Annotated in this window: 105 protein-coding genes, 1 tRNA gene and 3 pseudogenes (2 of these 109 only partly in view); 38 read left to right on the top strand and 71 right to left on the bottom strand. The window is 65.0% G+C overall.

Features of this window, described 5'->3' with window-relative positions:
• The 24 genes from trbG to VHC04_RS01665 all read right to left on the bottom strand — a co-directional run.
• Positions 1-253, bottom strand: the 5' end (the start) of a protein-coding gene (gene trbG / locus VHC04_RS01780; protein WP_325677322.1) for a P-type conjugative transfer protein TrbG. 821 nt of this gene lie to the left of the window's left edge; the window shows 253 of its 1074 coding nt (coding positions 1-253); the start codon lies at positions 251-253; its stop codon lies beyond the left edge, outside the window.
• A complete protein-coding gene (trbF, locus tag VHC04_RS01775) occupies positions 250-939 on the bottom strand; it encodes a conjugal transfer protein TrbF (RefSeq protein ID WP_325677320.1) in 690 nt (229 codons plus the stop codon). The genes trbG and trbF overlap by 4 nt, the downstream gene beginning before the upstream one ends.
• Positions 940-941: 2 nt before the next feature.
• Positions 942-2318 carry a P-type conjugative transfer protein TrbL gene (gene trbL, locus VHC04_RS01770; RefSeq protein ID WP_325677318.1) on the bottom strand — a complete coding sequence of 459 codons (1377 nt, stop codon included), beginning with the start codon at positions 2316-2318 and terminating at the stop codon, positions 942-944.
• Positions 2315-2644: a putative entry exclusion protein TrbK-alt gene (gene trbK-alt, locus VHC04_RS01765; protein WP_325677316.1), complete on the bottom strand. Its 330-nt coding sequence runs from the start codon at positions 2642-2644 to the stop codon at positions 2315-2317. Before trbK-alt ends, trbL begins: the two co-directional genes overlap by 4 nt.
• A gap of 9 nt (positions 2645-2653) precedes the next feature.
• A complete protein-coding gene (trbJ, locus tag VHC04_RS01760; protein ID WP_325677314.1) occupies positions 2654-3391 on the bottom strand; it encodes a P-type conjugative transfer protein TrbJ in 738 nt (245 codons plus the stop codon).
• Positions 3388-5826 carry a conjugal transfer protein TrbE gene (gene trbE, locus VHC04_RS01755; RefSeq protein ID WP_325677312.1) on the bottom strand — a complete coding sequence of 813 codons (2439 nt, stop codon included), beginning with the start codon at positions 5824-5826 and terminating at the stop codon, positions 3388-3390. The genes trbJ and trbE overlap by 4 nt, the downstream gene beginning before the upstream one ends.
• Positions 5827-5833: 7 nt before the next feature.
• Complete coding sequence (locus VHC04_RS01750) at positions 5834-6109, bottom strand: VirB3 family type IV secretion system protein (RefSeq protein WP_325677310.1); 276 nt, start codon at positions 6107-6109, stop codon at positions 5834-5836.
• Positions 6109-6450 (bottom strand): TrbC/VirB2 family protein, encoded by a 342-nt coding sequence (locus VHC04_RS01745; RefSeq protein WP_408903763.1) that lies wholly within the window; start codon positions 6448-6450, stop codon positions 6109-6111. The genes VHC04_RS01750 and VHC04_RS01745 overlap by 1 nt, the downstream gene beginning before the upstream one ends.
• Positions 6447-7388: a P-type conjugative transfer ATPase TrbB gene (trbB, locus tag VHC04_RS01740; protein ID WP_325677308.1), complete on the bottom strand. Its 942-nt coding sequence runs from the start codon at positions 7386-7388 to the stop codon at positions 6447-6449. The genes VHC04_RS01745 and trbB overlap by 4 nt, the downstream gene beginning before the upstream one ends.
• Positions 7389-7715: 327 nt before the next feature.
• Entirely contained in the window at positions 7716-8408 is a 693-nt protein-coding gene (locus tag VHC04_RS01735; protein WP_325677306.1) for a DUF4336 domain-containing protein, read from the bottom strand.
• A gap of 104 nt (positions 8409-8512) precedes the next feature.
• A complete protein-coding gene (locus VHC04_RS01730; protein WP_325677304.1) occupies positions 8513-8956 on the bottom strand; it encodes a CopG family transcriptional regulator in 444 nt (147 codons plus the stop codon).
• A 7-nt stretch (positions 8957-8963) separates the two neighbouring features.
• Complete coding sequence (locus tag VHC04_RS01725; RefSeq protein ID WP_325677302.1) at positions 8964-10946, bottom strand: conjugal transfer protein TraG; 1983 nt, start codon at positions 10944-10946, stop codon at positions 8964-8966.
• Between the two features lie 32 nt (positions 10947-10978).
• A complete protein-coding gene (locus VHC04_RS01720; RefSeq protein ID WP_325677300.1) occupies positions 10979-12715 on the bottom strand; it encodes a relaxase/mobilization nuclease domain-containing protein in 1737 nt (578 codons plus the stop codon).
• A 354-nt stretch (positions 12716-13069) separates the two neighbouring features.
• Complete coding sequence (locus VHC04_RS01715) at positions 13070-13786, bottom strand: lytic transglycosylase domain-containing protein (protein ID WP_325677298.1); 717 nt, start codon at positions 13784-13786, stop codon at positions 13070-13072.
• A gap of 4 nt (positions 13787-13790) precedes the next feature.
• Positions 13791-14126, bottom strand: coding sequence for a DUF736 domain-containing protein (locus VHC04_RS01710; protein ID WP_325677296.1), 336 nt, complete (start codon positions 14124-14126; stop codon positions 13791-13793).
• Between the two features lie 34 nt (positions 14127-14160).
• Positions 14161-14706 carry a S26 family signal peptidase gene (locus VHC04_RS01705; RefSeq protein WP_325677293.1) on the bottom strand — a complete coding sequence of 182 codons (546 nt, stop codon included), beginning with the start codon at positions 14704-14706 and terminating at the stop codon, positions 14161-14163.
• Positions 14703-15221: a DUF2840 domain-containing protein gene (locus VHC04_RS01700; protein ID WP_325677291.1), complete on the bottom strand. Its 519-nt coding sequence runs from the start codon at positions 15219-15221 to the stop codon at positions 14703-14705. Before VHC04_RS01700 ends, VHC04_RS01705 begins: the two co-directional genes overlap by 4 nt.
• The gene (locus tag VHC04_RS01695) at positions 15221-15472 is read right to left on the bottom strand and encodes a hypothetical protein (protein ID WP_325677289.1); all 252 of its coding nucleotides are present in this window, start codon (positions 15470-15472) and stop codon (positions 15221-15223) included. The genes VHC04_RS01700 and VHC04_RS01695 overlap by 1 nt, the downstream gene beginning before the upstream one ends.
• Positions 15469-16107, bottom strand: coding sequence for a ParA family partition ATPase (gene parA, locus VHC04_RS01690; protein WP_325677287.1), 639 nt, complete (start codon positions 16105-16107; stop codon positions 15469-15471). Before parA ends, VHC04_RS01695 begins: the two co-directional genes overlap by 4 nt.
• Positions 16104-17219, bottom strand: coding sequence for a replication initiator protein A (locus VHC04_RS01685; RefSeq protein ID WP_325677285.1), 1116 nt, complete (start codon positions 17217-17219; stop codon positions 16104-16106). Before VHC04_RS01685 ends, parA begins: the two co-directional genes overlap by 4 nt.
• Before the next feature lie 11 nt (positions 17220-17230).
• Positions 17231-17482: a helix-turn-helix transcriptional regulator gene (locus tag VHC04_RS01680; RefSeq protein ID WP_325677282.1), complete on the bottom strand. Its 252-nt coding sequence runs from the start codon at positions 17480-17482 to the stop codon at positions 17231-17233.
• 145 nt (positions 17483-17627) lie between these two features.
• The gene (locus tag VHC04_RS01675; RefSeq protein ID WP_325677280.1) at positions 17628-18275 is read right to left on the bottom strand and encodes a DUF2285 domain-containing protein; all 648 of its coding nucleotides are present in this window, start codon (positions 18273-18275) and stop codon (positions 17628-17630) included.
• Entirely contained in the window at positions 18205-18414 is a 210-nt protein-coding gene (locus tag VHC04_RS01670) for a transcriptional regulator domain-containing protein (RefSeq protein ID WP_325677278.1), read from the bottom strand. Before VHC04_RS01670 ends, VHC04_RS01675 begins: the two co-directional genes overlap by 71 nt.
• Before the next feature lie 118 nt (positions 18415-18532).
• Positions 18533-18796 (bottom strand): DUF2285 domain-containing protein, encoded by a 264-nt coding sequence (locus tag VHC04_RS01665; RefSeq protein WP_325677276.1) that lies wholly within the window; start codon positions 18794-18796, stop codon positions 18533-18535.
• A gap of 244 nt (positions 18797-19040) precedes the next feature.
• On the opposite strand from VHC04_RS01665, the gene VHC04_RS01660 reads away from it, so the two are divergent.
• Positions 19041-19274 (top strand): helix-turn-helix domain-containing protein, encoded by a 234-nt coding sequence (locus VHC04_RS01660; RefSeq protein WP_325677274.1) that lies wholly within the window; start codon positions 19041-19043, stop codon positions 19272-19274.
• 13 nt (positions 19275-19287) lie between these two features.
• Here the strand turns inward: VHC04_RS01660 and VHC04_RS01655 are convergent, their stop codons facing one another.
• The 5 genes from VHC04_RS01655 to VHC04_RS01635 all read right to left on the bottom strand — a co-directional run bounded on the left by VHC04_RS01655 (position 19288) and on the right by VHC04_RS01635 (position 22410).
• The gene (locus VHC04_RS01655; protein ID WP_325677271.1) at positions 19288-19500 is read right to left on the bottom strand and encodes a helix-turn-helix domain-containing protein; all 213 of its coding nucleotides are present in this window, start codon (positions 19498-19500) and stop codon (positions 19288-19290) included.
• A gap of 150 nt (positions 19501-19650) precedes the next feature.
• Entirely contained in the window at positions 19651-20340 is a 690-nt protein-coding gene (locus VHC04_RS01650; RefSeq protein ID WP_325677269.1) for a winged helix-turn-helix domain-containing protein, read from the bottom strand.
• Between the two features lie 135 nt (positions 20341-20475).
• Positions 20476-20805 carry a DUF736 domain-containing protein gene (locus VHC04_RS01645; RefSeq protein WP_325677267.1) on the bottom strand — a complete coding sequence of 110 codons (330 nt, stop codon included), beginning with the start codon at positions 20803-20805 and terminating at the stop codon, positions 20476-20478.
• Positions 20806-21397: 592 nt separating this feature from the next.
• The gene (locus VHC04_RS01640; protein WP_325677265.1) at positions 21398-21838 is read right to left on the bottom strand and encodes a hypothetical protein; all 441 of its coding nucleotides are present in this window, start codon (positions 21836-21838) and stop codon (positions 21398-21400) included.
• A gap of 206 nt (positions 21839-22044) precedes the next feature.
• Positions 22045-22410 carry a winged helix-turn-helix transcriptional regulator gene (locus VHC04_RS01635; RefSeq protein ID WP_325677263.1) on the bottom strand — a complete coding sequence of 122 codons (366 nt, stop codon included), beginning with the start codon at positions 22408-22410 and terminating at the stop codon, positions 22045-22047.
• An 88-nt stretch (positions 22411-22498) separates the two neighbouring features.
• On the opposite strand from VHC04_RS01635, the gene VHC04_RS01630 reads away from it, so the two are divergent.
• On the top strand, positions 22499-23248 hold the full coding sequence (locus VHC04_RS01630) for an SDR family oxidoreductase (protein ID WP_325677261.1): 750 nt from the start codon (positions 22499-22501) through the stop codon (positions 23246-23248).
• A gap of 21 nt (positions 23249-23269) precedes the next feature.
• Here the strand turns inward: VHC04_RS01630 and VHC04_RS01625 are convergent, their stop codons facing one another.
• The 6 genes from VHC04_RS01625 to VHC04_RS01600 form a co-directional block, all read right to left on the bottom strand.
• Positions 23270-24199 carry a DUF2493 domain-containing protein gene (locus VHC04_RS01625; RefSeq protein ID WP_325677259.1) on the bottom strand — a complete coding sequence of 310 codons (930 nt, stop codon included), beginning with the start codon at positions 24197-24199 and terminating at the stop codon, positions 23270-23272.
• Between the two features lie 324 nt (positions 24200-24523).
• Positions 24524-25579, bottom strand: a complete 1056-nt coding sequence (locus VHC04_RS01620; RefSeq protein WP_325677257.1) for a DUF7146 domain-containing protein — start codon at positions 25577-25579, stop codon at positions 24524-24526.
• A complete protein-coding gene (locus VHC04_RS01615) occupies positions 25579-29907 on the bottom strand; it encodes a strawberry notch family protein (protein ID WP_325677255.1) in 4329 nt (1442 codons plus the stop codon). Before VHC04_RS01615 ends, VHC04_RS01620 begins: the two co-directional genes overlap by 1 nt.
• 189 nt (positions 29908-30096) lie before the next feature.
• Complete coding sequence (locus VHC04_RS01610; protein WP_325677253.1) at positions 30097-30522, bottom strand: hypothetical protein; 426 nt, start codon at positions 30520-30522, stop codon at positions 30097-30099.
• 99 nt (positions 30523-30621) lie between these two features.
• Entirely contained in the window at positions 30622-32754 is a 2133-nt protein-coding gene (locus VHC04_RS01605; protein WP_325677251.1) for a ParB/RepB/Spo0J family partition protein, read from the bottom strand.
• Positions 32755-32925: 171 nt separating this feature from the next.
• Positions 32926-33882, bottom strand: a complete 957-nt coding sequence (locus VHC04_RS01600; RefSeq protein ID WP_325677249.1) for an ArdC family protein — start codon at positions 33880-33882, stop codon at positions 32926-32928.
• Between the two features lie 348 nt (positions 33883-34230).
• Between VHC04_RS01600 and VHC04_RS01595 the strand changes: the two genes are divergently transcribed.
• From VHC04_RS01595 to VHC04_RS01585, 3 genes are all read left to right on the top strand, one after another.
• Positions 34231-34563 (top strand): DJ-1/PfpI family protein, encoded by a 333-nt coding sequence (locus VHC04_RS01595; protein ID WP_325677247.1) that lies wholly within the window; start codon positions 34231-34233, stop codon positions 34561-34563.
• Positions 34503-34958 (top strand): DJ-1/PfpI family protein, encoded by a 456-nt coding sequence (locus VHC04_RS01590; RefSeq protein WP_325677243.1) that lies wholly within the window; start codon positions 34503-34505, stop codon positions 34956-34958. The genes VHC04_RS01595 and VHC04_RS01590 overlap by 61 nt, the downstream gene beginning before the upstream one ends.
• Positions 34959-35187: 229 nt before the next feature.
• Entirely contained in the window at positions 35188-35514 is a 327-nt protein-coding gene (locus VHC04_RS01585) for a DUF2200 domain-containing protein (RefSeq protein ID WP_325677241.1), read from the top strand.
• A 117-nt stretch (positions 35515-35631) separates the two neighbouring features.
• Here VHC04_RS01585 and VHC04_RS01580 read toward each other — a convergent pair whose 3' ends face one another.
• Positions 35632-36141, bottom strand: a complete 510-nt coding sequence (locus VHC04_RS01580; protein ID WP_325677238.1) for an SOS response-associated peptidase — start codon at positions 36139-36141, stop codon at positions 35632-35634.
• A gap of 61 nt (positions 36142-36202) precedes the next feature.
• On the opposite strand from VHC04_RS01580, the gene VHC04_RS01575 reads away from it, so the two are divergent.
• Entirely contained in the window at positions 36203-36793 is a 591-nt protein-coding gene (locus VHC04_RS01575) for an SOS response-associated peptidase (protein WP_325677236.1), read from the top strand.
• A 45-nt stretch (positions 36794-36838) separates the two neighbouring features.
• Here VHC04_RS01575 and VHC04_RS01570 read toward each other — a convergent pair whose 3' ends face one another.
• The 5 genes from VHC04_RS01570 to VHC04_RS01550 all read right to left on the bottom strand — a co-directional run bounded on the left by VHC04_RS01570 (position 36839) and on the right by VHC04_RS01550 (position 39947).
• Positions 36839-37393, bottom strand: coding sequence for an NADPH-dependent FMN reductase (locus VHC04_RS01570; RefSeq protein ID WP_325677234.1), 555 nt, complete (start codon positions 37391-37393; stop codon positions 36839-36841).
• 69 nt (positions 37394-37462) lie between these two features.
• Positions 37463-38050 carry a dihydrofolate reductase family protein gene (locus tag VHC04_RS01565; protein ID WP_325677232.1) on the bottom strand — a complete coding sequence of 196 codons (588 nt, stop codon included), beginning with the start codon at positions 38048-38050 and terminating at the stop codon, positions 37463-37465.
• A gap of 230 nt (positions 38051-38280) precedes the next feature.
• The gene (locus tag VHC04_RS01560) at positions 38281-39177 is read right to left on the bottom strand and encodes an alpha/beta fold hydrolase (protein ID WP_325677230.1); all 897 of its coding nucleotides are present in this window, start codon (positions 39175-39177) and stop codon (positions 38281-38283) included.
• Positions 39170-39490: a thioesterase family protein gene (locus VHC04_RS01555; RefSeq protein WP_325677228.1), complete on the bottom strand. Its 321-nt coding sequence runs from the start codon at positions 39488-39490 to the stop codon at positions 39170-39172. Before VHC04_RS01555 ends, VHC04_RS01560 begins: the two co-directional genes overlap by 8 nt.
• A gap of 142 nt (positions 39491-39632) precedes the next feature.
• On the bottom strand, positions 39633-39947 hold the full coding sequence (locus tag VHC04_RS01550) for an ArsR/SmtB family transcription factor (RefSeq protein WP_325677225.1): 315 nt from the start codon (positions 39945-39947) through the stop codon (positions 39633-39635).
• Between the two features lie 62 nt (positions 39948-40009).
• On the opposite strand from VHC04_RS01550, the gene VHC04_RS01545 reads away from it, so the two are divergent.
• The 4 genes and pseudogenes from VHC04_RS01545 to VHC04_RS01530 all read left to right on the top strand — a co-directional run bounded on the left by VHC04_RS01545 (position 40010) and on the right by VHC04_RS01530 (position 43009).
• Positions 40010-40954, top strand: coding sequence for a threonine/serine dehydratase (locus tag VHC04_RS01545; protein ID WP_325677224.1), 945 nt, complete (start codon positions 40010-40012; stop codon positions 40952-40954).
• Between the two features lie 473 nt (positions 40955-41427).
• A pseudogene (gene dnaE2, locus VHC04_RS01540) lies at positions 41428-42106 on the top strand (error-prone DNA polymerase); the annotation flags it as partial.
• Positions 42107-42177: 71 nt separating this feature from the next.
• Positions 42178-42810 carry a hypothetical protein gene (locus VHC04_RS01535; RefSeq protein WP_325677222.1) on the top strand — a complete coding sequence of 211 codons (633 nt, stop codon included), beginning with the start codon at positions 42178-42180 and terminating at the stop codon, positions 42808-42810.
• 46 nt (positions 42811-42856) lie between these two features.
• On the top strand, positions 42857-43009 hold the full coding sequence (locus VHC04_RS01530; protein WP_325677220.1) for a hypothetical protein: 153 nt from the start codon (positions 42857-42859) through the stop codon (positions 43007-43009).
• A gap of 182 nt (positions 43010-43191) precedes the next feature.
• Here the strand turns inward: VHC04_RS01530 and VHC04_RS01525 are convergent, their stop codons facing one another.
• The 5 genes from VHC04_RS01525 to VHC04_RS01505 all read right to left on the bottom strand — a co-directional run bounded on the left by VHC04_RS01525 (position 43192) and on the right by VHC04_RS01505 (position 50263).
• Complete coding sequence (locus VHC04_RS01525) at positions 43192-44037, bottom strand: NAD-dependent epimerase/dehydratase family protein (RefSeq protein ID WP_325677218.1); 846 nt, start codon at positions 44035-44037, stop codon at positions 43192-43194.
• Between the two features lie 2 nt (positions 44038-44039).
• Positions 44040-44465: an ester cyclase gene (locus tag VHC04_RS01520; protein ID WP_325677216.1), complete on the bottom strand. Its 426-nt coding sequence runs from the start codon at positions 44463-44465 to the stop codon at positions 44040-44042.
• A gap of 341 nt (positions 44466-44806) precedes the next feature.
• Positions 44807-48076, bottom strand: coding sequence for an error-prone DNA polymerase (locus VHC04_RS01515; RefSeq protein WP_325677214.1), 3270 nt, complete (start codon positions 48074-48076; stop codon positions 44807-44809).
• A complete protein-coding gene (locus VHC04_RS01510) occupies positions 48073-49596 on the bottom strand; it encodes a DUF6504 family protein (RefSeq protein ID WP_325677212.1) in 1524 nt (507 codons plus the stop codon). Before VHC04_RS01510 ends, VHC04_RS01515 begins: the two co-directional genes overlap by 4 nt.
• Positions 49511-50263, bottom strand: coding sequence for an ImuA family protein (locus tag VHC04_RS01505; protein WP_325677209.1), 753 nt, complete (start codon positions 50261-50263; stop codon positions 49511-49513). The genes VHC04_RS01510 and VHC04_RS01505 overlap by 86 nt, the downstream gene beginning before the upstream one ends.
• 117 nt (positions 50264-50380) lie before the next feature.
• Here VHC04_RS01505 and VHC04_RS01500 point away from each other — a divergent pair, with 117 nt between their 5' ends.
• The 7 genes from VHC04_RS01500 (at position 50381) to VHC04_RS01470 (ending at position 61959) form a co-directional block, all read left to right on the top strand.
• Complete coding sequence (locus tag VHC04_RS01500; protein WP_325677207.1) at positions 50381-50671, top strand: CopG family transcriptional regulator; 291 nt, start codon at positions 50381-50383, stop codon at positions 50669-50671.
• The gene (locus VHC04_RS01495) at positions 50668-52167 is read left to right on the top strand and encodes a DNA cytosine methyltransferase (RefSeq protein WP_325677205.1); all 1500 of its coding nucleotides are present in this window, start codon (positions 50668-50670) and stop codon (positions 52165-52167) included. The genes VHC04_RS01500 and VHC04_RS01495 overlap by 4 nt, the downstream gene beginning before the upstream one ends.
• Positions 52136-53794 (top strand): McrB family protein, encoded by a 1659-nt coding sequence (locus VHC04_RS01490; RefSeq protein ID WP_325677203.1) that lies wholly within the window; start codon positions 52136-52138, stop codon positions 53792-53794. The genes VHC04_RS01495 and VHC04_RS01490 overlap by 32 nt, the downstream gene beginning before the upstream one ends.
• 9 nt (positions 53795-53803) lie before the next feature.
• Positions 53804-55465, top strand: coding sequence for a DUF2357 domain-containing protein (locus tag VHC04_RS01485; RefSeq protein ID WP_325677201.1), 1662 nt, complete (start codon positions 53804-53806; stop codon positions 55463-55465).
• A gap of 1 nt (position 55466) precedes the next feature.
• Positions 55467-55964, top strand: a complete 498-nt coding sequence (locus VHC04_RS01480; RefSeq protein ID WP_325677199.1) for a very short patch repair endonuclease — start codon at positions 55467-55469, stop codon at positions 55962-55964.
• A gap of 98 nt (positions 55965-56062) precedes the next feature.
• Positions 56063-58675, top strand: a complete 2613-nt coding sequence (locus VHC04_RS01475) for a PD-(D/E)XK nuclease family protein (RefSeq protein WP_325677197.1) — start codon at positions 56063-56065, stop codon at positions 58673-58675.
• Positions 58672-61959: a UvrD-helicase domain-containing protein gene (locus tag VHC04_RS01470; protein ID WP_325677195.1), complete on the top strand. Its 3288-nt coding sequence runs from the start codon at positions 58672-58674 to the stop codon at positions 61957-61959. Before VHC04_RS01475 ends, VHC04_RS01470 begins: the two co-directional genes overlap by 4 nt.
• A 4-nt stretch (positions 61960-61963) precedes the next feature.
• Here VHC04_RS01470 and VHC04_RS01465 read toward each other — a convergent pair whose 3' ends face one another.
• The 5 genes and pseudogenes from VHC04_RS01465 to VHC04_RS01445 form a co-directional block, all read right to left on the bottom strand.
• Positions 61964-63382 (bottom strand): UvrD-helicase domain-containing protein, encoded by a 1419-nt coding sequence (locus tag VHC04_RS01465; protein WP_325677193.1) that lies wholly within the window; start codon positions 63380-63382, stop codon positions 61964-61966.
• Entirely contained in the window at positions 63369-65087 is a 1719-nt protein-coding gene (locus tag VHC04_RS01460; RefSeq protein WP_325677191.1) for an ATP-dependent nuclease, read from the bottom strand. Before VHC04_RS01460 ends, VHC04_RS01465 begins: the two co-directional genes overlap by 14 nt.
• Before the next feature lie 59 nt (positions 65088-65146).
• Entirely contained in the window at positions 65147-66505 is a 1359-nt protein-coding gene (locus tag VHC04_RS01455) for a tyrosine-type recombinase/integrase (RefSeq protein WP_325677189.1), read from the bottom strand.
• A gap of 603 nt (positions 66506-67108) precedes the next feature.
• Positions 67109-67267: a hypothetical protein gene (locus VHC04_RS01450; RefSeq protein WP_325677187.1), complete on the bottom strand. Its 159-nt coding sequence runs from the start codon at positions 67265-67267 to the stop codon at positions 67109-67111.
• A gap of 471 nt (positions 67268-67738) precedes the next feature.
• Positions 67739-68518 (bottom strand): annotated as a pseudogene (locus tag VHC04_RS01445) (Hint domain-containing protein); the annotation flags it as partial.
• Between the two features lie 14 nt (positions 68519-68532).
• Here VHC04_RS01445 and VHC04_RS01440 point away from each other — a divergent pair.
• A complete protein-coding gene (locus tag VHC04_RS01440) occupies positions 68533-69384 on the top strand; it encodes a helix-turn-helix transcriptional regulator (protein ID WP_325677185.1) in 852 nt (283 codons plus the stop codon).
• Positions 69385-69423: 39 nt separating this feature from the next.
• On the opposite strand, the pseudogene VHC04_RS01435 reads toward VHC04_RS01440, so the two are convergent.
• Positions 69424-69807 (bottom strand): annotated as a pseudogene (locus VHC04_RS01435) (transposase); the annotation flags it as partial.
• A gap of 57 nt (positions 69808-69864) precedes the next feature.
• On the opposite strand from VHC04_RS01435, the gene VHC04_RS01430 reads away from it, so the two are divergent.
• A complete protein-coding gene (locus VHC04_RS01430; RefSeq protein ID WP_325677183.1) occupies positions 69865-69972 on the top strand; it encodes a hypothetical protein in 108 nt (35 codons plus the stop codon).
• A gap of 157 nt (positions 69973-70129) precedes the next feature.
• On the opposite strand, the gene VHC04_RS01425 is transcribed toward VHC04_RS01430, so the two are convergent.
• Positions 70130-71476, bottom strand: a complete 1347-nt coding sequence (locus VHC04_RS01425) for an amidase (protein WP_325677181.1) — start codon at positions 71474-71476, stop codon at positions 70130-70132.
• 43 nt (positions 71477-71519) lie between these two features.
• On the opposite strand from VHC04_RS01425, the gene VHC04_RS01420 reads away from it, so the two are divergent.
• From VHC04_RS01420 to VHC04_RS01410, 3 genes are read left to right on the top strand one after another with little or no spacing between them, the layout of a single operon-like run.
• A complete protein-coding gene (locus VHC04_RS01420; RefSeq protein WP_325677179.1) occupies positions 71520-72359 on the top strand; it encodes an NAD-dependent epimerase/dehydratase family protein in 840 nt (279 codons plus the stop codon).
• Positions 72352-73023 carry a glutathione S-transferase gene (locus VHC04_RS01415; protein ID WP_325677177.1) on the top strand — a complete coding sequence of 224 codons (672 nt, stop codon included), beginning with the start codon at positions 72352-72354 and terminating at the stop codon, positions 73021-73023. The genes VHC04_RS01420 and VHC04_RS01415 overlap by 8 nt, the downstream gene beginning before the upstream one ends.
• Positions 73024-73082: 59 nt before the next feature.
• Entirely contained in the window at positions 73083-74033 is a 951-nt protein-coding gene (locus tag VHC04_RS01410; RefSeq protein ID WP_325677175.1) for a glycosyltransferase family A protein, read from the top strand.
• Between the two features lie 184 nt (positions 74034-74217).
• On the opposite strand, the gene VHC04_RS01405 is transcribed toward VHC04_RS01410, so the two are convergent.
• The 4 genes from VHC04_RS01405 to dapB form a co-directional block, all read right to left on the bottom strand.
• Positions 74218-74293: transfer RNA gene (locus VHC04_RS01405), tRNA-Ala, on the bottom strand.
• Between the two features lie 85 nt (positions 74294-74378).
• Positions 74379-75086 carry a tRNA (guanine(46)-N(7))-methyltransferase TrmB gene (gene trmB, locus VHC04_RS01400; RefSeq protein WP_325677173.1) on the bottom strand — a complete coding sequence of 236 codons (708 nt, stop codon included), beginning with the start codon at positions 75084-75086 and terminating at the stop codon, positions 74379-74381.
• A 6-nt stretch (positions 75087-75092) separates the two neighbouring features.
• Positions 75093-76280, bottom strand: a complete 1188-nt coding sequence (gene metK / locus VHC04_RS01395; RefSeq protein ID WP_325677171.1) for a methionine adenosyltransferase — start codon at positions 76278-76280, stop codon at positions 75093-75095.
• A gap of 130 nt (positions 76281-76410) precedes the next feature.
• Positions 76411-77175 carry a 4-hydroxy-tetrahydrodipicolinate reductase gene (dapB, locus tag VHC04_RS01390; RefSeq protein ID WP_325677169.1) on the bottom strand — a complete coding sequence of 255 codons (765 nt, stop codon included), beginning with the start codon at positions 77173-77175 and terminating at the stop codon, positions 76411-76413.
• Between the two features lie 261 nt (positions 77176-77436).
• Here dapB and VHC04_RS01385 point away from each other — a divergent pair, with 261 nt between their 5' ends.
• Positions 77437-78813, top strand: coding sequence for a hypothetical protein (locus VHC04_RS01385; RefSeq protein ID WP_325677167.1), 1377 nt, complete (start codon positions 77437-77439; stop codon positions 78811-78813).
• Here the strand turns inward: VHC04_RS01385 and VHC04_RS01380 are convergent.
• The 7 genes from VHC04_RS01380 to argS all read right to left on the bottom strand — a co-directional run bounded on the left by VHC04_RS01380 (position 78791) and on the right by argS (position 88060).
• Positions 78791-80068, bottom strand: coding sequence for an MFS transporter (locus VHC04_RS01380; RefSeq protein ID WP_325677165.1), 1278 nt, complete (start codon positions 80066-80068; stop codon positions 78791-78793). The two genes, VHC04_RS01385 and VHC04_RS01380, sit on opposite strands and share 23 nt — an antisense overlap.
• A gap of 1321 nt (positions 80069-81389) precedes the next feature.
• Positions 81390-82610, bottom strand: coding sequence for an SMC-Scp complex subunit ScpB (gene scpB, locus VHC04_RS23010; RefSeq protein ID WP_408903762.1), 1221 nt, complete (start codon positions 82608-82610; stop codon positions 81390-81392).
• A gap of 74 nt (positions 82611-82684) precedes the next feature.
• Complete coding sequence (locus VHC04_RS01370; protein WP_325677163.1) at positions 82685-83545, bottom strand: segregation and condensation protein A; 861 nt, start codon at positions 83543-83545, stop codon at positions 82685-82687.
• Positions 83546-83579: 34 nt separating this feature from the next.
• Positions 83580-84296, bottom strand: a complete 717-nt coding sequence (locus VHC04_RS01365) for a site-2 protease family protein (RefSeq protein ID WP_325677161.1) — start codon at positions 84294-84296, stop codon at positions 83580-83582.
• Positions 84293-85318, bottom strand: a complete 1026-nt coding sequence (nagZ, locus tag VHC04_RS01360; RefSeq protein ID WP_325677158.1) for a beta-N-acetylhexosaminidase — start codon at positions 85316-85318, stop codon at positions 84293-84295. Before nagZ ends, VHC04_RS01365 begins: the two co-directional genes overlap by 4 nt.
• 39 nt (positions 85319-85357) lie before the next feature.
• A complete protein-coding gene (locus VHC04_RS01355; protein WP_325677156.1) occupies positions 85358-86200 on the bottom strand; it encodes an SPOR domain-containing protein in 843 nt (280 codons plus the stop codon).
• Between the two features lie 42 nt (positions 86201-86242).
• Complete coding sequence (argS, locus tag VHC04_RS01350; RefSeq protein ID WP_325677154.1) at positions 86243-88060, bottom strand: arginine--tRNA ligase; 1818 nt, start codon at positions 88058-88060, stop codon at positions 86243-86245.
• 181 nt (positions 88061-88241) lie between these two features.
• On the opposite strand from argS, the gene VHC04_RS01345 reads away from it, so the two are divergent.
• Positions 88242-88490 carry a hypothetical protein gene (locus tag VHC04_RS01345; RefSeq protein WP_325677152.1) on the top strand — a complete coding sequence of 83 codons (249 nt, stop codon included), beginning with the start codon at positions 88242-88244 and terminating at the stop codon, positions 88488-88490.
• A 418-nt stretch (positions 88491-88908) separates the two neighbouring features.
• On the opposite strand, the gene cofH is transcribed toward VHC04_RS01345, so the two are convergent.
• Positions 88909-91248: a 5-amino-6-(D-ribitylamino)uracil--L-tyrosine 4-hydroxyphenyl transferase CofH gene (gene cofH / locus VHC04_RS01340; protein WP_325677150.1), complete on the bottom strand. Its 2340-nt coding sequence runs from the start codon at positions 91246-91248 to the stop codon at positions 88909-88911.
• Positions 91245-92192 carry a TIGR03619 family F420-dependent LLM class oxidoreductase gene (locus tag VHC04_RS01335; protein ID WP_325677148.1) on the bottom strand — a complete coding sequence of 316 codons (948 nt, stop codon included), beginning with the start codon at positions 92190-92192 and terminating at the stop codon, positions 91245-91247. Before VHC04_RS01335 ends, cofH begins: the two co-directional genes overlap by 4 nt.
• A gap of 93 nt (positions 92193-92285) precedes the next feature.
• Between VHC04_RS01335 and VHC04_RS01330 the strand changes: the two genes are divergently transcribed.
• From VHC04_RS01330 to VHC04_RS01290, 9 genes are all read left to right on the top strand, one after another.
• Positions 92286-93239 carry a TIGR03619 family F420-dependent LLM class oxidoreductase gene (locus VHC04_RS01330; RefSeq protein WP_325677146.1) on the top strand — a complete coding sequence of 318 codons (954 nt, stop codon included), beginning with the start codon at positions 92286-92288 and terminating at the stop codon, positions 93237-93239.
• Positions 93240-93250: 11 nt separating this feature from the next.
• Positions 93251-94285: an LLM class F420-dependent oxidoreductase gene (locus VHC04_RS01325; RefSeq protein ID WP_325677144.1), complete on the top strand. Its 1035-nt coding sequence runs from the start codon at positions 93251-93253 to the stop codon at positions 94283-94285.
• Positions 94286-94333: 48 nt separating this feature from the next.
• Complete coding sequence (locus tag VHC04_RS01320; protein WP_325677142.1) at positions 94334-96442, top strand: 3-hydroxyacyl-CoA dehydrogenase NAD-binding domain-containing protein; 2109 nt, start codon at positions 94334-94336, stop codon at positions 96440-96442.
• A gap of 84 nt (positions 96443-96526) precedes the next feature.
• The gene (locus VHC04_RS01315; protein ID WP_325677140.1) at positions 96527-98101 is read left to right on the top strand and encodes an ABC transporter substrate-binding protein; all 1575 of its coding nucleotides are present in this window, start codon (positions 96527-96529) and stop codon (positions 98099-98101) included.
• 10 nt (positions 98102-98111) lie between these two features.
• Positions 98112-99053: an ABC transporter permease gene (locus VHC04_RS01310; RefSeq protein WP_325677138.1), complete on the top strand. Its 942-nt coding sequence runs from the start codon at positions 98112-98114 to the stop codon at positions 99051-99053.
• Positions 99054-99061: 8 nt separating this feature from the next.
• On the top strand, positions 99062-99886 hold the full coding sequence (locus VHC04_RS01305) for an ABC transporter permease (RefSeq protein WP_325677136.1): 825 nt from the start codon (positions 99062-99064) through the stop codon (positions 99884-99886).
• Positions 99883-100854 (top strand): ABC transporter ATP-binding protein, encoded by a 972-nt coding sequence (locus tag VHC04_RS01300; protein WP_325677134.1) that lies wholly within the window; start codon positions 99883-99885, stop codon positions 100852-100854. The genes VHC04_RS01305 and VHC04_RS01300 overlap by 4 nt, the downstream gene beginning before the upstream one ends.
• Positions 100854-101843 (top strand): ABC transporter ATP-binding protein, encoded by a 990-nt coding sequence (locus VHC04_RS01295; protein ID WP_325677132.1) that lies wholly within the window; start codon positions 100854-100856, stop codon positions 101841-101843. The genes VHC04_RS01300 and VHC04_RS01295 overlap by 1 nt, the downstream gene beginning before the upstream one ends.
• 149 nt (positions 101844-101992) lie before the next feature.
• Entirely contained in the window at positions 101993-103135 is a 1143-nt protein-coding gene (locus tag VHC04_RS01290; RefSeq protein WP_325677128.1) for an LLM class flavin-dependent oxidoreductase, read from the top strand.
• A 200-nt stretch (positions 103136-103335) separates the two neighbouring features.
• On the opposite strand, the gene VHC04_RS01285 is transcribed toward VHC04_RS01290, so the two are convergent.
• A complete protein-coding gene (locus VHC04_RS01285; protein ID WP_325677125.1) occupies positions 103336-103863 on the bottom strand; it encodes a VOC family protein in 528 nt (175 codons plus the stop codon).
• A gap of 132 nt (positions 103864-103995) precedes the next feature.
• On the opposite strand from VHC04_RS01285, the gene VHC04_RS01280 reads away from it, so the two are divergent.
• Genes VHC04_RS01280 through VHC04_RS01270 form a run of 3 tightly spaced genes read left to right on the top strand, consistent with a single transcriptional unit; the run spans position 103996 to position 106136 of the window.
• Positions 103996-104709: a glutathione S-transferase family protein gene (locus VHC04_RS01280; protein ID WP_325677120.1), complete on the top strand. Its 714-nt coding sequence runs from the start codon at positions 103996-103998 to the stop codon at positions 104707-104709.
• Between the two features lie 25 nt (positions 104710-104734).
• The gene (epmA, locus tag VHC04_RS01275) at positions 104735-105757 is read left to right on the top strand and encodes an EF-P lysine aminoacylase EpmA (RefSeq protein ID WP_325677118.1); all 1023 of its coding nucleotides are present in this window, start codon (positions 104735-104737) and stop codon (positions 105755-105757) included.
• 31 nt (positions 105758-105788) lie between these two features.
• Positions 105789-106136, top strand: coding sequence for a hypothetical protein (locus tag VHC04_RS01270; protein ID WP_325677116.1), 348 nt, complete (start codon positions 105789-105791; stop codon positions 106134-106136).
• A 32-nt stretch (positions 106137-106168) separates the two neighbouring features.
• On the opposite strand, the gene VHC04_RS01265 is transcribed toward VHC04_RS01270, so the two are convergent.
• The gene (locus tag VHC04_RS01265; protein ID WP_325677114.1) at positions 106169-107695 is read right to left on the bottom strand and encodes a DHA2 family efflux MFS transporter permease subunit; all 1527 of its coding nucleotides are present in this window, start codon (positions 107693-107695) and stop codon (positions 106169-106171) included.
• 9 nt (positions 107696-107704) lie between these two features.
• Positions 107705-108796: an HlyD family secretion protein gene (locus VHC04_RS01260; RefSeq protein ID WP_325677112.1), complete on the bottom strand. Its 1092-nt coding sequence runs from the start codon at positions 108794-108796 to the stop codon at positions 107705-107707.
• A gap of 484 nt (positions 108797-109280) precedes the next feature.
• On the opposite strand from VHC04_RS01260, the gene VHC04_RS01255 reads away from it, so the two are divergent.
• On the top strand, positions 109281-109703 hold the full coding sequence (locus VHC04_RS01255; protein WP_325677110.1) for a hypothetical protein: 423 nt from the start codon (positions 109281-109283) through the stop codon (positions 109701-109703).
• Positions 109704-109909: 206 nt separating this feature from the next.
• Here the strand turns inward: VHC04_RS01255 and VHC04_RS01250 are convergent, their stop codons facing one another.
• Both VHC04_RS01250 and VHC04_RS01245 read right to left on the bottom strand, forming a co-directional pair.
• Positions 109910-111766 carry a TRAP transporter large permease subunit gene (locus VHC04_RS01250; RefSeq protein WP_325677108.1) on the bottom strand — a complete coding sequence of 619 codons (1857 nt, stop codon included), beginning with the start codon at positions 111764-111766 and terminating at the stop codon, positions 109910-109912.
• 18 nt (positions 111767-111784) lie between these two features.
• Entirely contained in the window at positions 111785-112798 is a 1014-nt protein-coding gene (locus VHC04_RS01245) for a TRAP transporter substrate-binding protein (RefSeq protein ID WP_325677106.1), read from the bottom strand.
• A 311-nt stretch (positions 112799-113109) separates the two neighbouring features.
• Between VHC04_RS01245 and VHC04_RS01240 the strand changes: the two genes are divergently transcribed.
• Positions 113110-113126, top strand: partial view of a tetratricopeptide repeat-containing glycosyltransferase family protein gene (locus VHC04_RS01240; RefSeq protein ID WP_325677104.1) — the beginning only. 1489 nt of this gene lie beyond the right edge of the window; 17 of the gene's 1506 nt are visible here — the first part of the coding sequence; the start codon lies at positions 113110-113112; its stop codon lies off the right edge, out of view.

Raw genomic sequence — 113126 nt, 5'->3', positions numbered from 1 at the left:
GCAAGGGCTGCGGCAGGGTCACAATGTCGACGGGCGCCGGTGGATCGGCAACGAGCTTGGCGGGCTGCGCGTCATCGTAGTTGATCTGCGGCGGGATGAAATTATGCGCGCATCCGCCAAGTGCAGAGGCGGATAGAAGTAGAATCGCCAAGCCGGATTTACGGAAAGGCGTAAACCCTCCTTTCCGGCTCGGCGAATTGGCGGCAACGAGGCAAGCCGGCTTTCCGGCTGTGCGAAAAACCGGCGTTCTCATTGGCTCAACTCCTGTGACCAGTTGATGGCGGTGACGTAGATGCCGAGCGGATTTTTCCGCAGCGTGTCGGCGTCAGTGGGCGGCTGGATCGCGATGGTGAGGATCGCGGTCCACCGTGTGGTGCTGGCGAGCGCGTCGTCCTGGTACTGGCGTTCCACCCACTCCACGCGGAAGCTGCTCGGCGAGGCGCGGATGACACTGGAAACGTCCACAGCCACCTGCTGCTTGCCGAGGCGCGCAAACGGATCATTCGACCGCGCATAATCGTTAAGGGCGGCAGCACCCGAGGTCGTCACGAAGTCATACGCCTCGAGCCAGTCCTGACGCACGATGATGGGATCGGCCGGGAGAGAGCGGACCAGCTCAATAAAATGCGCCAGATACCAGGCAATCTCCGGATCGCTGGGTGTGTAGCCCGCCGTTGCCGGCGCCACCGTCTGGGCCTGGCCGAGCTTGTCCACCTGGACGACCCAGGGGACGATCGTGCCGTGGGTCGATTGCCAGACCAGCCCTCCGGCCAGACCGATCGACAGGGCGAGCGAACCGAAGGCCATCAGGCGCCAGTTTTTCGCCTGGACGCGGGCGGAGCCGATGCGCTCGTCCCAGACCTGAGCGGCCCGCTGGTAGGGTGTTTCCGGCTCAGGGGTGCGGCCGTAACGCACCGTCGACCGGCGAAAGATCGCCATGTCTATTCTCCTCCCGAGAGATTGACGGAATGGCCGCCACCATGGCTGTCGCCGGATTTGACGGCCTGCGCTGCGGCCTCTGCGCCGCGCGCCATTGCCTGCTTGTGCTTCAGGCGCTGCGCCCAGGCGGGTGCCGCCGATGCCGAAGAACTGGCCGCTCCGCCCGCCCCGGCATTGACGGGGCCATTGGCAGCCGCGTTGCCGCCGACCGTTCCTTGTGTCGAAGAACCTCCGGTCGCGGCGAAGCTGGACCGGGCGCCGGTGGCGAAGCTCTCCTTAACGGCCCCAGCAGCGCGAGAGGCAGCAGCCCTCACGGGTGCAATCGCGGCACTCCCGGCTGCGCGGCCAACACCGGCAACGCCAGACGCCACGCCCGCAGCGCCGGATTGGCCTGCGGAAGATAGCGTGTAGGCGGTACTCGCACCGCCCGCGAGAGCCGCACCTCCGCGCACCGCGGCGGCCGAACCGGAGGCAGCCGCCATCGCGCCCCGCGCCGCAAGACCGGCGGCACCGGCACCCGCCATCGCGGTGCCTGCGACCGCGATGCCCGTGCCCACGGCCGCACCGGCGCCAAGCTGCGGCGCACCGGAGACCAGCCCGTTGGCGATACCTGGCCCAAAGATACCGAGTCCGACCATCGCAAGCGCGGCGAGTACGACGGACAGCGCCTGCTCGATGGTCGGCTCGCCGCCGGTGTAGCTGGTGGTGAATTGCGAGAAGAGGCCGGTGCCGATCCCGACAATGACGGCGAGAACCATTATTTTGATTCCCGATGCCACAACGTTGCCCAACACCTTCTCGGCGAGAAAGGCCGTCTTGTTGAATAGGGCGAAGGGAATCAGGATGAAACCCGCGAGCGTCGTCAGCTTGAATTCAATCAGGCTGACGAAGAGCTGCACCGCCAGGATGAAGAAGGCGATCAGCACCAAGAGCCACGACACCATCAGCACTGCGATCTGGACGAAGTTTGCGAAGAAGCTGGTGAAGCCCATCATCTGACTGGCCGCATCGAGCAGCGGCTGAGCCGCATCCAAGCCGGTCTGAGCGAGCCGGCCTGGCCGAAGGAAATCGGCCGTCGAGATCGTGGAACCGCCGGCCTTGAGGCCGATGCCAGCGAAGCTGTTGAAGACAATCGCCGAGAGGTTGTTGAAGTTGGTGATGATGAAGGCGAAGAAGCCGATGTAGAGCGTCTTCTTCACCAGACGCTGGAGGATGTCCTCGTCGGCGCCCCAGGCCCAGAACAGACCCGCCAGCGTGATGTCGATCACGATCAAGGCCGAGGACAGATATCCGACCTCGCCCTTGATCAAACCGAAGCCTGAATCGATGTAGGTCGTGAACGTGTTGAGGAAGGTGTCGATGACGCCGACATTGTTCATCGCGCATCTCCCTTGGCGTTGGTGGCCGGCGCAGCCGCGCCCGGGGCAGCTTGTGGCGGCAGAGGCCGCGCCGGCCTGCCGAAGAAGCGCCGGCGGTTCTCCTCCCAGACCGCCACACAGCGCGCGTCCTCGGCGTCCTGCGGGCCGAGCGCGCTGCAGCGGCGCAGCTCGGCCGAGAGGTCATCGGATGCTGGGCTGGCGACAGCCGAAGGCGTCTCGACCGCCGGCGCCGCGGGCCGCTGGTGAATCGCGACCAGGCTCACGACCACGACGGCGATCAGCGCGATGATCGCGACGACGCGGAAGGTGTCCGACCTGCCCAGCATCGCGGCGCCTCAATTGCCGCTGAACATGGTGACGTTGCCGGGCTGGTAGCCGGTGCGCGTCGAGAAGGTCTTGTAGTTCTGCTGGCCCTGCGCCTCGGCGGAAGCGGCGCGCGCCTGCTCCAGCGCGTCGGCGCGACTCTTGGCCGACAGCACCGCGACCAGGTCAGAGAGTTGCTGCGATTGCAGCGCCAGGAGCTGGTTGCCGGCCTGCGCCGCCTGCAGCGCGCCCGTCGCGCTCTGGCTGGCGGTGACCAGCGAGGTCATGGCGCTGGAATTGATCGGGATGTTGCCGACGACGCCGGCCTGAACCTTCAGGCTGTCCTCAAAGGCCCCGACCGAATTCTGCCAACGCGCCTGGGCGTTGGCGACCATGGTTGCGGTGGATCCCGTCCCAGCCGCCGCGCCGTAGCTGGTCGAGAAAGCCTGCTCGACGCGTTGGACGTTGAAGGCGATGTTCTGCGCTTGGCTGAGCAGCGACTGGGTCTGGGTGATTGACGACTGAAGCTGCGCCAGCGTCGACATCGGCAGATTGGCGAGGTTGCGGGCCTGGTTGACGAGTGACGCCGCCTGGTTGGTCAGCATCGTGATCTGGTTGTTGATCTGCTGCAGCTCGCGGGCCGCCGTCAGCACGTTCTGGCTGAAGTTGGTGGGGTCGAAGACGGTGAGCTGCGCCGACGCCGGCGCGGCGGAGCCGCAGAGGACCAGTGCAACGGCGCTCGCCGCCGCGAGAGTGCGCAGCTTGATCATGTCAGTTTCTCCAGATTGGTGAGCTCGGGAATGAGATCGGCGGCCCACAGAAGTTCGTGGCTGGCGAGCCAGGCGTGCGTGAAGGCCTCGCGGCCATGCTCGGCGACGAGCCGTTCGATCGCGGCGTGATCGGCCTTGGCTGACGCCGCACAGAAGGCGAGCGCGACGGGGCCGAGTCCCAGCTCAAAGAGACGATTGCCGCGTCGCGATTGGCAGTAGTAGTCACGCTTCGGCGTCGCGCGGGCGAGGATCTCGATCTGGCGATCGTTGAGGCCGAAGCGACGGTAGATCGTGGTGATCTGCGGTTCGATCGCACGCTCGTTCGGGAGGAAGATGCGCGTCGGGCAGCTCTCGACGATGGCCGGCGCGATGTTGCTGCCGTCGATGTCGGAGAGCGACTGGGTCGCGAAGACGACGGACGCGTTCTTCTTGCGCAGCGTCTTCAGCCACTCACGCAATTGCTGCGCGAAGGCCGGATCGTCGAGGACCAGCCAGCCCTCGTCGATGATGAGCAAGGTCGGTCGGCCATCAAGGCGACCCTCGATGCGGTGGAACAGATAGGTCAGTACGGCGGGCGCCGCGCCAGCGCCGATCAGCCCTTCGGTTTCGAAGGCCTGGACCGATGCGGAGCCGAGTTGTTCCGTCTCTGCGTCCAGGAGCCGTCCCGACGGACCGCCCACGCAATAAGGCTGAAGCGCCTGCTTCAGGGCTGTCGATTGCAGCAGGACGGCGAGGCCCGTGATGGTGCGCTCGCCCACGGGCGACGAGGCGAGCGACGTCAGCGCCGACCAGACATGCTCCTTCGCGGTCGGATCGATGGTGACGCCTTCCTTGGCCAGGATCGCCGCCACCCACTCCGCCGCCCAGGCGCGCTCGGCCGGATCGTCGATGCGCGCGAGCGGTTGCAGAGAGACGGAATGCTCCGAGCCGGCAGACAGGCTGCCGCCAAGATCGTGCCAGTCCCCGCCCATCGCGAGCGCCGCCGTGCGAATCGAGCCGCCGAAATCGAAGGCGAAGATTTGGTTGTTGCGGTAGCGGCGGAACTGCATCGCCATCAGCGACAGCAGGACGGACTTGCCTGCCCCGGTCGGCCCGACGATCAGCGTGTGACCGACATCGCCGACATGGAGGCTGAGCCGAAACGGCGTCGAGCCCTCGGTCTTGCCGAACAAGAGCGGCGGGGCCTTGAAATGCTCATCGCGCGCGGGGCCGGCCCAGACCGCCGAGAGCGGAATCATGTGCGCGAGATTGAGCGTCGAGACGGGCGGTTGGCGGACGTTCGCATAGGCGTGGCCGGGAATGGACCCGAGCCAGGCCTCCAGCGCGTTCACGCCTTCCGGGATGCAGGTGAAGTCGCGGCCCTGGATCACCTTCTCGACGAGCCGGAGCTTCTCGGAGGCGAGACCGGCGTCCTCGTCCCACACGGTGACGGTCGCGGTGACATAGGTCTGGCCGACATCGTCGGTGCCCAATTCCTGCAGCGCCATGTCGGCGTCGGCGGCTTTGTTCGCGGCGTCGCTATCGACCAGCGTCGAGGCCTCGTTGGTCATCACCTCCTTGACGATGGCGGCGATGGACTTGCGCTTGGCGAACCACTGGCGGCGGATCTTGGTCAGCAGCTTGACCGCTTCGGTCTTGTCGAGGAGGACCGCGCGGGTGGACCAGCGGTACGGGAAGGCGAGCCGGTTCAGCTCGTCAAGGATGCCGGGATGGGTCGCGGTCGGGAAGCCGACAACGGTGAGCGTCCGCAGGTGATGACCGCCGAGCCGCGGCTCGAGACCGCCGGCGAGCGGCTCGTCGGCCAAGAGCGCATCAAGGTGCATCGGCGTCTCGGGCACGCGCACGCGCTGCGCCCTCGTCGAGATGGTCGAGTGCAGGTAGGTCAGCGTCTCGCCGTCATCGAGCCAGCCCACCTCGGGCATGAAGCCCTCGACCAGTTGGAGCACGCGGTTGGTGCGATCGATGAAGCCGCGCAACAGCTCCCAGGGATCGAGGCCGCTCCGGGCGCGGCCCTCGTAGAGCCAGCTCTCGATGCGCGAGGCGTCTTCGGCTGGCGGCAGCCAAACGAAAGTGAGGAAATATCGGCTTTCGAAGTGCGCGCCCGCTTCCTCGAAGGCGTCCTGCCGTTCGAGATCGACAAGCGCCGAGGCGGGATCGGAAAAGGTCGAATGCGGATAGGTCTGCGCCGCGATCCGCTGCGCCTCGACAAAGATCGCCCAGCCGGAGCCGAGACGGCGCAGTGCATTGTTCAGCCGCGACGTGACGGCGACCAGCTCGGCGGGGGTGGCGCTGTCGAGGTCCGGACCGCGAAAGTGCGCCGTGCGCTGGAACGACCCGTCCTTGTTGAGCACGACGCCTTCTTCGACCAAGGCGGCCCACGGCAAGAAGTCGGCGAGGCTGGCGGGGCGGCTGCGATATTCGGCGAGGTTCAGCATCGCGTCCTCACACGCCCAGATGTGCGGGATAACGGAGGTGCCGACGGACGACGTCGACGAACAGGGGATCCCGCTTGGCGGCCCAGACCGCCGCCGCGTGGCCGACCGCCCAAAGCAGCGCGCCGGGAATCCAGAGCCTCAGGCCGAGCGCGATCGCCGCAGCGATGGTGCCGTTAGCGATCGCCACCGTCCGCGGCGCTCCGCCCATCAGGATGGGATCGGTGAGCGCGCGGTGAACCGGCGCGAAGAAGCCGGGCACATCGGGATCGACGATCGCGGCCATCAGACCAGCGCTCCGCCCGAGAAGCTGAAGAAGGTCAGGAAGAAGCTCGACGCGGCGAACGCGATCGACAGGCCGAAGACGATCTGGATCAGGCGGCGAAAGCCCCCGGATGTGTCACCGAACGCGAGCGTCAGGCCGGTCACCGTGATGATGATCACCGAGATGATCTTGGCGACGGGCCCCTGCACCGATTCCAGGATGGAGTTGAGCGGCGTCTCCCACGGCATGGAGGAGCCGGAGGCATAGGCCGCCGGTGCGAACGCCAGCGAAAGCGTGGCAAGGGTGACGACGTCGAGGGCGCGCCGCTGCATGCGGCGGGCGTTGGCGAGAGCGCGGATCATGAGAGGTCTCCGAGATCGCCGCCCGCCTCGGCGGGTTGGACGCGGTAATCGCCGGTGGCGGGATCGAGACCGGCGACAAAAGCGAGTTCGGAGAGGCGGCGGTCGCTGCCGCGGCCGCGCAGCACCGCGACGAGATCGATGGTCTCGGCGAGCAGCGCCTTGGGGACGGTGATGACGGCTTCCTGGATGAGCTGTTCGAGACGGCGCAGCGCTCCGAGCGCTGTTCCGGCGTGGATCGTCCCGATCCCGCCGGGGTGGCCCGTGCCCCAAGCCTTCAGAAGGTCGAGCGCCTCGGCGCCGCGGACCTCACCGATGGGGATGCGGTCAGGACGCAGCCGGAGCGAAGAGCGGACGAGGTCGGAAAGCGAGGCGACCCCATCCTTGGTTCGCATCGCCACCAGGTTTGGCGCCTGGCATTGCAGCTCGCGTGTGTCCTCGATCAGGACGACGCGGTCGGTGGTGCCGGCGATCTCCGCCAAGAGGGCGTTGGTGAGGGTCGTCTTGCCGGTGCCGGTGCCGCCAGCGACAAGGATGTTTTTGCGTGCGGCGACGGCTTCGCGGAGCAGGTGCGCTTGCGCGGCCACCATGATTCCTGCAGCGACATAGTCGTCGAGCGTGAATACGGCGACGGCCGGCTTGCGGATCGCGAAGGCCGGCGCGGTGACGACAGGCGGTAGCAGCCCCTCGAACCGCTCTCCCGTCTCGGGCAGCTCGGCGGAGACCCGCGGCCTTTCCGCATGGACCTCGGCGCCGACGTGGTGCGCCACGAGGCGCACGATCCGCTCGCCGTCGGCGGCGGACATGGTACGGCCGGTGTCCTCCAGTCCGCCCGACAGCCGGTCGATCCAGAGTCGGCCGTCGGGATTGAGCATCACCTCGACGATCGACGCGTCTTCGAGGAAGGTCGCGATGGCGGGGCCGAGGGCGGTGCGCAGCATGCGCGCACCGCGGGAGAAGGCCTCGGAATGGAGTGGAGCAACCGCCACAATCGTCCCCGTATAAGGCCAACCGCACAGGCGATCGGCGACGGGGATGATTAGAAGAGGCAGGAAATGCGGCAGTTCAACAAGTATTCAGCCGGCGTAGTGGCCGAGCGTAAAGCAGAGGAAAAATACTTGCTGGGTGCGAATTCATCTTCCCGCTTCAAAGCGGTCGCGACACCTAGCGCATGAAGGGAACGAAGACGAACAGCCCCGCGCGAGTCGCTATGACCCTATGAGGCAGAACGGGAGAGTTTTCTCATCGCACGCGGGCCGATCAGAATGTCAGCCTAGCCAACTGAAGGACTTCACCAGTTGGGCGTTGGCGTTTGAACGCAGCCACTCGCCGTGCGCGACGATTACTTGGCGGCCATTCCAGCTGAGCATCTTGTCGCGTGCGCGCCGCGCTGGGGCTCGGTTGACAAACGATAGTCGCCATTCGAGCGGCGCGCGCGCTTGGTCCTCGGTGAGTCCGTCAAGGCGCGCGAAGAAGCGCCACGGACCCCAGTGTTCTCTGAGAAACTGATCGCTGAACCTTTGCATCAAATCGGCGATGATGATCGTGGCGGAGGGGCGGTGGAGGAAGACGATCTCGTCCATAGCGAATGAACCTCGAAACCATGCCTGATCGATGTCGAGTTGCCATTCGGGAGGCGGAACGTCCGTCAAGGCTTCGCGGAAAGGCAGGTCGGATCGTTTCTTGATGGTCGACTGCGGCCCCCACAACGAAGCGTCAGGAAAGGCAGCTTTCCACTCCGCCAGGTAGAGATGATGAAGTTTGTTCGGACTTACGAGGTGGCGAACAGCTCCGAGACCATCCATCTCGACGCGAAGGTTCGCGGTCAGTTTCACCGGCGACCACACCCACAGGCTACCGTCTGCCAGCCGCGCGATGACGGAGCGCGTCGGATAAGGCGCGCAGAAGAAACTTACAATGTCGCCTTCAACCAGCCATAGACCGTCGTGCACCTGGAGCATTTCTTCACCTGTACCGCGGGGAGTAGATGGCGCAGCTCGGGTACGCTCAATACGGTTTTGTTTCGACAATCGCACGGCGCCCGCACATCTACGCGCCAATGTATCTACGGCAGATTCGGGGCGCGGTTTGAGTCGTCTTGCACATCTTCCGGGATCTCCTGCCTCAACTTCGGTCCCTCGTTGAGGCGGCGTCCCAGGGTGGTGATGAAGTTGTCATAACGCGCGCCGGCCTGGGCACGGGCGGCCTTGGCGGCCGGCTCGGGAAGTGGCGGGGTGGTGTTCAGCCAGAAGCGAATGAACAAGGCCAAGGTCTCGACACCTATCGAGACATCACGTTCGAGCCGCGCCAAACGACGATCCTGCTGGTCGAGCCTCTTGGCAATCGCCGCTTCGCGGCGCTCGTCGGCATCGGGTGACAAGAACGATGCGATGGCCGCTTCGGCGATGAGCGACATCGGCTGCTCGCGGCGCGCGGCGTAGGCGGAGAGCGCCTTCATGACATGCGGGTCGAGATAGACCGAGACCTGGGCCTTCTTCTTCGCCGTCATACGCGCCTCACAGTCCGAGGTCGTCGCCGGGGTCGAGCGAGGCCTGGCGGGCGATGCCCTGCATCAGGTCGTTCATTCGGCCGATGCGGGGCGCGTCCTCCTCCAGCTCGTCGGCCGGCTCCAGGGCGAACTCGTTTTCGATCGGTTCCTTCTTCTCGACTGTCTCCTGGCTCAGCTCTGGCTGCTTGCGGCGATCCGCATTCTTCGGATCCTCGTCGTCAGCTTCCTCGTCGTCGCGCACCGCAGGTGCCGACGGGCGCGGCGGTAGCGGACGGGCGCTCCAGTCGTCGGAGCGTCCCTCTTTCGGCTGGGTCAGCGCCGGCGGCGGTAAGATGCGCTCCTGAAAGCGCGCGTCCTCATAGTAGCGCGCTTTCTTCGCGCGGATCGGATGCAGGCCCGAGACCATGACGATCTCATCACTGGGGGGGAGCTGCATGATCTCGCCGGGAGTCAGCAGGGCGCGCGGCGTTTCCGAGCGGGAGACCATGAGGTGACCCAGCCAAGGGGACAGGCGGCTCCCGGCGTAGTTCTTCATGGCTTTCATTTCGGTGGCCGTGCCGAGCGCATCGCTAACCCGCTTGGCGGTCCGCTCATCATTGGTCGCGAAGCTGACCCGGACATGACAGTTGTCGAGGATCGAGTTGTTGGGCCCGTAGGCCTTCTCGATTTGGTTCAGGGATTGCGCGATCAGAAAGCTCTTGATGCCATAGCCGGCCATGAAGGCCAGCGCCGACTCGAAGAAGTCGAGACGGCCGAGGGCAGGAAACTCGTCGAGCATCAGAAGAAGCCTGCGCCGGCCGGCCTTTGCCTGCAGGTCCTCAGTCAAACGTCGGCCGATCTGATTGAGGATCAGGCGGGTCAGCGGCTTGGTGCGGTTGATATCGGAGGGTGGGACCACGAGGTAGAGCGTCGTCGGCCGATCGCCGGCCACGATGTCGCCGATCCGCCAGTCGCAGCGCCGCGTCACTTCGGCCACGACAGGATCGCGATAGAGGCCGAGGAACGACATGGCCGTGCTGAGCACGCCGGACCGTTCGTTACCCGACTTGTTCAGCAGTTCGCGCGCGGCCGAGGCGACCACGGGATGAACGCCGGCCTCGCCGAGATGGGCGGTCTTCATCATCGCCGCTAAGGTCGACTCGATCGGCCGCTTCGGATCGGAAAGGAAAGCGGCGACGCCGGCGAGCGTCTTGTCCGCCTCGGCATAGAGGACGTGCAGGATCGCGCCCACCAGCAGCGCGTGACTGGTCTTCTCCCAGTGGTTGCGCTTCTCAAGGCTGCCTTCCGGGTCAACGAGGATGTCGGCGATGTTTTGGACGTCGCGGACTTCCCATTCGCCGCGCCGAACCTCGAGCAGCGGATTGTACGCGGAGGACTTCGCATTGGTCGGATCGAACAGCAGGACGCGACCGTGCCGCGCACGGAAGCCGGCGGTGAGCTGCCAATTCTCGCCCTTGATGTCGTGGACGATCGCCGACCCCGGCCAGGTGAGCAGCGAGGGAATGACGAGGCCGACGCCCTTGCCGCTCCGCGTCGGGGCGAAGCACAGCACATGCTCGGGACCGTCATGGCGAAGGTAGCTGCGCTGGTGGCGGCCCAGCACCACGCCGTCCGGACCAAGCAGCCCAGCCTGCTCAATCTCCTTCAACTGCGCCCAGCGGGCCGAGCCGTAGGTCTCGGCGTTCCTCGCTTCACGGGCGCGCCAGACGGACATGCCGATCGCGACGGCCGCAGCGATCAGCCCGCCTGACGCCGCGATGTAGGCGCCCTCGATGAAGATCGACGGGGCATAGGCGTCATAGGCATACCACCACCAGAAGAAGGCCGGTGGCAGATAGAAGGGGAAATGCATCAGCTCGAACCACGGCCGCCCAAGCTCGGGCTGGAAGCCAAGGCGCCAGGCGGTCCATTCGGTCGCTGTCCAGATCGCCAACAAGACGATGCCGAAGACGGTGATGATCTGACCCCAGAGAATCTTGGTCGCGGACACAGCAGAAGTCCTTCCGTTATCAGTGGGGTCGCTCACAGGCCGAGTCCCCGATTGCGCCCGAAGCCCCAATCGATCCCGCCGTCGCCGCGGGTGACGCCGGAGACGTGGCGGCCGAGCTGCTTCTCAAGTGAGGGCGTCCACGGAACGAGCTGGAAGCCGAGCCCGTCGTCGATCATGGCGAAACGGCCGGAGGCGAGCGCGAAGCGCTGCCGATAGGCGCCAGCGACATACTCGCCGGCCGCAGCCCGATTGAACGGTAGGCCTGTCTCGGCCGCGAGCCGCTCTCCCAAGGCCTCGACCTCCCGGCGGCGAAGCGTTCCGATCAGGTTCTGAGAGAAGACGATGCCGCGCGGCTGGCGTTCGGCGAGGCCCTGCTCAATCAGCTGATCGGTCCGCCGCTCCATGGCGTCGCGAACCTCGGCGCCGAACCCGGTCTGGCCGAGCGCCACAGGGTCCCGCGCGACCGCTTGCCGATCGAGCCAGGTCGCTCCGCTGGCCGTCAGCTGGCTCTCGATGGAAAGATCGGAGCGCACGGCGAGCGCAACGCGCCGCCGCCCTTGCGCGTCATCGAACTTGCGCAACTCGACGATCGAGCCGGCAGCGCTGTCGCCGGCGGCGTCGAGGTCGGGGAATTTGATGTGATGGGTGCGTCCGTCGACGCCGTCGACCACGGCATAGGCCGTGCCCTTCAGCTCGTCGTCCAGACCGCGATCGACGAGCCGTCCTATGACGGGGACGTCGAGGCTCTCGCCAGCGAGGACATAGCTCGCGGTCGCCCGCTCGATGCCGCGTTCGGTGAGGCTGCGATGGATGCGTTTGATGATGTCGCCGCGCTCGCCGAGTTCGCGCAGCGTCGCTTCCGCGGCCTCGACCATCGTCCACTGGCCGGGTCCGATCTGGTGGGCGAGGCCGAGCCTCTCCAGATGGCGTAGCCGTCCAACTTTCAGACTGTGGAATTCGTCGGGCTGCTGTGCGCCGGGAGCCAAGTCGATGACGCCATTCCGATCGGCGTCGCGGGACAGTTGGCGATCGAGCTGCGTCCAGCGTTCGGCTTCCACCTGGCGTTCGAGCGCGTGCCGGATATCGAGGTCGCTGCGGAGCCCCAGCTCCTGCGTGACCAGGTCCTGCGCGCGGGCGCGCATCCCTTCCTTGATGTAGTCGCGCGAGATGACGAGGTCCTGGCCGTCGTCGGCAACGCCGCGCACGATAATGTGGACGTGCGGGTGCTGGGTGTTCCAATGATCGACGGCGACCCAGTCGAGCCTGGTGCCGAGATCCTTCGCCATCTGGCCGACCAGTTCGCGGGTGAAGCCCTGAAGGTCAGCCATCTCCGGCGCGTCCTCGGGCGAGACGATGAACCGGAAATGATGGCGGTCCTTCTCGCACCGCTCGGCGAACGCCTTGGAATCGGCGTCATCCGTGTCGGGGCCGAACAGCCGGGTCTTCTCCCCGTCGCGAGTGACGCCCTCGCGCCGGAGGTAGCCGAGATGGTCGGCGAGCGGCGCCGAACGCCCCGCATGACGCACGACGCGCGTCTTGACCGTCACGAGCCGGGACCGGCCGGTCAGCAGGCGGTTCGCCCGTACGCTGGCGACGCGGCCGCGGCCGAAGCTCGAGCGGCTCTTGCTTCTGAGGAGGCCTTGCCGCGAGATGCCACCGCCGGCGCGCTGGGCGGCGGCGAGCGCCTGGGCGATGAACGGCTTGGCGCGCTGGCTGCGCGAGGAGCGGATGCGGCCTGGCCGGGGCTGGAAGTCGTTCTCCTCAGCCATGGGCGGCCTCGGCAATGTGCGGAAAGGACAGCGCCAGCAACGTGTTAATGGGCGAGCGCACATTGCGCGCGGACGCCGCACATTGCCGGATCAGGAAAAAAACCAAGCAAAAACAACCGACCGACCGAGCCGCACGTTGCGGCCTTTTATCTGGCCCTCGGTCAGTTGTTGTCCGCACGCCTACCCCGAACGCTGCTCCTTCTTCCCCGCAGCACGCCCCTATGCGCCTGCCTACCCGATGACCCCCGCGTATCCCGAGGCGCCTGATCGGCATGGCGTCCAACGCGCCTCCGCCAAGAGCCGTGCCCGCTTGCGAGGCGAGCGCGACATCAGGCAAGCGCACGGGCCGCAGGATCATGGCTTCGGCCCTGTTGCGGAAACGGCAACGAACAGGCCGCCGGATTGCGGAGCGATTCCGGAGACATCGCGTACAGGGACGACAGTCGGTCGGTCGTCACTTTGCGGTTTGGGCGTCGGATGATCGGCAGGCTCAGCGCTTGCCGACCGCACGATGAAGAGCGGCGCCTGTGTCCACGACGACGGATCGGAGGCCGCCGGAAGGGCAGGCCCATCGATCGCGTCGCCCCCGACAAAAGGGACGAGCGCCGCCACATACGCGATCGTCTCTGGTGGCAGCGGACGGCGGCGGTCGCGGTAATCCTCGTAGCGCCCCGGCCCGGCATTGTAGGCCGCGAAGAAGCCTGGCGAGCCGTAGCGATCGAACATCTCGCGCAGGAAGGCCGCGCCCGCGATGATGTTATCGTGCGGGTCGAAAGGGTCTCGCCCAAGGCCGTAGCGCGCGCGAAGCGCCGCCCACGTCTCCGGCATGAGCTGCATCAACCCCATCGCGCCCTTGGGCGAGATGGCATGCCGATCGCCGCCGCTCTCAATGCGCATAATGGCCCGTATCCACGCCGCCGGAATGGCGAAACGCTGAGCAGCTTCGGCGATCAACGCGGTGTAGGGCTCGGTCGCGGCCTGTATCGCGACCGCCGCCGGCTGCGCGTTGACCGCGGCCGTCGGCATCCCGATCGCTATGACGCCGGCGAGCAGAAGAGGCGCGCACCGCATGCGCTCAATCCCGCGCGCCGCGCTTGGGCGGCCGATTCCAATTCAGCACCCAGGCAGACTTATCGTCGCCCGACTGGAAGAGATTGGCGCGGATCGGCTGCGCGAGGGCAGGATCATCGATGACCAGCGAGACGTATTCGCCAGCCTTCTCGCCGGTGCGCTTCCAGCCCGCGCCGATCTCAGGGCCGTCTGCGTCGCCCATGTGAATGCGGTAGTCGGGCGCGTTCTCGGCATCCGAGGATTCGGCCGGCACGAGGGACAGGTCTCGGTAGAAGAAGAGCGTCTGAATGCGTCCGGTGAAGCCGGATCTATCGCGGGTGAACTGACCGATCTGCGCCATGGGAATCTCCTTTGTTGGCGGGTTGAAAAGCGGGTCATTGGATCGCGGCGCGCCACACGAAGCGGCCGTCGCCGGCTTCGTCGGTCCACAGCGGGACCGCGCGAGCGATGAGCGATGTGACGGGGAGCGGTCCGAAATAGCGGCCGTCCAGGCTGTCCGGGACGGTCGGATTCATGAGGAAGACTTCGCCAGCGCCGAGCGCGTGGCAGCCGCTCCAGCGCGGGAGCGGACGACCAAGATGGTCGCGGTCACGCGCCGCACCGACCTCGACCTTGTCGACGGTGACGACGTCGCCTGTCCGGCAAACCGTCTGCCCAGGCACGGCCATGACGTGCTTCAAGAGCGGCACGCCTTTGGGCAGGAAGCCGCCATCGGCAAGAAAGCTGGCGATGGGCTCGGGCGGGCGCACCGCGACCAGTTCGAGCGCGTGCAGCCGGCCAACGGGGTGCAAGGCGTAAAGCCCCGTGGGCGTGCTGGCCGTCGCGTTCCAAATCAACCGCGGCGCGGGATGGAAGAATGCCAGCGCACCGACGCCGAGCATGGCGAAGTACGTCGACATGACGTAGCCGAAGCGGGTCATAGGATGACGCTCCGGCGCTTCAGCCAAGCCTGATGCTGCTCGCGGGTGTACGGACGCGGTTCGTGGCCGGCGGCGAGACGGTTGTGCAGATGCCGCCAGTATTCCGGCGCGGCGTCGGCAGGATCGATGTCGAGGGCCTCGACGGCGTCGATCGCCTGCAGCACGCGCTCGACCTTCGGCCAGCTATCGACGCGCAGGAGGATTTCGCCGCCAAGCCGCACGAACGGTAGGGTCTGGTAGCGCGCCCCGGCCTCGACCGCGCGCACGATGTCCATGCGCGAGACGACGGTGCCGAAGTCATTGGAAGCCCAGCGGACGAAGGCGAAGATGCTGCCTGGCCGAAAGCAGGAAACGCTGCGGCGGCGATCGAGGATCTGTTCGTCGACGCTGCGGCCGAAGCGCAGCCAGTGCTCGATCTTCTCCTCGATCCACGTCAGCTCGACCTGTGTGAGCGCGATGGTGCGCCGATGCGACGGCGGCACGTTCCGCGGCGGCGACGGTTCGTTGTCGTTCATCAGGGTTCTCCGAGATCGGCGGGGAATTCGCGCGCCAGCAGGTCGCGCAGCATGTCGGCGACGGTGATCCCGCGCCGGAAGGCGGCGACCTTGATACGGCCGCGCAGTCCCGGCGTGACGTCGATCGTCAGCCGCGCGGTGTAGGACAAGGCCTCGTCTGGGCGCGCTCCTGGCGCGTCGGGTGTCTTGATCCAGCGTTCGGCGTCGCCGGGACGCGCCGCGAAGCCGCGACGGGTGGGGCGCTCGGTCATGGGGCTAGCCTCGCGACCTCGGCGGCGAATGCGGTAATCTCGCGCGCGGCTACAGTGTGTTCTGCCACCTCGAAGACCAGGCGACCCGACTGCGCGGACTCGGCGAATACGACGCGCTGGCCGATGGTAGTCGCGAGCACCGCTGGGTCATGCTCGGCGAGTGTCTCGGCGGTCTCGCGGGCGATGACGGTGCGCGCGCCGCAGCGGTTGAGGACGAAACGGGCGGCGAGTTGCGGGCGGTAGATGCGCGCCTCGCGCAGCAGCTCCAGCATCTCGGCGGAGGCCCAGCCGTCGAGCGGTGACGGTTGCACAGGGATCAGCACGAGGTCGGCCGCCAGTAGAGCGGAGCGCATCAGGCTGGCGACGCGAGGCGGCCCGTCGATGACGATGTGATCGGCGGTGCGCGCGAGCTCCGGCGCTTCGCGGTGGAGGGTGTCACGCGCCAAGCCCACGACGCCGAACAGCCGCGATACGTTCTCCCGCGCGCGCTGCTGCGACCAGTCTAGCGCTGAGCCTTGGGGGTCGGCGTCGATCAGCGTGACGCGCCTGCCGTGCAGCGCCAGCGCACCGGCCAGATGAAGGGCGAGCGTCGTCTTGCCGACGCCGCCCTTCTGATTGAGGAGCGCGACGATCATCGCCTTCCTCCTGGCTTGTGGCCAAAGGGCAGCGTCGGCTGGTTACGTGAGGTGGGATTGGTCGTGGCGGATGTCGCCGCGCGTTTGTCCGCGGATCGCGCTGGCCCAACAACAGAGTTAGATTCTGAGTTAGATTCTAAGTTAAGGCCCGGGCTCGCGGTTTCCGGCCAAAGCGTTAGCTGCGGTTCGTGCGTGCGAAGTCCCGATAGCGCTGCGTGCGAAGTCCCGATGTCATTTGCGTGCGAAGTCCCGGCCGCATCCACACCGCCATCCACAGGGACTGTGGACAGGTGCGCCGGTAGGATGCGCAGTAATTCGCGGCGACTGTCGCGCTCCAAGCGGAGACGGTATCCAGGCAACGACTGCCTCGCGACGAGCCGACGAATCTGGAGCGCGAAATCCGAGACGCGGACCAGGCTGCCCGACTTCTCATGGAGGTGAGAAATTTCAAACAGCCAGCCCTTCGGCTGACGGCCCGCGTGCTTGCGGGCGACGCGGTAGAGCCAGCGCTCAATGCCGCCAGTCAGCCTGAAGTAGGCCGGGTCGATCGCGAGCACGAGCGAGCGATCGATGACGCCGCGATAGAACCAATCGGGGAGAACGAACTCCATCCCCTCGACGCGGCCGTCGCGGGTGGTGCACTCCTCCCATTCGTTGATCCAGGAGAACTGGTGTCGCCGCCAGTGTTCGCCGCCGCGGATGGTGGTGCGGATGACGGTGGATTGCAGGCGCGCGAGCGCGCCCTTCAGAAGCTTGTAGTCCCGTGCGCCGGTCTGTCGTCCGACGGCCGTGAGAAGCTGGTATGGCGTGAAGCGCAGAAAGCGCGAGGTCTTGTAGCCGAGGTCCTCGGCCTCCACGATCTGGCTCGCCGCCCAGATCAGCACGTCCGCGTCCCAGATGGTCGCCATGCCGTGCTCGGGAACGGCGTAGACCTCTACGCGGACATCACCGGCCTCGTAGCGGATGGGTGCCGTCCGTCTGGCCTTGGCGAGCGAAAAGAATGGCCGCTCCATAAGGTCGCGCTGGTCGCGCGGGCTGGCGTCGCCGGTGGCGACGACGAAAGGTTCGAGCTTGCTCCGCTCGCTGGTTGTGAGGAGGGGGCGCGGCCGCATCGTCGCCCGTCTCAGCGCTGGCCGTGGCCAGCGGCGCGGGCCTCAACGTAACGGGGGTCGGATGTCGAGCTGCAGGCGGACCTGTCTGCCCAGGCATTCAGATCGTCGACCGCATAAACGACGCGGCCGCCGAGCTTTCGGAACGTTGGCCCACTGCCGTGGCAGCGATATTTCTCCAGCGTGCGCGCCGAGAGGCCGAGCAGGCGCGCCGCTTCATGCGTGCGAACGTAGCGGATCGCAGCCTGCGCGGTTTGGTCGGGCATGGGGTGCCTCCGTGTTGCCTCAAAGCGCCGCGGCAAAGTCGCGGCATGTCGGGGCTACGGTGGCGGAGAGAGTTGGCATTGGGGGTGGACGAAGAATCTCGCTGTCGCGTGTCCCCCCAAATGCGCGGAGGTACAAAGCCGCACGTCAGCGGCCACGCAATAATTTTAGATAGCCGCGCTCAACGAGCGCGATGGAGTCGTGGATGAGCCGGTTGGCGGCTCGGCGGGAATGAGAGTCTTTCCATTCGACTGAAGGAAGCTTCGCTTGCTTGGACGAGAGGACATCGGCGGCAACATCTCGCGGTCCCCCGCCGGCACTGTGAATGTCGAAAGCGTGGAGTAGACGAACCAACCGAGCCTTTTGCATGGACGTGAGTCGGAGCGCTGAAGGAAGGAGCTTTGTAGGATTGCCCCGCAGGCGGCGCACAAAGCGAAGTGCCGTTTCAAGTCGGAGCTCGAAGTTGGCGTCGATCGGGAGCAGGACCGCCGGGCGCCTTTCGCTCGAACTTGTTCGCAGGCGGATATGCAGTTCGTCTGGCGACCCGAACACTACCAGTTCGCGCTCGTCCCTCTCAGTAACTTCGGCGGCGAGCGATCCGAGCCGCGAGATATCCAACGCCAGGATGGGTTCAAAGCCGTCGGGCGCTGCATCCAGGATGATCGTGCCGGGCGACACTTCGGGCAACCAGAACACAGGACCGGGCCCGGCGGGTCGGCCGGGGTCATGGGCGAAATTGCAACCCCCATCGTCGAGCGAGCCGTGCGCCAGCCGTCGTCGCGCTTGCAGGATCACGTGCGATCATACGTTCGGTGCGAGCATAGTCGCGACGGTATTCAGGGTTGCGGCGCAGAAATTCGATAGCGAACCCGGGACGCTCGAGGCGCTTAAGCCGTTCGATCGTTTCAGGGGAACGCCAATCCTCTGTAGGCATAAGTTGTCCTCTCATCTGCCCCCGCTCGGGCGGCAGACGATCGGCAAAGCCAGGCTTGGCGCTAGTCCTCAGGGTTGCATCGCGCGTGGCGAGCACGCGAAGAGAGATTAACCGAACTTCACTGCATCCGAGGCTGAAGCAGGTGCTGGTATCCGGTCTTTGTCATCCATCGCGCGCGCGCGAGATGGCTTTCATGGACCATTTTGGCACGCCGGGGCTCTGCGTTGGGGTCAAGACCAAAGAGCCGCCACACGACCTCGCGCCAGTCGGCGCCTTCTTCGTCCGCCATCAACAAGCGCAGATAGATTGCGAGGTGTCGCTCGTCGTAGGCGTTTAGACGCTCGGTCTGGGGAGGGCAGTCCTGAAATGACGCGTCAGACATTGCGCTCGCCCCCCTAGGTCGTAGAAGCGCGTTGAGGATTCATTTACTGCGAATCTTTGCAAGTCGCGAACCCCAGCGGCTTGGCAAAGTGATGCTGCTGACGCATCACGTGAGGCACAAAGGCGGTAAACTGGACACGAGCCGGCTTCTCTAACGGAGATCGCAAAGTACGATTCGGAACGATCGTTCCTGGAACGATCTTTCCGATGTCGCTTCCCCTAGCGCCATGGATCTCAAGGAGGTCATGGCGATCAATCTGCGTCGATTGCGTCATGCGAACGAAATGACGCAGGAGGAGCTGGCGGAACGCGTCGGCTTGAGCGCTCGCTATATCGGATCGATTGAGCGCGCCGCGGTATCCGCGAGTGTGACGGTGCTTGGCCGGATCGCAGCCGCGCTTGGGGTTGACCCTGCCGAACTGATCAGAGCACAGGCGAGCGGCTCCAGTCGGAAATCCGCGAAGGAGGGAACGCGCTAGACTGTTGAGCGGCTCATGATGGACGTTTGAAAAACTCCACGGCATCGACTTGGAGCACGTCCGCGAGCTTCTCCAACATGTCAATGGTTGCGGCGTGCTCCTCGCGTTCGAGCATGCCCACATAGTTGCGATTGACACCCGCACGATCGGCAAGCTCCTCCTGGGACAGGTCTCGGACATGTCTCAGTCTTCGCAAGTTGATCGCGACAATCTCCCGCAGGCTCATGCGGTGAGATCGCCGGTCCACCTAATATATTGCCACCTAGTATATTAGTGATTCGCGCGCAAGCTCCTAGGAAGGGCTTCTCGCCCAGGAGGCCCGGCTTTCGCGGTGGCAGGGGGAATGAGCCCAAGATAAGCTGGGTGAGTCTCCAAGTTAGGATGTTGCCTGGACACCAAACACGCTTGCGAACCCGGAAACCCCCTCCGGAGTCACGAGGAGAGCGCGGCTATCGCGCACCCTTTCGACCCAAGCGTGCTCGAGCGCATGACGGAGGATCGCAGCACCCACCGCGCCGGCTAAATGGGGTCGACGCTCGCTCCAATCGAGGCAAGGGCGGCAGAAGATGCGGCGTTTGGAGGTGGAGGTGAGATCGATGCCAGACCTGTCGAAGAAGGATCGACCGCTGCTCGACAGCTGCCCGCCATCTTCGTCGAGGATAACGAATGAGTTTTGCGCCAAACGATCGGCGACAGCGACGGCGATACGACCGGCCATATGGTCATAGCAAGTCCTCGCATGCCGAAGCGTATCACCTCCGCGCCATAACGTTCGATGGCGGGCGGGGCCATCCTGCGCCACGACCATCAGCCCCTCCAGCATTCGTCCCACGGCTGGAGAGGTGAGGCGAAAATATCGCCGCCGTCCACGCCTTTCGAGCGCGAGCAAGCCAGCATCGGTGAGCTTTGCAAGATGCCCGCTCGCTGTTTGCGGGGCTACACCGGCCAGGTAGGCGAGTTCGGATGCCGTGAGTGTGCGGCCGTCCATCAACGCTGTGAGCATGTTGGCTCGTGCCGGATCGCCGACGAGTGCAGCGACCTGCGCGATTTTTGGGCCGGAATCCATGTCTTCTTTTACGCCCCTAGCACCGCTTAACGAAGCGAGAACACTACGGTTCTGGCCGTAGTGTTCCGGCTCCGTCTGGCCGGCGGCAAGGAGGAGGGCCCCGCCCGGACCAGCCGGACGGGGCCTTTGGGTGGATCACTCCCCGCCGCGGCGGCCGTTGGGGCGAGACCAGATCAGGCTGTAGCCCTCACCGTCCTCGTCATCGAAGAGGTTGGCAAAGATCGGTGCGGTGAAGCTCGGGTCGTCGAGCTTGAGGCCCAGATAGTCGCGGCCTTCATTGGAGCGCTTGGCCCAGGCGGCGCCGATCTCGACCCGTCCGGCATAGACGCGGTGGCTGGGGCTGTTCTCGCCGGAGCGGTTGGTTTCGGGGACGATCCGGACGTTCTTGGCCTGGACCGAGAGGGTGACGATTTGGCCGGTGAATTCATTCGAGCCGGACTTCTTGAAGGTGCCGATGGTCGCCATGGTAGTTCTCCTTGATCTCTGTTTCCGAGCCCGCACCATTGCGGCCTCGATGGTGATCGGCAGGCCGGAGGCGATCGACGGCGCACCCCGAAGGGGCTCGACAGCAAAGGAGGAACTTTCTTGTTTCGCGAGGAATGACGGCGCAGCCGGCAGGGGAAGAAAGTTGTGACGCCGCTGTTGCGCCTTAGGCGGTCGAGGCTTTAGCCGGCCTTCGGCCAGATCAACCCATCGAAGAGGCCGCTCGGTGCGCTCGGCCTGACAGAGGTGACATTAAGGGGAACGTGGCGATTTCGAGTCGCCGCAAGCTCCGGGCGGCGAACACGACCGCGATCCGAGCCCTGCGCTGGCCATCAACGGATCTCCCGCTTCGAAGACCGAGCTCCGGCTCGATGCCCCATTCGCGTGATTGGTTGGCCCGGTCTCCCAGAGATCGCCATCTGGTCCTCTCCGCTGCGACGACCGCCGCGACTCCGGTCACACCGCGATGGCGGGCCGAGCTTCACTGCCGAAGCCGCTCTCTGGCCAACTTCGATGACGGGGACCGCGGGCGTCCCAGATGCCTGATCTGACCCCGCCCCGCCGAGCGACGGTGTCAGCCCCGCGCCAAGCCCTGTCCGGCTGGTCTGGGCGCGGCCATTCCGGTGAAGCGGAGGAACGCCGTGACACTGACAGCAATTGCGCCGATGACGGCGAAGATCGCCTGCCAGGTGGATGAAGGCATCGCCATCTGGGCGATTCCATGCGTGGCGCTGTAGCCGGCGACAGTAGCAGGCGCGACATAGATGAGGATGATCAGGAGTCGAAGCCACGTCCATGGCACAAAGGCGAGCGCGAGCTGGCCCAGGCCAAAGGTTGCGCCGCCGGTCACGAGACCCACGGCAATGCCGCCGAGCACGCCAGCCCCCGTGTGGAAGGCCCAGATGCCGCTCGTCAGACCGGTGAAAAAGGGCAGCGCGAAGACAGCGAGGTTGAACAGCAGCCAGCAGAAGAAGCAGATGCCGACGATGACGAGCAGTGGTCCGAAAATGATCATGGCGGTGCGCTCCGTGAGAAGAGGTCTGACGGTCGCGCCTTCCTCCACCGCCACGGCGCAATCAGGAGTATAGCCGCAAACAGGTGCCAGCGGGAGCGGAAATCCCTCTGGGCTTCGTAGCTCTCGTCAAGATGCTCCCGTGGCTTCGCGGGACTACGGAAAACGACGTAGGTCGAGCTCGATCGTCTGACTCTGATGACTGGGCTTTATCGTTGAAGCTTCTGTCCGTGCGTCTGCATCCATTCGGCCAGGGAGTCTAGGGTTTGCCGAAGGGACAAAGCTAGTTCGGTGGCCTCATACTCGACCCGAGGCGGAACTTCGGCATAGGCGAACCGCCGAATAAGCCCACGTTGCTCGAAGAGGCGAAGCTGTCTGGTGAGCTCTTTCTGCGTGATAGGTGCCACGGCACGCTGCAGTTCCCGGAAACGGGTCGGACGACCAGCTACCATCAGGCGGTAAAGGATCGGAATCGCCCATTTGCCCGATACGAGGTTAACGAAGTCGACCATCGGACAGCGTTCAACGTCCAGAGCGATAAGTGTCCCGCCCCTATCGTCGGTTACAGCTTTCATCCTAGCTCCAAAGGTATGCAAAAGGTGCCTACTATACTTATGATACTAATGGCCCCAGATTCCAGTGCTGCGCAACGAGGAGGCTCGCATGGGACGTCTGAGCGGCAAATTCGCACTCATCACTGGCGGCACGAGCGGGATCGGGCTGGAAACCGCGCAGCAATTCCTTGCCGAAGGAGCCGAGGTCGCTATCACGGGTCGGTCCCAGGACAGCCTTGAAGCCGCGCGGCGCCAGTTGCCGAGAGAAGTCCTGGCTATTCGCAACGACGCCAGCGTGGCTACCGACCAGAGCGAACTCGCGGCGATCCTGTCACGCAAATGGGCCAGGCTCGATGTTCTTTATGCCAATGCAGCAGATGTGACGCACCAGCCCATGGGGCAATGGACCGAGGCGATCGTGGATCGGATACTCGCAACAAATCTCAAGGGCCCCCTCTTGCTGATTCAGTCGTTGCTGCCGATCCTCTCTAATCCGGCTTCGATCATCCTATGCGGGTCAGTGAGCGCTCATATTGGACTGCCGCAAAGCAGCGTATACGCAGCGAGCAAGGCGGGCCTGCTCTCACTAGCGCGCACCTTGTCTGGCGAGTTCATCCAGCGAGGGATTCGGGTGAACGGGTTGAGCCCCGGCCCGACAACGACGCCCGCTTTGGGCAAGCTCGGCTTGGCAGCCGAGGAGCTTCGGCGACTGCAGGATGACATTCGAAATCTGGTTCCAATTGGGCGCATGGGGCAGCCCATAGAACTCGCCAAAGCAGCGGTTTTCCTGGCGTCAGACGAATCGAGTTATGTCGTTGGAACGGAGTTGCTAGTCGACGGAGGTGTCGGCAGCCTCTAGCCGCGCAGATGCGGGCGGCGCTCACGCGCCGCCGAACTTCCAAACCGGGATGCCGAGCTTCTTCGCTTTGTCGGCGAGATTGTCCTGGATGCCAGTGCCGGGGAAGTGCATCACCCCGATCGGCAGCACTTCCAGCATAGCGTCGTTGCGCTTGAACGGCGCGGCCTTGGCGTGCTTCGTCCAGTCCGGTTTGAAGGCGATTTGCGGGACTTTGCGATTGTCGGCCCATTTGGCGGCTATCAACTCGGCGCCCTTTGGCGATCCACCGTGCAACAGCACCATGTCGGGGTGCTTTGCATGGACCTGATCGAGCTTGGCCCAGACCAGCCGGTGATCATTGAAGTCGAGGCCGCCGGTCAGCGCCACCTTCGGGCCTGCGGGCAGAAGCACCTGGTTGTCCGCCCGCTTCTTGGCGCTGAGGAAGTCGCGACTGTCGATCATCGCCGCGGTGAGGTTGCGATGGTTGACCTTCGACCCATTGCGCGGCCGCCAAGTTGAACGGGTGTGGTGCTCGAACTGGTCTGCGGCCTGATCGCGCATCAGCTCGATGGCGTTGCGGCGTTCGATCAGCGTCAGGCCTTCCGCCGTGAGGCGCTCCAACTCGACGGATTTGACCTCGCTGCCATCCTGCTCGCGCTGCGACCGTTGCTGCGCCAGCTCGTTGTCGTCGAGTTCGCGTTCGATCCGGTCGATGGCTCGGTGGAAAACGTTCACCGTCGACCAGAGCAGGTCCTCGAGGTCGGGTTCGAGGCGAGTGTCGGTCAGGGCTACCACAAGGGCATCGAAGATGTCGGAGATGCTGCCGGCGAGGATGTTCGCTTCTGGGAGCGGCCTGGGATCGGGCTCGTCGTTGAAGGGACGGTAGCCATAGAGCTGGAGTTCGTGGAGGACCTGGTCGGTCGGGGATGAGCCGTGGTGCGGTTCGAAATCGTCGTCGTGATCGGTGGTCATCGTGGCTTTCCTCGTCGGATCGGCCGCGCCCATCGCGGCCTTCATGGCGACGAAGGCGGCGGGCGGACCGGACCTGCACCCGCAGCGAAGCGAAGGGCCGGAGCCTCGGTGGAGGACCGAAGGGGGCCGGCTATTTTGTCTCGCGATGTAAAGGCGGCTCTGCCGCCGACGGAAAATAGTCGGCCCACAAGGTTGCCGGTCCGGGCCGTTTGCCGCCCGATCGCCCTCTCAGAAGGCCGTGGGCGTGGTCCTCTCCGACACTAAGGGAAAGCATGACCGCCGGCCCCGCGGCGACGACGCTGCCGCGCCCCATCCCCGTTCCGGCTATGCTGCCAGCTCCATGAAGCGGGCGACATCCTGCGCCGCGATCTGCACCCGGCTTGCGGCCCGAAGCGCATTCACGCCCAAGAGGCGGAGATCCTCGTTGAAGTCCCCGAGCCGTGGCGAGATCACGATCGCCTCGATCCCGGCCTCCTGCGCTCGCTCGATCAACGTCACCATCGCGCCATCGCCGGCCGGATCGTCGTCGCGGGCGATATAGAGCCTGCGCAACATGTCCGGGAACAGGATGGCCGAGAGATGAGCGGCCGAGAGGGCCGCGACCATCGGCATCTCGGGAAGGACGCACCTGAGCGATAGCATCGTCTCGATGCCCTCGCCGGCCGCCATGACTTCGCCCGCCACTCCGAAGCGAACAGCGTGACCGAGCAGGTCGCCCATGGCTCGTCTCGGGGTGTCGATCGGCGCCTTGCCGAGCGTCGCCTCATTGAAGCCGCCGGGATCGAGCCAGGTGCGATGCGCACCGGTCAGATTGCCTGCGATGTCGGTGACGGAGGCGATCATCGCCGGCCAAGTCTCGGTCGGGCTATGGTCGTCGGGCCGGTAGTAGCAACGTGGGTGAAAGCGCAGGCTTCCGGTTCCGTGCAAAGCCGTAATGCTGCGATTGCGGAGATACGTTTCCACGAGAGTACGAGACATCGGCTGCGACATGGCGAGCAGTCGCCGTGCGGCCTCCGGCGATCCCGTCGGGACGCTTAGTGTCCGTGATCGGGGATGGTCCGGCTCCGGTTCGGGATGCGGCAGACTGAGGAACGAACGCGCCTCGTCGGCGACGTCTTTGAAGTCGACCAGCCCGCAGCTTTCGCGGATAACATCGAGCAGGTCGCCGTGCTCGCCGGTGGCGGCGTCGGTCCATTTGCCGGCGGGTCCCTTCACCGATTCCTGAAGCCGAACGAACATCGAGCGGCCTGGTGTGTTGCGGACGTCGCCCACCAGCCAGTAGCGGCCCTCCCGCCGTCCGGCGGAGAGGTAGTGGCGGCATACCGCCTCGGCGTCGCGCGCGAGACGGTGAGCAAGTTCAGAGGCGTCGTGGCGGGCCATCACGCGGCTTCCCGCTCGCCGATGCGCTCGACGGGATAATGATCGAGCACCTTCGCCAGCACGCCGACGCCGGTCGCATCGGTCGGTACGAACATGCGCAGCTTCCAGGAGATGATCTCACTGAAGAGGCCGTAGGCGCGCAGGCGATCGCGCATCGTGTCGGCGAAGTCCGACAGCTCGATGCGGTGAGCGCCCATGACGCGCACCCGATGGAGCTGCAAGCCCTCGGCGAGATCGAGAACGGTACGGCCCTCGAGCAGCGCCGCGAAGGCCGCGTCCGGTGTCAGGTGGGTCGCTCCAGTCAACGAAGCGTTTGCCGCCCAGGCCGGCGAGACCCTTCGGCCGATGATGCGTTCGCCCGCGTCGGTTTGGAGCCGATAGACGCGCGTCGACTCGTTCGGCAGGCGCTTCCAGATCGGCAGCAGCAAGCCTGCGACGATATGGATTGTGCTGTCGGCGAACTCGGGAACTTCGGACACTTCGCGTGTCCACGCGGCGGCGAAGGCCTCGCGGTCGACCGCCAGCCAATGGCTCTCGTCCATCATCGTCAGCGAGGCGTGATGGTGCTCCATCGGCCGGATCAGCCGAACGCGGCGTTCGATCTCACCGTCGTCGAGCATCACGCTCGGCGCCGGGATCTGCACGGCGGCGCGGCCGGAGCGCTCGTTGACCAGCAGCACGGCGCGTGAATCGGCGAGATGGTCGAGCGCCTCATCGAGCGTCACCGGCCGATTGCGCCGGCGCTCGGTGATGGTGAGCAGCCTGGTCTCCGCCCCCGTCGCGGGATGGGTGTAGATCGCGCGGCGATCGGTGACGACGAAGCTCTCGGCCCGCAGCGTCTCCAGGCCGACGTCATAGACGCCGCTGGCGATGGCGCCCTCGATCTTGGCGTTGAGCAGTTGCTCGAACGCTGTGAACAGCACGCCCTGAAGGTCGATGGTGAGCGCCAGCAGCCGGTTGAGGAAGGTGTTGATCGGTGGCAGTTCGTCTTTGATGCCGTTGGCGTCCATGAGCTTGAGGCCGGTGGCGGACTCGAACATCTGGAGTGAGCAGCCTTCGATCTTGCCGCGCACCAGCAGCAGATAGAGCCGGCGCAGCGCATCGCGGGCGTAGTGGGATTCCAGATTGTCTTCGGCTCTGAACAATCCCTGGCCGCCGGTCTGGCGCTGGCCGCGGGTGATGGCGCCCAGCGTGTCGAGGCGGCGGGCGATGGTCGAGAGGAAGCGCTTCTCGGCCTTCACGTCGGTGGCGATGGGTCTGAACAAGGGCGGTTGCGCCTGGTTCGTCCGGTTGGTGCGGCCGAGGCCCTGGATGGCCGCGTCGGCCTTCCAGCCGGGTTCGAGCAGATAATGGACCCGCAGGCGACGGTTCCGCGCCGAAAGCTCGGCGTGGTAGCTCCGGCCCGTCCCGCCCGCTTCCGAGAAGACGAGGATGCGCTTCAGGTCGTCCATGAACGCGGCGGTCTCGGCAAGATTGGCGGAGGCGGCGCGGTTCTCCACGATGAGGCGATCGCCCTTGCGCACCACGCGGCGCGAGCGTCCGGTGACTTCGGCCACGAGGTCCGTGCCGAAGCGCTGGACGATCTGGTCGAGCGCGCCGGGCACCGGCGGGAGCGAAGCAAGCCGCTCGATCAGCTCGTTGCGTCGGGCGACGGCCTCGCGGCTTTCGACGGGCTGGCCGTTGCGGAAGACGGGCCGGGACGAGAGATTGCCCTCGCTGTCCGTGAAGGGCTCGTAGAGCTGGACCGGGAAGGAATGAGCGAGATAGTCCAGGACGTACTCGCGCGGCGTGATGTCGACTCGGACGTCGTTCCATTCCTCGGTTGGTGGTATCTCGGCGAGCCGGCGCTCCATCAGCGCCTCGCCGGTCGAGACGATCTGGATCACGGCGGAGTGGCCGTCGGCCAAGTCCTGATCGATCCGGCGGATCAGGGTCGGCGTCTTCATCGAGGTCAGCAGATGGCCGAAGAAGCGCTGCTTGGCGCTCTCGAACGCCGAGCGGGCGGCCGACTTCGCCTGAGCGTTCAGTGTGCCGGTCTCGCCGGTAATGTTGGCGGCCTGCATCGCCGCATCGAGGTGATTGTGGATGATCGAGAACGCCCCGGCATAGGCGTCGTAGATGCGGCGCTGCTCGTCGGTGAGCGCGTGCTCGACCAGCTCGTATTCGACGCCGTCGTAGGAGAGCGAGCGGGCAGTGTAGAGGCCGAGTGAGCGCAGATCGCGCGCCAGCACCTCCATGGCGGCGACGCCGCCATCCTCGATCGCCTCCACGAACTCAGCGCGGGTGGCGAAAGGGAAATCATCGCCGCCCCAGAGGCCGAGCCGCTGGGCATAGGCGAGATTGTGGACGGTTGTCGCGCCGGTGGCAGAGACATAGACCACCCGCGCATTGGGCAAGGCGTGCTGCAGGCGCAGGCCGGCCCGGCCCTGCTGCGAGGGGGCGACATCGCCGCGTTCGCCCTTGCCGCCCCCGGCGCTCTGCATGGCGTGGCTCTCGTCGAAAATGATCACTCCGTCGAAGTCGGAGCCCAACCATTCAACGATCTGCCGGACGCGCGAAAGCTTTTCGCCACGGTCGTCGGACCGCAGCGTAGCGTAGGTTAAAAATAGGACGCCTTCGGCCAGGCGGATCGGCTTACCCTGAGGAAAGCGCGAGAGCGGTGTGATGAGCAGACGCTCCATGCCAAGGGCCGACCAGTCGCGCTGAGCGTCCTCGAGCAGCTTGTCGGACTTGGAGATCCAGACCGCCTTGCGCCGGCCCTTGAGCCAATTGTCGAGGATGATGCCGGCCGATTGGCGGCCCTTGCCAGCGCCGGTGCCGTCGCCCAGCATGAAGCCCCGACGGAAGCGCACGGCGTTCGGCGCATCGTCGCGGGCTGCGGTGACGAGATCGAAGGTCTCGTCCACGGTCCAGGCGCCGGCGAGATAATCGCCATGCGCTTCGCCGGCGTAAATTACCGTCTCGAGCTGGGCGTCCGACAGGATGCCGTCGCGAACGAGGTTTACCGGTAAGCGCGGCCGATAGCTGGGCTTCGGCGGGGCGACCGAAGCCATAGCGGCCGACTGCACCAGCTTGGTGGGGTGGGCCTGAGCGTCCGGTATTCGGATGGACTGAAGCCGGTACTCCTCGTAGATCGCATCGCTGAGCCGCGCGCCCTCCGCCGGCGTCCAGTCGATCGTCTCATAGGCGAGATCGATTGCCTCGGGGTCTGCAACGGAAGCCTTGGCGGATTGCGCCATGCCGGCGCGGGCGAGATAGCCCCGCACAGTCCGCGGTGCTGCGGCGACGGGGACGGCTGTGCTCGGCGCGATCGGGAGGCGCGCGGGAACGTGCTCTGCGATCCAGCCGAGCAGCGTGGCCACGTCGGGTGCTACGCCGCGCGATTGCGGCAGCGATGTGGGATCATCGGCGGGCGCCTTGTCGATCACGATCAGGCGTGTGTCGATCGTGGTGCCGTGTTTGGCGTAGACCGCGCCATCGATCGCGGCGGTGAATTGGATGCGGCCGCGCTCCTGCAGTCGGACGAAGGCGTCACGCCAAGCCGGCAGCTCCGGCCCGAAATTCGCTCCGGTGATCGCCACCAGGCGCCCGCCGTCCGCGAGGCGTGCGAGCGCGGAGGCGATGTGGCGATAGGCGGTGTCGGCCATGCGGCCGGTGACATTGGCCATCGCTGAGAATGGGGGGTTCATGAGCACGACGGTTGGGACCACGCCGGGGTCGAGGTGGTCGTGGATCTGGGCAGCGTCGAAGCGCGTCACGCCGAGGGCGGGGAATAACGACGAGAGCAACGCGGCGCGGCTCTCGGCCAGCTCGTTCAGCACGAGGGTGGCGCCCGCGATCTCCGCCAGGATGGCCAGCAGTCCGGTGCCGGCGGAAGGCTCCAGCACACGGTCGGCAGCCGTGATTGCGGCGGCTGCGACGGCCGCCAGGCCGAGCGGGGTCGGCGTGGAGAATTGCTGGAAGGTCTCGCTCTCTGCGGAGCGGCGGGTATGTGTCGGCAGAAGGCCGGCGATCTTGACCAAGCCGGAGAGCCGGGAAGCCGGAGACTCGGCTTTGCGGAAGAGCGCCTTTCCGTATTTGCGCAGGAAGAGGACGGTCGCGGCCTCGCATGCGTCATAGGCGGTCTTCCAATCCCAGACGCCGGAAACATCAGACGCGGCGAAAGCCGCTTCCATCGCCGCGCGCAGGATCGCCGCGTCGATCCGTTGGCCCCGCTCGAGATGCGGGAGGAGCTGCTGGGCCGCGATCATCATCGCGGCGGGGACGTCGGGACGAAGGGCAGGCGGAAGCGGCGCGGCCTGCACGGCCGCGGTCGGGGAGATATTCATGAAGGGAGCCTCGGGAGAGCTGTGGGCCATGAGCCGACCGGCGCTCTCTCTGGGACCGCGTCGGCTCGAAGCCTTCCCGGCCGGCCTCTTCCTCTCAACTCAGGGCCTGTAACGAAAAAGGCGCCCCACCGTGTGGTGAGGCGCCGGAGCCGTAGCGGCCCTGGGCAAGGGGCTGTCACGAGCTGGAGATCACTTCGGACGGCGAGGCTCGCCCGCGGCTTCGGGATCGGGCCTGCCAGCGAGGATCGCTTCGCCTTTGGCGATCGCACCATCGAGGCGGGTGCGCCAGAACCCGTCGTCGGCCGACTGTATGTCGGAGCCGTGTGCGAACAGCTTGAGCAGCCCGAGCAGCACCTCGAAATGGCCGGCCTTGCGCTGGATCTGTTCATCGAACTGCGCGGGAATGGCGAGCGCGCAGCCGTGATAGGCTGCGTCACGGCCCTCCCAAGCGCCGGTTACGTAGCTGTCGCCGGCCGTCTCGTGGTCTTCTCGCTGCTCCTCCCAGTCGTCGTCCTCGATGGCGAGGCGGCAGGCTTCTGCAAGCGTGTCCGCCTCGTAAGTGCGCTGTCGGTAGACCGGCAGGTGGTAAGTGGTTTCAATCGTGAATGCGGGCATGCCGCCCTCCTCAAATGCGCGGAGCCCGGCGAACAAGCCGGGCTCCAGGGGATAGTGACCTACGATCGGCGGGACGGCCGAGGCCGCCCCGCCTGCACTCTATTCGGCCGCGATCGTGTGCGGCGCGTCGGCGTCCTCGTCGGCCGCTTCCTCCTCCTCGTCGGTGAGGAATTCGGGCAGCGGGTCGTTGTCGCCGTCGGCTTCGACCGGCGCGTCGTCCGCGACGCCGATCCGCAGCGGCTCCGGCAGCCAGCCGGTGTCGGCCAGGAGCCGCTCGGCCTCCTTGGCCATGTCGCCCTTCTTCAGGTGGTCGATGAGCTGCGCCGCACGCTCGCCTGCCCCTTCCCGCACCGCTTCGAGAATGCGCCGCTTGGGCACGCGGCCGAGATAGTTCTCGACGGTCGGACGCCAGCCGGCCGTCGTCATGTCGAGACCTGTGGCGTGGGCAAGGCGATCGGCGTCGGCGATGCGCTGCTCGACGGTATGGGATGAGACACCTGCACCGTAGCGGTCGCCCTTCTCGTAGAGCGCGTTGACGCCGAAGGAGGCGCAATGGGCGAAGAGCGCCGCCTGTTCGTCTCCGGTGAGCGAGGTGAGCCAATCCCAGAGCTCGGCCTTGTCCTTGGGCAGCCGCTTCTCCCAGGCGGCGTGACGGGCGTCGATCGCCTTTGCCGCCGGCGTCTCCTTCAGACCCTGGGCCTGCACCGGGAAGCTGGCGCTGCGCACGGAAACCTCCATCACCGTTCCGTAGGAGAAGTAGCGGGAGAAGACGTCCAGGCAGAACTTGTGCAGCACGGCCTGGAACGCGACGGCGGGTGAGGTCGCCAGCTTGTCGCGAAGCGCCAGGGTCCGCTCGGCCGTCAGTTCGCTCACCAGCCGGTCCGGCAAGGGCTTCAGGTCCTCGTCGTCCTCATCGTCGGGACCGGCAACCTGCCCGCCGATGGTGATGACGGCGCGCTGAACGGCGGGTGCGTCCGGGTCGATCGCGTTCGGTTCGCTCGCCGCGCCCTCGCCTTCGCCGTCCTGCTCCGGATCGTCGGTCGGCGCCTCGTCCTGCGGGCGGACATAGCCGCGGTCGACCGACAGATTCCCTTCGGCGTCGATGCTGACGAACACGCCGGCCCGGGCGATGTCGGCCGGCGCGTAAGTGACGGGCCGATCGTCGAAGGCGGCGAGCGCCTTCTCGATTTCGCCAAGACGCTCGTCCACCTCGTCGGGCAGTTCATCGGCGCCGTCATAGTCCGCCTCGAGCTTGGCGTACTCCGCGTTGAGCGCCTCGATCGTCGCCTGCTCCTCGCTCGTGAGATCGGTGGGAACGCCTTCGAGCGCACGCAGCCCATGGGCGTGGCCGTAGGGGAAGTCGAGGGCGACCTCGATCCACTTCCAACCCTCGGCGCCGATCGCTTCGGCTTCCGCCTTCAGCTTCTCGGCGACCAGGCCGTCGAGCAGCGCGACGTCTTCGAGCCAGCCGCCGTCATCGGACTGAAAGAGATCGCGTAGCACCACGCCGCCTGCGGCCTCATAGGCGTCGAGACCGACGAACACGGCGCGGCGGTCGGACGCGCGCACCGTCTTCTCGGTCAGCATCCGGCGGATCTGATAGGGCTCCTTCTGCCAGGAGCCGGAGATCGCCTGCCAGACTTGCTCCTGGCGAGCATGATCATGAGTAACGGTGAAGGCCATGAGCTGCTCGAGCGACATGCCGTCTTCTGCATAGACGTCGAGCAAGGCCGAGGAGACGGAAGCGAGGCGCAGCCGCTGCTTGACCACGTTGACCGAGGTGAAGAACGCCGCAGCGATATCCTCCTCAGAACGGCCCTTGTCGCGCAGAGCCTGGAAGGCGCGAAACTGGTCCAGCGGATGCAACGGCGCACGCTGGATGTTCTCAGCGAGCGAGTCGTCTTCGGCGAGGATTGCACTGCCCGCGTCGCGGACCACGCACGGGACCGGAGCGGTCTTTGCGAGGCGCTTCTGCTTCACGAGTAGTTCGAGCGCGCGGTAGCGGCGGCCGCCGGCCGGGATCTCGAACATGCCGGTCTCCGCGCCGTGGGCGTCCAGGATTGGCCGGACGCTCAAACCTTGGAGCAGCGTGCGCCGGCCGATGTCCTCGGCCAGCTCCTCGATCGAGACTCCGGCCTTCACGCGCCGGACGTTCGACTGGCTGAGCACCAGCTTGTTGAAAGGGATGTCGCGCGAGGACGACAGAGTGATCTTCTGAACGGCAGTAGCCATCGGACTGGTCTCCATGGCGGGCGGCCGAGAGACTCTCTCTCGACCTCCAACCCGCCACGAAAACCGGCGCAGCCTCTTCCTCTCGGAGGAGCGCGCCGCACATATGACGGACCGGAAAGACACAGAGACACGGTCCCGCATCTGCGGCTTTCCGGCTATTGAAGCCCTCCATCACGCTGCCGCCTGATCGACGGGCGGCGCCGCGGTCACGGCATCGGTCTCGGGCAGGAAGCCGAGGAGCCAATCCGCCGCCTTGCTGGCCTGAGAGGCGGCGCGCACGATGGCGCGGTTGTCTTCGCGCAGCACCTCCAGCCATGAGCCGATATAGTCGGCGTGGCGCACGGTCGGCACGATGCCGAGCGAGGCGCAGCAGAAGGCCGCGTTCATTTCGGCGACCAGTTCCTCGAACGCATATTTCTTGGTGCCGAAGGAGCCGGTGAGGTCACGCCCGAGACGGGATGGATGGCCGCTGGCGTGCCCCAGCTCATGCAGGGCCGTGCGGTGCCAGTTGATAGGCTCGAAATAAGCCTGCGGCGGCGGCACCATCACGAAGTCCGGACCTGGCGCGTAGAAGGCGCGGTTTCCGCCGATGCGGAAGTCGACACCGGTCGCCCTGATAAGGGCCTCGACCCGAGGTTCGATCAGGCCCGGCGGTGGCGGCGGTGCTACTACTGAGACGTCGTCGGGCAGGTTCTCGCACTGCGCGGCGTTGAACACGGTGAAGCGCTTCAGGAACGGGATCGCGGCGGCTTCCCCGCCGGTCTCCCGCGCGCGGCGTTTCTCATCGTCCGGTACAAAGCGGTCGGCGTAGACGACGGTGGTGCCGCGCTCACCCTTGCGCACGTTGCCGCCGAGGCCGAGCGCCTGGCGGAATGTGAGCCAGCTCTGGGCAGGAAAGCCATGCTCGATGACAGCGCCCCAGAGGATCAGGACGTTGATCCCTGAATATTGCCGGCCGGTGGCGGCGTTCCGCGGCATCGAGAGCGGCGCCTTCGCCGCAGTCGTGCCCCAGGGTTGGACCCATGGCAGCCGGCCGGCTTCCAGCTCGGCGATGATCTTGCCGGTGATTTCGTCATAGAGGCTCGCCCGGTCATGGCCGGTGAGCGCTGAAGCGGTCTTTCTGGACATCGCGGATCTCCGCGACGGGCGCCGGAGGCCTCTCCTCCAGTCCTCAACCCGTCACGGAAATCCCGGTCTGCACTCTCACTCTAAGGGGGCGTTGCGGGGCGTCCCCGCTCGAAGGGGTACGGCCAGACCTTGGCTGGCCGTCAGGGGAAGGCCTTCCCCCACCGACTGGTCCGTCTTGGCGCTGGCCTCTGCCAAGTCCCCGCGCTCGAGGTGCCTGCCTAAATCCGCCGACGCGTGGCGGACGGGTTGGCCGCCGCTCCTGTCGGAGGAACGCTTCATGGCGGACATGTTGTATAGGCTGGCGTCCGCCAGCGATGCAGAGCCTCATTGCGGAACCGAGACGTGGACATGGGTGAGCACCAAGCACCCTTTCAAATTGCGATCCTGCTCTACCCGGGCGTCACCGCGCTCGACGCGGTTGGGCCGTGGGAAGTGCTGTCGCGAATGCCGCACACCGAGACTCGCTTCGTCGGGCAGGAAGTCGGCCCGGTGACCACGGAGGGTGGCGCCCTCCTTCTTGGCGTCACCCATACGATCGCGGAAACGCCGTCGCCCGATCTCGTGCTGGTTCCCGGCGGTTCGACCATGCCAGGCCAAATGGTGGACGACGAGGTGCTCGGGTGGCTACGCAAGGCGCCGAAACCTCGACATGGACCGTTTCGGTCTGCACCGGCGCGTTGATCCTCGGGGCCGCTGGGATCCTGAAGGCCCTTCCGGCGACCACCCACTGGTGCAAGATGGGCGTGCTCAAGATCATGGGCGCCAGGAGTCGGCCCGCCGAGCGGATCATGCGATCCGGCAAGGTTGTCACCGCCGCGGGCGTGCCGGCTGGCATCGATCTGGCGCTGTGGCTGGCCGGCGAGATTGCCGGTCGCGCACGGGCCGAAGCTATCCAGCTGGTAATCGAATATGATCCGCATCCGCCGTTCGATGCCGGCCACGTGAGCAAGGCGTCTGAAGAAACGCAAAAGCTCGCCAGGGAGACGATGGACGACAGCATGCCGGCCGACCAGCGCCGGCTCGTCCCCAGGATTGCATGGCGACGGCTTATCGATCTTATTCGCACGGGCAAATGATCGACGCCGCAGCCATACGCCATGTGGGCCACCGATCCGCGGCTCGTGGTCTGATGGTCCGCGACGCGCTTGGCGCTGATGTCGGTGCGGTGCGGCTGCCCGGGTCACGCGCCAGTCGTGAGCTTGCGACCGGTCAGCTCTTACGCTCGCGCCAGGGCATGACGCCGCTTCCCGGTCACGGCTCCACTTGCGTACAGGGTGCTTCATGACGCGACATCGCATCTATTCCATGAGCTTCGCCAGCGTTTATCCGCACTATGTCGCCAAGGCGGAGAAGAAAGGACGCAGCAGCGCTGAGGTCGATGAAATCATCCGCTGGCTGACGGGGTACTCCGAGGAGGGCCTCGCCGCCGAGCTGGCGAAGAAAACCAGTTTCGAGGATTTCTTTGATCGGGCGCCCTGCCTGAATCCTTCGCGCACTTCGATCACAGGCTTGATCTGCGGTGTTCGGGTGGAAGACATCGAAGACCCGCTTATGAAGGAAATCCGCTATCTCGATAAGCTGATCGACGAGCTCGCGAAGGGGAAGGCGACGGCGAAGATTCTCCGAAAGTGAGAAGCGCGAGCTGGTGGCGAGGTATTCGCTGCCACAGGTATCGAGCCGCATCTGCCGCAGCAAAGTGAGCCGTCTTGTCGCCGTAGCCTTCTAGAAAGGCCGGTGGAGCCGTCGATCCTAAATCGCCAGAGCGCGCTGATGGCTATCGCGCAGCCCGATTTCCCGCACGCGGAAGGAGCCGCGCGGGAGCGGACGGAGCAATTCGTCTTCCGGCACGGTGGCGTCGAGCCAATCGTGCCGTTGCGCCCGGGTCAGCACCGCCATCTGCCGGTCATGGTACGGCGCGACGTCCTCGTTCGCCGCCACCGTCAGAACGCCGTAGGCCTCGGGCCAGTCGGGCTTCGCCGGGCGCCAGATGCCAGCAAAGTAGAACCAGTCGCCGCTCGCGAGCGAAAAGCTGTAGGTCCGGCCGCGGCTGCGGAAACGGAATTCTGAAGCCGGAACGAGGCAGCGGTGGGTCGGAAAGCTGCGGCCTTCGGAGCGCACGACGGTGAAAGGCCGGGTTTCGCCTTCCCGGCCCCTCAAGCCCCAAGCGAGTTCCACCATCTCCACGCCACTGTCCTCACGCCGTATGATGGCGCGGCGCTGGCCGAGCGGGGCGTCGAGATCGAATGGGGTTGCCGTCATGGGAGTGAACATAATAGGAACGATAGCTGCCCGCAACTGAAGCCGCGAGACGGAGACCCTGATGTGCAACGACTATCGTCTGGAGGTGGAGACGTCGAAGATCTTCGAGGACTTCGCGGACCTGAAGATCAGGATTCGCTTTTCCGAGGGCGCGCCCAACATCGAAGCCCGGCAGGACATCAAGATCACTGACACAGCGCCGATCGTGCGGACGATCGAAGGCGAGGCGGACGCGGGCGATCTCGTGCAGCGGCGGTGGAGCTGGCCCGGACCGAAGGGCCGGCCGGTCTACAATTTTCGCTCGGACGGGCGGGAGTTCGACACGGGTCGCTGCCTGATCATCGCGGACGGCTTTTATGAGTTCACCGACCCAGCCGATAAAAAGAAGAAGCGGAAGGACAAGTGGCTATTCACCAAGAATGGCGAGCCCTGGTTTTGTATCGCCGGCATCTGGCGCGCCAACAAGGATGTGGGCGAGGCCTTCACGATGCTTACCACGGAGCCGGGCCCGGACATTGCGCCGTACCATGATCGCCAGATCGTCATTCTCGAGCGCGAGGCGTGGACCGCTTGGCTCGACTCTTCGGTGCCGGCGCAATCGTTGATACGGCCACTCGCTGCGGGGGCGTTGAACGTAGAACAGGTCGGATGATACTGGCGAGAAAGAATATTCGCGCTGCTCGGTTGGACATTCTGGTTAGGACCGGTTTTCGTCGAAGCTTTCTTTCGCGGTATTTGCGAGGGTTGCGACCGAAGCGGCAATCTTGCTGCGGATGTTACTCGTCCTAATGGTGCCATCGGCATCGACATCCTGGCGAGACGTCGGAACACGGATGCAGGCTGGTTCGACGATATGCGCGCCGACGTAGCCCAGCACCCTGCGCAGGGATGCATAGGCGTCCTCGCCCCCGGCGACGGCGGCTGATGAAGCTGCATTGATCCAGGCGACGGGTTTGCCGTTCATCTCCACTCCGCCGACACTCCAATCGAGCAGGTTCTTTAAGGAGCCCGGCAGCGCGCCGGCGTATTCCGGCGTAGAGAACAAAATCGCATCAGCGCGTCCAATTTCGGCCCGGAGCTCCGCGACGACCCTGTTCAGAGGCTCACGATCATCGTCGGGATTGAAGTGGGGCAACTCACTGAGCGATTGATAAAGCCGAGTGACAACAGTTGAAGGGGCGACTTGCTGTGCCGTCTTGAGGACGGCCGCATTAACGGAGCCTGCCCGCAAACTGCCGCTGATCAGCAACATCGAGCACGTCATCCGCTCTCCGCAACTAAGCTCAACGTCAGGTGTGTGCATTTGCCGTGAGGGGCCCGTTCAAATGGGACGGAAGGTCTTGGCTACGATCCCGCTGTCGAACCGCTCCAGCGCGACCAGATCCAGCCGGAGCGGCTTGTCCAAGCCGGAGAAGACCTCCAGCCCCTTCGGCAGGGCCACGGGATGGACGAGAAACTGGTACTCGTCGATTAGCCCGGTCGGCACGAGGCTACGCGCGAAACCCGCGCCACCCCACGCGATGATCGGTTTGCCATCCATAGCCTTTAGTCTTTCGACTCCCGCGGCAAGATCGCCGGTAAGACGTTCGGCAGCGTCCCAGCTTTCGATGGCGCCGCCCTTCCTCCCAAGCTCTCTAGGCTGCCTCTCCGTGCCGGAATGGCGGCTGAAATAGGACTTGGGGATGGCGTTCATCGGTCCGGCATAGGTATCGTCCGATGTCGGCCAATGCCCTTTCATGTCCTCGAAGGTGCGGCGGCCCATCAGGTGCAGGCTGGCGTCCCAAGCGCGGGCGAGCTGCCACGCTTTTGATCCGCCGTCCGGAGCGGTGAACATCCAATCGAGCTCGCCTCCTGGACCAGCGACGAATCCATTGAGCGAGGTGGACATCTTGAGGATCAGTTTGCGCATGCACGTCTCTCCGTTGGCCGGCCTACCCCACTCCGAGGACGCGCGAGGACCGCGCAATCCGACAACGTGACACAACAAGGCCAAAGACGGCGGCGCACGCAGTCCACCCGCTTGAGCCCATTCTGTCCAGCAATCGCGTCGTTGCCATCAACGCACGCGCGCAAGCGATAGTCGTGGCCATTAATCATGTGAAGCCAATTCGAGCGGCATGCGCCTGCTAGACGAGGCAATCAATTGCGGTTCGATCCACCCACGGACGAGAGGAAATCGCGCAGCGTTTGGGCGACCTCAACTGGGAATTGATCCACGAAGAAATGCCCGCCGGGCAGAGATGCTGAGATCGGTTCGCTGAAACGTTTGCGCCATGCCGCGGGGATATCGAAGAGGCCCGCCATATGCCCCGTCGAACCATAAAACACGAGGGTCGGACACGACACGCGGCGGTCAACATCCGCTTCGTCGTGTTCAAGGTCGAGACTGGCAGCAGCCCGATAGTCGGAACATGAACCGTGGATCATCGCAGGATCGCGCCAGGAGCGCCTGTAATCCGCAAGCATCTCCTGATCAAAATCCGAGATGCTGCTAGCGCCCCAACCCACAAGGCAGGTTTCATAGAAGAAGTCCGGGTCGTTTCCGATCATGCGCTCGGGAAACGGCTCGGGCTGCGAGAGAAAATACCAATGCCAATACGAGCCGGCTACCTTGCGGTTCGTCTCCATGAACATGGCGTAGGTCGGGACAATATCCATGACGGTCAGGCTGAGGATAGCCTCGGGATGGTCGAGCGCCAAGCGATGGCCCGTGCGGCCGCCGCGGTCATGCCCGATGACGTGAAATCGATCAAAGCCAAGCGCGCGCATCAACTCCAGCTGATCATCCGCCATGGCCCGAAACGAATAGTTGGACTTGTCGGGCGCGCAGCGCGGCTTGCTGGAGTCGCCATAGCCTCTCAGATCAGCGCATACGACAGTGTATTGCTTGGCCAGCGACGGTGCGATCCGCGCCCACATCGCTTTGTTCTGCGGAAAGCCGTGCAACAACAGAAGAGGCGGGCCCGCTCCGCCGACAACGCACGATATTTCGACTTCGCCAACGTCGATCGTTCGCGATGAGAAGCCCTCATACACTGAACCTCTCCTTCTTTTCCGTGACGCGCTTCCAGAATTTGTCGAGGTCGATGATCGCCCTCCTGTGGGTTCCTTCACTGATGATCCCGGCGTCGTCCGCGCAACCGACCCGGAAGCAAAGGCTTCTTCCCTCGATTGCGATGAGCTCGATCTCGGCGGTGACCGACATGCCCGCTGGGGTGGCGGCCAGATGGCTGACATCGACGTGTGTGCCGACGGTACGTCGCTGGGCGGTGAGGTACGGCCGCAGCGCCTCGATGCACGTCTGCTCAATGAAGCCAACCATCATCGCCGTGGCGAATACGGGAGGCATATCCTTGAATCCTGGCCAGGAGTCATCGACCTCCGGTACCGTGTGACACGCACGCACGGTCATTCGCCGGCTGAGGCGCAATCCAGACTTAAGGGCCGGCAAGGTCTCGTTCATAGCTCACCTTGATCGATAGCAGAGACGCTCAAAACGCCTTAGCGATGGCGCGCTTTGCGGCGGCGATAGCGCTCTCATTCCTCTTGTAGAACGTCCATTGTTTGATCCGCTTTCCGCGGATCAGATCGGCCTCGGTCAGTACCTTCAGATGCTCGCTAACAGTCGGCTGGGAGACCCCCAGTTTGGTCGCGATCAGCACGCCGCAGACCCCGTCCTGGACGAGGTCGCCATCCTCTTGAGGCGGGAAATTAGCTGCGGGGTCCTTTAGCCATTCAAGGACCTGTAGACGGCGCGGATTGGCGAGCGCGCGCAGGGCCTTCAGGCTGTCATCTTTCTTAGGCATATTGCCATTTTGCTAATTCCCGAATAGAAGTCAATCGACTGTTATGATGCGTGAGGGACGGTATGGGCGACGGTGAGATCGGACGGGACGCGATCGCTGCGGTGGAGACCGTGATCAGGCCTTATATTCGACGTACGCCGGTCATCGAGATTGAGGCCGCAGACTTCGGCCTCGGCGGCCACCCCATTGTATTGAAGCTCGAGGTCACACAACGTGCGGGTTCTTTCAAGACCCGCGGTGCCTTCGCCAATCTGCTGACCCGGAACGTCCCCTCGGCCGGCGTCGTTGCGGCCTCCGGGGGAAACCACGGCGCTGCAGTCGCGTTCGCGGCGAACCGGCTGGCCAAGCCGGCGCACATCTTCGTGCCGGAGATCTCGTCGCCAGCCAAGATCGCGAAGATCAGGGGATACGGCGCCGACCTGGTGGTCGGAGGCGCCCGCTATGCCGATGCCCTCCAGGCAAGCGAAGCCTTCGCGGCGCAATCGGGCGCGCTGCCGGTGCATGCTTTCGATCAACGCGAAACGTTGCTCGGCCAAGGCACATTGGCATTCGAGTTGGAGGCGCAGGCGCCTGATCTCGACACGGTCCTGGTCGGGGTTGGCGGTGGCGGTCTGATCGGTGGAATTGCCGCTTGGTATTGCGGGGGCGTGAAAGTCGTCGGTGTTGAGCCGGAAGGGTCGCCCACCCTCACCAAGGCTCTCGAAGCCGGCAAGCCCGTCGATGCGGCGACGGAAGGGATTGCAGCGGATTCGCTCGCGCCGAAGCGGATCGGAAAGTTGGTTTATCCGATAGTGCGCGATCACGTTGCTTCCGTGGTCCTCGTCACTGATGAAGCGATCTGTGCGGCTCAACGGGCGCTCTGGGAAGCGGCGAGGATCGTCGCCGAGCCTGGCGGCGTGGCCGCAACGGCGGCTCTGCTCTCCGGCCGCTATCGTTCCCGGCCGGGCGAGCGCATCGGCGTCATCGTCAGCGGCGGCAACACAACCGCCGTCTCGTTCGACCGTTAGTGGGCCGGCGATTTTTTTTGAGGCTAGCCGCGGTCCCTGTCCTGGAGACATGGCAATGGAGAGCGATTCCAACATTCGCGAGCGTCTCTTCCGTCGCACCGTTCTCCGCACTCCCATTAGGGATTACCCAGCGCCTGCAAGGTGGGCCATCATCAGGGCCTTCAGAACCTTTGGCGACTGACGAGCTATGGCAGCAGCGCAGTCATTGGAAGGATGCGCACTCGCAACCGGTCGGCACAATCGATGCGGTAACTCTTCCACGGGAGCCTTTTGCCGATCTTGCGAACTTGGGGTAATGCACGGCGATAGGGACCGTGATGCCGGTCTTCCGCGATCATTGAACCGCGTCGATGTTGAAGCAGCTCCAATCAATGGAAATTTCGACTCTTCACCTTGATCGAATCGATATGCAGGTCGGGCGTATAGATATCGCGGCGCCGCAGGCCTTTGGGCGGCAGCTCGCGCGGGTCGGGGCCGCCGCTCTGATGGGCGCGCCGCGCCACCTCAGTCAGCATCCCGGCGGCTTCGTCCTGACGAACGACCGGCTCGACGACCTCGTGCCGATCGAGCCGGCCGCGTTGGTCGATCGCCAGGTGATCGAGTGGGACAAGGACGATATCGACGCGCTCAAGTTCATGAAGGTCGATGTGCTCGCGCTCGGCATGCTCACCTGCATGAAGAAGGCCTTCGACCTGATGGCCGAGCACAAGGGCGTCAATGTTGACCTAGCGACCGTCCCAGCTGAGGACCCGCGCACCTATGCGATTCCGCAAAGCCGACACGCTCGGCACCTTCCAGATCGAATCCTGCGCGCAGTTGTCGATGCTGCCGCGCATCAAGCCGCGAACCTTCTACGACCTGGTGGTCGAGGTCGCGATCGTGCAGCCGGGTCCGATTCAAGGCGACATGGTGCATCCCTATCTCCGCCGGCGCGAAGGGCTGGAGCTGGTCGTGTATCCCAAGCCCGAGTTGGGGCAGGTCCTCGGCAAGACGCTCGGCGTGCCGCTCTTTCAGGAGCAGGCAATGAGGGTCGCCATCGTCTGCGCAGGCTTCACGCCGGGCGAGGCCGATCAGCTTCGCAAGAGCATGGCGACCTTCAAGTTCACTGGCGGGGTCTCGGCGTTTCGCGACAAGCTGATTGCCGGCATGGTTGCCATGCTGAACGGCGCGAAGTTCGGAGACAACGCGTCCCTGGATAATCTCGTCAAGGCGATGGCACATTCATGAGTGATCTTCTCGCTCTACGAGATGAGCGTGAGTTTACCGCATTCCTCTGCGGAACCCTGGGCGCGAAACTGCTTCTCTCCGATCTCACCAAAGACGGCGAACCTCATCTTGCTTGCGAACCTCTTGCCGCCCTGCCCTCGGCGTTACCCGGACCTGCGGCATTCGGCGATCGCGCAGTTCGGGACCTCATTTTTTGGCTGCCGCTGGCCGGTCCGCTCCAGATGCTCGCCGACGCCCCGATGCCCGCCACTCCGGTTGACGTCGTCGCGAGGCGCCTCTCGAATGAAGCAGCGGGCGACCGCACGCGAGATCTAATCGATCTTGAGCGTTCGCCGATTTTAATATTTCGCCGCTCGCAGGCTCTGAGTCCTCAGCGCCTCGCTCCTGGTGGCTTTGGCTCTCGACCGTTGAGAGTGGCAGCGGCAGCGGTCCCGGCCGAGATCCGGGCCGCTTACCGCAAAGCGCACCTCTGGCTCAGGGCGCGCGCCGTGAAGACCGATCCCTTCGATCACTGTCCTGAAGTTCAGCACCGCCGACCCAAAAACCTCGGCCCGCTCTGCTGCTGGGTGCAACCCGAGGCATGGCGCATGGTCCAATTCGGTATGGAGATTTGGCCGTGGAACGGCTAAACGCCACGTCGCTTCAATAAACGGACGGTATGCGCTTCGCGTCGAGATGTATATCGGCCCGGAAACGCCGAACCCGCTATTCATCACCCTGCTGCGGGCGAGCGGTGAAGCTCCGGCCATCGAAGTCGTGCTGGCCGACATCCTGGGCCTAACGAAGTCAACTACAACGCATGCAATTTTGGCGACGGGCTTCCAGTGACAATTCGTTTTGCGGACAAGGTCGGGGAGGTTGACCATGGGAAGCGCCGCGAGGCAGAACGGCAGCCCTTCAAATTTTACGTACGGCGATGGTGCCGGTTGGGAGCTAAGCGGCCAGCCGCTGGTCTTTCCCGCCTTGCTCCTGATCGTCGCCCTCCGCGGCTGTGTCCGCCTGGCTCAGGTTCATACGATTCCTGACCGGTAGCTCGAGAATGCCGGTTCCCAACTTAAGAGCTTCTTGGCCGTCCCGTTTGTGACTCGGAACGATGGAAGAGAAGATGGCCCGCCAGGAGCGGGGTCGGGCGCTCCCTCAAGGCGAGCAACGTAAGTGAGAAGGTCGCGATATGTGATTGGGACGTCATCAACTATCGAGAGCCGCGCCCCAGGGTGGGATTGCTCTGAAGCAAGAACGAAGGCGCGCGCAAAATCGATGACGTGCACAAGTGAAATAAAGTCGCTGCCGTCTGCCGGCAGGCGCAGCTCATGCGAACGGGCCTGCGAGCGCCATGCGTCATCGCGACCCGTGCACGGACCATAGAGTGCGCCACCACGCAAAATCGTCCAGTGCAGGTCCGAGCTTTGGACAATGGCTTCCATGTCGATTGCAGACGCCGTTGCGGCTGTGGGTGGAAGTAGAGGGGCGGCCTCGTCGACCAAAATACCGGTACCGCCGACAAGAAATGCGACACTCTGCTGGACATACCGCTCGACGCCATTCCTGCGGCAAGCTGCAATGAGATTAAGCGTTCCCTCGCGGCGAATCCGATCGTTCAAGACCAGGTTGGCTGGCCTACCCGGCCGAGGCGCCGCAGTCGCGAGATGGAGAGCGACGTCGCATCCTGCCAGCGCATGCTCAAGGGTGGCGGTCTCCAATATATTGCCAAGGCGCGCGTCGATCCCGATACCACGAAGTATGACGACATCCGATTCCTTCGTGACGATCGCGCGCACCTCATGGCCGCGTTCGATGAGACGCGGAATGACGTGGCGGCCGATTACGCCCGTGGCGCCAACGACGGCAATTCGCACAATCAGGCGCCTTGCTCGGCCGGCAGTCCTATTTGGCGTAATAGCGTGGAGAGATCGTAATAGAAACGCTCCCCCGCCATTAGTCCATCGCGAAAAGGAATAACGACGGCCAGAGGGAAGCGGATCGCTCGACCAGTAGGCGGGTGATCGAGGAATCGGCCTCGATGTACGCCATGATATTCGGTTTCAGCAATCATAAACCTGCCGTCCTCCGACCAATGTCGGTGTTGGCCCTGAACCTCGAGGTCGAAGGCATCCCACCAAGCGCGGTAGTAAGTCTCAACTTCGGTAACCCCGCGGTAGATCTTGCCCATTGGTAGGTCCTCAAATTTACATTCCGGATGCAAAGTTGCGAGAGTCTCTTCCATTCGGTGCTCGTTCTCTGCACTCAAGTGACGATTGACCAGCGCCTCCAGTTTTGGGTCCATATCGCCTCCAAATCTCGACGCTGCTGTGATCGCCGGCCTTGACCTTGCGGTAGGTCTCTCCGTTGGGGCACACGCGAAGCGTTGGGCACGCAGCGGTAACTCCTGCACCTCGGTCGTCGCCTTTTGCCGTTATTGCGAATTTCTGTCGTCCAGCCTGCCAGAACTGCGATTGCTTTGGCTGGCCATGTCAGGGCTCAGCAAAACATGGTCGATGCGCAGGGCGCGTTGCGGGTGAAGGCGTTCCGAAAGTAGCCGCAGAACGTGTAGATGCGCTCGCCAGCGTGAGCGTCCTGAGTGCATCGGTCCACCCTTGGGCCAGCAGGCCGGCATAGGGACATCGCTTAATGGAAATTTCGACTCTTCAACTTGATCGCATCGATATGCAGGTTGGGCGTATAGATGTCGCGGCTCCGCAGGCCTTTGGGCGGCAGCTCGCGCGAGTCGGGGCCGCCGCTCGTCTTGACCTGATCGCCGCGGCCATGCTGCAGCGGAAAGCCCGCGTCGCGGCTGCCGATGGTGGCGAGGTCGGTCGAAAGATCGGCAAGCTGATGCGCGACCAAATGGACGACCTCGCCCTCGCGCTGAATACGACCACGAGCGGCAAGCATGCTGGCACCCATCACAACGCGGCGGAATTTCTCGAACGTGGACGGCCAGACGACGAGGTTTGCGATTCCTGTTTCGTCTTCGAGCGTGATGAACAGGACACCTTTCGCGCTGCCCGGCCGTTGACGGACCAGCACGAGCCCCGCCACCTCAACCCAGCGCCCGTCGCGAGCTTCCATGGCCTCTGTGCAAGTGACGATCCGGCGCGCCGCCAGGTCCCTCCGCAAGAAGGCGACGGGATGCCGGCGCAAGGTGAGGCCGACATGGCCGTAGTCTTCCACCACCTCGCTCCCGGCCGTCATCGGCTTCAGCGTCACCTCCGGTTCTTCGACCTCGGCGACACGCTCGTCACCGCCCGCCGCGGCGGCCGCGAACAGCGGCAGCGGCTCGTCCCGCAGCGCTTTGATCGCCCACAGCGCTTCCCGTCGGACCAAGCCTAAGGCCGGACGAAAGGCGTCGGCTTCGGCGAGCTGCACGAGCGATGCGGACGGCACGCCGGCGCGTCGCCACAAATCATCGAGGGATCGGAATGGCTGGTCGGCGCGGGCCGCAACAATGGTCGCAGCATGGGCATTGGCCAGACCTTTCACCATCCGCATGCCAAGACGAACAGCGAAGCGACTGTCATCGTCAGTCGGCTCGAGCGTGCAGTCCCAGCGAGAGGCGTTGGCGCAGACAGGCCGAATCTCAACGCCATGCGCTTGGGCGTCGCGCACGATCTGCGCCGGCGCGTAGAAGCCCATGGGCTGCGAGTTCAGCAGAGCCGCGCAGAACACATCGGGGTGCCAGCATTTCACCCAACTGCTCGCGTAGGCGATCAGGGCAAAAGAGGCTGCGTGGCTTTCCGGAAACCCGTAAGACCCGAAGCCTTCGAGCTGCTTGAAGGTCTGCTCCGCGAACTCGCGCTCGTAGCCGTTGGCGATCATGCCGGCGATCAGCTTGTCGCGAAACGCCGAGACCCCGCCGGTGAACTTGAAGGTCGCCATGCTCTTGCGGAGCTGGTCGGCCTCGCCCGGCGTAAACCCGGCGCAGACGATGGCGACCCTCATTGCCTGCTCCTGAAAGAGCGGCACGCCGAGCGTCTTGCCGAGTACCTGCTCCAGTTCGGGCTTGGGATAGACGACCGGCTCCAACCCCTCTCGCCGCCGCAAATAGGGATGCACCATGTCGCCCTGGATCGGACCCGGCCGGACGATCGCCACCTCGACCACCAGGTCATAAAAGGTCCGCGGCTTGATGCGCGGCAGCATCGACATCTGGGCGCGGGATTCGATCTGGAAGGTGCCGAGCGTGTCAGCCTTTCGGATCATCGCATAGGTGCGCGGGTCTTCAGCCGGGATGGTCGCCAAGTCGACATTGACGCCCTTGTGCTCGGCCATCAGGTCGAACGCCTTCTTCATGCAGGTGAGCATGCCGAGGGCGAGCACATCGACCTTCATGAACTTCAGCGCGTCGATATCGTCCTTGTCCCACTCGATCACCTGGCGGTCGACCATCGCGGCCGGCTCAATCGGCACGAGGTCGTCAAGGCGGTCGTTCGTCAGGACGAAGCCACCGGGGTGCTGGCTAAGATGGCGCGGCGCGCCCATGAGCTGGCGGGCGAGATCGAGCGCGAGGCGCAGACGCCGGTCGGATAGGTTGAGATTCAGGGCCTCGACGTGCTTGTCCTCGACGCCATCCTCCGACCAGCCCCAGACTTGGGAGGACAGCATCTTGATGAGATCATCGGTGAGGCCGAGCGCCTTGCCGACGTCGCGGATCGCACCCTTGGTGCGATAGCGGATGACGGTCGAGCACAGCGCCGCATGATCGCGCCCGTACTGCTCGAAGATCCACTGCATGACGATCTCGCGTCGCTCGTGCTCGAAATCGACGTCGATATCGGGAGGCTCGCGGCGTTCTTCGGAGACGAAGCGCTCGAACAACAGGTCATTCCTGGCCGGATCGATCGAGGTGATCCCAAGCACGTAGCAGACCGCTGAGTTCGCGGCGCTGCCGCGGCCCTGGCAGAGGATGTCCTTCGAGCGCGCGAAGCGGACGATCGCATGAACCGTGAGGAAGTACGGCGCATATTTCAGCTTCTCGATCAGCCGCAGTTCATGGCGGAGCCCCTCAGCGACCTCGTCCGGCAGGCCCTCGGGATAGCGCCAGGCCGCGCCCTCCCAGGTCAGCTTTTCCAACGTCTCCTGTGGCGTGAGGGTCGGATTGGCGCGCTCCTCGGGATATTGGTAGGCCAGTTCGTCGAGAGAGAAGCGGCAGCGGTCGACGATCTCCGCCGTGCGCGCCAGCGCCTCGGGATAGCGCCCGAACAGCCGGTGCATCTCCTCGGGCGGTTTCAGATAGCGGTCGGCGTGCCGCTCGCGGCGATCGCCGAGTTCGTCGATTGTGACGTTGTGGCGGATGCATGTGACGACGTCCTGCAGGATGCGCCGCTTGGGCTCATGAAAAAGCACGTCGTTGGTGACGATCGTCGGCACGCGCATGGAGGTGGCCAGGTTCGACAAATGGTGAAGACGAAGCTGATCGTTCGGCCGACGGCGGAGCGTGAGCGCCATGTAGGCACGATCGTCGAAGACATCGCACAGCCGCCGCAGGCGTAGTGCGCACTCCTCGTCGGCCTCATCGGGCAGGAGGATCGCGATCAGACCTTCGCTGTGGGCGATCACGTCTACCCACGCGAGATCGCAGCGCGCCTTTCCGGCGCGCTTCTTGCCCAGCGACAGAAGCCGGCAAAGCCGCGAATAGGCCGCTCGATCGGTCGGATAGACCAGCACCGACATGCCGTCGTTGAGATCGAGGCGGCAGCCGACCACCAGCCGCACGCCTGTGGTCTTTGCGGCCTCATGCGCGCGCACGACGCCCGCCAGGGAATTGCGGTCAGCGACGGCGAGCGCTTCGATTCCGAGGACCGCGGCGGTGGCGAACAGCTCTTCGCAGGACGACGCCCCTCGCAGGAAACTGAAATGCGAGGTGACCTGCAGCTCGGCATAGCGCGGGCGCTTCATCCGAAGATCCCATGCAAGAACCAGCGCTGCGAGCCCGTCAGCGGGTCCTGGCCGTCGCCGGCGCGGAAGACCCAGTAGCGTTCGCCGGCGTCGTCCTCGACGCGGAAGTAATCACGCACGGCCTCCAGCTCGGGATCTCGCTTCCACCATTCGCCGAACACGCGCTCCGGGCCGTCGGCGCGCTTCACGCGGCGGCGCACGCCGCGCCAGGTGAAGGAGGCCGGCGGATGGTCCGGCAGGAGAGCGACGGTGTCGATCGGTTCGGGATTCGGAAGTAGGCGCGATGGCCGCGGCCAATGGCCGGGCCATTCCGCGCCGGTCTCGGGCGCAAGCGCCGGGATATGCCGAGCCGCGCGCTCGGGCACGTCGCTGGCGACAGGCGCAATGCGGTAGAGATTCCTTTCGCCGACACGATTGGCGAGAAGGTCGATCAGACCTGAGACGTCGGGCTCCGCTTCGTCGACCAGATTGGTGATCACCTGCTTGGGCGCGAGCGGCTCTGTCACAGCCGCCGTCAGCGTCATGATCTCGATCCCGAAGCCCGGATCGATGGTCTCGATCTTGTCGCTGAGGAGCCGCGTCATCCGCTTCGCATCCCGAAGCGGCAGGCCAGTCCCGATGCGAACGGCTTGTGCGCGGTTGTCGACGCGCTGGCAGATGAGGTCGATCCGACGAGCGCCGACGCCCTTCTGCTCGAGGCCGTCGCAAAGTTGGGTGGCGAGCTTGCCGATGTAGCGCGCGATGGTCTCGGCCGCGCCGATCGGCTCAGCGAAGGCGCGGCGCGCTTCAATGATGGTGTCGGGCCGAACAGGATCGATGGGCTCGGCGATCCGGCCAATTGTCTGGTCAAGACGCCGGCCGAGCTCGGCGCCGAAGCGCAGCGCCAGGGGCGCGCGCGGCTGAGCGAGCAAGTCGCCGATCTGGTCGAAGCCGAGCACCCGGAGGCTATCGATCAGCGGCGGCGGAAGTCGCAGGCCCGCAACCGGCAGCGTCGCGACATCGTTCGCTGCTTTGCCGGGCTCGGACACAAAGCCAGCCCGCCCGCCGAAACGCGCCAAGGCGTGCGCCGCACCCCAGGTGTCGGCGATGGCGGCGCGGGCTAGCAAGCCGACGCTGGCGAGCTTCTCGACCAGCGTTGCAAGCATCGCCGGCTCTCCGCCATGGAGGTGATCGGCGCCGCTGCAATCGATGACGATGCCGTCAGACGGGTCGGCGGCGACAATCGGCGCAAAGCGCTGCAGCATCCAGAGGGCCAGCCGCTCCAGGGCCTCGGCATCGGCCGCCGGATCGGCGTCCTGGATCACCAGGCTTTGCACGAGCGCCTGGGCCTTGGTCGCGGGCATGCCGACGCGAAGGCCGGCGGCCTGGGCAGCCGCGTCCGCCGCCAGCACTACCCGCCTTCTTCCGTCCCGGCCAACCAGGATCAACGGCGTATCAGCCGGAGGCGCTGCGTCGCCCGTCTTCCGCCTGACCCGGTCCGTGGACAAGGTCGGCAGGAAGACGGAGATGACCCGTGTCATCGCACGCCTCCAATTCAAAGTCCGCGCTCTCGCCGGCGCGACAACGGATCAGCTCCACCAGCCAGCGAGGCCGGCCGACTCCCGGCACCGGGAGCGGCGTCGAGGGAAGCGCCGAGACTCGCCATCGGGTAGTGGCGGCTGTCGGCTGGCCGAAGTCGGAAGCCTCGGTCTGACGGCGCCAGCGGCGCAGGGCGATGCCGATCGTGCCGGTACCTTCGGCGGCGAGCTGTAGGCGGCGCGAGGCAGTCATCGACAGCCGAGCGATCTCCGCAATGACGGCACCCAAACCGCCATGCCGCAGACCTTCCTCCATGCAGGCCAGAACGGTCTTGTCGTCCCCCGCTTCAGCGTAGATCACCCGGTCCGGTGAAAGACCGGCCTGGGCGAGCGCCGGCGCGAAAAGATCGGGCTTGGTGATGCACCAGAGCACCTTGCTCTTGGTTCGCGAAGCGATCCCGGCGGCGAAGAGCGCCGCGGCCGCGCCATCGATCGTGCCATTCCCGCCGCCGGCGACCTCGTGAAGTGCACCAAGAGTGAGGCCGCCGCCGGGGAGTCGTGAGTCGATCTCGGCGATCCCGAACGGGAGGACCGATCTGGAGCGCCTGCTTCGGCATTCGAGCCTCTCGATCTGCGCGCGCAGGGCCTCTATGGCGGGCTTCGGCCGCACCGTCGTCGCTGACCTCCATGGACGGATTAACGGGCATGTTCCCTATTTGTTCTATTTCCGCTAAGGTGAGTCAAGGTTGAACGCGCGAGCGCGGCTACCGCGGCGGGCAGGAGACAGGTGAAAAATCACGCCGGAGCGGATTTTGTGGTGCACGATGCACCCCGGCAGCATATGTTGGGTGCATCGTGCATCAGGAAGCGATTCATGGCGGCTGCATCTAAGAAGACAGTCCGGACGTCTGTCATTCTGCCTGAATCGGCTCATGCTCGTATTCAGGCGCTTGCGGACACCAATAATGTTTCGGCGGCATGGGTAATCCGGGCGGCCATCATGCAGTTTCTCGAGGAGCATGATGACGAGACACAGCTCCCGTTAAAGCTGCCGAAAATGAAAAAGGGGGCGGGATGAGCGGGGAAGCGATTCGAAGGAAGGTCGCTCGGATCCGTGCGGGCGCGAAGCCGAGAGTGCTGGATCTGTTTGCCGGTTGCGGGGGACTTTCGCTTGGGTTTCAGGCTGCGGGGTATGCGCTGTCGGCTGCGGTCGAGTTCGATCCTGACGCTGCACGTTCGCACGGATTGAACTTTCACGGAGGCGATCCAAAGCACAGTCGCGCTCGGGATATTATCACGACACATCCAGAGCAACTGGTCGCAGAGCTGGAGCTTGGCGCCGTTGCAAACGCCGTCGATGTTATCGTTGGAGGTCCGCCCTGTCAGGCTTTTGCACGGGTTGGCCGGCCGAAGCTGCGTGAGATCGACGCCCATCCCCAAGCATTCCGGCATGATCCGCGAGCGCGTCTTTATCAGGAATATCTGAGATACGTAGACGCCTTCCAGCCCCTTGCAGTGCTGGTTGAGAACGTGCCCGATGTTCTCAATCACGGCGGCCAGAACATCGCAGAAGAAATCTGCGAAGTGCTTGAGGATAAGGGTTATGTCTGCGGTTACACGCTTCTGAATGCCGCCTTTTATGGCGTGCCGCAAATGCGCGAACGCATGTTCCTCGTCGCGTATCGCCGTGAGATTGCGGACAGAGTGTCGTTCCCCGAGCCTTCAAACTGGCTGGTGCTGCCGCCTGGTTATGAAGGCTCGCGCGCCGTCGCACTGAAGGTGCTGAACGGCCATCTGGAGGAGGCGCACGACTACCATGAGCCGCCAATCGCCAGTCTGAAACTGCCCCCAGCGGTGACGGCCGAACAGGCTCTTGGGGACCTGCCGCCGATTTACGCCCGGGATCAGCTCGCCGCAGGCGACCTGCGCCGTGGCGCCCGCCGCTTCGATCAAAACGTGCCCTATGACGGGAGGCGCAAGATCTCGGCGTATGCGCGCCTGCTGCGCTCCTGGCCAGGATTCGAAGCTCCAGAGGAAGGCCTCCGGGACCACGTCATTCGTTACCTGCCGCGCGACTACGAGCTATTCGCGCGTCTCAATCCAGGCGATCAATATCCGCAGGCATGGCAGCACGCGATGAACATGCTCGCCGAGAAAATCGCTGAACTGCGGCGCAAGGGTAAAGTAGTGCGCGAAGGCTCCGTCGAATACGAGCGTTTGCGCGATGCAATTGTCCCTCCTTACGACGCCACCAAATTTCCGAACAAGTGGCGGAAGATGTGGCGTGATCAGCCGGCGCGCACTTTGATGGCGCATCTTGGAAAGGACAGCTACAGCCACATTCATTACGATAGCGAGCAGGCGCGCACGATTTCCGTGCGGGAAGCGGCCCGGCTGCAGTCCTTCCCTGATGGATTTGTCTTCTGCGGAACGATGAATCCGGCGTTCCGGCAAATTGGCAACGCTGTTCCGCCTCTTATGGCGAAAGCGCTCGCGGAAACGATGATGATCGCCCTCCGGGGCAGGGAGGAGCGGGACGATCATGTCAGCAGAAGAGCGGCAGCAGCAGTTTGAGGTCGCAATTCGCGCTCAGCCGGGCATTCGGCCGGAAGCGCGGATTGCGAAGAACTTCGGCTTCTCAAACAGCGCCCGCGTGATCGAGGGCGGGCTCTTTGCCTGCACGAACAATCTGGAGGCTTACTCGGCGAGTTTGGCCGCGGGTCGCACTGCGCCGATTGAGCAGTTCATCTTCCTTTGCGTATTAACCTTCCCGCCGCAGGACGAAGTGTATTTCGCGGTCACCGTCACGGCTGAAGCAGATCATATCAACAAGGGTTTGCTGAAGCTCTTCCACGAGGGCGAGGAGCGCAACAAGCAGCTTGTCGCTGCATCAAAAAAGGCCGGCAGCATCAGCAACAATGTCAAATTCTACATAACCGATACCGGAGAGATCTATTTTCATAACCACGACTTTCGGGATTCATTGCGCAGCGCCCCTGGAGAGGCGACCCTCGATCCGGACTGCATGGCGAAAATCGATTCCATTCTCTTCGCCATCTGGCCTCCGGCAGCTTCCGCGCGCCGGAGCCTGCTTGCCCGTGAGTTTGTCGGCTATCTCGGAAGCCTGATCGGGCGAGAAAAGGTCCATGAGCTGCATGTGTGGGCCGACGCCGGCGCCGTCAGTCCGGGCATGCAGCGGTTGCCCGCTACAATTCCGCTCGCCGAGATCGAGGCGGCGGTGACGTCGCTCGGCGGCCACTATCCCGGCGGAGAGGTCCGGCGGTTTCACGCCGCGATGAATTTTCTCCGGCATAAGCACTTCGTGATTCTCGCCGGTCTCTCAGGTACCGGAAAGACTCAGCTTGCGCTGAAATATGCCCGGGCGGTCCATGGTCTGACGGCGAACAACATTCCGGATCCCTTCCTGTTCGTTTGCCCTGTCCGACCGGAGTGGACAGATCCCACGGGCCTGACCGGCTACTACGACGTATTGTCGAACCGCTATATCGTTCCGCCATTTCTTGAAGCGGTTCTTCTCGCAACGGCGCATCGCGACTCCCCGGTGTTCGTCGTGCTTGATGAGATGAACCTTGCGCGGGTGGAATATTACTTCTCTAACGTCTTGTCCGCGATCGAGACGGGTGAGGAACTGCAGCTTCACTCAAGCGGCGTTCCACTTGAGGGCTCAACCGGCACATCGGTGCCCGCCGCCCTGCCATTGCCACCCAACCTCTATATTGCCGGTACGATCAACATCGACGAGACGACGAATCCCGTCAGTGACAAGGTTCTGGACCGCGCCATTGTCATCGATATGTCGGCGGTCGATCTGGCGGGATTCCTTTCGGCCCTGGCAGGTCGCGAGCCGACGCTAAAGGATGCACGGGCGGCGTGCGAGCTTCGTCTCGTCGCCGCCCAAACCGTCATGGCGACTCATAGCCTGGGATTTGGCTACCGGGTCGCTGAGGAGGTGGTCCGCTATCACGCATTTGCGACCGAGCACCTGAAGGCGGATGCTACTGCCATCATCGACGATCTGATGGTGCAGAAAGTACTTGTGAAGCTGCGGGGCAGCGAACGGCAGCGGCCACTACTAACCGGTCTGGGCAAGGCGCTGGACGGGCTGCCACGTTCGCAGGTGTTCCTCGGCAAGCTGACAGCGGACCTGGACGAGTTCGGCTCATTCCAGGCCAGCCGGTGAGGTCCGCTGATGGCCGCCTTGCTCATGCGCAGCGAAACGACGGGCGAGGCATGGAGGGTGTGGCCAGAGCCGGAGACGGTCGCACCGGGTATCGTACATGAGACGGGGAGCTATCTCTTCGAGCTGCATAACAGCACCGATGCGGCCACGGCCGAGCTTCTGATAGATGATGTTCCACTGGAAGCTCTGCGGACGCAGTCGTCGGATACAGCGCGATGGCGCTGGTCGCCGGGTTTCCACGCCGGAGCCGTTGAGGCGGAACTGCGCCTGTCCGGGCAGGCACCGCGCCGCTTCGAGCTCGTCACCGATCCGGACCAGCGAAAGCTCACCCGTGACGATTTCGACGCGATGGTGCGTGAGATTCTTGACGACACTTTCGCCCTGTTCTCCCTCAGCAGCTTCCGCAAAGCTGTCGCCCGTGGCACGGGTGGTCGGCCGCCGGCGATCGCGCGTCTGGAGTTCCTGCGTTCAAGGGTGGACGAGCTGGAAGCTGTTGTTGCTGCCATTGTGCGCAGCCCCCGTCGCATACTGGTCGCCGACGAAGCGATCCTTCCCTATCACCGCGCGAGCCGCGCGACCGGGCCCGAAGTGCTCCGGTCCTTCCGCTCTGGAAGAATTCTACAGGAGAGCGTGAAGCCCTCGCGCCTTCCGGCACCACTCAAAGGCTTTCTGCCGGAGCGCATCCGCGTGCGCCAGCGCCTGAGCTCTCTCGATCTGCCAGAGCACCGTCAGATGGCCGCGTGCTTGCGGTCGTGGGTCGCCTGGTTGGGCGCCGCTGCGGAACTGCTCGAGCGAAGCCGGCGTGAAGGGGATGCCGACCTGCGTCAGGGAGCGGCCGCGTGGGCACAGCGCTGCCGCCGTTTGTCGCGCCGCATAAGCAATCTTTGTGCGGCGGCTCCTTTTGCCGAGGCCGGGAATGCGCCGGCGCGCCTCGTGCTCTCTGCGCTGTTCCGCAACGATCCCTCATACCGCCGCTTCTACCGAGTTTGGCAGGACATGAATCTGGGCATCGCCGCGGTATTCGGCGAGTTTCTGAACCTGCCTCTGGCCCGCACTTTCGAACTGTACGAATTGTGGTGCTTCCTACGTCTCGTCAGGGCTGGGGCGGAGGAGTTCGGTCCGGCCGGACTTGATGTGCGGGACTTGTTCATCAGCGACGCAGCCGGCGGCGTGACTCTCGCAGCTGGGGCAGTCACAGTTCCGGTTGGCTCAGGGTGGAAGCTGTGTTTTCAGAAGCAGTATCGTGAGTTCTGGATCGAGCCAGAGCGTCGGGGCTCTTACAGCCGTGCGATGACTCCCGATGTCGTAGCCAGTCACGAGTCAGCAGGTCAGGATGACAGCCGGCTCATCGTGCTGGATGCAAAATATCGGATCGACGAAGGGCTTAACGATGCGCTCAGTTCGATCCATACTTACCGCGATGCATTAGTGCAGGAGGCAGATTCCGGTCAAACGAAAGGCATCGTCACCGCTGCTTATCTGTTGACGCCGCATGTGCCGGCGCTCGGATCTAGTTACCGCGATACGCCACTGCCGGGACGGCTGTTTCACCCGAGCTACCGATCCGGCTTCCGGTTTGGCGCCGTCACCCTGCGCCCGGGAATGACAGCCGCAGAGATCGCGGCCACGCTCAGGCTGGTGGTCGCCGACGCAACAATGAGGATTTCCTGATATGGACGTCCTCACGCCTGAACAGCGCCAGCACAACATGAGCCGCATCCGGGGGCGCGATACAAAGCCGGAAATGCTGCTGCGTCGCCAGCTTCATGCGGCCGGTCTTCGTTTCAGGTTGCACGCTTCTGGCCTGCCGGGGCGACCTGACATGGTCTTTCCACGGCACCGTGCAGCGATCTTTGTGCATGGCTGTTTCTGGCACGGACATAACTGCCCGCTATTCAAGTTGCCCAGTACGCGGGCCGAGTTCTGGTCGGCCAAAATCTCCGGCAACCGCGATCGTGATTTCCGGACGATAGCGGCGTTGCGCGAGGCAGGCTGGCGCGTGTTGATCGTTTGGGAATGCAGCTTGAAAGGACCGGGACGCCTGACGGTGGCGGAAGCAGTAGATTTCTGCGCGGCTTTCGTCAGAGGCGGAGCACGGGACGCCGAGTTGACTGGTGTTTGGCCCGAGTCGACGCAAACAGGGGCAGAGCGGCGGTCCCCGGCAGAGTAATTTGCGAGGGCCTTGTCGCACTAGGAGAGAAGCGTGCTTCCCGCGGTCAAGAGCCCATGCAAACAACTGGGGCCGGATAAGTTGCGAGTAGATGGCATATGCACATCCATACGGTCGTTGTTGATGGTCCCTTGGCGTTGCGAATGCGACGTCTCGATGCCGCATGTGCCCAAGTCTTCGGTCGCCAGGTCCTGACGCTCCCTCTTCTCGCCGCACGGCTCGCGGGAGGCTTCATTGCACCGGCGACGCGAGAAGCGATGTACCCGGCCATACGGCAGGCCCTGGAGGCCGGCGGATACGAGGACATTGACAAGGTGTCCCAATTGCCGGGGATGCCCGTGGCGGTTTTATCCGCCCTCCGGGACTGGTGGGACATGGAGAGGCCCGCCTTGCTGCCTGACAATGCTCGCCTCAGAGATTTCGCGTTGCTTGAGCGCCGCGTGCGAGGCGCGCTGCCGGCCGGGATGCTGTCACCTCCCGATCTCGTAGAAGCGGCGCTGGAGCGCCTTTCCTTCGCCCCGAAGTTGATCGGGGCGGTCACCATTCAAGACGTTCCCGATATCAAAGACGTTTGGCGTCCGCTCGTACAGAAACTCTGCGATGTCGTGCCAGTCCGATGGATTGGATCACAACACAGTCATCGCGCTTGGTTCGCCGGAGAGATTGAGACGCGCCTTTCAGGGGCAGGATCGCTTATGTCCGCTGATCTCTGCGCCGATCCGCGAAGCGAGGTCAGAGAGGCACTGCGCTGGGCACGGGCGCTTGTGACGGCCGGAAAAGCCTCACCCCACGAGATCGCCATTTCCGCCGCTTCGCCAGTAGCGTGGGACGATGCATTTCTGGTTCTCTCGCGAGAAGCAGAGCTTCCCATTCACTTCACGCACGGTATCCCGGCGCTGGCGACCCGCGAAGGGCAAGCGTGTGCGGCACTCGCGGACATTCTATTACGTGGGCTATCGCAAGAGCGCGTGAGGCTCTTACTTGCCCGGCTGCCACGTAGTCCGGTTAAGGAGAGCTTGCCCAGTGACTGGGCCAAAGGCTTGCAGCGGAGCGCTGCACTGACAAGCCAACGGCTTTGGCGGCACGCTCTCGAGCAGGCACGGAGCGAGCGAGCAGACGGCGATCTTGCGGAAAGGGTACTGTTGCCGGTTCTAGATGACTTGGCCCACGGCATCGCGGGTGCCGGCGACGTCGGGCGCCGTCTCTTGAAGGGAACTGCACTCATATTGTGGCGCGATGCGTTGCGTATGGCGCCCCCTCCAGCCATTGAGCTTTCGCTGCAGGCGCTGCGCGTTTCTGACGGCCGCGAACCAGGAAACGCCATCGTGTGGGGACCCGCCCATCATGTGGCGGCAGCGCCACGCGCGTATGTTCGCCTCATCGGCCTCGATGCGAACGCATGGCCGAGACGTTCGAGCGAGAATCCACTGCTGCCGCAACACCTCCTGGGCCAGCTCCGGCTTCCCTCTGCGAAAGCACACGAAGGTGACCGATTGATGCATGACATCATCGTCGGGCACTCGGACAGTTATACACTTTCGCGCGCGTACCGGAACGCGACAGGCTCCCTGCAGGCGGCGAGTACATTGTGGCCGAAGGACCGGGAGCGCGTTGTGGGACGTAGCGCCATACCCTCACACGCATTCAGTGAGAGCGATCGTCTCTATGCCCGTCCTGCCGACGCAGGAAAAGACCGTCAGGTGCGCGCGAGTCGCGCCTGCTGGCGCGCATGGTGGCACGAGGAGCAACACACAGCGCACGACGGGCGAGTCCGCGCCGACCACCCGCTTATCGTTGATGCCCTCGCTGAAGTTCAATCCACGACGTCCCTTCATCGCCTTCTGTGCGATCCTTTAGGTTTCGTCTGGGAATACGCGCTTCATTGGCGCGAGCCGGGTCTCGACGCCCAGCCCTTCGCGCTTGACCATCGCGCGTTTGGCGAACTCGTCCATGCTCTCATTGCGGGTGTGTTGCGCGACACCGTTCACCGAAATGCGGACGAAATCGGCATTGCCTTAGATCGAGAGGCGGCCCGCCTTGCTGGTGCGTGGCCGATCACCAGGGCAGTGCCACCAGGTCTTCTCTGGGAGCATACGGTGGCAATGGCCCGCGAGCGAGCGTGGCGAGGTCTTAGGGACGCGCTGGGTGAATCGCGGGGCGTGAGCTGGACGGAGCTATCGTTCGGCGAGCCTCGAGATGAGCCTCACCCATGGACCACTCTCGCGCCTGTGCCAATTGGGGAGAGCGGCGTTTTCTTCCGAGGACGAATTGACCGCCTTGACGAGGACGCCGCGCGCGGGGCGGCGGTCATCACCGACTACAAAGTTGGGGCGATGCCTGAGCGAAAAAAGCCAGTCGTGTTCGATCGTGGCGCTGAACTCCAACGTGTCTTCTACGCCCTCGCAGTGCGATACCTTCTTCCTGGGGTTCGGACCGTCAGCTCGCAGCTGACGTATCTTCAGCACGATCCCGCGCGCAGGCGAAGCCTCGCAAACGAGGAGCTTGAGAAGGCTATTGACCAAGCCGTCTCATTCACCGCGGCGGGCGCTCGCCTGCAGCGCAGTGGGGAGACCGCGCCGGGACCGGTGCCGGTATTCTTCGATCCACTTTCTATTGCTCTGCCAGCGGACGCGGATGCGTACCGTCGGGTGAAGCGTCGTTCATTCGCCCAAGCGAACGCAGCGCTCGACAAGCTCTGGAGCAGCCCATGAGTGTGCCCGATCTCGACTCCCGCAGGCGCGCACTCACCGATTTCAAATCGAACATGCTGGTCGAGGCTGCGGCTGGCACCGGGAAGACATCGTTGATGGCCGCTCGCGTGGCGATGATGATCGCGGCCGGAATTGATCCGGCAAAGATTGCCGCCATCACCTTCACCGAACCTGCGGCGAGCGAGCTCGAGGCGCGAATACGCTGGACCATCGACGAGCTCCGACATGGAGGGCTGCCGCCCGCGCTGTCCGGAATTGTCTCGCTGCCGCTGGAGGAAGCTGCGCGCGGACGCCTCGATGCGGCAGCCCCCTACATTGGAGACATCACGGCAACGACGATCCATGGTTTTTGCCAGGGAATCCTTCGTTCTCACGGCATCGACGCCGGCCTTGACCCTGGTTCCCGCGTGGTGGACGAAACGATTGCCGACGCCCTCTTTGATGAAGTGCTGGCAGCTTGGCTGAAGGAACGGCTGGCAAGCGATGACGAACACGACGGTCCGGTCGGTGTTCTTGCAAAAGACGATCCACTGGGCGTCGTTGAGCGGATTCGCGAGCTTGCCGACATTCGACGAAAGCATCGCAGTGCAACCGTGCCAACACCTGATTTGTCGACTCGGCCGGACCGCACCTTCGCTCACGCCGTCACTGAATTTTCGCGCTGGCATGCCTCGGGACCCGGAGACTCGTGGACAGCCGATCTCATCGCGGATCTCGAGCGCCTTTCGGTCTTCTTCGAAGGTGATCATGCGAACGCCGGCTTTTCTGCGCTGTGGCGCCTGACCCAGGTGCCGCGCATCAGCATGATGCGGAAGAAGAGTATCGACTTGCTCCCTTACGACAGGATGCGATTTTGGAGACAGGCGCTCGGCGAAACGGCTGGGCGGCGTCGGGGACAGGAAGCGGCCCAACACTACGAAAAGGTTCAAGCCGCTTACCGGACGCTGATCGGCTCCATTGCGCAACGCCTCGTGCATGAACTGGCTGCGCATTTAACCGGCGTGATCGAAGCTTACGATCGGCGCAAGCGCGAAGCGGCCGTCCTCGACTTTGATGACTTGCTACGGCAGGCGCGAGCGCTGATCTGTGAGAATTCCGACATTCGCGCTTGGCTCGCCGAACGATACGCGTACCTGCTGGTCGATGAATTTCAGGACACCGATCCCGTACAGGCGGAAATCGTATTCTGCATAGCGTCGAGTTCACAGCCCAAGCATTGGAGCGGCGCATTCTTGCGCCCCGGCGCGCTATTCCTGGTTGGTGATCCCAAACAAGCGATCTACCGATTTCGCGGCGCTGACGTGGAGTCCTACGCGCTCGCGAAATCCGTTATTGCGAAGGCCGACAACGGATGCCTCCTTGCGGTCACCGCCAATTTCAGGTCCCGGCCGCAGATTATCACGCACGTCAACACAGTGTTCCAAGACGTCCTCGAGAAGCCGGGACAGCCTGGATTCGTACCACTCGTTGCGACGCTAGAACCACCGCCGCTTTCGTTTCCCGCGGCCGCGAAGCTGACGATCGACGTTTCACGTGACGCGAACGCTGAAGAACAGCGCGAAGCGGAAGCCTTCGCCGTTGCCGCGCTGTGCGCACGCTTGATCGGTGCGATGAAGATTTGCCGGCCGGATGGGACGGAGCGGTACTTGCGCGCCGGTGACATCGCTTTGCTTGCGCCGACGCACGCTGACCTGTGGCGGTACGAGCGTGCCCTTGAGGTGCAGAGCATCGCGGTGGCGTCTCAGGCAGGCCACGCGCTGTTTCGGCGCCAAGAGCTTCAGGACCTCCTTGTTCTTGTTCGTGCCATCGCGGACCCACTGGACACCCTGGCCTTCGGCGCGCTGATGCGAGGTCCGGTTGTCGGTCTGCGCGACGAAGACCTTCTTGATATCACGGCGGCGCTTTCTCCCGACCAGGACGGCCGCCGACGTTTTCAGCTGCGAACGCCGCCGGATCAGGTGAGCAATACCCTTGCACGGGACGTATTGGTGAAACTGCAGGCGCTTCACCGCCTAGCCGCCGAACTTACTCCCATGCAGCTTGTCGCCTTCGCAATTGAGCGCCTCAACTTACGAGTGATCATGGCAGCGCGGCACGGCCAGCGGAACGCACGCGCCCTTGCGAACCTTGATGCGATCGTGGAACTTGCCAGGCCCTACGATGTCGCCGGCCTCCGCGCGTTTGCGCTTGATCTTCAACGCGGATGGCGAAGCAAGCGCCGACATCCGGAAGGAAGGGTAGACGCATCCGAGGATTCGGTCGAGATCGTCACCATGCATAGCGCGAAGGGCCTGGAGTGGCCAGTAGTCATCACGGTGAACTCATCGACACGCTTTAAGCCTCAAGACCAGTTTGTTTACAGGCAATCCGACGACACAATTCACTGGATTGTCGGGGGCATCGAACCTCCTGCACTTGCAGCCGCCCGTGAAGAGGAGGAGTTTCGAGAGGCGCGGCAGCGCGAGCGGCTTTGGTACGTCGCGACGACGCGTGCGCGGGACCTGCTTGTGATCCCACACCTACCGGGCGCCGCCTCACGCTCATGGTCGCGGGTGATGGATCTTGGGCAAAAGCAACTCTCAGAGGTCCAAGCCGACTTGTTGCCTGAACCCGTTCTGATTGCTGCGCAGTCGACCGCGAATGAGCAGACGGAGGCGGTATTTAGTGCCGAACGTGAGAGATTGGCCGGCGCTTCACCGCCAATCATCTGGCACCGTCCGAGCGAAAGCGATCCGGATCGTGCTCCTGAAAATGTCGATGTGTTCGTCGTTGACGACGCGCCGCATGCGCTGCGAGAGATTGATGGAGCAGGCGCGCTGCGCGGTACAGTCCTGCACAAGCTTATGGAGGAGCTCCTCACTGGGGAGCTTGGACCGTCCCGCGAGCAAGCCGCGCACCGCGCGGCGGAGCTAGTTGCTCAGCTGCAACCGAACGTCAGCGACGCGGGGGATGGCGGAGGACCCGACGCGCATGAGATGGCGGAGACCGCTTTGCGCACATTGGCTCTGCCTGAACTCGCGCCTTTTCTCGCCCAACTCGTCCCCGAAACGCCGCTCTGGGCGGCAAATCCGCCCCACTACCTTGCCGGCCGCGTGGACGCGGCCGCGATCGACGGAGACCGCATTGCACTCGTCGTCGACTGGAAGTCAGATGTGAATCCCTCCGCAAAGGCGCACGGCCTGCATGTAGCGCAGCTGCGTGATTATCTGCGCGTCACAAATGCCGAACGGGGCGCTATCGTGTACATGTCGGCGGCGCGGGTGTCCTGGGTCGATCCTAAGTAGCGCCTCACCAAGGTGGATTGAGAATCGGTGAGGACGAGCAGACCAGGACGCTGCGCGACCCCCGCGTCATTGCGACGTAGAGATTGCGTGCGTTGAGTGCTCCTGCATTGAGGATGACCGAGATGTCGGCCTCGAGACCTTTGAGGAGCAGGGTGCTTCCGACAGAGCGCTTGGCGAGTGGCCGGCCGATGAGTCGAGATTGTTCGCGTATCGTCACGGTCGCGTCTCGGAACGATGGCCCTCCGGGCGAAGCGGCAAGTTGCAGAGCCCGCTGGGCTGCAGCCAGTACTGCAGGACGGTAGCAGCGAACCCCGCCTGCGCGGTTGATGGCGACGAGGAGATCCGCGACATCTGTAAGCGACCGCGATGCCTCGAATCTCGCAGCCGTGTTCTCTATCTCGGAAAGGGGCCGCCCAAGTTTGCCGGCGCGAAATGCCGCAACCGACCGCACGAGTTCGTCGGCTGAAAAGGCGCTCATCAGGTTCTCTGCAAAATCGGCCACGACGGATAGTGCATCCGGACTCGCGAGGTCGAGGGCGGTGCCAAAGTCGGTGAGATCCCGCAGATCGACGGCCTCGACCGTTACCGCTCCCTCGACTTGTCGCGCGAAACGGCGCTGTCCGCGAGGGTCTGTGCTGTCGCCGATGATCAAGACCCTGGTGTCGCCCGGCGCGTCGACCGCGGCGGCCGCCCGCCGCAGCGCATCGTCCTGCCGGCCATCGAGCTGAATCCACTGGAGACCGCCGGGCGCTGTTCGAAGGTCGATCGGTTTACCTGCCGCGAGGTGGGGCCGTATCGACAACAACCACTTGCCCAGATCATGTGCGCCTGCGTTGTTCCATCGCCAAGGGATCGCGAGCTCTCCGACTATGGGGAAAAAGGGTTGCACGTCCGTCTGCCAATTTGCCAACGGGTCGGCGCCGAATCCAAAGATAGACTGAAACGGGTCCCCGACGATGGCCGTGGGAAGACTCTGAGCCAACCAGGTTACAAGGGCGTGCTGGCGGATCGAACAATCCTGGTACTCATCTACAAACAGGTGTCCGAAACTGGCGGAGAGAATGTCGTGAAGATGCCCGGCGGCAACGAGCCGCGCTGCCGCGTCCCGAATGGCTTCGTAATTCGGCCGAGCACCCGTTACGATTCGCGGGTCGTGCCCCGCTCGCTGCGGAAACGTCGAAATCAGCCTGATCGCGAAGCCGTCCAGCGTTGTGGCGCGGTAAGTGCTCGGCTTCACCCCGGCCTTTTCCAGGCGACCTCTTAGCGCGGCGACGCCCGCGTTAGTGTGTGTCAGCACTAAAATGGGTTTCGACCTGTCATGCCGCGCGAGAGCATCGCTGATGAGCTGGGTCTTGCCGCAGCCGGCTGGCGCTATCACCAACCCGCGACTTATCGTGCGGAGGTCGATTTCAGCGGCCGCCATCTGCCACCCAGTCGAGGACGCCATCGATGACGGCTGTGAGGCTGTCATCTGCGTCGTCGTATGCTGGTCCGACAATAGTCCGCCCCGCCGTTTCCATCGTAGTGATGGTCTTCAACCAACCAAAGCGTGCTGCCGCGTTCCCGAGGAGAGTGCGACTATCGACTCCGAGGCCGCCGATCAAAGCCTCGGTTTCCAGATCATGAAGCGTGGTTGCGCCTTTGGAGATCGTCTTGATATGCGCCTCGATCAAGGAGCGGTCCTTTGCCTCGATAGCTAGTTCGAGAAGTTCGCTCACCGGACCGGTCGGCAGCGCGTTGAACAATTCCTGTTCGAGCGCTCGCCCGCCGCCCCAGGCGAACACGCTGCCACCACTCGCGGTAAAGGCGGCTTCGGCTGAAGCCGGAGCGGGTTTGTCGCTGTCTCTCAGGATGGCCATTCTGTAGCCAAGAGATTGCAAGGCGATCGCGCGGGTGAACGTCTCATCGCCGTTGCCATTGACTAAAGTTGCACCGCATGCTGCCAGCGGCCTTTCACCGATCGCGGTGAAATGCTGATCCAGACCACGCATTAAACCAATTTCACTTCCGCCCTCACACACCACAATGGAGGAGGCAAGCAAGGCATGGGCGTGTGCGCGGATCGTGCCCTGTACATCGCCGGCACCGCTTGCGCGACTGACGATATGCTGGTCGCCCGTCTTGCGAACGATATGAAGCTGATGTGCGCTCAACTCAGTGACGGCTGTCGGGGAGTGGCTCGTCGCAAAGACTTGCAATGGGGGCGCCTCGTCCTTTGCGCCTAGGGCTCCCAGTAGTCGGATGATGCGGTGTGGCTCCAATCCATACTCCAGCTCGTCGATCAGGAAGGTCGTTGCCTTTTCCGCGGCCTTGCGTTGCAAGGCAGCTATCAGCAACCGCGACGATCCCAGACCGAGAGACCTCAGCGGAACTCCCTCTTCATCGTGGAGGGAGATCGTGCCTCCGGTGAAGCTAAGCGACCCTGCATCGATAAGGGCCTGTACCGTCGTGCCAACCGGCACGCCCATCTCGCCTGCCGCGGTCGTAACGAGCTTCAGCGACTCCTCTAGCTCTTTGAGTTCTTTCTGGTCGAAGGAGTCTCGCAATTCGCGCGCCAGCCGTGTCAGCTCGTTGGATGCGTCCGCCTTTCCGCCTGTCAGCTTGCTGAGCACTGAGCCCCGCCGCCACGTCAAATGAGTGTCCCCCGTGACGCCAAGCCTAGCCGGGGCCACGCGAACACGATCGGCCCAGTTGAGGTTGCGCGTACGCCCTGCCGCGCTCGCGCGCGGTGATACGAGCGTCCATTCTGGCTCGAGGTCGCCTCGAACGGTGAGCTGCAGGGTGAGAGCAGTCTCCAATCCGGTGCCAGGCTCCTCTTCGACAATGCCGGTCGCCGCATTGAAGCCGACCAGGAAGTCCCCATACATGTCGAGGTTTTTGAGATCGTCGTCCAGGTCGCCGAGGGTCAAGCCGATACGGATCGGTTGATCGAAATTGACACCATGGAAGTCTGCGTCGGTGAAGGACAGCGACCGCCGCGCACCAAGACATAGGTCGATGGCATCGAGGATCGTGGATTTGCCAGTGTCACCGGGCCCGATCAGGCAGTTCATGCCCGCGCTAGGCAGCCATCGCAGTTTTCGGATCGCACGGAAATTCTCGATCTCAAGAACACGGATCAGCGCCATAATGCTTCCCCCAATAAATCCGTTTTACAGGCGATGGTCCCGCCTCACGTAGCTTCGCATCAGGCTGCTAGGCGCTGTTCCTCGTCGTCCTCCCGATCTTCGTCGCCGGCTGCTTTGCGAAGGAAGCGAGCCAAGGCGGTTTTTCGGGAAACACGATCGAGTGCGTATGCGGTCTGCTTGAATTCTTTCCCGTCAAGAAGGCCCTGAATATAGCCGGCGATTGTATCTGCGGCCATAATCAGAGCCGTATCAAGCGAGTGGATGTATTTACTGGTGACGGAGCCCTTGGCGTGGCCGACCAGCGCCGCGATCGTAACCTCCGTGAACCCGAGATCGTTGGCGACGCTCGCAAAGCTATGTCGCAAGACGTGGGGCGTGACGTCCGAGAGCGGCGAGCTCTTGAAGATCTGCTCCCAATGGTTCGGGAAACTGCCGAACGCATTGTCGTCGCCGTAGCCAGGGAAGACATATGAGCCAGAGGCTGTCTTCCGACGTGCTTCGAGGAACTCGACAACGGGGAGGCCGACAGGACGGACCGACGTTCCCTCTTTGCTGTCGATCAGCCGTAGGCAGCTCCCATCAGTATCCGCTTCGATCCACATCAGGCCGATCATCTCGCTACGCCGGCAGCCGGTCAGTGCGATCTGACGAATGATCTTGACCGTAGTCGCGTACTTCTCTTCCTTCTCGGCGGTGCGCAGCATCTCGCCCAGCGTCCGGTACTCCGCTTCGGTGAGCCGGCGGGTGCGGACGTTGTCCTTCGGCTTCCGCAGGCCATGGGCAGGATTGATCGATATGATACCGGCCTCGACGGCGTAGGTGAGAATGCCGCCAAGGAGCCCAACCGTGCGTGTCGCCGTTCCGGCACCGCCGCGGACGATGGCCTTGCCACGCAGCTTCTTTGTCTTGACCGACACTCGCGTCTTGCCGGCCATGATGTCCTTCAGGACTTTATTGATGTCGGCCTTGGTTAGGTCCTTCACGCGGCGCGTGCCCAGCAGCGGGATGATGTGCCGCTCGATGCGTCCGGTGTCCGTAACGACGGTTGTCGGCTTCTTCGGCCGCCCGCCTTTGCCAAGGATGAGGCCCGCGTTCAGGTCGTTGATGTAAAGCGTGCAGAGCTCCTTGACGGTGATCGCCTTGTGATCGAGCTGGCGTTCCTCCGCAGGGTTGTCGCCCTGGGCAACACGGCCCAACTGAACCTTCGCCTCTTGTCGCGCACTCTCGGCGGTCCAGACGCCATGCAAGCCGATGGTGTAGCGGCGCGAGCGCCCCGATGCCCGGTATTGAAGGACATAGCTGCGCTTGCCGGAAGCGAAGACGCGCAGCCCAAAACCTGGTAGCTCATCATCCCAGATGACGTAGTCTTTCTCGCGAGGCTCGGCAGCGTCGACGAGGCGCTTTGTGAGCTTAGCCATGGGAACCCTCCCGTCCAAACTCCAATTCTCGCGTAAGCACCACGTAAGCAGCCGGACGCAAGTCGGAGAGTGTCCGAGAGTACGCCGGACGAGGCACAATTTCAATTTTCTTAGCGATTACAGCAAGATAGCGCATAGGAGCGAAGTCAATCGAAAAGCATCGAAGGGCAGGTTAAATTGCTCCGAAGGCGAAGGTCGTGCGTTCGAGTCGCGCCGGGTCCGCCAAATTTTCTCAAAGAATTCAAATTTCTAGAGAGCTCGGGCACCCCTGCCTGAATACGGTGGCTCGCGTCGGAAGCTCATGCCCGCAACCCTATCACGGTTGCCGAATACATTACCCACCGCCTCATTTGACGTGCCGTCATGTGAATTCTGCTGGCGGATGGCACAAGGAGCCACAGGTATGACAGCAACGGCGACATTGACTGGGTCGCCGCTTGTAGCGGCCACTGGTCAGCACCTCGGAAGCCGCACGGGTGGCCAGGCATCCTGGCCGACATATCGGCAGAAATCGGCCCGAACGCCCGGTCCCGTCGAATGCGCTCGTAAATGCCATCCATCAGAGCCTTGATCGTCGTAACCGTGACCTCGTCATGGGACGCGTCAAAGGAAGATGACCACGGCGCCGATCACGATCACGGCATTCCAGAACAGCATGTCGATCAAGGTCCGGATCATCGCCCGGTCGTCAGATTCTGTTGCGCCAAGAAGGTCGGCGACCAGGTTTCCGGGAAGAAAGAAGACTTTCAAGGCGAGCTTCATGGCTGCACCTAAGATGTATCACGAATGCAGCTTAGGCCTACCGCGGCCGAAAAGCAATATTAAAAATATACCTTTTATGGTCGGACAATTTACCTAGGCGCTTTCCCGAAGCGGCTGCCTCCGTGTTCGTCCGTGATGGCAGTGCCGCTTCACGCGGCGCGGCACCACATAGACGAGGTCTCGGGCCGCGGCAGGTCGCTGTGCGCGCATGTGACCGCGCCGGGCACTGGGTCGCGCAGAGCGAGGGTGGGCAGCACGGCACTTCCGGGAGTGGAAGTCACGATTGTCTTCATTGCTCCCAAAGGGCCGATGAGATTGGCTCAATTCAGCGCATGGCCGGACGATTTAAACCCGCGCATTCGCCGCTCTCGACGCGTGCACTACATTGGCCGCGTAGGTAGATCCGACCTGATAGCCAGTGTCGGGCTGGTAGCTTGAGCTACACTGAGCGATGCTGGCATGCTGAGATTCTCAAGCCGCCGCATCACGGGCCGGTTCGGCGAGGTAACTCGTACTGCCCTGGCAGCGAATGACGAGTTCTGCGCCGCCGCTGAAATCGCCGAATGCGCCAACCGGCAGCATTGCGGCGCCGTTGGTCCAGCGGTGCCCACATTCCGGTTCGAAGCCGTGGAAGCCTTCGATAAGCCGTGGATCGTCAGCCTCGATGACGGTCAGGTGCCGTCCTCTCCAAAGCTCAATCCGCCGCACCGCGACCCCGAGATTCCTCGGATCGCGCGTCAGTCCCAATTCCGCCGGTGCCGCCGGTGCCGCCGCACGCGAGCACAGCAGTACCATTGTCGCCTCTTGCGGCAGCCGGAATACCGTCCGATCTCCGGCGCGCGCCCCGTTCACGCGGATTCCGTCGACCAGCAGATGCAGATCGGGATCGTCCGTCAGGGGCAATCTTGGGCGTGGATCGGCTCTGTCGAGCAGGCGCCGCCAGACGGCGTCGACAACGGGGCCTCCCGTCAGCACTGGCAAGCAGGGCGGCTTAGACGGTAGATGCCATCCTGAGTTGGCGTTCTGGAACAGCCAGCGGTTGCCGTCGTCGCGATAGCTTTCCGCGGGCGCGCCGTTGGCGAGCAGGACATCATGGGTGTCGAGCTCGACGTGATAAAGCTCGACCTCCTGAGCGCGGTCGTCCCAAAGAATCGTCCTGTGGTTTACAAGGAATTCGATCGGAATCAGCACGCCGTCGAACAGGAAAGCGTGTCCTTTGGTCACGCGCAGATCGCGGTTCGGCACGTTATCCGCGAAGGCGCCCCATGATGGCGTTCGAGGAGATCAGGAAGAGCGAAATATTCAACGATTTCTACCGGCCCATGGGCCTCGGTTACGGCGCCGCCGTCCTGCCGTTCAACGGAGCCGCCCGCCATGGCGTCCTGAGCGCCCATCGAGGCCTCCGGGCGGAGAACTTCTCCGCCGCCGCCGTCACCCTGCTTCGGCAGGTCTCCCCGCATGTGCGCCGCGCGCTGCAACTTCAGCGCCAGATCGCCAGGGCCAACGCCGTCGCCGGCGGCCTCTCCGTAGCGCTCGACCATTTCCGGATGGCCGTGATCCTGTTGGACAGGCAAGGCATCGTCATTGAGTTCAATGCGGCCGCCAAGGCCCTGCTCGACACGCCGGGCTGCCCGCTGCGGCTGGTCGCCGGCAGGCTGACCGCGGTGACGTCGACGAACGCCGCGGACCTCTCGCGCGCAATCGCCGGGGTCCGGACACGATCTGCTGAGGTGGCGCCCCCGGCGGTCCTGCGGCTGCCGAAGCCATCGGGTGGCGTCATCGGCATCCTGGTGACACCAGCCCGCGGCGCGATCGGCGTCGCGTATTCCTCGGACGGAATGGTTCTGCTGTTCATCTCGGATCCCGGACAGGCCCAGCCCTCAGCGCCCGACTGGCTGATGGGCCAGTTCGGGCTGTCGCGCACCGAGGCTGATGTGGCCGTCCGCCTGTTCGACGGCGGCCGTATCGAGGACATCGCCGACGCGCGCCGGGTCAGCCAGGAAACGGTTCGCGTGCAGGTCAAGCACGTGCTGGCGAAGACCGACACGCGCAGCCAGGGGCAACTGATCGGCCTGCTGTCACGAAGCCTGGGCGCGCTGCGCGGCTCACGCCGTTGACTGGCGCCATCGCAACGACGACGTAGCATCAACACAGCAGAAGCCGCTGTCAGCGCGCCGGATGATCCGTGTCCTCGGCCAGCGGGCGCGGATCTGGTCGGTGAGGCGGATCACCTCCTCCAGCGCGCCGGCACAAGCATCGAGATTGGCCGGACGCAGCTTGGCGGCCAGCAGGTGGCGCCCGCAGAAGATGTAAAGCGGCAGATAGCAGTAGCGATCGTAATAGCCGTGGAAGAAGCGGCCCCCTTGATGTCCGTGCAGCGGATCATCGGTGGCGTCGAGGTCGAGGCTGATCTGCTCCGGCGGTTCGTCATAGGCATCCAGGAAAAGATCGACGAACAGCGCTTCGATCGCTGCGGTATCGGCGGCGATCTTGGCATGGCGATCTTGGCATGGCGCGTTGGCTCGGCCTTGCTCAGTTCGTTCCGCCATGCCGAGCAGGCTCGGTTTCACTGTCGGTTCAAGTGGGAAGCGGGATCGGTGGCATTCTGGGACAACAGCGCAACGGCGCGGCAGGCGATGTGGGACTACGACCCGCAGAAGCGGTTCGGCTACCGGGTGACGGTGTGCGGGGACCGGCCGGTCTGATCGGGCGTTCGACCTCGGTGTACAGGATGCCGCAGCGACAATCCGAAAAACCACAGGGTTCTGCCGGGACTTTCGCATTGCCGCGGCGTGGCAGGCCAGCCGGCGCCCGCCATGACCGGATCGCACTGAAAACCGCCTGCCCGCGGCACGGCGGTCGTCACGCGACCCTGACCGTCGCCTCCACCGCCGCGGCGATGGCGAACAGGCGCGAATCTCCCATCGTGTCGCCGACCAGCATCAGCCCGACCGGCGCCTCGCCCGGCCGGTGACAGGGGACCGAAATCGAGCACCGGTCGAAGAAATTCCCCAATGCCGTGTTGCGCAGGATCAGCATGTTGATGCTGTTATAGTGGCGCTCATCGTCCAGTTCCGCAATGGTCGGCGCAATGATTGGCACGGTCGGCATCAGCACCGCGTCATATGGTGCCGTTTCGGCATCGAACGCGGCGATCAGGCGCCGGCGGGCATGCACCAGGTCGACATAGTCGGCCGCGCTCATGTGCTCGCCACGCGCGATGCGGATGCGGATGCGCGGGTCATACTGTCCCCCCTGCGTGGCCAGCAGGCGGCGATGCCAGGCATAGGCCTCGGACGCCGCGAAGCCACCCCTGGCGTTGACCGAGGGCACCTCATCGAATGCCGCGAACCGCACATGGTCGATTCTGGCGCCGGCGGCGGACAAGCGGGACAAGGCGCGATCGAAGCCGGCAGTGACGGTTGCGTCCATACCCTCCAGCACCACCGTCGACGGCACCGCGAGACGCGCGCCGCTGAGCGTCGCCGGAACGACGGATACCGGCACGTCGGCGCCCGCCAGCAGCGAGTCGATCGCCGCGCAGCAGGCAACGGTCGGCGCCAGCGGTCCGACCGAATCAAGCGACGGCGCCAGCGGCAGCACTCCGTCGATCGGAATCCGCCGCGCGGTGGGCTTGTAGCCGACCACACCGCAGAATGCCGCCGGAATGCGGCAGGATCCGCCGGTATCGGTGCCCAGCCCGGCCGCCGCCATTCCGTCCGCCACCGCCACCGCGGTGCCCGAGGAGCTGCCGCCGGGAATCCGCCCGGATGCCCTGTCCCAAGGGCTGGTCGGGGTGCCGTAATGCGGGTTGATGCCCAGGCCGGAAAAGGCGAACTCGGTCATGTTCACCCGGCCCATGGAAATGAAGCCGGCCCGTAGCATGCGCGCGACGACCGGCGCGTCGGATTTGGCGTCCGGGGCGTTAGCCAGGACGCGGGATCCGGCCGGGGTCGGCTCGCCCGCGATGTCGAACAGGTCTTTCAGCACGATCGGAATACCGGCATAGCGGCTGGGTGCGCGTCCGGCCTTGCGCAGCACGTCCATGGCATCCGCCGCGGCGCGGGCCGGCTCCGCGTGGACCTTGATGAAGGTCCGGGCGCCCTCGCCAGACGGATCGGCGATGCGCGCCAGGCTGTCCTCCACCAATGCCCGGCTGGTGACATGGCCGCTATCCAGGGCCTGGGAGAGTTCATCGATTCCGCGCATGATGTTTCCGATTCGACAGGCAATCCGATGGGAGAAGCATGCCATGACTGACACACCAGCCAAACCGGTCCTGGTGACGGGAGCCTCCGGTGCCCTTGGCCGGGCGCTGAGCGCGGCTTTGGGCACGCTGGGCTGGCGGATGGTCCTGACGGATATCAAGCCGTTCCCCGACGAGGTCCCCACTGGCAGCCGTTTCGTCCAGGCCGACCTGGAAGACGGAGTGACCATTCTGCGCCTGGCGGAAGGCTGCGGCGCCATCATCCATCTGGGCGGCGTGTCGGTGGAGCGGCCGTTCGAGGAGGTTATCGGCCCCAACATCCGCGGCCTGTATCACATCTACGAGGCCGCTCGGCGGGAAGCGGCGCGGGTGATCTTCGCCTCATCGAACCACTCGGTCGGCTTCCATGAACGTGACATCAGCACCCCGGCCGAAACCCAGTTTCTGCCGGACGGCTATTACGGTCTGTCGAAGGCGTATGGCGAGCTGATGGGCCGGATGTACTGGTTCAAGCATGGGGTGGAGAGCGTCAATGTCCGCATCGGCTCCGCCCGAGAGGAACCGGTCGATGCCCGCATGCTGGCGAGCTGGCTGTCGCTGCCGGATTTCATCCGCATGATGGAGCGCGCGGTGCTGGCACCGAAGGTTGGCCACATCGTGATCTGGGGTGCCTCCGCCAACACGCGCATGACGTGGTGGCGCGACGATGCGCGGGCGGTGATCGGTTGGACCCCGTTGGACAGCGCCGATCCCTTCGCCGGACAACTAGCCGGCAAGGTCAGCGGCGATCCGGTGCAGGAGCGGTTCGTCGGTGGCGGCTACTGCGCGATCGACTACACGCGGGCGGATCAGGCTCCGGTGTGGAACGGAGGCGGGCGTGGCTGACGGCACGCTGTATATCGGCCAGCGACGCTATTCCTCCTGGTCGCTGCGTGGCTGGCTGCCGGTGAAGCTCGCCAATCTCGATGTCGAGGTGACGGTGCTGCGGTTCACCCGCCCCGGCCCGACCAAGGTAATCCAGGAGACCTCGCCCAACCGTCTGGTGCCGTATCTGGAACATCGGGGCGCCCGCGTCTGGGAGTCTCTGGCGATCTGCGAATATTGCGCGGAGTTCGGCGGCGGGCTGTGGCCGGAGGATCGCGTTGCGCGCGCCCATGCGCGGGCGATCGCGTCGGAAATGCATGCGGGCTTCCGCGCCTTGCGGAGCGCGATGTGGATGAACCTGGGCCGGGACTTCTCCGGCCTGGGACGCACACCAGAGGCGCTGGAGGACATCGCGCGGATCGAGGCTCTGTGGGCCGATACCAGGGCGCGCTTTGGCGCCGGCGGTCCGTACCTGTTCGGCGCGACCTTCGGCATGGCGGATGTGATGTTTGCCCCGGTGGTGGCCCGGTTCCTGGGCTGGAAGCCGGTATTGACGGCCGAAACCCAGGCCTATTGCGCCGCCGTCCGCGCGCATCCGCTGGTCGAGGACTGGTATCGCGACGCGGCCGCGGAACCGGCGGACTGGCTGGTGGCCGAATACGAGGCGGCACCGCATTCCGCGTGAAGTGACGCCGCGACCTGTGCCATATACGCGCCGTTTTGGAACACAGGGGGCGTGCAGGCATGTGGGACTGGAACGTGGCCGTGTTCTGCCGCAATGAGCAGGCCGCGATCGCGCGCTGCATCGGCGGTATCGCTGACGCGATCGGCGGCCGGCGCGTCCTGATCACGTTGATCGTCAACGGTTCGACCGATGACAGCGCCGTGGTGGCCTTGCAGGCCGCCGAGCGGCGGGGGGTCGCGTTGGCTGTCTATACGATCGGTTTCGGCGACAAGGCCAACGCCATCAACCGCTTCTTCTACGACTTGCGTGAGCCGGCTCGGTATTATTTCTTCATCGACGCCTACGCGAAGATCAGCCCGACCGCGCTGGCGGCGCTGGAGACCTGCCTGGCCACCCGGCCGGATATCGTCGCGGCCACAGGCGTGGCGGCGAACGGCCGCACCATGGCCCGCAACACGCGGCCCACCTTGTCCTGGGGCGGCCACCTGCATGGCCAGCTGCACGCATTGCGGGCGGATTTCCTGGACCGGTTCACTGCGCGGAAGCTGCGCATCCCGATCGGGCTGTACTACGGGGATGGGTTGATCGGGTCGATGGCGATGCATGACCTGGATCCGATCAACGTCGAATGGAAGACACAGCGCATCGGCGGCAGCTCTGACGCGACGTACGAGATTCCGGAGCTGTCGCCCTTCCGCTGGAGCGACATCAAGCGCCAGTTCCACCGCAAGATCCGCCAGCAGCGTGGCCGGCTGGAGAACCTGGCAATCCGCAGCATCGTCTATACGAAGAACTACGAGGGGCTGCCGGAATACGCCGACACGATGATTACCAGCTATCTGGATCATTTCGGCCGTCCGAAAGTATCGGCCCTGGACCGTTACTTCCAGTCGCTGGCACTGCGCCAGGTACGCTTCGCCCAACGGCCGGAACCGGCGTCGATGCGGCCCGTGCTGCTGTGCCGGCTCAATCCGGTGCCCACCGCGGCTCCGCAATTGCAGACGGTGTAGACCCGGCCTGGACCGCGATTGCCAGCGCTGCAGCCATCGGGTCTGGCGAGCCGCGCGGGATGTCGTTGAAAAGTGCCTTTCGATGCGCCGCATCCGATCACGATACGTCCCGCCTCACGGGCGGTGGTCAGGTCATCAAGGCTGGAGTGGCAACCGGTTCAGGATATGACCATCGCAAAACCGATGGTGGAGCCGAGGGGAATCGAACCCCTGACCTCCTGAATGCCATTCAGGCGCTCTCCCAACTGAGCTACGGCCCCGAACCGGTGAGGCGCGGGTATAGCCACCCGACCCGGTGGGTGCAAGGGTGGATCAGGCGGGAATGTGAAAGAATATCTGGTCCGGTCAGACGCGGATGAAGGACCAGTACAACGGCTGACGACCGGCTCGCAGCGCCTTGGCCTCATAGCGGGTCGGTGGCCAGCCCTCGGGCCGCTTCGTGGCCGGAGGACCACCGCGAAACAGCGTTTGTGCCGTCATGACGTCGTGCACCCATACCTGATAGGTCGGATCGTCGGAGGCGATTCGCCACTCGGCGCCTGCTTTCATGACACGGGCCAGCAGCGGCAGTTGCGCCGGATGGACGAACCGGCGCTTGGCGTGCCGGGTCTTCGGCCAGGGATCAGGGAACAGCAGGAACAGCTTGTCCAGGCAGGCGTCGGGCAGGTCGCGCAGCAGCGTCCTGGCGTCGTCGGTCCAGACGCGCAGATTGGGCGGCAAGGCCGCCGTAGTCTCCTGTCCCTCCGGGACCAGGGCGGACAGCAGGGAACAGATGCCGTTCTCGAACACCTCACAGGCGATCAGCGTCGCGTCGATATGCGCACGCGCCTGGGCTATGGCGTGCTCGCCACCACCGAAGCCGATCTCGACCCACAAGGGCGAGGGCAGGGGTCTGTCCCGATAGGCATTGGGACGGAATTCCAGCCGAGGCAGCGTCACGTTCAGCAGGATTTCCTGCCGTGGCCGCAGCTTATGGCCACGGCTGCGGCCATACAGCCGGTCCGGCGGAGGTTTCACGCGAATCGCGGGCGCCGCGTCGTCCTCCGCCGTCATCGGTAGTTAGCGCCTGAAGGCGGACTTCAGCGCCGGCACCAGGTCGGTCTTCTCCCACGTGAAGGTGCCCTTGCCTTCATCCGGCTCGCGGCCGAAATGGCCATAGGCCGAGGTGGGAGAATAGATCGGCCGGTTCATCTTCAGGTGCTCGCGGATGCCACGCGGCGACAGGTTCATAACCTCGCGCAGCACCTTCTCCAGCTTCGCTTCGTCGACGTCCTTGCCGGTGCCGTGCAGGTCCACATAGACCGATAGCGGGCGGGACACGCCGATGGCGTAGCTGATCTGCAGGGTACAGCGGTCTGCCAGGCCCGAGGCGACGACGTTCTTTGCAAGGTAACGGCAGGCATAGGCGGCGGAGCGGTCGACCTTCGTGGGATCCTTGCCGCTGAAGGCGCCGCCGCCATGCGGGGCCGCGCCGCCATAGGTGTCGACGATGATCTTACGGCCGGTCAGGCCGCAATCGCCATCGGGGCCGCCGATCACGAACTGGCCGGTCGGGTTCACGTGGAACTCGGCCTCGGGACACATCCAGCCCTTCGGCAGGGTGGTCTCCACCAGCGGCCACAGCAGGCGCTTGATCTCGGCCTGCTCCATCCCAGCCTCGTGCTGGGTGGACACGACGACCGAGGTTGCCTGCACCGGCCTGCCGTCGACATAGCGTAGCGTCACCTGGCTCTTGGCGTCCGGCAGCAGACCCTTCACCGACCGGTCGCCGGCCTTTCGCAGGTCCCGGATCGTGCGCAGGATTTCATGCGCGTAGTACAGCGGGGCCGGCATCAGCGTTTCGGTCTCGCGGCAGGCATAGCCGAACATGATGCCCTGGTCGCCGGCGCCTTCATCCTTGTTGCCGGCGCTGTCGACGCCCTGGGCGATGTCGCTGGACTGGCTGTGCAGGTGGCAGGCGACATCGGCATTCTGCCAGTGGAAGCCGTCCTGCTCATAGCCGATGTCGCGGATCGCCATGCGCGTCAGATGGATCAGCTGGTCCGCCGTCACCGTCTCCGGCCCGCGGGTCTCCCCGGCCAGCACCACGCGGTTGGTGGTCACCAGCGTCTCGCAGGCGACGCGGGCGTAGGGGTCGGCGGCCAGGAATGCGTCCAGCACGGTGTCGCTGATCCGGTCCGCCACCTTGTCCGGATGGCCTTCGGACACCGACTCCGAGGTAAAGAGATACTCACCCGTGTCGCGCATACGGCTCACTCACCTTTGGGGGATGGGTTACGACCGCCAGGACGGCGGCCGCCGGCAGGATGCCAAGTGCGCGCTGTGTGGCGGAAAGCGCCTGCACGGTCAAGGCGAACGGCCCGTTTCCGCCGATGCTTCAGCCCATGCCCAGAACATCCATCATCGAATAAAGTCGGGCGGGTTTGCCGATCGACCATTGCGCGGCGCGCACTGCGCCGGTGGCGAAGCTGCGGCGGTCGAAGGCACGGTGGGTCAGGGCGATGTGCTCCGTCCCCGAGGCGAAGATCAGCGTGTGCTCGCCCACCACCTGACCACCGCGCAGGGCGGCGAAGCCGATGGCGCCGGTCCGGCGCGGGCCGGTATGGCCGTCGCGGCCGCTTTCCATTACCTCCTCCAGCCGCACGCCCCGTCCGGCCGCCACCGCCCGGCCCATGCCGATGGCGGTGCCCGAGGGCGCATCCACCTTCTGGCGGTGGTGCATCTCCACGATCTCGGCATCATAGGCATCCGCCGGCAGCGCGGCGCCCATCTGCCGGGCGAGAGCCAGCACCAGGTTCACCCCGGCCGAGAAATTGGACGCATAGATCACCGGGATGGCGCGGGCAGCCGCTTCCACTGCCGCCTCATCCGCCGCCGACAGGCCGGAGCTACCCAGGACCCAGGGTTTTCCGGACGCCGCCATGGCGGCGGCGGTGGCCTGGGCGGTCGCGGCGTTGGTGAAGTCGATCACCACGTCCGATGCGGCAGCCAGCGCGGTGATATCCGGAAATATCGGCGCGCCGCCGGGTGTGGCGGACCGGGCGCAGCCACCCGAGAGAATGGCACCGGCGGCCTGCACCTCCTCGACCAACAGGCGGCCCATCCGGCCGGTGATGCCCGCGATGCCTATTCGTGTTGTCACGTTGCCCCCAGTTCAGATAGCTATAGGGCAGCCGGTCGTAGCCGGTCCCGCCGCGCAAGTGGTTGCTTTCGCGTGGGTTTCGCCGATGTCGCCGTGTCGCCGGCCCGCGCCGCGTCATGGTGCCGCGTGCGCTCCCGCCCGTCCAGCCCGGCGATTCCGGCTGGACCAGGCCGCCCGGCCCGAAGGAACGGAGCGCGAGTCATCACCCAACTGCTTTCCTGGCACGGAACCGTGTTGTGCCGCCGGCGTGCGGACAGCGTCGTGGTGCATCGGCCGATCCTGGGGCCGTTCGACGACGTGGACCTGCTGTCCCTGGGGGAGTTGGACCGGGTGCTGCAGGTCAGCCTGCTGAACCTGATGAAGGACGATGTGGACCGCCTGTCGGTGGGCCTGACCGAAGGGCCGATGGGAGGCTGGCATTTCACCCGCTCTCCCGATCACCGCAGCCTGATCCTCTCCCACACCGGCCGCGTCCTGGTCGCTCGGACGCCCGGCGAGGACATGGACCTCGTGCAGGCGGAGATCGATTCGACAGCCTGCTTCCTGCCAGTGACCACGGCCGATTTCCACGCGCTGCGAGAGATCGTGGCGTCCCGCTGGCTGGTGCAGTCGGATGAACCGCCGACCCGTTCGCAGGCGGAGCTGTTGCCGGGCTTCCTGCTTCGGATCGGCGGCCTGACGGTGGACCTGCGTTGGAACATGCCGCTGGACCTGGCGGAGTTCCCGCACCGGCTGACCCTGCTGCGGGATGGCTGGCGGATCGACCGGGTATTCCGGTACCGGCCGCTGGTCGTCTACACCGCGTTCGGGGACCCGCACGTGATGGCGGAGCTGTCGATCAGCCTGCAGTCGCTGACCGGGCCAAGTGGCTATGACGGCGATGTGGCCGTGCTGACGGATTTCGCAACCGAGCAGATGCAGGCGCTGCGGCCGCGCGATATGAAGGGCCATCTTGTCATCATCCGATGCGAGGCCGCCGATGCCGCCGCGCGCGACGCTGCCAGGCTGGCGGTGACCGGCTGGCCGGACGCGTTCAGCTTTCAGCCAGTGCTGTCGGTGGACACGGCGGTGATGTTCGACCGTCCGCTGGGGCCGGTGCTGGAATCGCTGGCGATGGGCGATCGGATCATCGCCCCCGGCATGGGTGAGGCGGCACTGGAATGGGCTGAGGCCTATGGCGGCTCGTTGCTGCTGGACGATGCCTGGGACCCGGCGGATCTGAACGGGTTTTCCGCGTCGGTGCTGGGGATTCCGAACCTGGGCCGGCATGCGCCGACGCTGGAACTGATCGGGCGGATCGTGCGCAACCGAGCCTGCCTGTTCGGGCGGAACGCATTGAGCGCGCCGGTGCAGGCGGTGGCCAACTATGTCTCCTTCCGGCAGGCGCAGTTCGACACCGACACGCTGACAGGCGTGCTGCGCCGGGCGGATGGAGTGGTGGAGGATGAGGACGCGTGCGGCATGGTCCATTTCGGCGACATGCCGCCTGGGGAGGATCGGCTGGCGGCGATGCGGTCCTATCTGTGCGTGCTGGGTGGAATCCTGCCAGGTGATGTGGTGCCGCTGGACGATGTGACGGCCTATTCGAAGAACCCGGTGCTGGATTTCGAGACGATCATGCAGTCGTTGCAACGGTAGCGGGACATACAGGCGCCGGCTGCGGCAGAGTCCGCAGCCTTGGCACCGGCGACGAGACGATCACCATCAGCTGGATCAAGAAGCCGGCGGCAGCGACCGCCAGGCAGGCCGCCACGCCGGCACGCGACGCAAGGGCCGCGCCGATCGCCGCTCCGATCGGGCGGGCGCCGAATGTCGCCGTCATGATGAATGCCGATACGCGTCCGAGCATGGTGACCGGCGTCACCGCCTGCCGAAGCGTGATGGTCGCGATCGTCCAGAGGATCGGTCCGGCTCCGAACAGGAAGAAGCTCAGCCCGGCGAGCAGCGGGGATGCGATCCAGAGTGTCAGGAGCATCACCAAGGCGGCGACGAAGCCGCCGACCGGTCCAAGCAGCACCAGCGTGCCGAACGACACGCACCGGGCGATGGCCGGCGTCGCCAGTGCACCGGCGATCATGCCGGCACCATATATTCCCAGCGTGAGGCCAACCGCCGTGGCGCTCATGCGGAGATTCTGCACCGAATACGCAACGAAAACCGCCTGCAGCACGAACCAGGCCGTGTTGAAGGCGATGGCCGTGAGGAGCACCGGGCGCAGGAGGTCGTGGCGCAGGATGAAAAGCGCGCCTTCCCGCAAGTCACTCATCATGGCACGGCGCTGGTCGATCGCCTGCTCCCGTGAAGGGACCGCGGTGGGAAGCCCGATCAGCGACGTGACGGCCAGAACGGACAAAGCGGTCGCCACGGCATAGGCCATCGGCGCTCCGATCCAGCCGACCAGCGCGCCACCAAGCGCCGGCCCCGCGGCGTAGGCGATGCTGCGCGCCAGTTCCAGCCAGCGATTGGCATCGGCAAGCCGCGCGGTGGGCACCAGGGTTGGCAGAAGCGCTGGGGCGGCGACGCTGTAGCAAACCGTGCCGATGGCGCCCGCGAAGCCCAGTGCCGCCAGCAGCGGCAGCGTAAGTCCGCCACTCAGCAACAGCAGGACGCAGGCGGCGAGCGTCAGAGAACGTAATCCCTCCGATCCCAATATAAGTGCGCGTCGGGAGGTCTTGTCCACGATGAGCCCGGCCGGGATTGACAGCAGTAGGAACGGCATTGTCTGTGCGGTTTGCAGCCAGCCGATATCGGATGGGCTGGCGGCCAGCAGCAGAACGGCGGCAAGCGGGGCCGCCGCAAGGGCCAGTTGTTCCGAGAACTGGGCAAGCAGGTTGGACCAGCCTAGTCGCCTGAACGCGGGCGGCAGGGCGGTACGCGGCGGTCGATGTGTCAATGAAGCCTCCGGGCGGTGCGGGGCTTATTCGGCCGTGGCGCGCCTGTCCGCAGCCATCCGCTTCCTGCCTTTACTCAGCCAGGGCACATGATTGCGACGTGGAGACAGAGCTGATCGCAAGCCTGCCGTCCGAGGCCTGTCATTCAGGAACCCGGTCCGCCACGCGGCGCTTCGGCCGGCGCCGCCGACACAGGCCAGTCGTATATCGTAACAATCGGCCCGGTCGGCCCTGCTTCATCGTTTGGCGGCCGGCTGGCTCGATTAGCTGGCACGCGGCAGGAACATGCCGAGCCGGTGCCTGTGAGGCGACGTGTCCGATCGCAGCAGTCTGAGGCCGATCAGACCGACCCCCAAGGATGGCAACGGAGGATGGCTCCGGTATAGCCGTCGCGATCGTCGTCGCCGAGAACGAAACGTTCGTATCCTCGCCGCCCTCGCTTGAGATGATCAGGGTGCCGAGCGTGCCGCCGTAGCCGGTTTCGGTCGCGTAGCCGAGGGCAATAGATCAACAGCGTATCATATCGGTTGTATAGCCTTTGATACCAGTGATGACGAAAGCTGATCGTCGTTGCATCCAGTGTGGCCTCGTAGATGGTCATCGGCGCGGAGAACGCGGCGAAGTCGAAGCCGCATAATGTTACACATCAGGTGCAACAGGAAGCAAGGATTGCTGCGAAGCTGCCGGTTGCGGTCTGGGTTTCTATGTTGCCTGCCCCGATCGGAAAACTGACGGTTGTGTCTCCGTATAGTTTGTGACACCGTCGATACTGATATGTCCGGTTATCGGTGTCGCGTGTGCTTCCCGGCCCACAGTGAAGGCGGCCAGGACCGTGCATAAGAGCAAAGCTCTTCTCATCGATATCCTCATACTTGTTGTTACATGGCTGTGGAAATGGGCCTGCCTCGTCGAGGCGAGGCCGCAGGCCTATCCGCATGCTGTAACGAAACAACCCTGCTCGTCGTCACGAATTGTTAAAGATATGTTCCGGGCGAAAACACCCGAAGCCCTTGCGGGCGCAGTAGCAATCTGGAATTGAGAAATATCGGTATACGCAATTTTGGATAGGATTTGCCGGATCCACTCATAAGTGTGGCTGCGTTTCCTGGTGGGCTGCACTTTGTCCTGTGTCGCGCGGATTGTGCATGGGTGCGGAAGGTGCGGGGTCATGGACGCCGACCGTTCCGCCGGTCGTACCCGCGATAGCGGCCGCAGGGCCGCCATGACGACGGAGCTTACGATAAGGAAAATCCCGCGCCGACCATGATACCGGCGCTCGCCGCGGGTCGGTTCATGCAGCCGGTCCGAGCAGCCCGGACCTGCTCAGTCGGATTGGGCGCCATCGGCGGGATGCGCGGTGTCACCCGGCGTGTCAGCCGACCCGCCAGTATCCGGCGGCGCATCGGCCGACACGGATCGTTCCGCCACGGCCTTCTCTTCCGCTGCCTGGTCCGTTGTGGCGCCTTCGTCGGTGGTGCCTTCCCCAGCGGTGCCTTCCCCGGTGGCGCTTTCCTGGACAGCATGCTCCGCCGCCGCTTCCGCCGTGACGGCCGGCGCCGGCCGTTCAGGTGTCCGCAGATCGGGCGTCACCGTCTCCGGCCGGGGTGGGACGGGGTCCAGCAACAGGTCCTCGCGCCGCGGCAGCTCGCGCAGGTCCTTCAGGCCAAAATGCGCCAGGAAGTCGGGAGTTGTGCCCCATAGCGTGGGGCGCCCCGGCGTCTCCCGCCGGCCCTTCGGCGCGATCAGGTTAAGTTCCAGCAGCGAGTCCAGGGTCTGCTGCGACAGCGCCGACCCGCGGATATGCTCGATCTCCGGCCGGGTCACCGGCTGATGGTAGGCAATGATCGCCAGGGTCTCCATCGCCACGCGCGGCAGGCGGCGCGGAACCTCCACCACCTTGCGCAGCCGGGGCGCGATGTCGGGAGCGGTGCGGAACATCACCCCGCCAGCGGCGTCGACCAGTTCCACGCCGCGGCCTGCATAGTGCTCGCGCAGGACCGCCAGAACGAACTCGGCGTCCAGGTCGTCGGGCAGCAGGCGCTGCAATGTCCGCGCCGGCACCGGGTCGGCACTGGCGAAAATTAGCGCTTCGGCCAGACGCAGCGAGTCCTCGTCCGGCGCGCGCGGCTCCGCCGATGATGGCGCAACTCCTGGCGCGTCCTCCGGCATATCTCCCGGAGTGTCTTCAAGGGCGCCTCCGGGGGCGCCTCCGAGCACCTCCCGTGGCGCGGCCGCTGCCTCCACGGCGTCAGCGTGCTGCCCGGGCACTGTGCCGGCGATCGTTCCACCCGTGCCGTCGCCGCCGGTGACGATCCCGCGGTCAGCCGCGCCATCCGTCTCGGCCGCGGTTTCGACCGCCTCGCCGGTCATCACCGCATCGCTGGCGGTGTCACAGTCGGGTGCCTGGCCGGCGGCGGTCGGTGCCTCCTGCTCGGCCGGCGCCGACGGGACGGCGCCCGTCATGTCGCCGGTTTCCGCCGCCGCCTCGGTTTCCGCCGCCGGCACGCGCGCGCCCTCGGGCTCGAATCTGTTCGAGTCGCACATGCCGACAGTCTAAACCAGTTTCGTCCAGGTCGCGCGCGGCGGACCCCCGCCACGCCTACGTGGGCCGGCCGCATTCACGCCTCCTCCGAATCTGCTGGCCGCGGCTCCTCCAGAGACACGGCGCCGGGCAAGACATTGCCGCGCTGCACCAGGATCGGGCCGAAGGTCTCGTCCTGCCGCAGCCGCACCGCGCCGCCGCGTGCCATTTCCAGGCTGGCCATCAGCGTGCTGGACAGCGCCGCCCGGCGTTCCGTCGGGGTGCCCAGGTTCTCCGGCAGGAAGGCCTCCAGGGTCGTCCAATCCGGCAGGCTGCCGACCAGGTCGGCCAGCCGGCCCAGCGCATCCTTCACCGTCCACAGAGTCAGCGGCCGGGGTTTGTAGGTCGCGCTTCTCGTGCCGCGGCGGATTGCCTCCAGATAGGCGCGCACGAATGGTCCGGACTCGATCAGGATGCGAGAGCGGTCATAGTCGATATGGCTCTCCGGCATGCCGCGGCGGAACACGTCCTGGCCGATCACCGGCCGAGCGGCCAGCCAGGCGGCCAAGGTGCGGATTACGTTCATTTCCCGCAGGCGTTCGGCCAATGCCTCGGCAGCCAGCGGGCCGTCTTCCAGGTCGTCATTGGCGGCAGCGGGGACTAGCAGGCGGGATTTCAGCCAGGTGAGCCATGCCGCCATCACCAGCCAGTCGGCGGCCAGTTCCAGTCGGACGCGCCGCGCGCCCTCGATCACTGCCAGGTACTGGTCGACCAGCGACAGGATGGAGATCTTCGCCAGATCCACCTTCTGCGCCCTGGCGAGATCCAGCAGCAGGTCCATCGGACCTTCGAACCCGTCGAGATGCAGCAGCAGGTTCTCGCCACCGTCGATCGGCGGCGGGGCATCGCTGGCCGCAGGCCCGGCGGGACCCCCAACGGGGCCGTCGCTGGAGCTCATGGCGAGGCTCACGGTGGGGCTCCTGCCAACGGCTTCAGATATCGACATCCATACCGTCCCCGGCGTCGCCGTGGCCGGCCAGAAGGAACAACAGACGGAACACTTTGGGCAGGATGGTGCGTAGCGCGGTGCCCACAGGGTCGATGCCCAGAAGCTGCGGCAGCACGAAGACCCCCAGCAGCACGATAATAAGCCCGGCGCGTTCCATGCGCGCCCAGACACGCGCGATCGGCAGCGGCAGAAACCCGACGGCGATGCGCCCGCCATCCAGCGGTGGGATGGGCAGCAGGTTGAACAGGCCCAGCACGACATTGGTCAGCATGAAGAAGGTCAGGAACTGGGCGAATACCGCCGTGCCGAAGGTCATCGGCACATCGACGGGAAAGAACAGCGCCGCCAGCCAGGCCAGGAAGAAGTTCATCGCCGGTCCGGCGATCGCGACGATCGCCATGCCCCGCCGCGGGTTGGGGAAGCGCCACGCGGAGACCGGAACCGGCTTTGCCCAGCCGAACATGAACAGCACGCGGTGCGGCGGCAGCAGCAACTGGGTGATCAGCAGGAAGCCGGGCAGGATGATGGTGCCGACGCGATCGATATGGCGGATCGGGTTCAGCGACAGCCGGCCGGCATCACGCGCCGTGGTGTCGCCCAACGCCAGCGCCATATAACCATGCGCCGCCTCGTGCAGGGTGATCGCCAACACCACCGGGATCACTGCCAGCGCCAGGTCCAGCAGGAAACTGTGGTTCATGCTCGGGAGGTGGCCTGGGGTACCGCAGGCAGCAGGCTTGCCCGTTCCGCGCTCAGCACTCCTGCGTCAAGGAGCCCGGCTTCCCATTCCCGACGGCGCGCCGCCAGCAACGCCCGGCCACGCGCCAGCCGGCGTTCGGCGGCCGGTGTCACCACCGGCACGGCGCGCAGTACCGCGATGTTCGACGGCAGGTCGCCGTCGCAATACAGCGCCAGGTCGCAGCCGGCCGCCAGCGCCGCCACCGCCTTGTCGGCGGGCGCGCCGGACAGCGCCTTCATCGCGAGATCGTCAGTCACCAACGCTCCTTCAAAGCCGATGCGGCCACGGATCACGGTTTCGATCACCGCGGGCGACAACGTGGCCGGTCGCGCGGGATCGAGCCCGTCGTAGACGATATGCGCCGTCATCATCCAGGGCAGATCGGCGTTCAGCGCGAAGGGAAGGATGTCGGCAGACAGATCATCGTCGGTGACCCGCGGCAGTGCAAGGTGACTGTCGACGCTGGCGCGGCCATGGCCCGGGCAGTGCTTGCCGACCGGCAGAATGCCGGCCGCCATCAACCCGTCCGCCATCGCTCGGCCCAGGCGCGCGACATGATCTGGATCGGCACCGAAGGAGCGGTCCCCCACCACGTCGTGTGCGCCGGGGATGGCGATGTCCAGCACGGGCGCGGCGGCGATGGTGAACCCGGCGTCAGCGCATTGCAGGCCGATCAACGCCCCGGTCAGCCAGGCGGCGCGCGCGGCCCGATCCGGCGTCAGGGCACCGATCACCCCGGCCGCGGGATGTGCCTGCCAGTGCGGCGGACGCAGGCGGGCGACGCGGCCGCCTTCCTGGTCCACCATGATCTCGGCATGTGGCGGCAGCACGTCCCGCAGCGCCGCGGTCAGACGACGGAGCTGGCCGGGATCGTGCACGTTGCGGCGGAACAGGATGACGCCGGCCGGCGGCTGCGCTCGGAACAGAGCCGCTTCCTCCGGCTCCAGCGCCAGGCCCGCGATGCCGACGATCGCCGCCTTCATTGCGCCGCCTTCATGGCTGTCAGGCGGCCACGCGTGGCATCAGAACGTCGCGACGGAGCAGGAGCCGCCCTTGGCGCGCACCTTGTCACAGAAGCCACGCGCCTGGGACAGGTCGGCGAAGCCGGTGGTGCGCAGGCGATAGAAGGTCTTGCCCTCATGCTCCGCCTTCTGGATCATCGGCTGGCGGCCGCCCAGCAGCTCCGGCATCTGGCGTTGCAGGCGCTGCCATTCCTCTTTCGCGCCCTGTTCCGACGACAGGGCGGCGAGCTGGATCGCGGCATGACCGGACGACGCTCCGGACGTTGGCTTGGCCGCCGGTTCGGTGCTGGCCACCGTGGTCCTGGCCGGGGTCGGCGCGTCCCTGGCCACCTTCGCGGCCGGTTCCTTATCCTTCACCGCCTCATGGCCGGCGTCCTTGATGGCCGGCGTTTCCCGCGCCACCGGCTTCGCCGGCTCGACCGTCCTGGCGGCGGCTTGAGCCGGCGCCTCGGCGGTGGGGACCGGCTTGGGCTTCGGCTTCGATTGTGCCTGCAATCCGTTCGGGTTCGGTACCTCGGGGGCCGGAGCCAGCTTGGCGTTGTCTGTGTCCTGCGCCCCGGAGAAGACGTCGCTCTCCGCCGCATCAATCTTCATGCCGCCCGGGTTCTCGGGCTTCACGCGCACCGGGCCGCTGGCCGGTTCCACCACCGGCGGCGGTCCGCTATGGCGGCCGGTCAGCATGGAGGCGCCGATCATCACGACCAGGACGGCCCCGAGGCCGCCGGCGTACATCATCAGCCGACGGTTGTCGGGGCTGAGGCCGGTGCCGCGTGGTGCTCTGCCATAGCGGCCGCCACGGCGTGCGGTATAGCCAGGGTTCTGGATGCTGGCGTCGTCCGACATTTGCTGGCGCCTCCTGTAGCCGGCCGCCAGCCTGGCTGACGGTCAGCGCATTTCCTCGACGGGCTCGACCCCCATCACGGCCAGGCCGGAGCGGATGACGATTGCCGTTGCGGCGACCAGCGCGAGCCGAGCCCGCGTTTCCGTCGGATACTCGGCCTGTAGGAAGCGCAGCGTCGTATCATCCCGGCCTCGGTTCCATAGCATATGAAAATCGGCCGCCAAGTCATAGAGAAAAAATGCGATTCGGTGCGGCTCCTTCGCAAGTGCAGCACCGATGACGGTGCGTGGCCAGGCGGCGAGGCGACGGATTACCGCCAGTTCCGCGTCATCCGACAGGCTGTCCAAGGCGGCTTCCGCCAGCGCCCCGTGGGTGATCGTTGCCGGATCGAACATCTCGGCGGCGGCGCGCAGGACCGACCGGCAGCGGGCATGCGCATATTGGACGTAGAACGCGGGGTTGTCGCGCGTGGTGGCCAGGACCTGGTCCAGGTCAAACTCCATCTGCGCGTCGGCCTTGCGGGTGAGCATGGTGAAGCGGACGGCATCGCGGCCGACTTCCTCCAGCAGGTCACGCAGGGTCACATAGCTGCCGGCGCGCTTCGACATCCGCACCGGCTGACCGCCGCGCATGATGTGGACGATCTGGCACAGTACTGCCTCGAACCCGACCCGGCCGGCGGAGATGGCTTTCACGGCGGCGCGCATGCGGGCGACATAGCCGCCATGGTCGGCGCCCAGCACATCGATCAGCAAGTCGAAGCCGCGCGCCGCCTTGTCGGCGTGATACGCAATGTCGTTGGCGAAATATGTATTGCTGCCATCGGATTTCCGAAGCGGACGGTCCACGTCGTCGCCGAATTGGGTGGACCGGAACAGGGTCTGCGGGCGCGGTTCCCAGTCATCCGGGGTCTTGCCTTTGGGCGGTTCCAGCACGCCTTCGTAGATCAGGCCATCCGCGGTCAGCCGCTCGATCATCGCGTCGGCCGTGCCCGAGGCGACCAGGGCGCGCTCCGAGCCGAAGACATCGTGGTGAACGCCCAGCAGGCGGAGGTCCTCCTTCACCTCGGCCATCATCGCGGCGATGGTGAAGTCCCGCACCGTGTCGATCCAGCATTCCGGAGCGGCGATGCCCAGCGTGCTGCTGGCCAGCGCGGCGCCGTGATCGCGGGCCAATGCCTCGCCGACCGGGATCAGGTATTCACCTCGGTATTGCAGCCCGCCGGGGACCTCGGCGGCGAATTCCTCCTCGGTCAGCGGCGAGCCGATCGCCTGGAGGTAACGCCAGTAGGCGGCCCAGGCGAGCGCGGTGACCTGCGCGCCGGCATCGTTGATGTAGTATTCCTTGGTGACGTCGAAGCCAGCCTTGATCAGCAGGTTGGCCAGCGAGTCGCCGACCACGGCACCCCGGCAATGGCCGATATGCATCGGCCCGGTTGGGTTGGCGGACACGTATTCGACGTTGACCCTGGTGCCGGCGCCGACCGCGGCATCGCCGTAGCCTTCACCGGTCGCCAGGATCACCGGCAGCAGGCCGCGGAACGCGTCGGGCCGCAGCCGCAGATTGACGAAGCCAGGCCCGGCCGCCTCGACCGAGGCGATGGCGGGGTCGGCGGACAGCGTCTGCACCAGGCCGGCGGCGATCTTCGCGGGCGGCTGCCTGGCTGCCCTGGCCGAGACCATGGCGGCATTGGTGGCCATGTCGCCATGCGCCGGGTCGCGGGTGGGCGTGACCTCGACGCGCGCCGCGATCTCTGGCGGCAGGTCGGGCACCAGGTCGATCAGGGCGGCCAGGACGGTCTCGCGCAGGCGGGCGAACAGGTCGGTCTCGAGGGAAGCGGCGCTGGAAGCGGGGTTGCTCATGCGCGGCGTGTTAGCGCGGATTGGGGGCCGGGTCGATCACTTGGCGACCATCGTGGGCGCCGGCAAAACCGAATTCCCGTCCCTGAAGTGCCAAGAGCGGGAGTTCCGCGCTCGGATCACCGCTTTCCGTGGTTTCGACCGGCTGTCGCGGAATGAGCTGCATCGGCGTGAGGCGTAAGGCATGAAGATAGCCCGCTCTCTGGGCACCAACATCCCGCTCTACGCCATCAGCAGCGACCCGGCCGATGCCGAATGGCGGGACCGCGCGTTTGCGCTGCTCGACCGTGGCGATAACGCGCTGTCGGCGCAGGTGCTGTCCGAGTTTTACGTGCAGGCCGCCCGCCCATCCCGAGCGGATGCGCCGCCGCATGAACCGGCGGCTGGGCGGGTCAGCGCCTCGTCCCGGTTTCGCGTGCAGCGGTCTCGGTGACATCGTCCGGGAAAAGATGCGCATCCGCGCTGAACATGGCTATTCCTGACGGGATTCCGCCGCCATCGCGATGGCGAGCGGAAGCCGGGAGCCATGTTCTGAAGACATGCGCCATGGCCATGAGATCGAGGGAATCCGGATCGTCAATCCGTTTCGCTGACGAAGGCCGACCATCCGGATCCTCATCGAAAATCCGCGCCTGCATCAAAAAGAAGCGGCTCGGACGGAGGCGTTACACCGGGTGACTGATACGGGCCGTTCTACTCATCGTTCCCGCCATGGCGCGCCTGTTCCTGCCGATCCGCCGCGGTCTGCGGCCGGCGTCACCGCCGCCCGCCCGTGCTCCCCCGGTGCCCTCGCGCCGGGGCGCCTGTGCTGGCTGTCCCTGCGCTGGCTGTCCCTGCGCTCGGTGTTTCTGCTATGACTCCGCCGCCATCGCCTTCTTCGGCGGGGTTTGCACGATCGGCGCCAGCTCCGCCGCGCTGAAGGACCGCGTGCGCCGTTCGTTGCCGACAGAGCGATACAGCGTGTCGCGCTGGATCGGGCTGCGCACCAGCGAACCGATCAGCTGCTCCATCGATTCCGGCGGGAATTCCTGTCCGTGCTGCGTGCCGGCGGCGCGGGAGATGCTTTCGTTCATCAAGGTGCCGCCCAGGTCGTTGGCGCCCGCGTTCAGGCACATGGCCGCGCCTTCCGGCCCCATCTTCACCCAGGAGGTCTGGATGTTGGTGATCAGCGGATGCAACGCCAGCCTGGCGACGGCGTGCATCAGGATCGCCTCCCGCAGGGTCGGGCCCTTGCGGGCGAGACCGCGCAAATACATCGGCGCTTCCATGTGGACGAAAGGCAGCGGCACGAATTCGGTGATGCCGCCGGTTTCCGCCTGCAAGTCGCGCAGCACCAGCAAATGACGTGCCCAGTTCAGCGGGCCCTCCACATGCCCGTACATGATCGTGGACGTGGTACGCAGGCCAAGCCTGTGGGCGGTGCCGACGACCTCCACCCATTGCGCGGTGTTGATCTTGTCGGGGCAGATGATCGCCCTGATCTCGTCATCCAGGATTTCCGCCGCCGTGCCGGGCAGTGTGCCCAGCCCGGCCTGCTTCAGACGGCCGAGGAATTCCGCCAGCGAAATGCCCAGCGTGGCCGCGCCCTGATGCACCTCCAGCGGCGAAAAGGCGTGGATGTGCATGCCGGGGACGGCCTGTTTGATTGCCCTGCAGATCGAGATATAGGTCTCACCGGTATAGTCGGGATGGATGCCGCCTTGCAGGCAGACCTCGGTCGCGCCGCGGTCCCACGCTTCCACCGACCGGCGGACGATCTCATCCATGTCGAGGTCATAGGGCGTGCCGCGCAGCGCCTCATGCGTCTTGCCCTTGGAAAAGGCGCAGAACTTGCAGCGATAGTAGCAGATATTCGTGTAGTTGATGTTCCGGTTCACGACGTAGCGGATCGTTTCCCCGCTCATCGCGCGGCGCAGATCGTCGGCGGCGCTGATCACCCGCTCATAGTCGATGTCTCGAGCTGCGAACAACCGCACGATCTGTGCTTCATCCAACCGCTTGCCCTCCAGCGCGCGGCTGACGATCCGATCCACTTGCGGATCGACCGTGTGCAGCAGCGTGGCGCGCGGTTTCGGCGCGAAGGTCAGGCCGGGCGCCCAGGCGTCGTCACGGGCCCAGCCCTCGGCATCCGCATGCTGACGCACGCGCGGGGCGATCCGTTGATCCAGCCAGCGGTCGGGCTGTGCGATCCAGGCCGGATAGACCGGCAGGCGCGGCACCAGGATCTTGTCCATCTCCGCCGTGCGGCGCGCCAACGCATCCAATTCCGGCCAGGGCGCCTCGGGGTTCACATGGTCCGGCGTCACCGGCGACACGCCACCCCAGTCGTCGATGCCGGCGTTGATCAGCTTCTGATAGACGCCGGGTGAGAGGTTCGGCGGCGCCTGGACATGCACGTCGTCGGGCAGGATGAGCCGAGCCGCGGCGATGGTCCAGCACAGGTCGTCGAGGTCGGGCTCGTCGGCTTCGGCGAGCTTGGTCAGTGGTTTCGCCCGAAAATTCTGGACGATGACTTCCTGGATATGGCCGTGCTCCCGATGCAGGTCGCGAACCGCTTCCAGCGCCTCCAGCCGCTCCCGCCTTGTTTCGCCGATGCCGATCAGGATGCCGGTAGTGAACGGCACGCCCAATTCGCCGGCGAGCCGCAGTGTCTCCAGCCGGACCTCCGGATGCTTGTCCGGCGAACCGTAATGCGGCCCGCCCTGGTGACACAGGCGCTCGCTGGTCGATTCCAGCATCACGCCCTGGCTGGCCGAGACCTCGCGCAGGCCGGCGATATCCTCGCGCGTCATGACGCCGGGGTTCACGTGCGGCAGCAGGCTGGTTTCCTTCAGCACCAGCGCGCACATCGCCGTCAAGTAGCTGATGGTCGTTTCGTGGCCGAGCTCGGCCAGCGCTTCGCGTGCTGCGCGGTAGCGCAATTCCGGCTTGTCGCCCAGAGTGAACAGCGCCTCGGTGCAGCCGGCGGCCTCGCCGGCCCTGGCGATGGCCAGCACCTCCTCGGCGGACAGGTAGGCGGCGTGACCGGCGCGCGGACGCTCCGCGAAGGTGCAGTAGTGACAGACGTCACGGCACAGCTTCGTCAGCGGAATGAACACCTTGCGTGAGTAGGAGATGGTGCGCCCGAACAGCGCATCCCGCCTGGCGGCTGCTTGTGCCATCAGGTCTTCGAGTGGGGTATCCTCGATCATGCCTTGCGCACCACATCCTCGGCGAATCGCTGTTGCAATTCCAGGGTTTTCTCGATCGTCGGCTGCTGCAGATACACGATCAGGTGCTGCACGCCCACCGCCTTGAAGGCAGCGGCATCCTGCAACATGGCGTCGGTGCTGCCGGTGAAAAGGCGGCGGCTGCCGTCCTCGTTGGTTTTCTGTGTCCAACTGGGCGGCATGAACCAGACATAGGCGATGTCGATGGTGGCCGGGTCGCGGCCAACCTTCTCCGCCGCCTGGTGCAACCGGCCGATGCCGGCCTTCAACCTGTCCGGCGTGTTCAGCAGGATCTGCGCGTTGTTCGAGACCGGGTACCACGCATCGCCGAATTTCGCCGCGCGCCGCAGGGCAGGGGCGCTTTCGCCGCCGACCCAGATCGGCGGCGGCCGCTCCGGCCTGGGCCGGTAGACGACGTTTTCGAACCGCACATGCCTGCCGTGGGTGGCGGGATTGTCCTGAGTCCACAACGCCTTCCACGCGGCCAGGTACTCATCGGTGACTGCGCCGCGTTCCTCGAAGGGCGGGGTGCCCAGCGCGGCGAATTCCTCCTTCATCCAGCCGGTGCCGATGCCGGCGATCACCCGGCCGCCGGACAGGACATCTGCGGTGGTCAGCAGCTTCGCTGTCAGCACGGCGGGGCGGTGCGGCACCACCAGCACCGAGGTCAACAGCTTCACCCGCTGCGTGAACCCGGCCAGGAAGGCCAGAGTGGCGATGGCATCGAAACATTCGCCGGTCGGCGCGCCAGGCCAGACGCCATCGGCCGTGTACGGATAGCGGACGCCGGTCTGCATCGGCACGATCAGATGGTCGGCGACACCGATGGTGCCGTAGCCCTGTGCCTCGGCGGCGGTGGCCATCGCCATGATGTTCTCGCGCGTCGTCAGGCAGCCGCGCGTGCCGATATGGATGCCGAACTCCATGGCCTGAACGCCCCCGCGGATGTGCCGTTGTCGGATAGCGCCTTATCGTGTGCTATCGGATGGCATAACGCAATCCAAGCCGGAGGAACCCCCATGCAGATCGGATGCAGCGCGCCGACCAGCGGACCGTTGATCAATCCCGACAGCCTGTTGCGCATCGCGACCGAGGCCGAGGTGCTGGGCTTCGATTACGTGACCGTCAGCGATCACGTGATGATCCCGACCTCCATCGCCTCCCGCTATCCGTACACGGATTCGGGGGAGTTTCCGTCCGGCGCGGCGGCGGACCGGCTGGAGCAGCTGACGGCGGCCAGCTTCGTCGCAGCGGTGACGACGAAGCTGCGGATCGTGACGTCGGTGATGGTGGTGCCGCACCGCCCGGCCGTGCTGACGGCGAAGATCCTGGCGACCATCGACTATTTGTCGAAGGGCCGGCTGACCCTGGGCATCGGCGCCGGCTGGTGCGAGGAGGAATTCCTGGCCATCGGCGCGCCGCCATTTGCCGAACGCGGCGCGGTGACCGATGAATTCATGGCGGTGTGCCGGGAGTTGTGGACATCGGATCACCCGAGGTTCGATGGCAAATATGTTCGGTTCAAGGACGTGCTGTTCCCGCCGAAGCCGCCGCAGCAGCCGATCCCGATCTGGGTCGGCGGCGAAAGCGGTCCGGCACTGCGGCGGACCGCCGCCTATGGCGATGCGTGGTATCCGATCGGCACCAACCCGCAATTCCCGATGGACACGCTGGACCGCTACAAGGCGGCCGTAGCGCGGCTGCGCGGGCTGACCGAGAAGGCGGGGCGCGATCCGGCATCTGTCGCGCTGGCCTATCGCGTGTCGTCCAACCCCGAGGCGCAGCCGAAGGGCACGGTGGACGGCCAGCGCAAGCTGTTCAGCGGCGGAGCCGAGGATTTCGCCGGTGACATCAAGGCGCTGCGTGAGGCCGGGGTGACTGCGTTCGATTTTGGCCTGTTCGCGCCGACCCTGCAGGGGACCCTGGACAACATGAAACGGTTCCGCGACACCGTCATCGCGAAAGTCCGCTGAGGAGAGAGACAATGCAGCTTGGCATCACCATCGACATGTCCGGTCCGCATCCGAAACTGGACATGGACCGTGTGCTGGAAGCGGAACGTCTCGGCTTCCATCAGGTCTGGACCGGCGAGGCGTACAGCACCGACGCGGTGACCCCGGTGGCCTGGATTCTGGCCCGGACGACGAAGATCAAGGCCGGTACGGGCATCATGCAAATGCCGGCCCGTACCCCGGCCTGCGCGGCGATGACGGTGCTGTCCTTGCAGGCGCTGTCGGGCAATCGTTTCATCTGCGGCATTGGCCCGTCCGGCCCGCAGGTGGTGGAAGGCTGGCACGGCGTGCCGTTCGGCAAGCCGATGCAGCGGACCAAGGAATACATCGCCATCATCAAGCAGGTGCTCGCGCGCGAGAAGCCGCTGGAGTTCCATGGCGACCAGTATGACATCCCCTATACCGGCCCAGGCGCCTCGGGGCTGGGCCGGCCGCTGCGCAGCATCGCGCACGGCAATCCGGACGTATCGTTCTTCACCGCCTCCATCACCCCGGCCGGGCTGCGCACGGCGGGGGAGGTGGCGGATGGCAACCTGCCGATCTTCTTCTCCCCCGACGCACCCGAGGTTGTCACCGGCCCGACGCTGGAAGGCCGTAAAAAGGCCGGCAAGACGATGGCCGGCTTCGACAATGCCCCGTTCGTGCGCGCCAAGATGGGCCCCGACATAGCCGCCTGCCGTGATGCGATCCGGCCAGAGCTGGCGCTGTATATCGGCGGCATGGGCGCGCGGTCGAAGAATTTCTATAACGACATGGTGTCGAAGATGGGATTCGAGGCCGATGCGAAGGTGATCCAGGACCTCTACCTGGACGGCAAGAAGACCGAGGCCGCCGCCAAAGTGCCGGACAAGCTGATCGACGCGATCTCGCTGGTCGGGCCGGCCGAGATGATCCGCGACCGGCTGCAGGCATGGAAAGCCGTCGCCAGGGACGGGCATGTCGGCACCATGGTGCTGAAGGGCGCCAGCGTCGATGTGATGCGCGTGGTGGCCGAGGCGGTGCTGTAACGGCCGCGTGCAACCAAGGCCATCCGCAATCAAGAAGGAAGTGAAATCATGTCCGACTCACCGGTCGTCCGCCTGGAAAAGGACGGCGACGTCGCCCTCGTCATCGTCAACTATCCGCCCGTCAACGCGCTGGGGCCGGGCGTGTCCGACGGCATCGTCGCATGCCTGAACCAGGCGAACACCGATCCGTCGGTAAAGGCCATCGTGTTGATGGGCGATGGCCGCAGCTTCATCGCCGGGGCCGATATCCGCGGCTTCGGCACCGGGCGCAAGCGTCCGCCGGTCGGCCAGCGCACCTATGACGTGCTGGATGCCAGTCCGAAGCCAGTGGTGGCCGCGATCCACGGCTATGCGCTGGGCGGCGGGCTGGAGAACGCGATGGCCTGCCATTATCGCATCGCGGTGCCCTCCGCGAAGGTCGGGCTGCCGGAAGTGCTGATCGGCATCCTGCCGGGCGGCGGCGGTACGCAGCGCCTGCCGCGGCTGGCGGGGGCGAAGACTGCGCTGGAGATGATCACCTCCGGCCGGCACGTGCCGGCCCCGGAAGCGAAGGCGCTGGGCATCCTGGACGAGGTGCTGCCCGAGGGCGCGGATCTGCGATCCTCGGCGGTGGCCTATGCGCGCAAGATCGCCAACAGCCGCCCGCTGCCGCGCGTGCGCGATAAATCCGTGACCGCCGATCCGGCAATTTTCGATGCCATGCGGAAATCCATTGCCCGCAAGGCGCGCAACCAGTTGGCGCCGTATCACTGCATCGCCGCTGTCGAGGCCGCCTGCACGATGGATTTCGATGCCGGCATCCGGCGCGAGAACGAATTGTTCCAGGAGCTGGAGAACAGCGACGAGGCCAAGGCCCTGCGCCACGCCTTCTTCGCCGAACGCGAGGTGGCCAAGCTGCCGGACCTGCCAAACGACGTCGGGCCGTACGATTTCAAGGCGCCGGCCGTGGTCGGCGCCGGCACCATGGGCGGTGGCATCGCCATGTCCTTCGCCGATTTCGGCTACGACGTCAGGATCATGGATGCGACGCAGGAAGCCCTCGATCGCGGCATGGAACGGATCAGGGCGAACTACGCCACATCGGTGAAGCGCGGCAGCCTGGGGCAGGAGGAGATGGAGCGCCGCCTGGCGCGCATCCATCCTGTCGCCAGCTACGACGACATCAAGGACTGCGACGTGGTGGTGGAGGCGGTGTTCGAGCGCATGGACGTCAAGAAGCCGGTTTTCGCCAGGCTGGACGAGGTGATGCGGCCGGACGCGTTCCTGTTCTCCAACACCTCGGCGCTGGACATGGACGAACTGGCGGCGGTGACGAAGCGGCCGGAGAAGGTGGCCGGCACGCATTTCTTCTCCCCGGCCAACGTCATGAAGCTGCTGGAAGTGGTGCGCCCGGCGCAAGCCTCCCCGCAGACCTTACGAACGGCCATGGCGCTCGGGCGGAAGATCGGCAAGATCTCGGCCATGGCCGGCAACACCGATGGTTTCGTTGCCAACCGCTCGCGTGCACCGTTCAACAGCGAGATGGTCATCCTGCTGGAGGAGGGCTGTCTGCCGGAGCAGGTGGACAAGGTGATGGTCGATTTCGGCTATCCGATGGGCCCCTTCGCGGTGGGTGATCTCGCCGGCCTGGATATCGGTGCCGAAGGTCGCAAGCGGCGCGCGGCGGCGAACCCGAACTACCGGAAACTGCCGATCGCCGACAAGCTGGTGGAGATGGGGCGCTACGGGCAGAAGACCGGTGCCGGCTGGTACCGCTATGAAAAGGGTGACCGTACCCCGCATCCGGACCCCGAGGTGGCGGCGATCATCAAGCAGGTGGCCGCCGAGATGGGCGTGCCCCAGAAGGAATTCACCGACACCGAGATCCTCCAGCGGCTGCTGTTCTCCTCGGTGAACGAGGCGTGCCGGATTCTAGAGGAAGGCAAGGCGTATCGGGCGAGCGATGTCGACGTGATGTGGCTGCACGGGTTTGGCTTCCCGCGCTATCGCGGCGGGCTGATGTACTGGGCGGACGGCATCGGGGTCCGCAACGTCTACAACCAGATCCTGGCGTGGCACCAGCAGTACGGAGATCGCTGGGCGCCATCCAAACTTCTGCGCGAATTGGCGGAGACGAATACGCCATTCCGTCAGGCCAAGCCAGCTCCCTTCGCCTGACCGCGCCGGCCGCGGTGTGTCAAAATCTGTCTTGACGCACCGCGGCCGCATCGCCACGCTTCCGGCCATGCAGGGGTTGGGTTGATGCGACGCACGTTCTCAGTCGCCCTTGGGGCGCTCTCCGTACTATGCCTGGGCCAGATGGCCGCCGCCGCCGAACCGTTCAAATGTCCTCATATGGGCGGCGATTTTGTCTTCGGGCAAGAAGCCAACATCAACTCGCTGGACCAGATGACGTCGTCGACGATCTCGACGCGCAATATCGCGATGAACATCTACGAAGCGCTGATGACGCGCGATGAGAACAACCATCCGATCCTGGAACTGGCCGAGGCGATGGAGGAGTCGCCGGACCACCTGACCTACACGTTCAAGTTGCGGAAGGGCATCCAGTTCCATAACGGCAAGCCGATGACCTCGGCCGACGTCGTTGCCTCCTTCGACCGCTATGCCAAGGTGGGCAACCAGCGCAGCACGCTGGACAACGTGGACCGCTGGGATGCGCCCGACCCGTACACCTTCGTCATCCACATGAAGCGTGTGCAGCCGACCTTCATTGACGCGCTGTCGTCCTTCAGCGTGCCGATCGTCATCATCCCGGCCGAGCAGCGCGACGTGCCAGCCCAGCAGCTCACGCATCCGGTCGGCACCGGCCCGTGGGCGCTGGTGGATTCGGTACCGGGCAGTGCGGTGAAGCTGAAGCGCTTCGACGGCTACAAGCCGAACGTGACGTTCACCGAGCGGACCGGGTTCGGGGGGTACAAGCAGGCGTGTTTTGATACGGTCACGTTCCGGATCGTCACGGAACCCGGCGCCCGCGTGGCCGGGTTGCGCACCGGGGAACTGCAAGGGGTGGAGGATGTGCCGGCCAAGTCGGTACCGGAGCTGAAGGGTGACAGGAACATTACCATCCTGCCGCTGAAGAACTGGTGGATTCAGATCGCCAACCCGAATACATCCTTCCCGCCGACCGACAACCTGCTGGTCCGCAAGGCGATCCAGGCGGCGCTGGACATGGATGAGATCATGGATGCCGCGTCCGACGGCAACTACCAGCTCAACGTCGGGTTCCAGTACCCGAACCAGCCCGACTACACCGACGCCGGCAAGGAAACCTACAACATCCACGACCCGGCGCTGGCCAAGAAATACCTGGCAGAGGCGCACTACCAGGGCGAGCCGGTGATCCTGCTGACCAACAAGGACTATCCGCCGATGTACAATTCGGCGCTGGTCATGCAGCAGCAATTGCAGGCGGTGGGCATCAACGCGCAGATGAAGGTGGTGGACTGGCCGACCTCGGTGCAGATGATGCAGAACACCACCCAGGGCTGGAATTTCCACTTCACAGGCTGGGGCACGCAGCCGGCGCTGGGCGCGCTGGCGACGATGCAGTTCCTGATGCAACCGAACTCGACCTATAAGCCGAAAGACGGCAAGGACGATCCCGACGTGCTGGCGGCGTGGAACGACATGAACACGCTGCCGACGCCGGAAGGACGCCAGAAGGCATTCGAGCGGATGCAGAAGCTGGTGCTGGAACGGGTCTATGCGGTGCCGTTCGGCTCCTTCACCAAGGTGCAGGCTGTGCGGTCGAACGTGAAGGGCTTCGTGCCGTTCCGCATCCCGCGCATGTCGAACGTCTGGTTCGCGCCCTGATCGCGGCCTGATGGCGGGGGTCATCGCGCAACGCCTGGTGGGATCGATCCCGATCCTGCTGATCGTCAGCCTGATCACCTTCGCGATGATCCACCTGATCCCCGGCGATCCGGCGGCGGCCATTGCCGGCCTGTCCGCCACCGGGGAGCAGATCGCCAATATCCGTCACGACCTGGGCCTGGACCAGCCGCTGCCGGCACAATTGGCGCACTGGTATCTGAACCTGCTGCACGGCGACCTGGGCCGGTCGCTGCTGCTGGGCCAGCCGGTACTACAGGCGACGATGCAACGCCTGCCGGTGACGGTTGCTCTGTCCGGCTACGCGTTGGTATTGACCCTGGTACTGGGGCTGGTCAGCGGCATCGTCGCTGCGCTGCGCCAGAATAGCTGGATCGACCAGGCGGCGATGATCTTCGCCATGCTGGGCATTTCGGTGCCGAATTTCTACCTGGGCCTGCTGATGATCATCCTGTTCGCGGTCCGGCTGGGCTGGCTGCCGACCGGCGGTTATGTGCCGCTGACGCAGGATCCACTGGGCTGGCTGGCGACCTCCACCATGCCGGCGATTTCCCTGGCCCTGCTGCTGACCGGCCTGCTGGCCCGCATCACCCGCTCCACCATGCTGGAAGTGCTGCGTCAGGACTATATCCGTACCGCCCGCGCCAAGGGATTGCCGGAACGCCGCGTGGTGCTGCGCCACGCGCTGGCGAATGCGCTGATCCCGATCACCACCGTCATCGGCATCGTCATCAGCCTGCTGATTTCCGGATCGGTGGTGACCGAGACGCTGTTCTCCATTCCCGGCATCGGCCAGCTGCTGACCCAGGCGGTGCTGAACCGCGACTATCCCATGGTGCAAGGCGGGCTGCTGATCACCACGGCGCTACTGGTGCTGGTGAACATCGCGGTCGATGTCTGTTACGCGCTGCTCGACCCGCGAGTGCGATATTGAGCGGGGGGATGCTGCGGCGCCTGCTGCGCCACCGTCTGTTCCTGCTGGGGGCGGTGCTGTTCGGTATCATCCTGCTGGCGGCGCTGCTGGCGCCGGTGATCGCGCCGCTGGATCCGAACAAGCTGTCGATGCGCAACAAGTTCCAGCCGCCATCGACGACCTTCATCTTCGGCACCGACAATTTCGGCCGCTCCCTGTGGTCGCGCGTCATCTGGGGCGCGCAGCTGTCGATGTTCATCGGCGCCGCCGTGGTGCTGATCAACGCCATCGCCGGCACCGCGGTCGGGGCCATTGCCGGGTACTATCGGGCGCTCGACAACATGGTGATGCGTGTTAATGACGCGCTGATGGCATTTCCGGCGGTGCTGTTGGCGATCGGCGTCACCGCCGTGCTGGGACCGTCGGTCAACGACGTGATCATCGCACTGGCGATCGTGTATACACCGCGCACGGCGCGCATCGTCCGTTCCTCGGTCATCGTGCTGCGGGAGATGGAGTATGTACAGGCGGCGCGCGCCGCCGGCGCCGGGGACTGGCGCATCCTGCGCCGGCACATCCTGCCCAACGCAATGGCGCCGTTGCTGGTGCAACTGTCCTTTCTGTTCGCCTACGCCGTGCTGACCGAGGCGACCTTGTCGTTTCTGGGCGTGGGCGCGGTGCCACCGACCCCGACCTGGGGGAACATCATGGCAGAGGGGCGGCAATACATGACCGACGCGCCCTGGATCATCACCATTCCCGGTGCCGCCCTGATGATCACCGTGCTGGGGCTGAACCTGCTGGGTGACGGGTTGCGCGATGTGCTGGACCCGCGGCTGAGGCTTCAGCAATGACCCTGCTGTCCGTCGAGAACCTGACCACGGCGTTTCAGACGGAGCGGGGACAGGTCACGGCGATCGAGGATATTTCCTTCAGCGTCGACCGCGGCGAGATTCTGGGCATCGTCGGCGAATCCGGCAGCGGCAAGAGCGTCACCGCCCTGGCGATCATGGGCCTGCTGCCGATGCCGCCGGCCCGCATCCTGGGCGGGCACATTCGTTTCGACGGGACGGAGCTGCTGGGCCTGTCCGATCGGGCGATGCAGCGCCTGCGCGGTCCGGGTGTTGCCATGGTGTTTCAGGAGCCGATGACCTCGCTGAACCCGGTGTTCACTATCGGTGAGCAGATCATTGAAACCGTCAAGGCGCATGAACGGCTGTCGGAGCGCGAGGCGTTCGCCCGCGCGGTGGAGATGCTGGAGAGGGTGGGGATTCCGTCGGCATCGATGCGGATGCGGGATTATCCGCACCAGCTTTCCGGCGGTCAGCGGCAGCGCGTGATGCTGGCGATCGCGCTGGTCTGCCGGCCGCGCCTGTTGATCGCCGATGAACCGACCACGGCGCTGGATGTGACGATCCAGGCGCAGATCCTGGACCTGATCCTGGACCTGCGCGACGAGTTGGGCATGGCGGTGATGATCATCACCCACAACATGGGCGTGATCGCCGAGACCGCGGACCGCGTGCTGGTTACCTATGCCGGCCGCGTCGTCGAGCAGGCGCCCGTCGATCAGTTGTTCGACCATCCGCTGCATCCCTATACGCGCGGCCTGCTCGCCTGCGTGCCGACGGTGGAGCAGGATCAGGACCGACTCCAGGCCATCCCCGGCAATCTGCCCGAACCAGCCCGCCGCCCGCCGGGCTGCCGTTTCTCCGACCGGTGCGGCTGGGCGATCCCCGCATGCCAGGAAGCCCTGCCGCCGCTGGCGGATTTTGGCGGCGATCACCGGGCAGCCTGCATCCGGGTGCGGGAGCTGGCCTGATGGTGGCGCTGGTCGAAGCGGTCGGACTGACAAAACATTTTGATGTCGAATCCGGCGGCCTGTTCCGCCGCGGCGGCAGGATGCTGCGTGCCGTCGATGGCGTCGATCTGACCGTGGAGCAAGGCGAGACGCTGGGCCTGGTCGGTGAGTCCGGCTGCGGCAAGTCCACTCTGGGCCGGCTGCTGATCCGGCTTCTGCCTGCCACGGGTGGCGACATCCTGTTTGACGGCCGCGACATCACCGCCCTGGGAACCAAGGCGCTGCGGCCGGTGCGGCGGTCCATGCAGATCGTCTTCCAGGATCCGTACGGCGCCTTGAACCCGCGCATGCCTGTCGAGGACATCATCATGGAGCCGCTGCTGATCCATGGCACCCCGGTGGCGGAGGCGCGTGCCGCGGTCGGCGGCATGCTGGACATGGTGGGCCTGCCCAGGGCGGCGGCGGCACGGTTTCCGCATGAATTCTCCGGCGGCCAGCGCCAGCGCATCGGCATCGCGCGGGCCCTGGCGCTGCGGCCGAAATTCGTCGTCTGCGATGAGCCGGTATCGGCGTTGGACGTCTCGGTGCAGGCGCAGATCGTCAATCTGCTGACCGACCTGCAGGCGGAGCTGGGACTGACCTATCTGTTCATCGCGCATGACCTTGGCGTGGTGAAGCACATCTCCAGCCGTGTCGCGGTGATGTACCTCGGCAAAGTGGTGGAGTTGGCACCGAAGCGGGCGCTGTACGCATCGCCCCGGCATCCTTATACCCAGGCGCTGCTGAAATCCGTTCCGATCACGCATCCGTCGCAGCGCAGGCGGGGGGCGTTTCGGAAGCCGCCACTCAGCGGCGACATCCCCACCGCAATCGCACCGCCGGCGGGCTGCCGCTTTCACACGCGCTGCCCGCACGTGATGCCGATCTGTTCGCAGCAGGAACCGGCGATGCGGCCGGCCGGGGAGGCAGGGCACGCCGCTGCCTGCCATCTGATCCCGCCGCCGCCGTGACAGGGCGGCGTTCTCTCGATAGCCTTGCGGCCAGGGCGTGATCGCCCGGGACCGCCGGTCGGAGGCGTGGATCACACGCCTGGATCAAGGAGGCAGAGCATGAACGCGGTCACGCCGACCCTGCCATGCTCAAGGACGGGAGAACGCCCATGAAAGTCGGAACAGCCCTCAGTATCCTGGCCCAGCCCGGCCGCCCGGACGTGGCGCTTTTCAATGAGCACATGCAGCTCGGTGATCTGGCGGAGCCGCTGGGATTCGACTCGCTGTTTGCGCTGGAGCATCATTTCACCGGCTATTCGATGTCCCCGGCGCCGCTGCAATTGCTGAGCTACTACGCCGGCCGGACCCGGCGGATCACCCTGGGCACCTGCGTGATCGTGCTGCCCTGGCACGACCCGATCCGGGTGGCGGAGCAGATTGCATTGCTGGATGTCATCAGCGGCGGGCGCACTCTGATGGGTTTCGGCCGCGGCGCCGCCAGCATCGAATATGCCGGCTTCCGCATCCCGATGGAGGAGGCTCGGCCTCGCTTCGTGGAGGCAGCCCAGCTCATCATCGCGGCGCTGGCGAACGAGTCCTTCGAATGGAATGGCCAGTTCTACAAGATCCCGCGCGTGTCGATCCGTCCGCGCCCGATCTCCCGGCCACAGGAACGCTTCTATGCCTCCGCCGTCAGTCCGGAATCCGCGGAAGTGATGGCGAAGCTGGGCTTCGGCATGCTGGTGATCATGCAGAACGAATGGGCCAAGGCGGCCGAGGATGTCCTGAACTATCGCCAGATGGTCCGCCGGCTTGGCCACACGCCGCGGCCGCCGATCATCCTGACCAACGTCGCCTGCACCCCGACCCGCGACGAAGCACGCGACTGGGCGCTGCGCTATCTGAGCGAGAAATGGGATTCCATCGACAACCACTACCATTTCTCCGATGGCCATCTGGGATCGGTGAAAGGCTATGAGTCGTACGGCAAGCTGGCGAAGACCTATACCAAGATGAAGGATGAGAGTTTCCGGGCGAAAGCGACGGACTTCTATGTCAGTATCCAGGTGGTCGGCACGCCGGATGACTGTATCCAGCAGATCGCGGAGCTGCGGCGGTTGACCGGGACGGATCACCTCGTCACCGAATTCTCCTTCGGCAGCATGCCGCACCACCTGGCGGAGCTGAACATGCGCCTGTTCGCCGACAAGGTCATGCCGGTGCTGCAACGCGATGCGGCTTTCCTGGGCGACGTTGACCCGGAAGCGCAACACTCTACGGCCGGCGACGAACGGTTGTTCGCCCCGGCGTGACAGGGAGTGATACCGACGGCCATTGGGGACTGACACCCGGCAGCATCGATGCCGACCGTTCCGCCGCTCCCATCGTCCACCGCTTCGCCGAAGGCCAGGTCAGAGACAGGGCTTTCGGTGACAAGACCGCGGGCATCGGGCTTCGCCCGGCACGGCAGCAGGGCTGCATCGGCGGCGGCGGCCCTTGACGGCCGACGGTATCAGACGGTCTCGGCGACCTTCCGGGATGCCTGGGCCCGGCGGGCCGCCTCGCGGCGGGCATCGAACTTCGCCAGGCGCCGCCTGGGGTTCGGATGGACCTCGTTTTCCGGCTCGCCCGGCCGCTTCTGTGAACCGGCCCAGCCATGCGCGGCGATGTCGAAGATGATGCCCGACAGGTCCGTGTGCTTCACCTCATACCCGTCGGGATTGTTCGGATCGCCCATGATCCAGGTGGCGCCGCTGTTGCGCACATGCTTGCCGGTGGCGACCACATCATCGACCCAGAAGCCGATATGGTGCAGCCCGACGAAATCCTTGCCGGTGCCCTGGGATGCCTCGTCGGACTTGAAATGCAGGATCGCCAGATTCACCACGCCGTCGGTCAGGAACACGCCTTCCGCTAGCTCGCCGTCGATCTCGGCGACCTCTTCCAGCCCGAGTGCCTCCTGGTAGAAAGCGGCGGTTTCCCATGGATCGGCGACGCTCAGCGCAACGTGACGCAGGCGGCCCTTGGGCTTGTCGGTCATCTTCGTTTGCTCCCTTGCGGTCTTCCGGCCCGACATCACAGCCGAACCGGGGACCGGCCGCAAGGTGGGCTGGCTTTGCCGAGGGTTCGCCGCCATGCGATACTCTCGCCATCCACGCAGAAGGATGGTGCGATGATCACGCTGTACGGCATGGGCAGCCCGAATGTTGTCAAGGTGTATATCGCGCTGGAGGAACTGGCGCTTCCGTATGAGGTAAAGCCGGTCGATGTCTTCACCGGCAAGCAGTTCGATGCCGAATTCCTGAAGCTGAACCCGAACGCCAAGGTGCCGGTGATCGTGGATCCGGACGGACCCGGCGGCAAGCCGTATACCTGTTTCGAATCCGGTGCGATCCTGCTGTATCTGGCGGACAAGACCGGCAAGCTGCTGCCGGCTGACAAGGCGGCCAGGTTCGATGCCATCCAGTGGCTGATGACGCAGATGTCCACGGTCGGGCCGATGTTCGGCCAGTTCGTACACTTCATGCGGTTTGCGCCGGCTGGAAATGATTATTCCAAGAGCCGCTATTTCACCCAGGCCTATCGCGTCAGCGAGGTGATTGACCGGCGCCTGGCGGCCAACGCCTATCTGGGCGGTGGCGAATACGGCATCGCCGACATCGCCACCTTTCCCTGGCTGCGGAATATTCCGGCCTTCATGGGGGCCGACGTTGCCGCGAAACTCCCCAACGTGGCGCGCTGGGTGAAGACGATCGACGACCGTCCGGCGGTCAGGAAGGCGTTGGCCGCGGTCGATGCGGTCAGGGCGCGGACCACCGCCTTCGACAAGGCGCAGCCCCAGGACCTGGACAAGATGTTCGGCCGCGGCCAGTTCGCCGCCGCGTAACGAACGCCGCCTGACGATTGCCGCGATGGCGCTGCCCGTCTGGCATCCCGAAAGCCTCGCCGCGCGGCGCCCCTTCCTGACGCGCCGCGCGGTTCTGACCCGGGAAACTCGTCGCTTCTTCGCCGATCGCGGTTACACCGAGGTGGAAACGCCCTATGCGGTGCCGGCACCGGGAGAGGAGGTGCATCTGAGGCCCTTCGCGACGCGCCGGACCTTTCCGGACGGGCGGATGGAACCGCTCTGGCTGCACACCAGTCCCGAATTCGCGATGAAACGGCTGCTAGTGGCGGGTGCCGGTCCGATCTTCCAGTTCGCCCGCGTCTGGCGCAACGGGGAAGCCGGCGCCACCCATGCTCCCGAATTTACCATGCTGGAATGGTACCGTCCTGGCTTCGGCCTGGACGCGCTGATCGCCGAGACGACGGAACTGCTGCGTGCCGTGCTGCCGCCGGTGGTCACCTGCCGGGGTGTGCGCACCGAGTTGTCGCGAGTGGAATGCCTGACCGTCGCCGACGCGTTCGCCCGCCATGCCGGTGCCGACCTGCTGGCGATCGGTGAGGACGCGCCCGCGCTCGCCGCGGCGGCCGGCACCAGGCTGCGCGACGGTGAGACCTGGGAAGACCTGTTCTTCCGCCTGTTGCTGGAGCGGATCGAGCCGCATCTGGGCCGTGACCATCCGACGTTCCTCACACACTGGCCCGCGGCGCAGGCGGCGCTGGCCCGTCGCGATCCGGCCGACCCGCGCGTCGCGGAACGGTTCGAACTGTTCGTCTGCGGCATCGAGGTGGCCAATGCCTTCGTCGAGTTGACCGACGCCGCCGAGCAGCGCGCACGGTTCGAGCAGGACCGCGCGCGGCGCCATGCCATGGCCGACCCCGCAGGCGAACCGGATTGGCCGATAGATGAGGATTTCCTGGCGGCCCTGGCCTTCGGGATGCCGCCGTCGGCAGGGATCGCGCTGGGCTTCGACCGGCTGGCGATGATTGCCGGGGGAGCCGACCGCATCGGCCAGGTTTTGTGGCTGCCGCCCGCCGACCTGATGATATAGTCCGCCGGGAGCCGAAACACCGGAGAAGACGATGCGCCGCCTGGGTCTACCGTTGCTGCTCATTGTGCTGGGCGGCTGCACGGATACGCTGGCCGTGAGACAGGCGCAGTTGAATGCATTCGTAGGCCGCTCGGAACTGGAGCTGGTGCAGGCGATGGGCGTCCCGACCCAGACATTTGAAACCGGTGGCGTGCGCTTCCTATCGTATCAGCAGTCCCAGACGCAGGTGATCCCGGCCTCGCCATGGTACTGGGGCGGACCGTTTCCGGGCTTCTATGGCGGTTTCCCGCCACAGCTCGTCACCTGGTCCTGCGACACCACCTTCACGGTGGTCGACAAGCGGGTGACCGGGTTCACCATGCGGGGCAATGGCTGCTGACGGCGCCATCCCGCCGTCGGTCCGCGCCGCCCTCATTCCATCACCGCGTGCTCGGCCTTCGCGCCGCCAGTCGCCTGCGGCCGGCGCATCAGCGGCAGCAACAGCAGCATCGGCAGCGCCGTCAGCATCATCAGCTTCCAGTCGTTGTTGTAGGCGATGATCTGGGCCTGCTGGTTGATCATCGCGTCCAGCACCTGCGCGCCATAGGAGGTGGTGGGCATCAGCGGGGCGGCCGCGCCTTCGAATGCGCGGTTCAGCGGCGTGATGTAGCCGGCCAGCACCGAATGCTCGATCTGCCCGGTCCGCGCCACCAGCGCGCTGGTGACGGAAATGCCGATCGCGCTGCCGACATTGCGCACCAGGCTGAGCAGGGCGGTGCCCTCGGTTCGCAGCGCCGGCTCCAGCGTGGCAAAGGCGATCACCTGCAACGGCACGAAGACCAGGCCCAGGCCGGCCCCTTGCAGCATCGTATTGATGATGACGGAGACGTCGTCGACCGCCGGCGTCCAGCCGGTCATGCGGTAAAGGCTGTATGCCAGGACCAGGATGCCGGCCGCCATCAGCGCACGCGGGTCCACCTTGTTCGACAGCCGGCCCGCGACCAGCATCGCCATCATGGTGCCGACGCCGCGCGGCGCCATCGCCAGGCCGGCGGTCGCCACCGGATAGTCGGCCAGGTTCTGCAGCCAGGGGGCCAGCAGCGCGGACACCGCCAGCAGCACCATGCCGACCGCGAACATCACCAGCAGGCCGGCGGTCAGGTTGCGGTCCTTGAAGACGCGGGGGGTGATGAATGGTCGTTCCGCCGTCATCATGTGAACGATGAACAGGTAGAACCCCACCGCCGCCGCCGTCGCCTCCAGAATGATCTCGGTCGATCCGAACCAGTCCTTGGTTTCGCCGCGGTCCAGCATCAATTGCAGGCCGCCGATACCCAGCGCCAGGGCACCGAAGCCTACCCAGTCGAACTTGCGGTAGGATGGTTCCGTATTCGGCAGGAACGCCGCCATACCGGCAGTGGCCAGCACGCCGAAGGGCAGGTTCACGAAGAACACCCAGCGCCAGTTGTACAGCTCAGTCAGATAACCGCCCAAGGTCGGACCCAGGATCGGCCCGACCATCACGCCCATGCCCCAGGCCGCCATCGCCGACCCGCGCTTTTCAGGCGGATAGATGTTCAGCATCGTCGACTGCGACAGTGGCACCAGCGCCGCGCCGAACACACCCTGCAACAGGCGGAATGCCACCATCTCGGGCAACGAGCCGGCAATGCCGCACAGCATCGATGCCGCGGTGAAGCCGATCATGGAGATCAGGTACAGCCGCTTCAGCCCAAACCGGGCCGACAGCCAGCCGACCGGCGCCGTCATGATGGCGGCGGCGGTGATGTAGGAGGTCAGCACCCAGGTGATCTGATCGGAACTGGCTGACAGGCTGCCCTGCATATAGGGCAGCGCCACATTCGCGATCGTCGAGTCCAGCGACTGCATCAGCGTCGCCATCATCGCGCACACCGTGATCAGGCCGCGATAGGGGACCGGCTGGGTTTCGCCTTCCATGACGCGGTCCTAGAACAGGTCGCTCAAATGACGGACATGGCCGGTATCGATGTCCACCTCGGCGCTCATGCCCGCGCGCAGCGGCGGATCGTCCGCCTTGATATCGAGCCGCACGCGCACCGGAATCCGCTGCACCACCTTTACCCAGTTGCCCGACGAATTCTGCGCCGGAAGCAGGGAGAAGTTCTGGTCTGTCGCCGGCGCGATATCTTCGACCACGCCGTGCCAGACATGGCCGGGATACAGGTCGAAGCTGACATCGACCGGATCGTTCTTATGGGCGTAGGTGAGCTGTGTCTCCTTGGGTTCGGCCTCCACCCACACATGGTCGGTCGATACGAAGCCGAAAGCGGCGATGCCGGCCGGCAGGTACATGCCGGGCTGCAGCTTGTTCACCTGCGTAACAATACCATTGTATGGCGCCCGGACCACCGAATGGCTCAGTTCGCGCGCCGCCTCGTTCACCTGCGCCTGCGCCTGCCTGACGCTCGGGGCGTCCTGCGGCGCCAGGTCCGGATTGTTATCAAGCTTCGCCAGGATCGCGCGTGCCTTGGCCTCGGCCGCGCTCACGGCTTCCTGATCCGCCGTCAGCTTGTAATGCGCGTCGTCGGTGGCCTGCTGGGTGACGGCGTGCGCCTTCACCAGGGCGGCGAACCGGTCGTAGGTGAGCTGATCGGCGATCACCTGCTGCTGCTTCGCCCGAGCGTCCCGCAAGGCGGCCTGATAGTCGGCTTTCATGGACTCGACGGCCAGCCGAGCCTGTGCGAGGTTGGCCGACGCATTCTGCAAGGCGATCTGGAATTTCAGCGGATCCAGGCGGAACAGCACGGTACCCTGCTTCACGTCCTGGCCCTCGTGCACCGGGATGTCGGCGACCACGCCGGATACGTCGGTGGACAGGGTCAGGCTGTCCGCCTGGACATAGGCGTCATCGGTGTCGACCCAGCGGCCGCCCGACAGCCACCATATGCCGCCGGCGACCGCGACCGCCAGAACGCCGCCCACCATCAGCAGCCAGCGCAGCCGGGTTCGCTGCGCCCTGGTCATGCCGGTGCGTTGGGAGTCCACATTGGGTTGGTATGCGGTGGAAGAATGCGACATTGGGGATTCCGGCAGCCAAACGAAGTTTGAACGAGGTTGAAGCGGGGCGGGAGGAGCGAGGTCGTTGGGGGCAAGGTTGATATCGATGGTGATGATAAGCTAGCTTATTGTATTGGCCGTTCAACTAGCCCAAGCATGCGTTCCCACATGATCTCAACTGCGCCGGATGCGTGGTGGCTCACGGAAGCGTGCATGGCATTTCTGTGCGATGTCTGCCTTGCCGCGGCTTGGTGTCTTGCCAGGAAACGTCGCCCGGTCAGCGAGCCGACGCTGGGCCGGGACGCCCTGGTCGGAGCAGAAACGGTGTGTGTTGTAAGGTTTCCACAGTGTGTGTTTAATCCCACACCCGATGGCTTCCTTGCCTTGACGGCCCGAAACGGTTTCTGCATAGGCTAGGCAGCCGTTGAATTTGGCGGCAGAACGGTCTGGTCTAGCTTGCGCTCCGCAGGCTAAACGGAGGGAATAGCAGATGAATGTCAGAACGATGAGTGCGAAGATAGCTGTTATCGCTCTCTCCGCAGCCGCATCCTTTTCGCTGCCCGCGATGGCGAAGATCGAAAAGCATCCGACCCCGCAAACCCAGCTCTACGCGTTCCACACCCGCCCGGCCTCTGGCTGCCCTGGGCTGGACTGGCATGTGACCGTCGATCCCAACAAGGCGATCAGTGGCTTCGTCGCCTGGGACCGTATGCAGCACATGGCTCGCCTGGATGGCCAGATCGAGCGGGATAACACCTTCAAGGTCAATGCCCAGGAAGTGGGTGGCACCGGCAAGACCGCCGTCATCACCGGCCGCTACGGCGGCAATTATCTGGCGATCGCGATCTCCGGCACCGGCACCCCCTGCGACGACGTCATCCTGAACGTTCCGCGTGCGGGCGGTGGCCTGGGTGGCGGTGGGGGCTAGTCCTCCGTCCCCACGATCGACCGATCGGGTATGAAAGGCCCGGGCCTGATTGGCTGAAAAGCCGGTCGGGTCCGGGCCTTTCCTGTTGCGGCTATCGCACTGCTTGCAGCTATCGCACTGCTGCGGCAGGCGGAATGAGTGGCCACGGCTTCGGTCCCGGCCTGCCACACCGAGTTGCCACACGGACCCGCCACAGCGGGCTGGCGTTACGACAGGAAGCCGATGCTGAACCACGGCACCACGGCGACGATGATTAGGCCCGCCAGCACGGCCAGCAGATAGGGCCAGATGCGTCGCATTGCCGCGTCGGGTGACACCCGACCGATCGCGCAAGCAGCGTAGTAGCCCACGCCGAAGGGCGGGGCGAACAGGCCGATCCCCATCGCCAGGATCACCACCATGGCGTAATGCACCTCATGGATGCCGGCCGCGCGTGCCGACGGGAACAGCAGCGGTCCGAACAGCACGATGGCCGGAATTCCCTCCAGCACGCTGCCCAGCACGATGAAGGCCACGACCGACACCGCCATGAAGCCGATGGCGCCGCCCGGCATCGACGCCATCGTCGCGGCCAACTGGCGGGAAAAGCCCGACTGGGTCAGCGCCCAGGCCATGGCCGTCGCGGTGCCGATGATCAGCAGGATCGCGCCCGACAGCGCCGCCGTCTCCACCAGCATCGGATACAGCCGGCGCAGCGGGAATTGCCGATAGATCAGCAGCCCGGCGACCGCGCTGTAGACGATGCCGATGGTGGACACTTCGGTGGCGGTCGCGATGCCCTCGATCACCGCCGTGCGGATGATCACCGGCAATATCAGCGCCGGCAGCGCCACCACGAAGGCCTTACCGATCGTGCCCCAGGGCGGGCGGCGGATGCCGCCCAGGTTCTCCGCGCCACTACGCCAGCGGGAGATGACCGCCAGCGCGATGGCCAGCACCAGCGCCGGCAGCAGACCGCCGGTGAACAGCGCGGCGATCGAAACGCCGGTGACGGAGCCGATCGTGATCAGCACGAGAGAGGGCGGGATCGTCTCGCTCATCGCCCCCGAGGCCGCCAGCAGCGACACCAGCTCGCCCTCATGCATGCCGCGCCGTTTCATTTCGGGGAACAGCACCGGCGCGACCGCGGCCATGTCGGCTGCCTTGGCGCCGGAGATGCCGGATACCAGGTACATCGCGCCCAGCAGCACATAGGACAGGCCGCCGCGGATATGGCCCAGCCAGGCGGCCAGGAAACCGACCATGGCCTTGGCCATGCCGGTCATCTCGATCAGCAATCCCAGGAACACGAATAGCGGCACCGCCAGCAGGATCAGGCTGCTCATGCCCTCATCCATGCGGGACACGACGATGGTCAGCGGCGTCCGGGTCAGCACCGCCAGATAGGCCAGGGTCGCCAGGCCGAAGGCGAAGCCGATCGGCACCGACAGCAACACCGCCGCGCCCAGCAGCACGACGAAAAACAGCACGAGATTCAGGTTGCCCAGCGTCTTCAGCGCCGGTGCGCCGAGTTTCAGGGCGAGACCCAGGACGACGACGACCAGCAGGCCGAACAGGGCGTCCTTCCACGACAGGCGCAGCAGGCGGCTGAGCGCGGTCAGCACCATCAGCGCGCAACCCGCCGGCACCGCCAGCACGCGCCACGTGTCGTGCAGGCCCAGCGCGGGGGTTTCGATGAACCACTGGTCCGACGCGTAGTCGATGGCCGGCAGCAGCACCATGGCCAGGAACACCGCCACCCCCAGGGTGGCCAGCGCCTCGGCCCGGTCCCGCGCGGCGGGGGAGAAACCGGCAACGATGGCGGTCAGCCGCATGTGCTGCCCGCGTTGCAGCGCAATCACACTGCCCAGCATCGCCAGCCACAGGAACAGGATCGACGCCAGCTCGTCGGTCCAGATCAACGGTGCGTGGAACACGTAGCGGGCCATGACACCGGCGAACAGCACCACGATCTCCGCCACCACCAGCAGGGCGGCGGGGATCTCGGCGATCAGGCGGAGCACCCTCTCCGCCAGTCCGGCAAACTGCCCGGATGCCGGTTCGATGGCGACGCCGCCGGCCATGTCAGGTTCCGGTGCCGGTCAGGACAGGGTGCCGACCTGGGATTCCAGGATGCCCCAGGCCTCGTCACCGAACTTCTTCTTCCAGTCGGCATAGAAGCCGGCCTTCTTCAGCGCGTCGCGGAAAGCTGGCTTGTCGACGTCCTCGAATACCAGGCCCTTGGTCTTCAGATCGGTGGCGACGGACTCGTTCAGTTTGGCAATGTCCGCCCGCTCATCCAGCGCCGACTGGTTCAGCTCCTTCGCGATGATCGCCTGCGCGTCCGGCGGCAGGGCGGTGAAGCCACGCTTGTTGGCCAGCATCCAGAACCCGTCCCACATGTGGCTGGTCATGGAGACGTAGCGCTGTACTTCATATAGCTTGGCAATCTGGATCAGGGTCAGCGGGTTTTCCTGGCCCTCGGCGATCTTGGTCTGCAGGGCGGAATAGACTTCGGCGAAATTGATGCTGATCGGCGACGCGCCAAGCGCGGTGAACATCGAGGTCCAGAGCGGTGAGACCGGCACCCGGATCTTGAAACCCTTGAGGTCCTCGGGCGCCTTGATCGGCCGGGTCGAGGAGGTGATCTGGCGGAAGCCGTTGTCCCAGATCCGATCCATGGCGACCAGGCCGCGCTTGTCGATTTCGCCGCGCACATGCGCGCCCAGCTTGCCGTCCATTGCGGTCCAGACCGTGTCGTAATCCTTGAAGGCGAAGCCGACGCCGTTGATCGCCGCGACCGGTACCAGGGTCGACAGGATCAGTCCCGACAGGGTGAAGAAGTCGATCGCGCCGGTCCGCAACTGCGACAGCATGTCGGTATCGCTGCCCAGCTGATTGTTGGGAAACACCTGGATGTCGACGGTGCCGTTAGTCGCCTTCTTGATCCGCTCCGCCGCCTCTTGCTGACGGACGGTCTGCGGGTGCGTTACCGGCGAGTTGTTCGCCAGCTTCAACGTGAAATCCGCAGCTCTGGATGGTTTTGCGCTGATCGCGAACAGGGGCAGGGCGGCGGTGCCCGTCGCCAGAATGGCGCGGCGAGACAGCTTCGGCATGAACGTTTCCCACATTTCTGATGGGGCGGAACATACGCGGCGGCGGTGCCGCCGCAAGATGTGCATCGATTGGCTGCCTCGCTTCCGGCGCATGGAGCCGCCTGGCCATGGCAGATCTGGTGTGCGGGATCGGTCAGTCGGCGGTCCTGTGGATGACACAATTTAAGGTTGAATTTTCTATTGACGTATTCGGCAATATTTCCTATATCGCTGTTGTTCACGTTCTGTATCCACCTTGCCACTCCTATCCATCCGCGCCGCGTTCAGGCCATGCTGCCGGCCTGAAGGCAGGCCATTTCATCAGAGGTTGTATGATCCGAGAACCTGT

It is taken from the genome of Rhodopila sp., from assembly GCF_035548095.1.
Taxonomy (GTDB): Bacteria; Pseudomonadota; Alphaproteobacteria; order Acetobacterales; family Acetobacteraceae; genus Rhodopila.
Note: the sequence above shows the minus strand (reverse complement) of the source record. Positions and strands in the feature narration are given on the sequence as shown.

Bases quoted from the DNA above. Each gene is read 5' to 3' on its own strand.
- VHC04_RS01520 (WP_325677216.1), bottom strand. From the start codon at position 44,465: ATGGACCCAAAACTGGAGGCGCTGGTCAATCGTCACTTGAGTGCAGAG.
- VHC04_RS01510 (WP_325677212.1), bottom strand. From the start codon at position 49,596: ATGACACGGGTCATCTCCGTCTTCCTGCCGACCTTGTCCACGGACCGG.
- VHC04_RS01450 (WP_325677187.1), bottom strand. From the start codon at position 67,267: ATGAAGCTCGCCTTGAAAGTCTTCTTTCTTCCCGGAAACCTGGTCGCC.
- VHC04_RS01700 (WP_325677291.1), bottom strand. From the start codon at position 15,221: ATGAACGACAACGAACCGTCGCCGCCGCGGAACGTGCCGCCGTCGCAT.
- VHC04_RS01490 (WP_325677203.1), top strand. From the start codon at position 52,136: ATGTCAGCAGAAGAGCGGCAGCAGCAGTTTGAGGTCGCAATTCGCGCT.
- VHC04_RS01485 (WP_325677201.1), top strand. From the start codon at position 53,804: ATGGCCGCCTTGCTCATGCGCAGCGAAACGACGGGCGAGGCATGGAGG.
- VHC04_RS01585 (WP_325677241.1), top strand. From the start codon at position 35,188: ATGAGCTTCGCCAGCGTTTATCCGCACTATGTCGCCAAGGCGGAGAAG.
- VHC04_RS01605 (WP_325677251.1), bottom strand. From the start codon at position 32,754: ATGGCTACTGCCGTTCAGAAGATCACTCTGTCGTCCTCGCGCGACATC.
- VHC04_RS01705 (WP_325677293.1), bottom strand. From the start codon at position 14,706: ATGACCCGCTTCGGCTACGTCATGTCGACGTACTTCGCCATGCTCGGC.
- VHC04_RS01495 (WP_325677205.1), top strand. From the start codon at position 50,668: ATGAGCGGGGAAGCGATTCGAAGGAAGGTCGCTCGGATCCGTGCGGGC.
- nagZ (WP_325677158.1), bottom strand. From the start codon at position 85,318: ATGAAGGCGGCGATCGTCGGCATCGCGGGCCTGGCGCTGGAGCCGGAG.
- VHC04_RS01555 (WP_325677228.1), bottom strand. From the start codon at position 39,490: ATGCCTCCCGTATTCGCCACGGCGATGATGGTTGGCTTCATTGAGCAG.
- VHC04_RS01480 (WP_325677199.1), top strand. From the start codon at position 55,467: ATGGACGTCCTCACGCCTGAACAGCGCCAGCACAACATGAGCCGCATC.
- VHC04_RS01305 (WP_325677136.1), top strand. From the start codon at position 99,062: ATGCTGCGGCGCCTGCTGCGCCACCGTCTGTTCCTGCTGGGGGCGGTG.
- VHC04_RS01680 (WP_325677282.1), bottom strand. From the start codon at position 17,482: ATGCCCGACCAAACCGCGCAGGCTGCGATCCGCTACGTTCGCACGCAT.
- argS (WP_325677154.1), bottom strand. From the start codon at position 88,060: ATGAGCAACCCCGCTTCCAGCGCCGCTTCCCTCGAGACCGACCTGTTC.
- VHC04_RS01420 (WP_325677179.1), top strand. From the start codon at position 71,520: ATGACTGACACACCAGCCAAACCGGTCCTGGTGACGGGAGCCTCCGGT.
- VHC04_RS01685 (WP_325677285.1), bottom strand. From the start codon at position 17,219: ATGCGGCCGCGCCCCCTCCTCACAACCAGCGAGCGGAGCAAGCTCGAA.
- VHC04_RS01335 (WP_325677148.1), bottom strand. From the start codon at position 92,192: ATGGAGTTCGGCATCCATATCGGCACGCGCGGCTGCCTGACGACGCGC.
- VHC04_RS01310 (WP_325677138.1), top strand. From the start codon at position 98,112: ATGGCGGGGGTCATCGCGCAACGCCTGGTGGGATCGATCCCGATCCTG.
- VHC04_RS01720 (WP_325677300.1), bottom strand. From the start codon at position 12,715: ATGGCTGAGGAGAACGACTTCCAGCCCCGGCCAGGCCGCATCCGCTCC.
- VHC04_RS01630 (WP_325677261.1), top strand. From the start codon at position 22,499: ATGGGACGTCTGAGCGGCAAATTCGCACTCATCACTGGCGGCACGAGC.
- VHC04_RS01595 (WP_325677247.1), top strand. From the start codon at position 34,231: ATGGGTGAGCACCAAGCACCCTTTCAAATTGCGATCCTGCTCTACCCG.
- VHC04_RS01245 (WP_325677106.1), bottom strand. From the start codon at position 112,798: ATGCCGAAGCTGTCTCGCCGCGCCATTCTGGCGACGGGCACCGCCGCC.
- VHC04_RS01695 (WP_325677289.1), bottom strand. From the start codon at position 15,472: ATGACCGAGCGCCCCACCCGTCGCGGCTTCGCGGCGCGTCCCGGCGAC.
- VHC04_RS01265 (WP_325677114.1), bottom strand. From the start codon at position 107,695: ATGGAAGGCGAAACCCAGCCGGTCCCCTATCGCGGCCTGATCACGGTG.
- VHC04_RS01250 (WP_325677108.1), bottom strand. From the start codon at position 111,766: ATGGCCGGCGGCGTCGCCATCGAACCGGCATCCGGGCAGTTTGCCGGA.
- scpB (WP_408903762.1), bottom strand. From the start codon at position 82,610: ATGTGCGACTCGAACAGATTCGAGCCCGAGGGCGCGCGCGTGCCGGCG.
- trmB (WP_325677173.1), bottom strand. From the start codon at position 75,086: ATGACGGCGGAGGACGACGCGGCGCCCGCGATTCGCGTGAAACCTCCG.
- VHC04_RS01670 (WP_325677278.1), bottom strand. From the start codon at position 18,414: ATGCCTACAGAGGATTGGCGTTCCCCTGAAACGATCGAACGGCTTAAG.
- VHC04_RS01285 (WP_325677125.1), bottom strand. From the start codon at position 103,863: ATGACCGACAAGCCCAAGGGCCGCCTGCGTCACGTTGCGCTGAGCGTC.
- trbE (WP_325677312.1), bottom strand. From the start codon at position 5,826: ATGCTGAACCTCGCCGAATATCGCAGCCGCCCCGCCAGCCTCGCCGAC.
- metK (WP_325677171.1), bottom strand. From the start codon at position 76,280: ATGCGCGACACGGGTGAGTATCTCTTTACCTCGGAGTCGGTGTCCGAA.
- VHC04_RS01355 (WP_325677156.1), bottom strand. From the start codon at position 86,200: ATGTCGGACGACGCCAGCATCCAGAACCCTGGCTATACCGCACGCCGT.
- trbJ (WP_325677314.1), bottom strand. From the start codon at position 3,391: ATGATCAAGCTGCGCACTCTCGCGGCGGCGAGCGCCGTTGCACTGGTC.
- VHC04_RS01270 (WP_325677116.1), top strand. From the start codon at position 105,789: ATGCGCCGCCTGGGTCTACCGTTGCTGCTCATTGTGCTGGGCGGCTGC.
- VHC04_RS01660 (WP_325677274.1), top strand. From the start codon at position 19,041: ATGGCGATCAATCTGCGTCGATTGCGTCATGCGAACGAAATGACGCAG.
- VHC04_RS01440 (WP_325677185.1), top strand. From the start codon at position 68,533: ATGATGGCGTTCGAGGAGATCAGGAAGAGCGAAATATTCAACGATTTC.
- VHC04_RS01535 (WP_325677222.1), top strand. From the start codon at position 42,178: ATGAGTGATCTTCTCGCTCTACGAGATGAGCGTGAGTTTACCGCATTC.
- VHC04_RS01315 (WP_325677140.1), top strand. From the start codon at position 96,527: ATGCGACGCACGTTCTCAGTCGCCCTTGGGGCGCTCTCCGTACTATGC.
- VHC04_RS01365 (WP_325677161.1), bottom strand. From the start codon at position 84,296: ATGAACCACAGTTTCCTGCTGGACCTGGCGCTGGCAGTGATCCCGGTG.
- VHC04_RS01650 (WP_325677269.1), bottom strand. From the start codon at position 20,340: ATGGATTCCGGCCCAAAAATCGCGCAGGTCGCTGCACTCGTCGGCGAT.
- trbB (WP_325677308.1), bottom strand. From the start codon at position 7,388: ATGCTGCGCACCGCCCTCGGCCCCGCCATCGCGACCTTCCTCGAAGAC.
- VHC04_RS01300 (WP_325677134.1), top strand. From the start codon at position 99,883: ATGACCCTGCTGTCCGTCGAGAACCTGACCACGGCGTTTCAGACGGAG.
- VHC04_RS01625 (WP_325677259.1), bottom strand. From the start codon at position 24,199: ATGACCACCGATCACGACGACGATTTCGAACCGCACCACGGCTCATCC.
- VHC04_RS01620 (WP_325677257.1), bottom strand. From the start codon at position 25,579: ATGGCCCGCCACGACGCCTCTGAACTTGCTCACCGTCTCGCGCGCGAC.
- cofH (WP_325677150.1), bottom strand. From the start codon at position 91,248: ATGATCGAGGATACCCCACTCGAAGACCTGATGGCACAAGCAGCCGCC.
- VHC04_RS01475 (WP_325677197.1), top strand. From the start codon at position 56,063: ATGCACATCCATACGGTCGTTGTTGATGGTCCCTTGGCGTTGCGAATG.
- VHC04_RS01710 (WP_325677296.1), bottom strand. From the start codon at position 14,126: ATGGCGCAGATCGGTCAGTTCACCCGCGATAGATCCGGCTTCACCGGA.
- VHC04_RS01330 (WP_325677146.1), top strand. From the start codon at position 92,286: ATGCAGATCGGATGCAGCGCGCCGACCAGCGGACCGTTGATCAATCCC.
- VHC04_RS01545 (WP_325677224.1), top strand. From the start codon at position 40,010: ATGGGCGACGGTGAGATCGGACGGGACGCGATCGCTGCGGTGGAGACC.
- VHC04_RS01570 (WP_325677234.1), bottom strand. From the start codon at position 37,393: ATGTTGCTGATCAGCGGCAGTTTGCGGGCAGGCTCCGTTAATGCGGCC.
- VHC04_RS01455 (WP_325677189.1), bottom strand. From the start codon at position 66,505: ATGGCTAAGCTCACAAAGCGCCTCGTCGACGCTGCCGAGCCTCGCGAG.
- trbK-alt (WP_325677316.1), bottom strand. From the start codon at position 2,644: ATGCTGGGCAGGTCGGACACCTTCCGCGTCGTCGCGATCATCGCGCTG.
- VHC04_RS01615 (WP_325677255.1), bottom strand. From the start codon at position 29,907: ATGAATATCTCCCCGACCGCGGCCGTGCAGGCCGCGCCGCTTCCGCCT.
- VHC04_RS01515 (WP_325677214.1), bottom strand. From the start codon at position 48,076: ATGAAGCGCCCGCGCTATGCCGAGCTGCAGGTCACCTCGCATTTCAGT.
- VHC04_RS01645 (WP_325677267.1), bottom strand. From the start codon at position 20,805: ATGGCGACCATCGGCACCTTCAAGAAGTCCGGCTCGAATGAATTCACC.
- VHC04_RS01345 (WP_325677152.1), top strand. From the start codon at position 88,242: ATGAAGATAGCCCGCTCTCTGGGCACCAACATCCCGCTCTACGCCATC.
- VHC04_RS01665 (WP_325677276.1), bottom strand. From the start codon at position 18,796: ATGTCTGACGCGTCATTTCAGGACTGCCCTCCCCAGACCGAGCGTCTA.
- VHC04_RS01530 (WP_325677220.1), top strand. From the start codon at position 42,857: ATGTATATCGGCCCGGAAACGCCGAACCCGCTATTCATCACCCTGCTG.
- VHC04_RS01640 (WP_325677265.1), bottom strand. From the start codon at position 21,838: ATGATCATTTTCGGACCACTGCTCGTCATCGTCGGCATCTGCTTCTTC.
- VHC04_RS01550 (WP_325677225.1), bottom strand. From the start codon at position 39,947: ATGCCTAAGAAAGATGACAGCCTGAAGGCCCTGCGCGCGCTCGCCAAT.
- VHC04_RS01635 (WP_325677263.1), bottom strand. From the start codon at position 22,410: ATGAAAGCTGTAACCGACGATAGGGGCGGGACACTTATCGCTCTGGAC.
- VHC04_RS01580 (WP_325677238.1), bottom strand. From the start codon at position 36,141: ATGACGGCAACCCCATTCGATCTCGACGCCCCGCTCGGCCAGCGCCGC.
- VHC04_RS01370 (WP_325677163.1), bottom strand. From the start codon at position 83,545: ATGAGCTCCAGCGACGGCCCCGTTGGGGGTCCCGCCGGGCCTGCGGCC.
- VHC04_RS01745 (WP_408903763.1), bottom strand. From the start codon at position 6,450: ATGATCCGCGCTCTCGCCAACGCCCGCCGCATGCAGCGGCGCGCCCTC.
- VHC04_RS01470 (WP_325677195.1), top strand. From the start codon at position 58,672: ATGAGTGTGCCCGATCTCGACTCCCGCAGGCGCGCACTCACCGATTTC.
- VHC04_RS01575 (WP_325677236.1), top strand. From the start codon at position 36,203: ATGTGCAACGACTATCGTCTGGAGGTGGAGACGTCGAAGATCTTCGAG.
- VHC04_RS01655 (WP_325677271.1), bottom strand. From the start codon at position 19,500: ATGAGCCTGCGGGAGATTGTCGCGATCAACTTGCGAAGACTGAGACAT.
- VHC04_RS01600 (WP_325677249.1), bottom strand. From the start codon at position 33,882: ATGTCCAGAAAGACCGCTTCAGCGCTCACCGGCCATGACCGGGCGAGC.
- VHC04_RS01260 (WP_325677112.1), bottom strand. From the start codon at position 108,796: ATGTCGCATTCTTCCACCGCATACCAACCCAATGTGGACTCCCAACGC.
- VHC04_RS01715 (WP_325677298.1), bottom strand. From the start codon at position 13,786: ATGCGGTGCGCGCCTCTTCTGCTCGCCGGCGTCATAGCGATCGGGATG.
- VHC04_RS01295 (WP_325677132.1), top strand. From the start codon at position 100,854: ATGGTGGCGCTGGTCGAAGCGGTCGGACTGACAAAACATTTTGATGTC.
- VHC04_RS01255 (WP_325677110.1), top strand. From the start codon at position 109,281: ATGAGTGCGAAGATAGCTGTTATCGCTCTCTCCGCAGCCGCATCCTTT.
- VHC04_RS01735 (WP_325677306.1), bottom strand. From the start codon at position 8,408: ATGCTCCAGGTGCACGACGGTCTATGGCTGGTTGAAGGCGACATTGTA.
- VHC04_RS01410 (WP_325677175.1), top strand. From the start codon at position 73,083: ATGTGGGACTGGAACGTGGCCGTGTTCTGCCGCAATGAGCAGGCCGCG.
- VHC04_RS01290 (WP_325677128.1), top strand. From the start codon at position 101,993: ATGAAAGTCGGAACAGCCCTCAGTATCCTGGCCCAGCCCGGCCGCCCG.
- VHC04_RS01565 (WP_325677232.1), bottom strand. From the start codon at position 38,050: ATGCGCAAACTGATCCTCAAGATGTCCACCTCGCTCAATGGATTCGTC.
- VHC04_RS01320 (WP_325677142.1), top strand. From the start codon at position 94,334: ATGTCCGACTCACCGGTCGTCCGCCTGGAAAAGGACGGCGACGTCGCC.
- VHC04_RS01460 (WP_325677191.1), bottom strand. From the start codon at position 65,087: ATGGCGCTGATCCGTGTTCTTGAGATCGAGAATTTCCGTGCGATCCGA.
- parA (WP_325677287.1), bottom strand. From the start codon at position 16,107: ATGATCGTCGCGCTCCTCAATCAGAAGGGCGGCGTCGGCAAGACGACG.
- VHC04_RS01425 (WP_325677181.1), bottom strand. From the start codon at position 71,476: ATGCGCGGAATCGATGAACTCTCCCAGGCCCTGGATAGCGGCCATGTC.
- epmA (WP_325677118.1), top strand. From the start codon at position 104,735: ATGGCGCTGCCCGTCTGGCATCCCGAAAGCCTCGCCGCGCGGCGCCCC.
- VHC04_RS01730 (WP_325677304.1), bottom strand. From the start codon at position 8,956: ATGACGGCGAAGAAGAAGGCCCAGGTCTCGGTCTATCTCGACCCGCAT.
- VHC04_RS01280 (WP_325677120.1), top strand. From the start codon at position 103,996: ATGATCACGCTGTACGGCATGGGCAGCCCGAATGTTGTCAAGGTGTAT.
- VHC04_RS01465 (WP_325677193.1), bottom strand. From the start codon at position 63,382: ATGGCGGCCGCTGAAATCGACCTCCGCACGATAAGTCGCGGGTTGGTG.
- trbF (WP_325677320.1), bottom strand. From the start codon at position 939: ATGGCGATCTTTCGCCGGTCGACGGTGCGTTACGGCCGCACCCCTGAG.
- trbL (WP_325677318.1), bottom strand. From the start codon at position 2,318: ATGAACAATGTCGGCGTCATCGACACCTTCCTCAACACGTTCACGACC.
- VHC04_RS01325 (WP_325677144.1), top strand. From the start codon at position 93,251: ATGCAGCTTGGCATCACCATCGACATGTCCGGTCCGCATCCGAAACTG.
- VHC04_RS01750 (WP_325677310.1), bottom strand. From the start codon at position 6,109: ATGGCCGCGATCGTCGATCCCGATGTGCCCGGCTTCTTCGCGCCGGTT.
- VHC04_RS01610 (WP_325677253.1), bottom strand. From the start codon at position 30,522: ATGCCCGCATTCACGATTGAAACCACTTACCACCTGCCGGTCTACCGA.